The sequence below is a fragment of the Allorhizobium sp. Av2 genome, from assembly GCF_021462805.2.
In the GTDB taxonomy this organism is placed as follows: Bacteria; Pseudomonadota; Alphaproteobacteria; order Rhizobiales; family Rhizobiaceae; genus Allorhizobium; species Allorhizobium vitis_G.
In genome coordinates this window covers 2817699-2902500 of record NZ_CP192696.1, presented here as the reverse complement: position 1 = coordinate 2902500, position 84802 = coordinate 2817699, and the positions used below count along the sequence as shown (strand labels likewise).

General features: G+C 59.3%; 59 protein-coding genes, 1 tRNA gene, 2 rRNA genes and 2 pseudogenes (2 of these 64 only partly in view). 31 read left to right on the top strand and 33 right to left on the bottom strand.

Going from position 1 to position 84802, the window contains the following annotated elements; translation table 11 throughout:
• The 5 genes and pseudogenes from FS819_RS13635 to FS819_RS13615 all read left to right on the top strand — a co-directional run.
• Positions 1-1295, top strand: a 23S ribosomal RNA gene (locus FS819_RS13635); it begins 1504 nt to the left of the window's first position.
• A gap of 340 nt (positions 1296-1635) precedes the next feature.
• Positions 1636-1750, top strand: a 5S ribosomal RNA gene (gene rrf / locus FS819_RS13630).
• A 130-nt stretch (positions 1751-1880) separates the two neighbouring features.
• Positions 1881-1957: transfer RNA gene (locus FS819_RS13625), tRNA-Met, on the top strand.
• A 517-nt stretch (positions 1958-2474) separates the two neighbouring features.
• Positions 2475-3146: pseudogene (locus FS819_RS13620) on the top strand (HAMP domain-containing protein); the annotation flags it as partial.
• Between the two features lie 84 nt (positions 3147-3230).
• Positions 3231-4191, top strand: a pseudogene (locus tag FS819_RS13615) (methyl-accepting chemotaxis protein); the annotation flags it as partial.
• Positions 4192-4550: 359 nt separating this feature from the next.
• Here FS819_RS13615 and FS819_RS13610 read toward each other — a convergent pair.
• Both FS819_RS13610 and FS819_RS13605 read right to left on the bottom strand, forming a co-directional pair.
• A complete protein-coding gene (locus FS819_RS13610) occupies positions 4551-7625 on the bottom strand; it encodes an AAA family ATPase (RefSeq protein ID WP_156551161.1) in 3075 nt (1024 codons plus the stop codon).
• The gene (locus FS819_RS13605; RefSeq protein WP_070166950.1) at positions 7622-8761 is read right to left on the bottom strand and encodes an exonuclease SbcCD subunit D; all 1140 of its coding nucleotides are present in this window, start codon (positions 8759-8761) and stop codon (positions 7622-7624) included. Before FS819_RS13605 ends, FS819_RS13610 begins: the two co-directional genes overlap by 4 nt.
• Positions 8762-9101: 340 nt before the next feature.
• Here FS819_RS13605 and FS819_RS13600 point away from each other — a divergent pair, with 340 nt between their 5' ends.
• Positions 9102-11822 (top strand): ABC transporter transmembrane domain-containing protein, encoded by a 2721-nt coding sequence (locus tag FS819_RS13600; protein WP_156551160.1) that lies wholly within the window; start codon positions 9102-9104, stop codon positions 11820-11822.
• A 39-nt stretch (positions 11823-11861) separates the two neighbouring features.
• A complete protein-coding gene (locus FS819_RS13595) occupies positions 11862-12326 on the top strand; it encodes a cyclic nucleotide-binding domain-containing protein (protein ID WP_060718407.1) in 465 nt (154 codons plus the stop codon).
• Between the two features lie 92 nt (positions 12327-12418).
• Here the strand turns inward: FS819_RS13595 and FS819_RS13590 are convergent, their stop codons facing one another.
• Both FS819_RS13590 and FS819_RS13585 read right to left on the bottom strand, forming a co-directional pair.
• Positions 12419-12901, bottom strand: coding sequence for a class I SAM-dependent methyltransferase (locus tag FS819_RS13590; protein ID WP_156551158.1), 483 nt, complete (start codon positions 12899-12901; stop codon positions 12419-12421).
• A 4-nt stretch (positions 12902-12905) separates the two neighbouring features.
• Complete coding sequence (locus tag FS819_RS13585) at positions 12906-14258, bottom strand: nucleotide sugar dehydrogenase (RefSeq protein WP_197434185.1); 1353 nt, start codon at positions 14256-14258, stop codon at positions 12906-12908.
• A gap of 191 nt (positions 14259-14449) precedes the next feature.
• Between FS819_RS13585 and FS819_RS13580 the strand changes: the two genes are divergently transcribed.
• Entirely contained in the window at positions 14450-15574 is a 1125-nt protein-coding gene (locus FS819_RS13580; RefSeq protein ID WP_156551154.1) for a glycosyltransferase family 4 protein, read from the top strand.
• The gene (locus FS819_RS13575) at positions 15567-16310 is read left to right on the top strand and encodes a polysaccharide deacetylase family protein (protein WP_156551153.1); all 744 of its coding nucleotides are present in this window, start codon (positions 15567-15569) and stop codon (positions 16308-16310) included. Before FS819_RS13580 ends, FS819_RS13575 begins: the two co-directional genes overlap by 8 nt.
• 4 nt (positions 16311-16314) lie before the next feature.
• Here the strand turns inward: FS819_RS13575 and FS819_RS13570 are convergent, their stop codons facing one another.
• Positions 16315-17259, bottom strand: coding sequence for a glycosyltransferase family 32 protein (locus FS819_RS13570; RefSeq protein WP_234624492.1), 945 nt, complete (start codon positions 17257-17259; stop codon positions 16315-16317).
• A 211-nt stretch (positions 17260-17470) separates the two neighbouring features.
• Between FS819_RS13570 and FS819_RS13565 the strand changes: the two genes are divergently transcribed.
• The 7 genes from FS819_RS13565 (at position 17471) to FS819_RS13535 (ending at position 27280) form a co-directional block, all read left to right on the top strand.
• Positions 17471-19357 carry an ABC transporter ATP-binding protein gene (locus tag FS819_RS13565; protein WP_156551151.1) on the top strand — a complete coding sequence of 629 codons (1887 nt, stop codon included), beginning with the start codon at positions 17471-17473 and terminating at the stop codon, positions 19355-19357.
• Between the two features lie 38 nt (positions 19358-19395).
• On the top strand, positions 19396-21276 hold the full coding sequence (locus tag FS819_RS13560) for an ABC transporter substrate-binding protein (protein WP_156551175.1): 1881 nt from the start codon (positions 19396-19398) through the stop codon (positions 21274-21276).
• Complete coding sequence (locus FS819_RS13555; RefSeq protein ID WP_015917251.1) at positions 21273-22271, top strand: ABC transporter permease; 999 nt, start codon at positions 21273-21275, stop codon at positions 22269-22271. The genes FS819_RS13560 and FS819_RS13555 overlap by 4 nt, the downstream gene beginning before the upstream one ends.
• Before the next feature lie 11 nt (positions 22272-22282).
• Positions 22283-23458: an ABC transporter permease gene (locus tag FS819_RS13550; protein ID WP_060718401.1), complete on the top strand. Its 1176-nt coding sequence runs from the start codon at positions 22283-22285 to the stop codon at positions 23456-23458.
• A 105-nt stretch (positions 23459-23563) separates the two neighbouring features.
• On the top strand, positions 23564-24772 hold the full coding sequence (locus FS819_RS13545; protein WP_156551150.1) for a glycosyltransferase family protein: 1209 nt from the start codon (positions 23564-23566) through the stop codon (positions 24770-24772).
• 4 nt (positions 24773-24776) lie between these two features.
• Positions 24777-26006: a glycosyltransferase gene (locus FS819_RS13540; RefSeq protein WP_234624493.1), complete on the top strand. Its 1230-nt coding sequence runs from the start codon at positions 24777-24779 to the stop codon at positions 26004-26006.
• A 110-nt stretch (positions 26007-26116) separates the two neighbouring features.
• Positions 26117-27280: a glycosyltransferase family protein gene (locus FS819_RS13535; RefSeq protein ID WP_156551148.1), complete on the top strand. Its 1164-nt coding sequence runs from the start codon at positions 26117-26119 to the stop codon at positions 27278-27280.
• Between the two features lie 77 nt (positions 27281-27357).
• Here the strand turns inward: FS819_RS13535 and FS819_RS13530 are convergent, their stop codons facing one another.
• From FS819_RS13530 to FS819_RS13505, 6 genes are all read right to left on the bottom strand, one after another.
• Positions 27358-28377: an NAD-dependent epimerase/dehydratase family protein gene (locus FS819_RS13530; protein ID WP_234624494.1), complete on the bottom strand. Its 1020-nt coding sequence runs from the start codon at positions 28375-28377 to the stop codon at positions 27358-27360.
• 260 nt (positions 28378-28637) lie between these two features.
• Positions 28638-31169 carry a methyl-accepting chemotaxis protein gene (locus FS819_RS13525; protein WP_156551146.1) on the bottom strand — a complete coding sequence of 844 codons (2532 nt, stop codon included), beginning with the start codon at positions 31167-31169 and terminating at the stop codon, positions 28638-28640.
• A 311-nt stretch (positions 31170-31480) separates the two neighbouring features.
• Entirely contained in the window at positions 31481-33565 is a 2085-nt protein-coding gene (gene pbpC, locus FS819_RS13520) for a penicillin-binding protein 1C (RefSeq protein ID WP_409050093.1), read from the bottom strand.
• Positions 33565-39126, bottom strand: coding sequence for an alpha-2-macroglobulin family protein (locus tag FS819_RS13515; RefSeq protein WP_409050091.1), 5562 nt, complete (start codon positions 39124-39126; stop codon positions 33565-33567). Before FS819_RS13515 ends, pbpC begins: the two co-directional genes overlap by 1 nt.
• Positions 39127-39348: 222 nt before the next feature.
• Complete coding sequence (locus FS819_RS13510; protein WP_156551144.1) at positions 39349-40629, bottom strand: CynX/NimT family MFS transporter; 1281 nt, start codon at positions 40627-40629, stop codon at positions 39349-39351.
• A complete protein-coding gene (locus tag FS819_RS13505) occupies positions 40626-41321 on the bottom strand; it encodes a FadR/GntR family transcriptional regulator (protein ID WP_156551142.1) in 696 nt (231 codons plus the stop codon). Before FS819_RS13505 ends, FS819_RS13510 begins: the two co-directional genes overlap by 4 nt.
• Positions 41322-41514: 193 nt before the next feature.
• On the opposite strand from FS819_RS13505, the gene FS819_RS13500 reads away from it, so the two are divergent.
• Entirely contained in the window at positions 41515-42372 is an 858-nt protein-coding gene (locus FS819_RS13500; RefSeq protein WP_156536034.1) for a DMT family transporter, read from the top strand.
• A gap of 122 nt (positions 42373-42494) precedes the next feature.
• Here FS819_RS13500 and FS819_RS13495 read toward each other — a convergent pair whose 3' ends face one another.
• From FS819_RS13495 to chvE, 10 genes are all read right to left on the bottom strand, one after another.
• Positions 42495-42857: a YbaN family protein gene (locus FS819_RS13495; protein ID WP_156551141.1), complete on the bottom strand. Its 363-nt coding sequence runs from the start codon at positions 42855-42857 to the stop codon at positions 42495-42497.
• Between the two features lie 170 nt (positions 42858-43027).
• The gene (locus tag FS819_RS13490; protein WP_156551139.1) at positions 43028-43675 is read right to left on the bottom strand and encodes a 2-dehydro-3-deoxy-6-phosphogalactonate aldolase; all 648 of its coding nucleotides are present in this window, start codon (positions 43673-43675) and stop codon (positions 43028-43030) included.
• A gap of 14 nt (positions 43676-43689) precedes the next feature.
• On the bottom strand, positions 43690-44631 hold the full coding sequence (locus tag FS819_RS13485; protein ID WP_156551137.1) for a 2-dehydro-3-deoxygalactonokinase: 942 nt from the start codon (positions 44629-44631) through the stop codon (positions 43690-43692).
• A 15-nt stretch (positions 44632-44646) separates the two neighbouring features.
• Complete coding sequence (locus tag FS819_RS13480) at positions 44647-46161, bottom strand: aldehyde dehydrogenase (NADP(+)) (protein WP_156551135.1); 1515 nt, start codon at positions 46159-46161, stop codon at positions 44647-44649.
• Between the two features lie 184 nt (positions 46162-46345).
• Positions 46346-47293, bottom strand: a complete 948-nt coding sequence (locus FS819_RS13475; RefSeq protein ID WP_156551133.1) for a Gfo/Idh/MocA family protein — start codon at positions 47291-47293, stop codon at positions 46346-46348.
• Positions 47294-47366: 73 nt separating this feature from the next.
• The gene (gene araD, locus FS819_RS13470; RefSeq protein WP_156551131.1) at positions 47367-49112 is read right to left on the bottom strand and encodes an L-arabinonate dehydratase; all 1746 of its coding nucleotides are present in this window, start codon (positions 49110-49112) and stop codon (positions 47367-47369) included.
• A 91-nt stretch (positions 49113-49203) separates the two neighbouring features.
• A complete protein-coding gene (gene araD1 / locus FS819_RS13465; protein WP_070166930.1) occupies positions 49204-50169 on the bottom strand; it encodes an AraD1 family protein in 966 nt (321 codons plus the stop codon).
• A gap of 177 nt (positions 50170-50346) precedes the next feature.
• Positions 50347-51546: a multiple monosaccharide ABC transporter permease gene (mmsB, locus tag FS819_RS13460; protein ID WP_015917232.1), complete on the bottom strand. Its 1200-nt coding sequence runs from the start codon at positions 51544-51546 to the stop codon at positions 50347-50349.
• On the bottom strand, positions 51546-53081 hold the full coding sequence (mmsA, locus tag FS819_RS13455; protein WP_156551129.1) for a multiple monosaccharide ABC transporter ATP-binding protein: 1536 nt from the start codon (positions 53079-53081) through the stop codon (positions 51546-51548). The genes mmsB and mmsA overlap by 1 nt, the downstream gene beginning before the upstream one ends.
• A 125-nt stretch (positions 53082-53206) precedes the next feature.
• Positions 53207-54220 (bottom strand): multiple monosaccharide ABC transporter substrate-binding protein, encoded by a 1014-nt coding sequence (chvE, locus tag FS819_RS13450; RefSeq protein WP_156536035.1) that lies wholly within the window; start codon positions 54218-54220, stop codon positions 53207-53209.
• Between the two features lie 277 nt (positions 54221-54497).
• Here chvE and FS819_RS13445 point away from each other — a divergent pair, with 277 nt between their 5' ends.
• The 3 genes from FS819_RS13445 to FS819_RS13435 all read left to right on the top strand — a co-directional run bounded on the left by FS819_RS13445 (position 54498) and on the right by FS819_RS13435 (position 58755).
• Positions 54498-55430, top strand: coding sequence for a LysR family transcriptional regulator (locus tag FS819_RS13445; protein ID WP_156551127.1), 933 nt, complete (start codon positions 54498-54500; stop codon positions 55428-55430).
• Between the two features lie 303 nt (positions 55431-55733).
• Positions 55734-57305 carry a Re/Si-specific NAD(P)(+) transhydrogenase subunit alpha gene (locus tag FS819_RS13440; RefSeq protein ID WP_156551170.1) on the top strand — a complete coding sequence of 524 codons (1572 nt, stop codon included), beginning with the start codon at positions 55734-55736 and terminating at the stop codon, positions 57303-57305.
• 16 nt (positions 57306-57321) lie between these two features.
• Positions 57322-58755: an NAD(P)(+) transhydrogenase (Re/Si-specific) subunit beta gene (locus tag FS819_RS13435; RefSeq protein ID WP_156551125.1), complete on the top strand. Its 1434-nt coding sequence runs from the start codon at positions 57322-57324 to the stop codon at positions 58753-58755.
• Between the two features lie 57 nt (positions 58756-58812).
• On the opposite strand, the gene FS819_RS13430 is transcribed toward FS819_RS13435, so the two are convergent.
• The 7 genes from FS819_RS13430 to uxaC all read right to left on the bottom strand — a co-directional run bounded on the left by FS819_RS13430 (position 58813) and on the right by uxaC (position 66710).
• The gene (locus tag FS819_RS13430; RefSeq protein WP_156551124.1) at positions 58813-60345 is read right to left on the bottom strand and encodes a UxaA family hydrolase; all 1533 of its coding nucleotides are present in this window, start codon (positions 60343-60345) and stop codon (positions 58813-58815) included.
• Positions 60338-61531, bottom strand: a complete 1194-nt coding sequence (gene uxuA / locus FS819_RS13425; RefSeq protein ID WP_156551122.1) for a mannonate dehydratase — start codon at positions 61529-61531, stop codon at positions 60338-60340. The genes FS819_RS13430 and uxuA overlap by 8 nt, the downstream gene beginning before the upstream one ends.
• The gene (locus FS819_RS13420) at positions 61528-62997 is read right to left on the bottom strand and encodes a mannitol dehydrogenase family protein (protein WP_156551169.1); all 1470 of its coding nucleotides are present in this window, start codon (positions 62995-62997) and stop codon (positions 61528-61530) included. Before FS819_RS13420 ends, uxuA begins: the two co-directional genes overlap by 4 nt.
• Positions 62975-63721, bottom strand: a complete 747-nt coding sequence (gene kduD, locus FS819_RS13415; protein ID WP_234624496.1) for a 2-dehydro-3-deoxy-D-gluconate 5-dehydrogenase KduD — start codon at positions 63719-63721, stop codon at positions 62975-62977. Before kduD ends, FS819_RS13420 begins: the two co-directional genes overlap by 23 nt.
• Positions 63718-64539: a 5-dehydro-4-deoxy-D-glucuronate isomerase gene (gene kduI, locus FS819_RS13410; protein ID WP_156551121.1), complete on the bottom strand. Its 822-nt coding sequence runs from the start codon at positions 64537-64539 to the stop codon at positions 63718-63720. Before kduI ends, kduD begins: the two co-directional genes overlap by 4 nt.
• A gap of 18 nt (positions 64540-64557) precedes the next feature.
• Positions 64558-64881 carry a cupin domain-containing protein gene (locus FS819_RS13405; RefSeq protein ID WP_197434186.1) on the bottom strand — a complete coding sequence of 108 codons (324 nt, stop codon included), beginning with the start codon at positions 64879-64881 and terminating at the stop codon, positions 64558-64560.
• A 422-nt stretch (positions 64882-65303) separates the two neighbouring features.
• Positions 65304-66710 carry a glucuronate isomerase gene (gene uxaC, locus FS819_RS13400; RefSeq protein WP_156551117.1) on the bottom strand — a complete coding sequence of 469 codons (1407 nt, stop codon included), beginning with the start codon at positions 66708-66710 and terminating at the stop codon, positions 65304-65306.
• 282 nt (positions 66711-66992) lie between these two features.
• On the opposite strand from uxaC, the gene FS819_RS13395 reads away from it, so the two are divergent.
• From FS819_RS13395 to FS819_RS13360, 8 genes are all read left to right on the top strand, one after another.
• Positions 66993-67688 carry a GntR family transcriptional regulator gene (locus FS819_RS13395; protein ID WP_156551115.1) on the top strand — a complete coding sequence of 232 codons (696 nt, stop codon included), beginning with the start codon at positions 66993-66995 and terminating at the stop codon, positions 67686-67688.
• 15 nt (positions 67689-67703) lie between these two features.
• The gene (locus tag FS819_RS13390) at positions 67704-68621 is read left to right on the top strand and encodes a sugar kinase (RefSeq protein ID WP_156551114.1); all 918 of its coding nucleotides are present in this window, start codon (positions 67704-67706) and stop codon (positions 68619-68621) included.
• A gap of 217 nt (positions 68622-68838) precedes the next feature.
• Positions 68839-69891: a dipeptidase gene (locus FS819_RS13385; protein ID WP_156551112.1), complete on the top strand. Its 1053-nt coding sequence runs from the start codon at positions 68839-68841 to the stop codon at positions 69889-69891.
• A gap of 48 nt (positions 69892-69939) precedes the next feature.
• Positions 69940-71580, top strand: a complete 1641-nt coding sequence (locus FS819_RS13380; RefSeq protein ID WP_156551110.1) for an ABC transporter substrate-binding protein — start codon at positions 69940-69942, stop codon at positions 71578-71580.
• Positions 71581-71595: 15 nt separating this feature from the next.
• Positions 71596-72663 carry an ABC transporter permease gene (locus FS819_RS13375; RefSeq protein ID WP_156551108.1) on the top strand — a complete coding sequence of 356 codons (1068 nt, stop codon included), beginning with the start codon at positions 71596-71598 and terminating at the stop codon, positions 72661-72663.
• On the top strand, positions 72660-73586 hold the full coding sequence (locus FS819_RS13370) for an ABC transporter permease (protein WP_409050088.1): 927 nt from the start codon (positions 72660-72662) through the stop codon (positions 73584-73586). The genes FS819_RS13375 and FS819_RS13370 overlap by 4 nt, the downstream gene beginning before the upstream one ends.
• Entirely contained in the window at positions 73583-74416 is an 834-nt protein-coding gene (locus FS819_RS13365; protein ID WP_156551107.1) for an ABC transporter ATP-binding protein, read from the top strand. The genes FS819_RS13370 and FS819_RS13365 overlap by 4 nt, the downstream gene beginning before the upstream one ends.
• Positions 74413-75165: an ABC transporter ATP-binding protein gene (locus FS819_RS13360; RefSeq protein ID WP_156551104.1), complete on the top strand. Its 753-nt coding sequence runs from the start codon at positions 74413-74415 to the stop codon at positions 75163-75165. The genes FS819_RS13365 and FS819_RS13360 overlap by 4 nt, the downstream gene beginning before the upstream one ends.
• A 3-nt stretch (positions 75166-75168) precedes the next feature.
• On the opposite strand, the gene FS819_RS13355 is transcribed toward FS819_RS13360, so the two are convergent.
• From FS819_RS13355 to FS819_RS13345, 3 genes are all read right to left on the bottom strand, one after another.
• Complete coding sequence (locus tag FS819_RS13355) at positions 75169-75618, bottom strand: GNAT family N-acetyltransferase (protein WP_156551102.1); 450 nt, start codon at positions 75616-75618, stop codon at positions 75169-75171.
• Entirely contained in the window at positions 75618-76778 is a 1161-nt protein-coding gene (locus FS819_RS13350) for an alpha-D-ribose 1-methylphosphonate 5-triphosphate diphosphatase (RefSeq protein WP_234624497.1), read from the bottom strand. The genes FS819_RS13355 and FS819_RS13350 overlap by 1 nt, the downstream gene beginning before the upstream one ends.
• Before the next feature lie 118 nt (positions 76779-76896).
• A complete protein-coding gene (locus FS819_RS13345; RefSeq protein WP_156551099.1) occupies positions 76897-77898 on the bottom strand; it encodes a P1 family peptidase in 1002 nt (333 codons plus the stop codon).
• 202 nt (positions 77899-78100) lie between these two features.
• On the opposite strand from FS819_RS13345, the gene FS819_RS13340 reads away from it, so the two are divergent.
• The 3 genes from FS819_RS13340 to FS819_RS13330 are packed head-to-tail and all read left to right on the top strand — an operon-like array spanning position 78101 to position 83018.
• Positions 78101-79141, top strand: coding sequence for an HlyD family secretion protein (locus tag FS819_RS13340; RefSeq protein WP_156551097.1), 1041 nt, complete (start codon positions 78101-78103; stop codon positions 79139-79141).
• An 11-nt stretch (positions 79142-79152) separates the two neighbouring features.
• Positions 79153-81891 carry a ribosome-associated ATPase/putative transporter RbbA gene (gene rbbA / locus FS819_RS13335; protein WP_156551095.1) on the top strand — a complete coding sequence of 913 codons (2739 nt, stop codon included), beginning with the start codon at positions 79153-79155 and terminating at the stop codon, positions 81889-81891.
• A 5-nt stretch (positions 81892-81896) separates the two neighbouring features.
• Positions 81897-83018, top strand: coding sequence for an ABC transporter permease (locus FS819_RS13330; protein WP_197434187.1), 1122 nt, complete (start codon positions 81897-81899; stop codon positions 83016-83018).
• A gap of 25 nt (positions 83019-83043) precedes the next feature.
• On the opposite strand, the gene FS819_RS13325 is transcribed toward FS819_RS13330, so the two are convergent.
• Both FS819_RS13325 and FS819_RS13320 read right to left on the bottom strand, forming a co-directional pair.
• Entirely contained in the window at positions 83044-83964 is a 921-nt protein-coding gene (locus FS819_RS13325) for an ABC transporter permease (RefSeq protein ID WP_156551093.1), read from the bottom strand.
• Positions 83957-84802 carry the 3' portion of an ABC transporter permease gene (locus FS819_RS13320; RefSeq protein WP_015917205.1) on the bottom strand. It continues 165 nt past the right edge of the window, so the window shows 846 of its 1011 coding nt (coding positions 166-1011); the start codon falls outside the window, past its right edge; the stop codon is at positions 83957-83959. The genes FS819_RS13325 and FS819_RS13320 overlap by 8 nt, the downstream gene beginning before the upstream one ends.

The following is an 84802-nucleotide window of genomic DNA, read 5'->3' as shown; positions in this document are numbered from 1 at the left end:
GTGGTTCCAGGAAATAGCTCCACCGTATAGACCGTACCCGAAACCGACACAGGTGGTCAGGTAGAGTATACCAAGGCGCTTGAGAGAACTATGTTGAAGGAACTCGGCAAATTGCACGCGTAACTTCGGAAGAAGCGTGACCCCTTTTTACGCAAGTGGAGAGGGGTGGCACAGACCAGGGGGTAGCGACTGTTTATCAAAAACACAGGGCTCTGCGAAGTCGCAAGACGACGTATAGGGTCTGACGCCTGCCCGGTGCTGGAAGGTTAAAAGGAGAGGTGCAAGCTTTGAATTGAAGCCCCAGTAAACGGCGGCCGTAACTATAACGGTCCTAAGGTAGCGAAATTCCTTGTCGGGTAAGTTCCGACCTGCACGAATGGCGTAACGACTTCCCCGCTGTCTCCAACATAGACTCAGTGAAATTGAATTCCCCGTGAAGATGCGGGGTTCCTGCGGTCAGACGGAAAGACCCCGTGCACCTTTACTATAGCTTTACACTGGCATTCGTGTCGGCATGTGTAGGATAGGTGGTAGGCTTTGAAGCTTGGACGCCAGTTCGAGTGGAGCCATCCTTGAAATACCACCCTTATCGTCATGGATGTCTAACCGCGGTCCGTTATCCGGATCCGGGACAGTGTATGGTGGGTAGTTTGACTGGGGCGGTCGCCTCCGAAAGAGTAACGGAGGCGCGCGATGGTGGGCTCAGACCGGTCGGAAATCGGTCGTCGAGTGCAATGGCATAAGCCCGCCTGACTGCGAGACTGACAAGTCGAGCAGAGACGAAAGTCGGTCATAGTGATCCGGTGGTCCCGCGTGGAAGGGCCATCGCTCAACGGATAAAAGGTACGCCGGGGATAACAGGCTGATGACCCCCAAGAGTCCATATCGACGGGGTTGTTTGGCACCTCGATGTCGGCTCATCGCATCCTGGGGCTGGAGCAGGTCCCAAGGGTTTGGCTGTTCGCCAATTAAAGCGGTACGTGAGCTGGGTTCAGAACGTCGTGAGACAGTTCGGTCCCTATCTGCCGTGGGTGTAGGAATATTGACAGGATCTGTCCCTAGTACGAGAGGACCGGGATGGACATATCTCTGGTGGACCTGTTGTCGTGCCAACGGCATAGCAGGGTAGCTATATATGGAATGGATAACCGCTGAAGGCATCTAAGCGGGAAACCAACCTGAAAACGAGTATTCCCTATCAGAGCCGTGGAAGACGACCACGTTGATAGGACGGGTGTGGAAGCAGGGTAACCTGCGAAGCTTACCGTTACTAATAGCTCGATTGGCTTAATCGTTCTCATTGACCATGCTCATCAAAGCCTTCGGCTTTGATGATGCCATCTGTTTTGTCCTGACGCTGTCGGCTCTTTGAGCCTTCGCTGCGGACGGCCCGCACCATCAGGTGCGACGGCCCTTGGCCTTGCGAGCGGAGCTCGTCACGGCCACGGAAACAAAAAAGACGTGTTCACACAATAAGAAAACGGGCAACGCCCACCAGCTTCTCAATTATGCAAAGCATCAATACGGTTCCGTATCAACGCTTTGGCACCCTTCTGAGCGCAAGCGAAGAAGATGGGTTTGCCAAAGAAAAGGGAACAATGTTGATGCGAGAGCATCAACATTGCCCTTAGCTGACCTGGTGGTCATGGCGGGGCGGCCGCACCCGTTCCCATTCCGAACACGGCCGTGAAACGCCCCTGCGCCAATGGTACTTCGTCTTAAGACGCGGGAGAGTAGGTCGCTGCCAGGTCTGCTAATGGCAATGTTGTAAAGACATCAATCAAATCAATCATCTTCTCTCCAAAAATTCGGCCCTGCCGACAACAAAAAGGGTCGCATAAAGCGACCCTTCTTACGTTGAAAAATACACTAAAATATAACGCGGGGTGGAGCAGCCCGGTAGCTCGTCAGGCTCATAACCTGAAGGCCGCAGGTTCAAATCCTGCCCCCGCAACCAAATAAATCACCGCAATACCATCAAAGCCCCTCAACCGCAGGGGCTTTTTTGCGTTGCTTGGTTTCATATTGGCCAATTGCACAAAGCCAAGGGTATCTTGACCTAACAAAGCCCCCACGCAAATTTAATCATCACGCTCACAAACTCTTCAAATTCCAAAACAAGCCAAAACCTCTCCAATCATAAACCGCCAACTCAAACTCACCTAAAATAATAAAATAAATGCCGAATATCGAAACTGTGAATGTACCATTTTGTGATAAATACGAGCACTTCTGCTCTCAAAATCCGTCAAATTAGCTCAATTTCCAACGTCTGAAGGCATCATTCAGACGAAAATATTAGGCATCATTTCATAAGCGATTTCTTCTATTCACGAATCCTTTATTGTTCTTCACAATAATCGGATTGTCGACTTTTGAGGAGCATGACGAATTCGTCCGGGTCATGCCTGGCGAATGACACTCACCTTCGATCCAGATTGATAGACTTATTGTAACGCGTTGGATGGCTCACGATGTCCTTATACACACAGTTCAAAAAATCTTCCCGAGCACAGCTAGCAATTACAGAGATCGAAAATCTGACGCGCAGTATGGCTGATGGCGATACATCGCGTCGCGCGCAGGTGGACATTGCGACCGGCGAAGCAAAGATGCTGCTGGACGCGGTCAACAGATTGCTCGACGCGGCTATGCGTCCAGTCTCCGACCTCCGCGATGCCACGACTCGCATGGCAGTGGACCACGACAAGGGTGATATTGATGCGGTCCTTCCGGTCGATGCCTTCAAGGGCGATCTTTCCGTCATGGCGAAGGGCATCAACGAAATGGTCGCTGGCCATATATCGGTAAAAAAGAAGGCGATGGCCTGCGTTCAGGAGTTCAGCGAAGGAAATTTTGAGGCTGCGCTTGAGCGGTTCCCGGGCAAGAAGGCATTCATCAATGACACGGTGGAAACTTTGCGTGGCAATCTCAAGGGCTTTATCGCCGAGATGAACCGGATGTCAGCCGAGCACGATAAGGGTGATATCGACGTTTTCGTGCCTGTCGAGCGGTTTAAAGGCGACTTTGCGGTGATGGCAAAGGGCGTCAACGACATGGTCAATGGCCATATCGTTGTGAAGAAAAAGGCAATGGCTTGCATCAAAGAATTCGGCGAAGGCAATTTTGACGCGGCGCTCGAGCATTTTCCAGGAAAGAAGGCATTCATCAACGAAACGATAGAAACGCTGAGGAGCAATTTTCGAGACATCGTTACCGAAATCCAGCGTTTAACTATCGCGTCTACCGCAGGGAATTTGAGCGAACGAGGCGTCGCCACTCGGTTTGTGGGAGATTTTTCCAAGATGGTTTCCGGCATAAATGGCATGCTGGATGCCATTCTGTTGCCGATTGGTGAGGGAAATCGAGTGCTTAATCTCGTCAGCATTGGCGATCTGACAGAACATGTCGAAATTGCCTGTGAAGGCGACCATCAGAAAATGAAAGACGCGATCAATTCATTGGTCGATAACCTGACCAGCTTTGCAACCGGCGTCGCCACTGCGGCTGATCAGGTGACCAGCGGCAGCCAGGCGCTCTCGTCCACCTCCGAGCAACTCTCGCAGGGTGCGACAGAGCAAGCCTCTGCGGCTGAAGAGGCGTCGGCGTCCATGGAGCAGATGGCCGCTAATATCAAGCAAACCGCCGATAACGCATCCCAGACAGAGAAGATTGCCCGCCAGTCTGCGAAAGATGCCGAGTTATCCGGTGAGGCGGTTGATAAAGCTGTGAATGCGATGCGAACGATCGCAGAAAAAATTTCCATCGTTCAGGAAATTGCTCGTCAGACAGATCTCCTGGCGCTGAACGCCGCGGTTGAAGCCGCCCGCGCAGGTGAGCATGGAAAAGGCTTTGCTGTTGTTGCATCCGAAGTCCGCAAGCTTGCTGAACGTTCACAGGCCGCAGCAGGAGAGATCAGCGGTCTGTCTAGCGAGACCGTCAAGGCGGCTACCTCTGCTGGCGAAATGCTGCACCGGCTCGTTCCTGATATTCGCAAGACCGCCGAACTGGTCACGGAAATTTCGGCCTCCTGCCGTGAACAGGATTTGGGTGCCTCCCAGATAAACGAGGCCATTCAGCAATTGGACCAGGTCACGCAGCACAATGCCAGCGCATCGGAGGAAATGTCGGCCACCTCTGAAGAGCTTGCATCTCAGGCGGAAGAATTGCAGTCTTCGCTCACTTTCTTCCAGACGGGAGACAATGGCAACACCCAGGCACGCAAATCGCGGGGGACTGTTGCACCAGTTCGCAAGGCAGCCCCACCGGCCCAGCCGGTCCGCAAGCCAATAGCAAACCGATCCGTTGCGGCGCAGCAAGCCCGCGCAAAGGGCTTTGCTCTCGATCTTTCGATGGGTGGCCCTGACGCAGAAGATGATCGCTTTCATCAACTCACTTAATACCAAGGTATCGCAGATGCTCCCGCATCCTCGCCTTGAGCAGCTTGTCAATGTCTCAAATACATTAAGTGTTTGAGACATTTGCAAAAAGAATACGATGAGTCATTTTCAATGACTCATCGTATAAAGCAGATGAGACGTGATCAGCTGTTACATCATTCCTCGAGCTTCCACATGGCTGCCATCGCTATCCTTCCTGACGTAAAAACCATTCGGGATTGCTTCCTGAACAAGTGGAACATGGGATATTAGTCCAACGGTGCGGTTCTGGCTGGCGAGGCTATTCAAGGCCTGCAAGACCAGATCAAGTGTGCCTGAGCCATGTTCAGTATCGAGGCTGCCAAAGCCTTCATCGAGGAAAATGGTATCGAGGCGCACCTTGCCGCTGGCGCTTTCGACCACGTCGGCCAGGCCGAGGGCGAGCGCCAGGGCGGCGATGAAGGTTTCACCACCGGAAAGGGTTGCGGTGGGTCTCGCCTTGCCAGTATGGACATCGAAGGCGAGAATGCCCAGCCCGCGCTTACCCCGTCCGCCGGTTTCAATGTCGCGTTCCAGCCTGTAGCGACCATTGGTCATCGGCCCCAGCCGCAGGTTGGCGGCCTGCAAGACCTGCTCGAACATTGCGCCGATGGCAAAGGTTTCCAGTTTCAGCTTTTGCCGGTTCTGGGCGTCGAACAGGGAAGCCAACTCCCGCAGGGGGCCGGATGTTGCCTCGGCTTCGTCAAGTCGTTTGGCAATACCGGCAAGCTCTTGGCGCAATTTCTGCAAGTGATCGAGCCGGGCCGCCGTTGATGCGCGTAGCGTAACAGCTGTATCAAAAGCGGTTTCCGCCGCCGAAAGCGCATCTTGATGGGCGAGAAGGTCCGGCGGATGTTTACCCGCGAGAGCGGTCTCCAATTCCAAGAGCTTTTCATTGTCGCGCTGCAATTGGCGTTTGTGGTCTTCTATCGCGGCTTTGTCACGCTCAAGTGTCGTGATGGCTGCTTTCAGACGTTGCAAATCCTCCCGCGTCAGGCCAGCGTCGCGTAGGTGGACCTCGAAGCCAAGATTTTCCTTTTCGTGGCGGGCCTGCCGTTCGTCCAGGATATTTTGGGCGGCCTCGCTGTCTTTTTGTGCGCTTAACGCCGCCTCGCGCGTCGCCGTGGCGGCCTCTTCGCTGCGCTTCAGCGCCGTTTCCCGGCTTGTCATCAAGGCCTGCGATTGCTGAATCTGGCGTTCCAGGGCTGCTTTATCTCGCAGATGCATCGCGATGCCGGAGAGCATTTCGGCAAGTCGGGCTTCACCATTGCTGGTCTCGGTATTCAGCGCCGCCAGCCGATCCCGGTGCTGGTCCAGTCGGGCTTGCGCATCTGTGATGGCTTTCCCAAGATTTTCCAGTGCGGTTTCGGCAGCGACGATATCGATGGCCGGGCCAAGCTCGCGAAGGGCGTGCTCCATACCTTCCATGTCCTGGCGCAGGTCCTGGATAGGACGTTCCGGCCGCTCCAGATCCGCCAGCCTGCCTTGGCGCTCATCGACCGTGGCTTGCGCAGAGGCGTGAGCGGTGGCGCTGTGCTGCTCTTCCTGTCTCGCTTTTTCCAGGGCCTGTTTCGCGTCACGAAAGGCCTTGTCCAGCCCGGCCTCGGCGCTGTCTCCCATCGCAGGGGCCGGATGGTCGGTCGCGCCACAAACAGGGCAGGCGAGGCCAGGCGCCAGTTTTGCTGCCAGATGGAGCGCTTGTGCTGAGGCCAGCCGGCGTTCGGCCTGATCGAACAGTGCCGCGGCGCTGATAGCTTGAGCCTGTCGTTCGACATGGATGCTTGCGCTATGGTTTAACCGTTGGCGCGCCTGTTGCAGATCTTTTTCAGCCCGTTCCACGATCTCGGCTTGCTTCACCTGCGCCTGCAACGCCGTAAGGTTTGCGGTCAATGACTGCCTGCGGTCATGAGCAAGGCGCGCCTGTTTCAAGGCCAGTTCCCGGACCTGCTGTTTGTTGGTCAACGCATCGAGACCGGCCTTTGCGGTTTGAAACGCCGCTTGTTCCTCCTGCACACGCCGTTTGGCCGCTTCGACCGATGCGGTGAGGCCGGTGGCTTTTTCCAGCACATCCCGGTCGCGTTCCAGTTGATCGATTGTCCGGCGCAGCGCCTCGATTTCGCTTTTGCTTTGTATTTGTTGAAGGTAGGCAGCTTGCGCTTGTTGCGCCGTTGCCTGCGTCGATGTCTGGATCTGCATTGCCAGAGACAGCGCGGCCTGTGCATCCTTGCAATCGCGCTGTGCCTCGATCACTCGGTTCTCAGCATCGGCCAGTGTCCGGGCGCGTTCGGCGGCTGTGACCTGCGCTTGCAGCGCGGCCATGTCTGCGGCCTGATCCAGGGTTTTCTGCCGTGTCTGGCGGGCGGCGTCCATGGACTTGAACAGGCTGTCGGTGGTTCGTGCCGCTTGCAGCGCAGCGCGGGCGGTGTCTGCCTCTATCCGGCTGTGCTGCTCTGCCTGCTGATGGTCGATGAGCGATGATGCCGCCTCGGCGATCCCGTCCACCAATGCCTGCATGCTGTCGAACCCGTCGGCACCGAGGCGGCGAAGGCAGACGGCGCGCTCCTCGCGCACCAGCCGTTCGGCGCTTTCGGCATCGTTTTTCAGTTTTGCCGCCAGCCGGCGATAGAGCGACACATCGAACAGGGCGCTGAGAATATCCTGTCGTTCCTGGGTTTTGGCGGAAAGAAAGGCCTCGAATCGACCCTGCGGCAGAAGCACGATCTGCTTGAACTGTTCAGGACCGTAGCCGAGCAGATCGGTGATTTTTTCGCGTACCAGACCGATCTTTTTCTCGGCCAGCACCTTGCCCGGCTGGGCGGCGGTAATCTCGCTTTCGCCAAGCCCGGTGGCGTCGAACAGCCAAGCCTCGTGGGCGTCACGGGTTTCGCCGCCGCCGCGTTGTTTTGGCCGCATCTGTTCAGGGCGACGGCGGATCACGTAACGGCGCGCGCCGAGATCGAATACGAACTCCACCTCGGTGGCGAGATCAGGCGAAGCATGGTCGGAGCGTAGCGAGATGGTATCCTGCTCGGCTCTCGCCGCTTCACCGAACAGGGCAAAGGTCATGGCGCTGAAAATCGTCGATTTCCCTGATCCCGTCTGGCCGTAGATACCGAACAGGCCTGCGGCGACCGCTTCGCGAAAATCGATGGATTGGCGTCCGGCATAGGGGCCAAAGGCCTGCATTACCAGGCGGACAGGTCTCATGCGGCATTCTCCTCGGCGTCCAGATCGTCCAGCATGGCTGTGACCAGTGCGCGTTCTGGCTCGGAGATCGGTTCATCGCGCACCTGGGCGATGAAATCGGCGATCACCTCCAGCGGATCAGCCGGTGCAGCCATGCTGACGGCAAATTTCAGCTCCGGTGCCCTCTCGTCACGGGCATAGGTTAGCTGGCAGGCATTGGGGAAGACCGCCCGCAACCGCTTCATCGGATCGATCAGTGGGGTAGGATCGGTGAGCACCGCCTTGATGAAGTCCTGCGACGGCTGGGCCAGAAGCAGTTCAGCCAATAGCCCGCGCAACAGGCGCACGGCCCGTGGAGGTCTGAAATCAATGGTTTCGATTCGTGCCTTACCATCGGCGTCGAGATCGATCAGGGTCATGGATTTCTGTTCGCTGGCCTCGCCGAAGCTGAATGCCAGCGGGGAGCCGGAATAGCGAATGTGAGGGGCCGAGACACTTTGTGGCTTGTGCAGATGACCGAGCGCCACATAATGAGCGCCTTCGAAAATTTCCGGTGACACGGTCTCAATACCGCCGACGCGGGCCAGTGGACGTTCTGTGTCGCCGCTTGTTCCTCCAGCGACGAAGGCATGGGCGATCACCACCCAGCGCGCACCCTCCGGCAGGCTGCGGCGCGCGTCGGCCATCTGGGCGGCCAACACGTCCTGCGGTGTGGCGATGGCCGGGTCGGCAAAACATTCGCGGGCGGCAAATTCATAGGCGAAGGGCAGGGCGGAAAAGGCCACCGGTCCATGGGCGTCATGCAGGACAAGGGGGGCCATTTCTCTTGCAACCGGGCCCTGAATGAGCGCGCGCTGCCTGTCGGTCATGATTGCCATGGCGCCGATCCGGTCGCCGGAATCATGATTGCCGGCAATGATCGCCACGGCGGCGGTGGTTTCCATTGCTACCCGCGACAGAAAGGCGTTGAACTGGCGCACCGCTGTTGCCGGAGGTGCTGCCCGGTCGAAAATGTCGCCGGCAATGATCAGGATATCGGCACGGGTCGTGGTGAGGGCATCGACGATCTGGTCGAGAATGACGGCTTGATCCTCGTCCAGCGATAATCCGTTCAGCTGGCGGCCCAGATGCAGGTCGGCGGTGTGGAGGATTTTCATGGCGTCCGATCCGGTAAGCGATGTCCGTCAGGATTATCTATCGGCATAACGTCGCAGGCTCCAGATGAAACACCGGCCAGGACGGCTTTTCCCGCGCTCTTTGCGTGCAAGGCGAGGATGTGTTCAGCTCTTCAGGCCTTGGTATGGTGGTAAGCCGGATAAGGATTGCCTTTTTGCTATTCACCTGCGATCACTTTGGTGCAGCGGTTTGGTTTTTTTGCTATCCTGCTGGGCAGGATGGCTTTCCGGCAGCCTGGCTTGTCCTTATAAACAATCTTCTTGAATGGACGACGCAAGGGCGTTGTTCGGCACGAACAGTGGTCCGCGTGATAACCAGCTGATGGAAAAAAGCCTACTCCTTTATATATGGCGGCATACGCGCAAGCAGCAGATCTGGGTTCTGACGATTGTTATCCTGTCGATGGTGCCGTATTTTCTGGCCTTCGACCTGCCCAAGCGCATCATCAATGGGCCGATCCAGGGAAGCGGGTTCGAAGCGCCGGATTCGCGACAGCCGCTGTTTGCCTTCGACTGGACCGTGCCTTTGACCGATTGGTCATTGCATTCTCGCGGCATTTCCCTTGACCGCATGTCGAGCCTGATGGCGCTGAGCGGCGTCTTCCTGCTGTTGGTGATCATCAACGGGTTGTTTAAATTCTATATCAATACCTATAAGGGCAGGCTTGGAGAGCGGTTGCTGCGGCGGATCCGCTATGAGCTGGTGGACCGGGTGCTGCGGTTCCCGCCAAGCTATGTCAAGCAGATCCATTCCTCCGAAGTCTCGACCATGGTGCGCGATGAGGTGGAGCCGTTTGGCGGCTTTACGGGGGATGCCTTTGTGCAGCCAACCATGCTGGGCGGCCAGGCACTGGCCGCGCTGTTCTTCATTTTCCTGCAAAGTTTCTGGCTTGGCACGATTGCAGGCGCAATGGTGGCGCTTCAGGTCGGCATTATTCCCAAAATGCGCCGCCGCTTGCTCATCCTTGGCCGTCAGCGGCAGCTTCAGGCCCGGCAATTGGCGGGCAAGGTCGGGGAAATCGTTGATGGCGTTGGCACGATCCACGCCTATGATACGTCGAATTATGAACGCGCCGATATTTCGAAGCGGCTCGGCGATATCTTCAAGATCCGTTACGATCTCTATCGCTGGAAGTTTTTCGTCAAATTTTTCAATAATTTCCTGTCTCAGCTGACGCCGTTTCTGTTCTACTCCATCGGTGGCTATTTCGCGCTGAAGGGCAGCCTGGACGTGGGCCAGCTGGTGGCTGTCATCAATGCCTACAAGGATCTTCCCGGTCCGTTGAAGGAGCTGATCGACTGGGATCAGTCCCGCCAGGACGTGCAGGTGAAATATGAACAGGTTCTGGAGCAATTCGAACCGCCGCAGATGATCGATCCCGTGCTACAGGCGCTGGCGCCTGTGGGGATGGCTGCCCGCTCTGGCCCGCTCGCTTTGCAGAATGTGACCTTGCAGGATAGCGGCGGCGCCAAGGTGGTGGAAAATCTCACCTTGAAAATCGGCCCGGGTGAGACGATTGCCGCAATCGACAATCGCGGTGTGGGGGCGGAAGTGATGGCCGAAGCCATTGGCCGGTTGAACTGGCCGGTGGCGGGCAAGATCGTGCTTGGCGATGCCGACCTGCTGGAATTGCCGGAATCGGTGACGGGTCGGGCAATTTCCTATGTATCTGCCGATGGTTATTTCTTTCATGGCAGCCTCAAGGACAACCTGATTTACGGCCTGAAACATGCGCCGACCAATTCGGTGAACTATACCGGGCGCGAGGCGATGAAACGTCGTTGGGAGATCAAGGAGGCGCAATTGTCTGAAAACTCCGATCTCGATCCCAATGCCGACTGGATCGACCGGCGGGCGACGTCCGTGCTGCACGGTGAAGCCAGCGACCTGAAAAAATCAATTTTGACGGCGCTGGATACCGTGAAACTGACCAGCGACGTGATGGAGCTTGCACTGCATTCCATCGTCGATCCGCTTGATTATCCGGACCTGACGGAAAAAGTGGTGGAGTTGCGTCTGGCGCTGCGTGATGAATTGCAGCGGCAGGGTCTTGCCAATCTCGTGGTTCACTTCGACCCCACTGCCTATAATGCCGAGGCGACACTGGGAGAAAACCTGCTGTTTGGAACGCTGCGTCCGATTGTCAATGGACCTGTCTATGCCCATCAGAGCGATTATTTCTATGATGTGCTGGAGCGCGCCGGTCTGCTCAGCCTGTTTTATGAGATGGGTTTTCTGATTGCGGAAAACCTGGTCGAAATCTTCGGTGGCCTGCCGGCCGATCACCCGTTCTTCCAGCAGCTCGATGTCCTGACCGCTGACGACGTGGTGTTTTACCAACAGATCCTGCAACGCCTTCAAGGCCGGACCAAGCCGGTGCCAAACGAGGAAGAGCAGCGGGCAATGATCCGGCTCAGCTTCAATTATGTCGAGCCGCGCTATCGTATGGGTGTTTTGACGCAAGACGTGATGGACAAGATCGTCGGCGCCCGTGACCTGTTCCACGATAACCTGTCACCTGACCTGCGCCACAGTATCGAGCGCTACGATCCGCATCGCTACATGGCGGCGGCGACGTTGCGCGAGAACGTGATTTTCGGCAAGCTCGTCAACCGCAATCCCGAAGCCCAGCCGAAATTCCGCGAGCTGGCGGCGAAACTGAGCTCGAAGAAAGGCCTGACGGAACGGTTCCTGGCGCTTGGATTGGAATTCGATATTGGCAGCGGTGGCCGCAGGCTGACCATCGTTCAGCGCCACAAGCTCAACCTTGCCCGCGCGCTGGTGCGGCGTTGCGACTATTATATCTTCAATAAAGCCCTGCCGGGCCTCGACGCGCGTGTTCAGGAGGATATTGTTAAGGATGTGCTTGCATTTCTGCGCGAGCAGGACAATGATCCCTCTATCCTTTGGGTTTTGTCGAACACATCATTGTCAAAAAACTTTGATCGTGTTCTGATACTCGACAGCGGTTCATTGGTCGCGGACGGCACGTTCGAGGCTCTGGGCAATGAAAATGATATTTTCAAGGCATTGGTGGCATGAGGGGTCAGGCCACCGAAAACCGGGAAGTTGGTGGCAAGCATGTTACTGCGAGACGAAGTGCAGCTATTGCGGAATATTCCATACTTCAAGCACGTCGATCCGTGCAAACTGAAGCTTCTGGCCTTCGCTTCGCAAAGGGCAACCTATAATACCGGCGACATTTTGTTTCGCCAAGGCGATGGCGGCGATGCTGCGTATGTCATCCTGTCTGGCAAGGTTGATTTGCTTTCAGACATGCCAACAGGCCAAGTCAGGATCGGTGAAGCAGACAGCAAATCCATCATCGGTGAAATGTCGCTTCTCTGCCAGGGTCCAAGACGAATGACTGCACGTGCTGCAACAGACGTTGAAACGCTTCGCATCGCCAAAGATTGTCTCGGCAAGGTCATGGCTGACAGCCCACGCATGAGCATGGAGTTTAGCCGTGCATTAGCAGAGCGTCTTCGTGCGATGACAACCGAACTCGATACTGTTCGCTTGCGGCAACTTTCTCTTGTCGATTAGGATGTAAACCATTCCTCACGACACCCATTAGCACCGGAATTTCGGGCGGATTTGAGGCAAATGCCTTGTATTGCCGATGTCGATGCAAAAAATCAGGGCAGGCGGCGATAGAAGAAATAGCGGTCTTTCTCGATATGGTCGAGGACCGGTAACGGCTCGAGTGCTGTGTGGTTGAGTGGCAGGCCACTGAGCGCATAGCCGCCGGGCCGCAGCATTCCCGCAACCATGTCCGGCAGCCAAGTGAGCGTGACCGCGTCCCGATCGGGATAACCGGTGCCGATATCGGCATGGACGAAGGCCGCGCCGCAACCGATGAAGTCCTTCCCGGTCTGGTCGATTTCTCCCAGGATCAGGTCGCCATCCTCTGGTATGGAACTGCTATGCGCGCCCAATTGCCGGTCGAAGGCGACGATGCGGCGACCGGTGAAATTCTCCCGCAAATGACTGAAGGTCCGGCCATTGCCAAGGCCGATTTCCAGCACTGGGCCTTCGGGCAGGGGGTAATTATCGCGCACATGGTTCAAGAGATCGCGCTGGGCGCTCATGCGGTTGATGAAACTGTCGAGACGGCTCATGGGATCACGCTTTCACAATCGTATGGCCTGCGGCCTGATCGGCAATGCTGCGGCGGGCAAGGGCGTTGCGGGTGTCAACGATCAGCGGACACCAATCGGCCAACTGCTGGTAATCGACAGTGTCATGGTCCGTGGCGATCAACACGGCATCGAAGGCGGTGAGACTTTCCTCGTTCCAGGCAATACTGCGACGGCCTTTCAGATGGCTATATTCGCGGGTTTTCGGAATTTCCGGCAGGAAGGGATCGAAATAGGCGACCTCGGCGCCGCGCTCCAGAATAAGCTCCATCAGCCGCAGCGACGGGCTTTCCCTGATGTCCGGAACGTTTTTCTTGTAGGCCAGCCCCAGGATCAGCACGCGCGACCGACTCAGCGCCTTGCCCGCTTTGCGGTCCAGCGCTTCGGCCAGCCTGGAGACGACATGATGCGGCATGGACGTGTTGATCTCGCCCGCCAGCTCGATGAACCGGGTCGGCTGGTCATACTGGCGCGATTTCCATGTCAGGTAAAACGGATCGATGGGAATGCAATGGCCGCCGAGGCCAGGGCCGGGATAAAACGGCATATAGCCGAACGGCTTGGTCTTGGCGGCGTCGATCACCTCCCAGACATCGATGCCCATGGCGTCGTAGACCAGCTTCAATTCATTGACCAAGGCGATATTGACGGAGCGGAAGATGTTTTCGGTCAGCTTGACGGCTTCCGCTGTCGCCGTGGAGGAGACGGGCACCACGGTTCTGACCACCGCACCATAAAAGGCCGCCATCAAGGCTGAAGCGTCGGGGCCATCGCCAGCGATGATCTTCGGAATGGTCGAGGTTTCAAATTCGCGATTGCCGGGATCTTCCCGTTCCGGGGAAAAACCGAGGAAGAAATGCTCTCCGGCCCGCAGTTCCGAATGTTCGAGGATCGGCTTCACCACTTCCTGCGTGGTGCCGGGATAGGTGGTGGATTCCAGCACGATCAGTTGTCCGGGCCTGAGTGACTTGGCAATCTGGCGGCAGGTGTTTTCCACATAGGACAGGTCTGGATCACGGTTCTTGGTCAGCGGCGTCGGCACGCAGATGGCGATCACGTCATAATCGGCCAGCGCCAGAAAGTCCGAGGTTGCGGAAAAGCGGCCCGCCGCGCATTCTTCGCGCAGAATATGCTCCGGCACGGCCTCAATATAGCTTGTCCCAGCTTCGATGGCGTCGATCTTGGTGGCGTCGATATCAAAGCCCATCACCGTGAATCCGGCCTTGGCAATGCTGATGGCCAGTGGCAGGCCGACATAGCCTAGGCCGATCACCGCTGCCTTGGCGCGGCGGGACTGGATGGCGGACAGCAATTCGGCGGCAACGGGATGATGGGACATGGGGGGATAAAGCTCCGCAGGCGATTTCAATACCGGCTTCAGTTGCGGTCCGCATGATGCGATGTCAAGGGTGCGCGATGATCTTGTCGGGCAATGTTGATTGGCTGTGATGGATGACGATAAATCTGCCGCTGCCTCTTGCAACAGCCTGCGGACTGCGCACATGTCCCTGCATGACGATGAGGCTGCCCATGAAAATCGGCTTTTACGCGCCGCTGAAATCCCCCGACCATCCCGTGCCTTCCGGCGACCGGTTGATGGCACGCCTCCTGCTGCAGGCCTTGCGGCTGGCGGGCCATGATGTCACCGTGGCGTCTGATCTGCGCAGTTTCCACGCGACGCCGGAGACGGTTCTGCCGGATCTGGCCCAGGCGGCGGAGGAAGAGATCGAGCGGTTGACCCGGCTTTATCGACGCCAGGGCAAGCCAGATCTGTGGTTTTGCTATCACCCGTATTACAAGGCGCCGGACCTGATCGGGCCGCAGCTCTGCCACCGGTTCGCGATACCCTATGTCACCGCCGAGGCTTCCTATTCGCAGCGGCGTAATCTGGGCGTCTGGGCTGGTTTTCAGGACAGGTTGCTGGAGACGATCAGGAGTGCCGCTATCAATCTCTGCCTGACGGCGCGGGATATGCAGGGTTTGCAGGCCGTCGCTCCGCAAGCCCGGCTAGCTCGGCTGACGCCTTTTATCGATGCGCAGGCTTTTCTTGTCCACCCGCGGCAGCCAGAGCAACATGTGCTGGCAACCGTGGCGATGATGCGCCCCGGCGACAAGATAAGCAGTTATATCGCGCTGGCCAAGGCCCTTGCACTGCTGCCCGATCTTGCCTGGCGGCTGAAGGTGGTGGGTGATGGACCTTGCGGGGCCGAGGTGCGGGCGCTGTTTTCCGGCTTTCCGTCGGGCCGGGTTGAATTCCTGGGCGAACAACCGCCACAGGCCGTCGCCGAGATCTTATCGACCGCATCAGTCTATGTCTGGCCCGGCCACGGCGAAGCCTATGGCCTTGCCTATCTGGAGGCACAGGCGGCAGGCCTGCCGGTCGTGGCCGAGGCCGTGGCGGGAGTGCCGGAAGTGGTTGCGCCTGGCATCACCGGATTTTTAACGCCGCCCGGCGACGCGCTTGCCTATGCCAAAGCCATCGAAACCCTGCTGACCGATGCGTCCCAACGCCAGACAATGGCGCAAGCGGCCCGCCAGATGGTCGCGCAGGATCGCTCGATTGAGGTAGCCAGCGCTCGGCTTTCCGCCCTGCTGGAACAGTGTCTGGGCGATAGTGCTAAACTGGAATCGGAAGGCGGGAGTCATAATGTCTGAAATTCTCTTGAGACAGCGCCTCGATGATCTCGCCGCCCAGGAAAAGACGGTTAACCTCTGGCTGCGCGATGACGATGCGGTCGAGCCGAGCAATCCATTGGAGACTTTGCTGGCACTTGCTCGCCGCTTCCAGATACCGCTGACGCTGGCGGTCATTCCCGAGCCGACCGGTGCGGCGCTGGCAGCATCGCTTTCGGTAGAAACTCATGCCACCATCGCCGTGCATGGCTGGAACCACCAGAGCCATGCTGGTCCGGGTGAAAAGAAGCAAGAACTGGGCGGGCATCGCCCGGCGGCAATCGTCCTGGACGAGCTGCGTCAGGGATTGGCCAAGCTGCACGGACTTTACGGCGAAAAGCTGTTGCCGATGCTGGTGCCGCCGTGGAACCGGATTGACAAGGCTTTGCTACCAGCACTGTCGGGTCTCGGCTTTACGGCGCTGTCGGTGTTTGGCCGGGAGAAACGCATAAATACTCTAACCCTTCTCAACACCCATGTGGATGTGATGGACTGGCACGGGACGCGCGGTGGGCGTGATGCCGATATCCTGTTTGCGGAACTGGCTGGCTATCTGGCCCCTGAAGCTGAACCTTTACATGCCATCGGCATCCTCACCCATCATCTGGTTCATGACCAAGCGGTCTGGGATTTCCTGACGCGGCTGTTCGCCCTGACTGCTACCCATCCGGCCTGCCGCTGGGACAGTGCGCGGACATTGCTTCAGCGGCAAGCTTAAGTGCCTACCAGGATTTCCAGCCGATCAGCAGGCCGCCATCCGTGGTCAGGGCTGCATCCCGAGCTGCCTCCACCTCGGTAAATGGTGCGCCGCGTTCCAGATTGGCGGCAAGGAGGCTCGCATCTGGAACGGTAAAGCTGGTGCCTCGAAACACCACGGTCATCAGCAGCGGCCCGGTCGACCACCAGGCGGGGGCATCCGGAAGCAGCGCCATGGCCTGCGGCATGGCCTCGATCATCCGCGCAAACACCGGATGGCCGGGCGGGCTGGCGATGAAGGAATTGGTCAGCAGCAGGCTGCCGAGGCCGGTTTGGCGCGGCGTGTCCTCGGCAAGGGCGGCAAGCCCGACCAGAGAAAGACAATTGGCAAAGCTGATATCGTCACGGGCCGGATACCAGTCGCAATCAAGGTAAATCCCGCCGAATTGCTGAAGGATCAGATAGCGCGCCACATCGACAGCGCCGGGATAGTCGCCGCGTGCCAGCATGGCTTTAAAGCTCGGATGCTGGTCAAACCCCTGTGCTTCAAGGTCGGCCTCGCGCCAGAGCCGATAGGCAAAGCCATGGCGGGCGCAGTGGGCGGCCCAGGCCTGGCAGGCAGGTGGCAGGGCCAGTGTGCCGAGCCAGATTTGGTGCAGCACTCTTGGCACTGCCTCGCGGTTCAGCGCTGCCATATTCCGCCGCTCATGGCTGCTGAAACGCGAAAACGGCAAAAGCAGGTCCGGCGGTGGCGCAAGTGTATATTGCAGCCCGGTGACCCGCAGCCGGTCTCCGGCAATCTTGGCAATCTTCAGATAGGCCGAATGCAGCTTGCGCGGCAGGCCAAGCACGGTGTCCGGCCCCAACTCGGCCTGCGCCAGCAAATCATGATCGCCAGCCAGGGCATCAAGCATAGTCTTTGCCGCCTCTAGTTCTTGTTTTTTGGCAAGCTCCAGGCTTTGGGCAATCATGGCGCGACTTTTCAGTCTCGGGGGTAAGTCTTGGCTCACGATGACAGGTCCATTTTATCAGTCTTCTGACCTACCGATAAAAAACTGACATGTGCAAGCCGTAAAGCCATGTCCGGGTCTCGATTGAAGCATGTGTGTCAGCGATAGACATCAATGATTTGCTAAGATACGGTGGCTACAAAGTCATAAGACGGGTTGGGAAAAGTGACGCATGGCAGAATGCGCAGATCTGCTTTATGTGGATAATATCAGTGTGTCTTTCCCCCTGTTGGGCGCAAGCATTCAGGCGGTCAAGTCTTTCAGCATGACGCTGCGGCCCGGCAAGGTTACGGCGCTGGTCGGTGAATCCGGGTCCGGTAAATCCGTGCTCGGGCGCTCGATCATGGGGATCGAATCCAACCTGGCACAGATCAATGGCCGGGTTGTTTTTAATGATCCGCAAAAGGCAGCCCAGGTCGATCTGCTGTCCTTGCCCTATGACGGTCGCCAGATCCGCCAGATTCGCGGCAACCGGATCGGCATGATCTTCCAGGAGCCGATGACCTCGTTTTCGCCGGTCCATACCGTCGGCAATCAGATCGAGGAAGTGCTGCGGGTCCACACCACGCTCTCGCCGCGCGAACGCCAGGAGCGGCTGGAGGAAATGCTGGGGCTGGTCGGGTTCAACGACCCGGCCCGTGTCGCAACCATGTACCCGTTCGAACTGTCCGGCGGCATGCGCCAGCGGGCGATGATTGCCATGGCGCTGATCTGCAATCCGGCGCTGCTGATTGCCGATGAGCCGACCACGGCGCTTGACGTGACCATCCAGGCGCAGATCCTCAAGCTCCTGAAGGAATTGCAGGAAAAGCTTGGCATGGCGATCCTGCTGATCACCCATGATCTCGGTGTCGTCGCCAGTCTTGCCGATGAAGTCGTGGTGATCTACCGCGGCGAGGTGATGGAATCCGGCCCGGTCGAGGCAATTTTCAGTGCGCCTCAACATGCCTATACCAAGGGCCTGATGCAGGCGGTGCCGCATTTTGATATGGACCGCAATGAGCGCCTGAAACCACTTCGCGAAATCCACGTCGATACCGGCCGGTTGATGGACAAATGTCGCGTGCCGTCCGGCGGCGACGGCGTGCTGCTCTCGGTGCGCAATATTTCCAAATCCTTCCAGTCCAAGGGGTCAAACGGATTTTTCTCGCGCCCGACTGCGCCGACTTTGGCCGTCAACGATGTCTCCTTCGATATTTTTCGCGGTGAAACCTTGGGGCTGGTGGGCGAAAGCGGTTGCGGCAAGACCACGCTCAGCAAGATTTTGATGCGCGGCGTCACGGCCGATCAGGGTACGGCGATCTATCAAGGTGCCGATGGTCCGCTGGATATGCTGAAGGCTGAAGGGTCAAAGCTGCAAGACCTGCGCACCCGTATTCAGATGGTGTTTCAGGACCCGGTCTCTTCCCTGTCGCCACGCATGACCGTGCGCGGCATCATCAGCGAACCCTTGGAAATTCATGATCGTGGCAACCGGGCTGCTCGGCTGGATCTGGTCAACCGGCTGATCCATGCGATTGGCCTGCCTGAGACGGCGCTGGGCCGCTATCCGCATAGTTTTTCCGGCGGTCAGCGGCAGCGGATCGGCATTGCCCGGTCGCTGGCACTGGGGCCGGATCTTGTCATCTGCGATGAGCCGGTCTCGGCGCTGGATGTTTCGGTACAGGCGCAGATCCTCAATCTGATGAAGGATTTGAAGGCGGAGCTTGGCCTCACCTATCTGTTCATTTCCCACAATCTGGCCGTGGTGAATTACATGGCCGACCGGGTGGCGGTGATGTATGCGGGCCGTATTGTCGAGATTGCCTCTTGCGAGGTGATCATGCGCGATCCGGTCCATCCCTATACCAAGAAATTGCTGGCGGCGGTGCCGCTGCCCAATCTGGATCATCCGATGGATTTCAACCTGATCGGAGAACCGTCGCTGGCTGCCAAAAAGCGCTGGGCCAGGCATTTTCACGATGAAGGTGATCCGACAACGCTTGCCCATGCCGATCTGGGTGGTGGCCATCTGGTTTTGGCCCGCCGTGAGGTGGATGCTAGGGAGTTGCGCTCGTGATCCGCCACCGCTTTACCCGCCGTCGGGCGCTTGCGCTGATGTCCGCCGCCTTTCTGCCGCGCCCGCTTCTGGCGGCGTCTCATCCAGGTGAACCGGAACTGCTGAAAGCCAAGGTCGAGTCTGGCCAACTGCCGCCAATGGCTGAGCGCTTGCCGAAAGTACCGCGCGTCGTGTCCCTTGACGGACCTGAGCGGGCGCCGGGGCGCTATGGTGGAACGATCCGCATGTTGATCGGCGGCCAGCGCGATATCAGATATATGCCGATCAATTGTTACTGTCGGCTGATCGGCTATGACCTCGCCTTCAATTTCCAGCCGGATCTGCTGGAACGGTTCGAGGTGGTCGAGGAGCGGATCTTTACCTTCCACCTGCGCGACGGCCATCGCTGGTCGGACGGTTCACCGTTTACGGCAGAGGATTTCCGCTATGTCTGGGAAGACATGTTCCATGACAAGAAGCTTCACAAGGGCGGAATTCCGACCGTCTTCCGCGTCAATGACAAGGAACCGGTCTTTGAGGTGCTGGATGCGCTGACCGTTCGTTATACCTGGGAAGACCCCAATCCTGATTTCCTGGCCGAGCTTGCCGCCCCGACCGCAACGCGTCTTATGATGCCCGGTGCCTATCTCAAGCAGTTCCACCATAAATACCAGACCAAGGAAAAGCTGGAGGAACTGGCCAAACGAAACGGCGTGCAGGATTGGGTGGCGCTGCATCAGAAAATGTCGCGCATCGTGCGCCCGGAAAATCCCGACCTGCCGACGCTGGACGCCTGGCTTCCCCGGACCGCGCCACCATCGGGCCAGTTCATCTTCGAGCGTAATCCTTTCTATCACCGGGTGGACGAGAACGGCTTGCAGCTACCCTATATCGACAAGGTGGTGATGGGCGTTGGTTCCGGCGACCTGATTTCGGCCAAGACCGGCACGGGCGAAAGCGATCTGCAATTCACCAATCTGGATTTTGCCGATTATACCTTCCTGAAAAACGCCGAGAAACGCTATCCGATCAAGGTCGATCTGTGGAAGCGCACCCAAGGGGCGCGCATTGCGCTGATGCCCAACCTGAATTGCAAGGATCTGGTCTGGCGTCAGGTGCTGCTGGATGTTCGGGTGCGCCGGGCGCTGTCCTTGGCAATCAACCGCGAAGAGATCAATAAGGCAGTGTTTTTCGGCCTGGCTCAGGCTTCCGCCAATGCCATCCTGCCTGAAAGCCCGCTGTTCAAGCCAGAATACCGCGATGCCTGGGCCGGGTTCGACCCCGATCAGGCCAATGCGCTTCTGGACGAGGCAGGCTTGGTCCGCCCTGACCGGCATGGTCTTCGCCTGTTGCCGGACGGACGTGAGGCGGTGCTGATCGTCGAGAGCACCGGGGAAAGCTCCTTTGATTCCGACGTGCTGGAACTGATTACCGATCACTTCCGCAAGATCGGCTTCCGGCTTTTCGTGCATATCTCGCATCGCGAGCTGTTTCGCCGCCGCATCACCAATGGCGAAACGGTGATGGCCGTCTGGCAGGGATTGGACAATGGCGTGCCGACCGCCGACATGTCGCCGCGTGAACTGGCGCCGACCAGCGACGACCAGCTACAATGGCCGCTCTGGGGCCTGCATACGCTGTCGGGCGGTGGCGATGGCCGGGCGCCGGAAATTGCCGAGGCGCGGGCGTTGCTCGATTTGTTTCGGGCCTGGCGGCAGTCTGATCTGCTGGAGGAGCGCACGGCGATCTGGCATGACATGCTGCGGCTCTATACCGATCAGGTCTTTACCATCGGCATCGTCAATTCCGCCTTGCAGCCGGTGGTGAAATCGCGAAAGCTCAGGAACCTGCCGGAAAAAGGCCTGTTCGGCTTCGTCCCGACCTCCCAACTCGGCGTCTATATGCCGGATACATTCTGGTATGATGAGGATGCGACATGATCCGCTATATTCTCTGGCGCATTGCCGTGATGATCCCGACGCTGATCATGATTTCCATGCTGGTCTTCACCATTATCGAATTGCCGCCCGGCGATTACTTTGAAAGCTATGTCGAGGAAATGCGGGCTATCGGCGAAAAGGCCGATTTGCAGGAAATCGAGGATTTGAAGGCGCGCTATGGTTTCGACCAGCCCGCGCCGATCCGCTATTTCAACTGGGTCACTGGCTTCGTGCAGGGCGATTTCGGCTATTCTTTCGAATATCGCATGCCGGTGGCCGATGTGGTGGGAGACCGGGTCTGGCTGACCATCCTGGTTTCCACCGTCACCATCGCGGTCACCTGGCTGCTGGCCTTTCCGATCGGCATCTATTCCGCCACCCATCAATATAGCTGGGGCGATTACGGGTTGACCCTGCTGGGCCTGATCGGCATCGCCGTGCCGAATTTCATCCTGGCGCTTGTCATGATGTATTTCGCCAATATCTGGTTCGGCATCTCTATCGGCCATCTGATGGACCAGCGCTTTCTGGGCCAGGCGATGAGCTGGGACAAGTTCAAGTCTATCCTCGAACATCTCTGGATTCCGGTGATCATCATCGGTACGGCGGGCACCGCTGGCATGGTGCGCCGTGTCAGGGCCAATTTGCTGGACGAGCTGCACAAGCAATATGTGATGACGGCGCGCGCCAAGGGGCTGCATCCGTTTCGGGTGCTGATCAAATATCCGCTGCGCATGTCATTGAATTTCTTCATTTCCGACATCGGCTCGATCCTACCGACGATCATTTCCGGGGCTGAAATTACCGCCGTCGTGCTGTCTCTGGAAACCACCGGCCCGATGCTGATCCGGGCGCTTCAGGACCAGGACATGTATCTGGCCGGGTCGTTCCTGATGTTCCTGGCTGTACTGACGGTCATCGGCGTGCTGATCTCGGATATCGCGCTGGCGCTGCTTGATCCGCGTATCCGTTTGCAGGGAGGGCGCAGCAAGTGAGCGATCCGCGAATGCCATCCACCGGCCCTGCCTCTGGCGCCTTGGCACATTACGTGTCGCCAGCTCCGTTTGACCCCTATGCGATTGAAGATGAGGCAACATCCCGGCGCTCACCGGTAGACCAGGCCTCGCAATTTCGCCTGACCTGGTGGCGGTTCAAGCGGCACAAACTGGCCTATTATTCCGGCATTCTGCTGTTGACGGCCTATCTGATGATCGTCGTCATCGAATTTTTAGCCCCCTACAACGTCCATAGCCGCAATGTCGACCGGATCTACGCGCCGCCGCAAGCCGTGCATCTGTTCGATGAGAACGGTTTTGTCGGGCCTTTCGTCTATGGCCGGACGATGTCGCTGGATATGGACACATTGAAGCGGGTCTATACCGACGATCCGCAACAGGTGCAGAAGCTGCGGTTTTTCTGCCGGGGCGACAGCTATCGTTTCTGGGGTCTGGTGGACAGCGATCTGCATCTGGTCTGCCCGGCGGAAGGTGGCAATTTCTTCCTGCTCGGCACCGACCGGCTGGGCCGGGACGTGCTGTCACGCATTCTCTACGGCGCCCGGATTTCGCTGACCATCGGTCTTCTGGGCGTGATGACCAGTTTCGTACTCGGCATCGTCATCGGCGGGCTGGCTGGCTATTGGGGCGGCTGGTTCGATATGGTCGTGCAGCGCATTACCGAAGTGCTGCATTCCATTCCCAGCATTCCGCTGTGGCTGGCGCTGGCGGCGATCATGCCGCCGGACTGGAGCCCGCTGCTGGTCTATCTCGGCATTACCTTCATTCTCGGCCTGTTGGACTGGACGGGGCTGGCGCGGGCGGTGCGCTCCAAGCTGCTGGCGCTGCGCGAAGAAGATTACGTATTGGCCGCCCAGATGATGGGATCGGGCAGCGCCCGCATCATCGGCCGCCATCTCATTCCCGGCTTCATGTCACATCTGATTGCCAGCGCGACACTGACCATTCCCGGCATGATTCTGGGCGAAACAACCCTGAGTTTTCTGGGGCTTGGCCTTCGTCCACCAATTACCAGCTGGGGTGTGTTGCTGACAGAGGCGCGCTCGGTCAATGTGATCGCACTTTATCCTTGGCTGCTGTTCCCGGTTGTTCCCGTCATCGTGATCATTCTTGCCTTCAATTTTCTAGGGGATGGTCTTAGGGATGCCGCAGATCCATATAAGTGATCGCTGTAAACAGGAACGGCGACCCTTATCCATTTCCATGGCTGTTGCTCAATCCGTCCGGATTGACGGTTCCATGCAGTGACACTTCTCGGAGAGACTGACCACATGTCGAGACGACTGGGGCAAGCCCGCATCCTCATGTACAGCCATGATACGTTCGGTCTCGGCCATTTGCGCCGCTGCCGCACCATTGCCCATTCGCTGGTGGAGGATTATCGCGGCCTGCAAGTGCTGATCATTTCCGGTGCGACGATTGCCGGTGCCTTCGATTATCGCGCCCGGGTCGATTTCGTCAAAATTCCCAGCGTCATAAAGCTGCGCAATGGCGAATATACCTCGATGGACCGCCATATCGATCTGCATGAAACGCTGAAAATGCGCCAGTCGATCATCCGCCACACGGCGGAAAGTTTCGAGCCGGACATGTTCATCATCGACAAGGAACCGCTTGGCCTGCGCGGCGAGGTGGAGGACACGCTGACCTACCTGAAAACCCGCGGCACCAAACTGGTACTCGGCCTGCGTGACGTGATGGATGCGCCGCATCTTCTGGAAGCGGAATGGAAGCGCAATGACGTGCTGACCAAGATCGCCCGGCTCTATGACGATGTCTGGGTCTATGGGCCGCCGGATTTCTACGATCCGTTGACCGGAATCGATGCGCCGCAAGCCTTGCGCTCGAAAATGCGTTTCGTCGGCTTCCTGCAACGCAATGCCCTGACGGGAACCCGCTCGGATCACTCGCCCCAGGAAGATTATCTGCTGGTGACCACTGGCGGCGGTGGCGACGGCGGCGATCTGGTGCGCGATGTCATTGCCGCCTATCAGGCCGATCCGACGCTGGACCAGCAGGCCCTGGTGGTGCTGGGGCCTTATATGCCCGCCGACTTGCGGCAGAAATTCATGGAGGCGGGATCGCGCCATCCGAAGCTGACGATGATCGAATTCGACAACCGCATGGAAGACCTGATCGCTGGTGCCAAGGCGGTGGTCGCCATGGGCGGCTATAATACCTATTGTGAAATCCTGTCCTTCGATAAGCCCGCCCTGATCGTGCCGCGCACCGAGCCGCGCGAGGAACAGTTGATCCGTGCCACCCGCGCTTGCGAACTGGGTCTGGTCAGCATGGTCCTGCCTGACCAATCCAGCGATAGCATGGCGTTTGCCCAGGCGATCAAGGCCGTATTGAAACGCGATCCGCCCTCGGTCAGTGCGCCGGGCATGCATCTCGAGGGCTTGCCGACCATTTCCCGCATCGTTGCCGATTGTCTGGAGGAGCGCGGTGCCGGACGGTTCTCGGTGGTGCAAGGGTAAGATCGTGTCGCAGCCTCGAAAGATCGTCGTTTTATTGAAAGGTTATCCGCGCCTGTCGGAAACCTTTATCGCCCAGGAATTGCTGGGCCTGGAGCAGGCTGGCTTTGCGCTGGAACTGGTGGCCATGCGCCGCCCGACCGACAAGAAGCGCCACCCCGTGCATGATGAGATCCAGGCGCCGGTCCATTATCTGCCGGAATATCTGCATGAAGAACCGCTCCGGGTGCTGAAAGCCCTATGGGCCGTGCGGCATCTGCCCGGCTTTCGCCCGGTTCTCACGCAGTTTTTCCAGGATTTGCGGCGCGATTTGTCCCGCAACCGGTTTCGCCGTCTGGGTCAGGCCATGGTGCTGGTGGCCGAATGGCCTGGCAAGGCGGATTGGCTACATGCGCATTTCATCCACACGCCCGCCTCGGTCGCCTTTTATGCCAGCCTGCTTGGCAGCAGGGGGTTCAGCGTTTCGGCCCATGCCAAGGATATCTGGACATCGGAAAGCTGGGATCTGGCCGACAAGCTTGCCCATGCCGCCTGGGTGGTGACCTGCACGAAAGTCGGCTTCGACCGGTTGAGCGCTTTGGCCAATGGGCGCGGCAGCGTCCACCTCAGCTATCACGGGCTCGATCTTGATCGGTTTCCGCATTTTGAGGGCATGCGTCCGGCGCGCGACGGTTCCGGTGATCCGCTGCGGTTGCTATCGGTTGGCCGCGCGGTGAAAAAGAAGGGCTATGATGTGCTGCTGCACGCGCTCGCCGCACTTCCCGCCGATCTTACCTGGCACTTTACCCATATCGGGGGTGGTGACGAACTGGCCCGCTTGCAGGCCTTGGCGGATCAGCTTGGCATTGCCAGTCGCATCACCTGGAAAGGGGCGATGGACCAGCGCGATGTGCTGACCCATTACCGTGACAGCGACCTTTTCGCACTTGCCTGCCGGATTACCGCCGATGGCGACCGCGACGGCCTGCCGAATGTGCTGGTGGAGGCCGCAAGTCAGGGGCTGATGCCGGTCAGCACCACGGTCTCGGGGATATCCGAACTGTTCGTCGACGGCGAAAATGGACTGCTGGTGGAACCTGATGATGCGCAGGCGCTGGCTTTGGTACTGGAGAAGGCCATGCGTGATCCGGCCTTGCGCGCCCGGCTCGGGTCCGCCGCCGAGGGCAAGGTGCGGCGGGATTTCGATTACCGCAACAGCATCCGTGACCTGACGGACTTGTTTTCTGGCCGTCAATAAGCACTTGCATAGGGTAGGGTTTCAGGAAATATGCCTTTGACGTCGCGTGATGCATTCCTTGCGTCTCGCCATTCTGTGAAAAGCAGAAATGTCCCCAGGAGCAAACGTACATGACTCTTCGCCCGAAACGGGTTTTCTTTTATGTGCAGCATTTGCTCGGTATCGGCCATCTGGCCCGGGCCAGCCGATTGGCCGAGGCTATGGTAGAGGCCGGATTGTCGGTAACGCTGGTGACGGGCGGGGCGTCGGTCAAGGGCTTTCCGGGACCGGGTATCGAGCATGTGCAATTGCCCGCCGTTCTCTCAGCGACTGGCTTTTCCGGTCTGGTCGATAGCGAAGGCAAGCCGGTCGATGCTAGTTTCGAGACAAGCCGTGCCGCGCTGCTGTTGGCGGCCTTCGAGGCGGTGCGGCCCGATATTGTCATCATCGAGGCTTTTCCGTTCGGTCGCCGGCAGGTGCGCTTTGAGCTTCTGCCGCTGCTGGATGCGATCAAGGCCACGCATCCCAAGCCATTGCTGCTCAGCTCGGTGCGCGATATCCTCCAGGAAAATCGCAAGTCCGGCCGCGACAAGGAAACGGTCGCGCTGGTGGAGGACCATTTCGATGGCGTTCTCGTGCATGGCGATCCGCAATTCGTCGAGCTGCAAGAGACATTTCCGCTGGCAAAGATCATTCATGACAAGCTGCATTATACCGGCCTGGTTGCAGCCCCTGAGCCGGAACCGGCAGAAGAGGTTTTCGACATCGTCATTTCGGCGGGAGGAGGGGCGGTCGGTGCCGCCTTGATCGAAGCGGCGCTGGATGCCCGCGACATTCTCGGCGGTGATCTCGGTGACCAGCTGCGCTGGTGCCTGATTACCGGACCCAACCTGCCTGAGGCCGATTATGAGCGCTTTACCCAGCGCGCACCCGGCACTGTCGCACTCTATCGCTTTCGTCCGGATTTCCCGGCTTTGTTGCCCAAGGCCAAACTCTCCGTTTCGCAAGCGGGATATAACACGGTCTGCGATGTCTTGCGGGCCAGATGTCCGGCGCTGCTCGTGCCATTTGCGGCAGGCGGCGAAACAGAGCAGACGGTGCGGGCGGAAAAACTGGAAGCGCTGGGCCTGGCCGTTGTCATCGGCGAGGACGGATTGAATGGCGAGGCCATGGCAAAGGCCATCACCAAGGCGCTGAAATTGAAGTTTCCTAAAAAACTGTCTGTTTCGCTGAACGGTGCCGCGGAAACGGCGCGGCTGGTCAAGGATTTGGTGGAGCAGCGACAGGCGGGGTGAGGGGCTTTATACCTCACATCTCTGATGGATGTGAGGTATTTGCAGGCTCTTCAAGCTGAGCATGATTGTTCCGACCATCACAGCCCGAGCTGGCGATGATGTTCCAGATACCAGTCCATGGTCGCCTTGACGCCGACATCCAGCGTTGTCGTTGGTTTCTGGCCGGTGAGGGCTACCAGCAGGTCGGGGCTGGCGAAGGTGCGAGGCACGTCGCCCTGCTGCATCGGCAGCATTTTGCGCTTGGTCGGGCGGCCCATGATGGTCTCGATGGTCTCGATGAAATCCATCAGCGCGATCGGCTGGCCCCCGCCGATATTGATGACGCGGAACGGTGCGTTATGGGAGAGCGTATCCAGGTTTTCCGGGGTGCGGACCCGGTTTTCCTCACCAGGGGCAATGGCTGAAAGGGCGATGACACTGTCGATCAGGTCGTCGATATAGGTGAAATCGCGGCTCATCTTGCCTTCGCCATAGATCTCGATGGCTTCATCGGCCAGCATTGCCTTCATGAACTTGAACAGCGCCATGTCCGGGCGACCCCAGGGGCCATAGACGGTGAAGAACCGGAAAGCCGTGGTCGGCACCTTATAGAGATGGGCGTAGCTGTGCGCCATCAGCTCCATGCCCTTCTTGCTGGCGGCATAGAAAGTCATCGGTTCGTCGGCGCGGTCGGTTTCGCGGAAGGGAACCTGCGGATTGGCGCCGTAAATCGATGAGGTGGAGGCCAGCATCAAATGGCCGATCTGCAATTGCCTGGCGATTTCGACAATGTTCCAGGAGCCGATCAGGTTTGAATCCAGATAGGCTTTCGGGTTTTCGAGACTGTAGCGCACGCCTGCCTGGGCAGCGAGATGGATGATAACATCGGGTTTCGCCTGATTCACGGCCCGCTCAAGCGCTTCGCGGTCCTCCAGCATTCCGATCACGCCGGTGAAGCTTGGAAACTGGGCAAGTCCAGCGTTGCGGGCTTCCTTGAGGCGCAGATTGTAATAGGCGGTCATGCCATCATAACCGGTGACGGTATGGCCATCCTGAAGCAGGCGGCGGGCCAGATGAAAACCGATAAAGCCAGCGGTGCCGGTGATGAAGTAGCGCACGGGAGAACTCACTTTCCAGATGGACGAAGCCGCTGTGTTTAAGGTGCAGCTACCCGTTCAAGTCAAGCGAGTTCTACTGCATAATTCCTCAAATCGGAATCGATTAGAGGAATTATGCAGTAGATATAAAGAGCTACAGCGAGGCTTTGTGCGCCAAACAGGGCGCACGGCGCTGTCGTAAAAGCCCGAAACTGGGGTGTAAAATGCGTGAACCGGCAGGTTTCCCCACCGGTTCGATCTGTTGAAAGCTTTTATTTTGTTCAGGCGGCTCTGGTCTGCGCCCGGTCTCTTGGATCGGCCCCGAGCTTGAACTGATCGACCAGACCCATCAGCGTATCGGCTTCGTCAGCCAATTGGCGGGTGGCGGCATTGGTTTCCTCGACCATGGCGGCATTGCGCTGGGTCATCTGGTCCATGCCGTTGACGGCGGAATTGACTTCGCCCAAGGCGGTTGACTGGTCGCGGCTGGCCAGCGCAATCGCTTCGACGCGCTGTGAAACGCTGACGATTTTCGTCGAAATTTCCGAAAGAACCTCACCGGTGCGCTGCACCAGCTTTGCACCGGCGGCGACTTCTGTGCTCGACGTGTTGATCAGTGCCTTGATATCCTTGGCGGCATTGGCCGAGCGTTGCGCCAATTCGCGCACTTCCTGGGCAACGACCGCAAAGCCCTTACCAGCCTCGCCAGCGCGTGCGGCCTCGACCCCTGCATTCAAGGCCAGAAGGTTGGTCTGGAAGGCGATCTCGTCGATGACGTCAATGATCTGGACAATCTGGCCGGAGGCATTTTCGATCCGGCCCATGGCATCAATGGCGCTTGCGACAACCTTGGAGGAGGTATCGGCAGCGGTTTTTGTCTCGGCAACAATGGTGTTGGCGGCCTGGGCCTGTTCGGTCGAGGATTTCACCGTCACGGTGATTTCGTCGACGGCGGCGGCGGTCTGTTCCAGCGATGCGGCCTGTTGTTCGGTGCGTTTGGCCAGGTCGTCGGCGGCAGCGGTCATTTCACCCGCATTGCGCTGGATCATATAGGTATTGGCGCGGATCTGGCGCATCGTGTCCTGAAGGTTTTGCAGCGAGGTGTTGAAATCGACGCGCAATTGTTCGAGGCGGCCGGTAAAAGGCGTATCGATGGTGACGGAGATATCACCGCTGGCCAGCCGCCCCAATCCACCAGCCAGTGCATTGACGGCAAATTCGATCTGCCGGTCGATGGCCTGTTTTTCCGCATCGTTGCGGCGGCGCTCTTCCTCGGCTTCATTACGCTCAGCCTCGCTGCGCTGCTCGATCTCGATCTTGGACAGTGCATTCTGTTTGAACACGCCGAGCGCGCGGGCCATTTCGCCGATTTCATCGACACGGGCTTCCCCGCTGATGCCGGTGTCCAGCTTGCCATCGGCCAGACGGCGCATGGCTGCGGTGATCTGGCCGATCGGACCCTTGAAGGTAAGAACGAGGCCGATACCGGCAAATAGCGAAATCAGCAGGCCGAGGGTCATGGCACCAATGGAAATCGAATTGGCGTCACGGCGTTCCTCTCCGGCGCTGACCTTTTGCATTTCGGCAAAAGATGTCAGCTGCTGCCAGATTCGGTCGAGATCGGTGCTGGCGGTCTGGAAATTGGTCTGACGGTCCTGGCTGATCTTGACCAGTTCGGTGCTGGCCTTTTCCATCAGGGCGATGGCGGGTGTCAGCTTGGCTTCAAGCGGCGCATAGAGCCCAAAGGAGCCGGATGTGCCCTTGAGTGCCGCGAGCGCTGTTTTTAACCCGGCAAATTCCTTGCGCAGGCTGGTGAGATTCTGCTCGGTCGGTGCCAGCATGAAACTGGCGGTTGTGATCTGGAACCTGTAGGCGGCATCGATCAGGCCGCGCCCATCGGTCAAAAGCAGCTGTGCCTTTTCCAGAGGCACGTCCATTTCGCCGAAGCGGGCTGTGGCATCCTTCATCTTCTGCTGCGCGGCAAGGCCGAGATAGGCGGAAAGCTGGGTAAAATTCCGCAGTTTGGTTGCCATGGCTTCCGCCACTTCCGGCGATTTGTCGCCTGCTGTTACCATGTCGCCGAGATCCTTGATGATGGTCTCGATGGTGCGGGCGGCGGATTTGTTCTTTTCCGGCAGGGCGGCGGCCAGCGGTGGCTGGCGGGTTTTCATTTCCGCGAGATTGGCAGCGACGTAGTCGAATTTCTCTTCCGGTGTCGGCAGGCTGCCGAATTTGCGATTGATATCGGTCAGAAAGCCGCTGGTCAGCGCTATCTTGTCGGCGTCGCGCAACATCTGCTTGGCGGCGGTCTCGTCAGCCTGGATCGACAAGGTCACTTTCTTCATGGCCTCGGACAGATCATTCTGTGCGGCGACAATATTGGCCGTGCCCTGGCTCATATCCTTGATCAGGTTGGCTTCCGTTTCATGCAGCGACCAGAGCGTGCCCATGTGGCTGACGACGCCATCGACGGCAGTCGAGGCTTTTTCAAGCTCGCTTCGGCCATCGGCATTGGTATCGAGTTGATCCAGCGTGCGCTTGAGTACCCGCTGCTGTTCTTTCAGTTTCTCGGTAACCGCATTGCGGCTTTGCTCTGTGGTCTTGTCGAGAAAGTCCGTCATCGCGATAGACACATCGCGAAACCCGCTCAAGGATTGCAACACGCTGTTGGAAATCTCCATCCGGCCTTGAAGCAGGCCTGAGGCATAGAGACCGGTAAAGCCGACCGCGCCGATGGTGACGACGAAGGGAAGGATGAAAATCAACACCTTGGTCTGAATGCGGAAACGCGACAACAAGCGATCTATGAACATGGGTCCCAGCTTCTCCAAAGCCATGTCGCCTGGCCGGATACGCGTCTTAGGCGCGTTTGGCTGAGCGATTGAGGCAGCAAATGCAAAGCGATTTCCGGATAAGGACGGCATGTCTTGAGCGGCAAGTCTCTGCCATCGCTGTCCAGAAGCGTGTCAGACCTCTCACAGTCATTGTGCAGGCGCTGGCGGTCAAGCGACATCATCGTCAATCAACGACATTAGGGGGCGTTTGTTAAGATCGACTTAAATTTGGCATTTCCCCCTTTTTATAGAGGGTATATAAGTTTATTGTATATAAGTTTAAGTCAATGTTATTGAAGGAAAATGCCGACGCTGGCACTGCGGCCGCTCGCATCGATCACCGTGAGAGTCGAGTAGCCATTACCGTCAGGTGTCCAACGGGTGGTGCGGGTGCGGGCAAGATCCGGCAGAGCCTGTCCATTGGCCAGCCAGCGGAAGGGCGCGCGGCCCGCCTGAAGTTTTAACACCAACGGCAGTTGCACGCCATCGGCGGTCCGGCCAAGTTCCACATGGGCGCCTTCCGGGGGATAGACAATCATCGGCGGTTTTTCGCGGGCATTGAGGGCGATCAGGCCGCTGGCATCGCGCGAAAAGCGCCTGAGGCCGGGTGTCAGATCGCTCTTGGCGATCCGCAAGGCGCCATCCGGCGGCGGGGGCAGGGGGGCTCGCGGCAATTTGGACCGGGCAAAAGCCTCAAACAACACAGGGGCCGCGGTGCCATAGCCGGTCAGACCGGGAATGGCACTGTTATCCGCCCTGCCGATCCACACCCCGATGACCGTGCGGCCATCATAACCGATCGACCAGCCATCGCGGTAGCCGTAGCTGGTGCCGGTCTTATAAGCGATCCGTCCGGTCAGCGCGCCAAGCGGCGGGGCGACACCAGACAGGATATCGGTGACGTTCCAGGCCGCAGCCGGTTCCAGCAGGCGTCCGGGCTCAGCATGGGCGCTACCGAGCACGGCGCAGTCGCGCAGCCGGATGGCGCTGCCTTGCCGGGCAAGGGCGGCATAAAGCGTGACGAGGTCCTTCAACGTCGTACCGGCGCCGCCCAGCGCGATGGCAAGTCCCGGGGTTTCCGCCTTGGGCAGGTCGATCCTGATGTCTGATCTTTTCAGCCGGGATAGCAATTGCGAGGGGCCGACCGCTTCCAGCAAGCGGACCGCAGGCACGTTGAGCGACAGTTGCAGGGCATCGCGGATGGTGACGTCGCCCTGATAATGCATGTCGAAATTTTTCGGCCTATAGCCCGCGAAATCGGCGGGGCGATCCTCGATCACCGTATCCTGGGCAATCAATCCCTGTTCGAAAGCCAGGCCGTAGATCAGCGGCTTCAGCGTCGAGCCTGGCGACCGTTTGATGCGCGTCATGTCGATCCAGCCGGAGCGGCTGGCATCGAGATAGGCGGCGGAACCGACCCGGGCGAGGATCTCGCCGGTGCGGATGTCGGCAGCCAGAATTGCCACCGATACTTTTGGCGGAAGTCTCTGGGCCGCTTGTCTCGCCACGGTTTCCAGCGTTGCCTGCACGTCTTTTTTGAGTGTGGTCGGATAGGTCAGGCTTTCTGGCCGCTTGCGCCGTTCGGCATCGCCGACATGGGCGGCGAGCATTGGCAATTCCAGCCTTGTCTTCGGGATCGGCACGACGCTTGCCAATTGCCGGTCCTGGGCTGAGACAATACCGGCTTTTTCCATACGCGCCAGCACCCGGTCGCGGGCGGCAAGGGCGTTATCGGCAAAGCGCTCGGGTCGCCGCCGTTCCGGCAATTGCGGCAGGGCGACCAGCAGGGCTGCTTGCGCAGGCGTCAGATGTTTCGGCTCCTTGCCGAAATAGGCAAGTGAGGCGGCCCGAACCCCTTCGAGATTGCCGCCATAGGGGGCATGGGTCAGATAGAGATCGAGAATGGCGGCCTTGTCCAACCGGTGCTCGATCTGGATGGCCCGCAGCGCTTGTTGGGTCTTGGCCAGAAAGGAACGTGATTTTCGAGGCTCGATCAGCCTTGCCACCTGCATGGAGAGCGTTGAGGCACCTGACACGATCCGGCCATGGCGGATGAGCTGAAGGGACGCCCGGCCAAGCGCCAACCCATCGACGCCGGAATGATGATAGAAACGCCGGTCCTCATAGGCGACCAGCATGCGTATCAGCAAAGGATCGACATCGGCGGCTACGGTTTTCAGCCGCCAGCGACCCTCTTGCGTGGTAAAGGCCCGCAGCAATTGCCCATCGGCATCCAGAAGTTCTGCTGAATTGGGGCTGATCGCATCAAGTGGCGGCGGGAAGGCCGCATCCAGCCGGTTCAGCCCATGCCAGACCGCCCCGCCCAAAAGCAGGCCGGTCAGCAGCACCAAACCGAATGTCTTGCCGCGCCGGATCACTGTTCTGCCTTCACCTCCATGCGTCCCGTTGCCGTGCGGGCATAGCGCTGCGGGCGATACATGTCCTCGACGCTGGCGGCGGGTTGGTCGAACACGCCCGGTGTCACGGCGCGCACCACATAGGCGAGAACCATGTCGCCACTGTCCTGACTGGCGCTGTCGAGGGCTGCGACAAAGCGGTCGTCGCGGAATTCCAGATGGGCGGCTTTGGTCTCGCCCAGCCAGTCGAAATTGGCGAGATCAGCACTGCCGACCAAGGCCGGATTGTCGATTTCCAGGCCAGCCGGCAGCAGATCTGTCACCAGCAATTGCGTTGGCAAGCTTTGCGCTCCCATAGCAGCCCCGTTTGCAGCTTGAGCAACCTTCAACACCACGACATAACGCTGGTTTTGCACTGCCTCGCTGATATTCACCTTCTCGCCCGACAGCGTGTAATAGCTGCGCTCAATGGTGAAGCCTTCGCTGGCCGCTGGCAGAGGATATTTCGGCACGGCCACTGTGGTGACTGTTGCCGTCAGCGGATCTGCACCGGTATTTTCCAGTGTGACCGGCTGATGCATCAGGTCATTGCCCTCGATCCTCGCCCTATAGCCGCCGGTTTTCAGGCTGCCATTGACGGTCACGGAAAGGCCATCGTCGCTTTTGTCCAGCGCCCGGGCGGCCATCAGCATCCAGCTTTCCTCCTGGGTGCTGGTATAGGACTTGCGCTTCCAGTCTTCGATCACCGACCTGCTCAGCGCCGGGATGATCGGCGGCACGGGCCGGGCCTCGGCGGCCAGCGCCAGGATGGCGGCACCATCGCGCAATTGCGAACCGTAATCCGACCGAGCCAGGCTGACCGGCGTGATCGAGCCTTGCTGCGATTGCTCGCTTGCGGCCCGGAATATCGCCTCCGCCTTGACCGGATCGCCATAAAGCGACAGGGCCGCAGCCAGATGCGCCTTGGACAGCGGCGTCGGGAAACGGTCCAGCATCGTATCGGCGTAGTAGCGCAGGTCGCTGATCGCGGCGCGGCGATTGCGAGCCAGCACATAGAGCGCATAGGCTATCTCATTGCCCTGCGCTTCGACATCGGTGTCATAGGAGAGCTTGTTGGCCAGATTATCCAGCGCCTGCACCAGGGCGTTGTCGGGTACGTCGAAGCCCTTTTCGCGGGCGCGGGTCAGGAAATCACTGACATAGGCGTCCAGCCACAGATCTTCCGAACCGGGTGCCCAAAGGCCGAAACTGCCTTGCGCCGCCTGATAGGACAGCACCCGGTAGATGGCATCCTGAATGCGCCGGTTGATATCGGCATCAGCGGGCAGACCGGCCACATTGGCGAGGTCGTTGAGATAGAGCAGCGGCAGCGCCCGGCTGGTGGTCTGCTCGGCGCAGCCATAGGGGTAACGGTCAAGGCTTGTCAGCAGGGCGGCAATATCGAAATTGGCACCACGCGACACCGAGAGGCTCAGCGACGCGCCTTGCAACACGCTATCGGCCAGAAGATCGCCGTCCACGATCAGGCTTTTGCCAGCCGCCAGCGGCAATTCGCGCCGCGTTGTCACCGGCAGCGCGGCGGGACGCACCGGCAGATCCAGCGACCGGGTGAGCGACAGTCCAGTGTTCTTTGCCTCCCCGGTATTTGCGCCCGTGGCAGGGGTTCCTGAACCATTGTCGCCACTAGCAGAAGCCGTTCCGACAGAGGTCAGCGCCACGGAAACCGTGCCATCGCCGGGGGTAAGACCCTTCAACCCGACCGATAGGCTGGTCCGCGCCCCTGCCTTTAGCGTGACTGGAATCTGCGCTTTGGCAGGGTCGATTTCCACGGAGGGATTGCCCTTGAGCGACAATAGGTAATCTCCATCCGGCGCATCGGTGGCGGCCAGATCGAGCTGGAGGCGGGCCTGATCGCCGGGGGCGAGGAAGCGCGGCAGCGAGGCGGTGATGACCACGGGGTCGCGAACGATCACATCGGTTTGCGCATGGCCGATACCGGTGCGGTTCCAGGCGATGGCCATCAGGCGCACGGTGCCGTTGAATTGCGGAATGTCAAACTCGACCTGCGCCTTGCCGGTATGGTCGAGATGAACAGGGCCGGAAAACAGCGCCACCAGTTTTTCCTCGGGCGGACTGGCCTGCAAGGCCATCATGCCGCCATCGCCGCCGGTGCGCAGCTTGCCCATGGCGCCAAGCGATCCGTCGATCAATTGACCGTAGAGATCGCGCATTTCAATGCCCAAACGCCGCTGGCCGAAATACCAGCCATCCGGGTCCGGCGTCTCAAAGCGGGTGAGATTGAGAATGCCGACATCCACCGCCGCCACCGTGACATAGGCATCATTACCGCCACCGGTGACGCTGATCGGCACGGTCAGTTTGCGGCGTGGCTCAATCTGCTGCGGCGGGGTGAGCTTGATGGCCAGCTTGCGATTGGCCGGATCGACGCTGAGCCAGGTGACGCCGATGGCGCGCATCGGCATGCGGGTTTCCTGGCTTTCGCCCGGGCGATAAAGGGTCGCGGTGATATAGGTGCCTGCGCCGAAATTATCGGTGACGGGAATATCGATTTCGCCACCGGTGGCCGCGATGCTGGCCGTTTCCGTCGCGACAAGGGTTTCCGAGCCGATGGTCACCAGAACCTCACCGGCATAGCGCGACGAGACTTTCAGCTTTGCCGTTTCACCGATCTTGTAGACCGGCTTGTCGAGGCCGATTTCCAATGCATCCGGGGTTTCGGTCGAGCCCGCCTCGACAAACCAGCCCGCATTGAATTCGATGCTGGAGGCAGCGCCATTGGCTGTTGGCGCATCGACTTCCAACCGGTAACGGCCCCAGCCGACCGGCATCGGCAGATCGGTTTTCTCCGCGCCGATATCGACCGTGCCGCTGGCGGCCAGCTTGGTGGTGGTGATCGGCTCGAAGCGCCAGGCGCTGCCATCGCGATACCATTGATAATTTCGCTCCAATTGCACCAATTTCCACTTTGCAGCTGGAAGCGCCTGTGGCTTGCCATCGGCATCGAGCGCGATGAGCTGGAAATGGCCGGTGCTGTTTTCGGAAAGCTCGCCGGAAAACTCCGGCTTGATGCCGATGGCGGGCTGGCCGGTCTCAACCGGCAGGGTCAGTTGCCGCTCCACTGCCCGGCCGCCGCCTTCCTTCAGGCGCACGGACAATTGCGCCTGCAACAGCTGTGTGGTGGCGGGCAGGTCATCGACCTGAAGATCGACGCTGCCATGGCCCTTGTCATCCAATGGCTGGAGAGCGTCCAGTGTCAGGCTGCTATTGTCTCCGGCCTCTTCATCGGCAAGGCCGAAGACGAAGCCGGGCAGGTCGTCGCGGCTGCGGGTTGGCTTGATGACCATGTCACCTTCCAGCGAAAGGCCAGCAGCCGGTGCGCCGTAGAGATAGTGGCCATCGACACCAACCGCGAGCGGCATACCCGGTTTCAGCACATCTGCTGCCGGTTTCAGGTCGAACTCGATCCGGTCGGGCAGGAAATCATCGACCAGAAAGGTCTTTTCGGCAATGGCCGGTTTTTTCGGATCGACATGGATGCCAAGCGTCCAGGTGCCGCGCATCACGGATGTATCCAGCGCCAGATCCACAACATGGCCGCCAAGACCAGCGCCGGTGCTGACCATGCGGCGATATTCCACGCCGTCGGGCCGTGTGAAAATGAAGGTCAGCGGCAGGCCGTCAATGGCTTCCGCGCCGATGTCGCGGGCAAGGGCGCTCACATGCACCGTGTCGCCTGGGCGGTAGATGCCGCGTTCCGTCCAGGCGAAAATATCGATAGCGCCGGGTGCTGTGCGCCCGGTGACGCCCCGGTCCGACAGGTCGAAACCGGCCTTGGTCATGTCGAGGAACACGAAATCCTTGCCCGGCTGTTCGCCTGTCAGAACGGCAGGCGCTAGCGCCGCACCGGAGCGCATCAGGCCAGCCGAAAAGGTGGCTCGGCCCTGATCATCGGTGGTGGCAGTGCCGAGGATTTCGTTGTTGCGGGCCAGCAATTTCAGCTCGACGCCGGCGATTGGCTTGGCGGAGTTCAGCGAGCGGGCAAACACGTTCAACCCGTCAGTACCGGCAAAGGTGGAAAGGCCGATATCGGAAACCAGGAACCATTGCGTGGCGCGGTCTTCCCATTCGTCACTTTTACCGGCATTGGGGGACGCCGTCAGCACATAGATGCCGGGCTTGCGTTCCGGCAGAGCCTCGTCCACCGGAAAACTGGTGGTGACTTCACGGTTCAGGCTGCTTTCAATGTCGATCAAGCCTTGCCAGACCAATTCGCCATTGTCCTTTTCGATCCGGTCGGCACCGTAACCGCTGAGCTGCGAGAGAAATTGCGAATTGCTCATCAGCGGCGCAATCGCCCGTTCGCCGATCCGGTAAAGCTTCAGATTGGCCTTGTCGGTGTTAACAGAGACCAGGGGAATGCCGCGCCGCGCCGCAGACGGCAGTACGAAATGGTCGCCGGTAAAGCGCACGGTCGGGCTGCGGTCGCGGATATAGACATCGATATCGGTCTTTGCCGTCAGCGGCTCATCGACGGAGGAGGGCAGTCCTTCCCGCAGTCCAATCGTATAGCGCTGACCATAGTCCAGCCCTTCGACGCAAAGCTGGCTGTCCTTGGCTTCCAGCACCTTTGGAGGCTTGCCATTGACGGTGACGAAGGCGGTATAATCGGTGCCGCGATTGATCAACGGATCAGAAAATTGCACGCAGGCGCGAGGGGATGCGGCATCGGCATCAACACTGTTGCCGGTGATGCGAAAACCCTTGGTGGCTTTCAGCGCCAGATAGGCGGCGCGAACCGTCTTATCGGAGGCAAGCTCGAGGCTCGCCTTGTAGGTATTCAGAGCCGCGCGAAAATTCTCGTTTTTCTCCAGGGTCTTGGCCAGCACAGCCAGCGCATCGGCTCGCTCCTTGGTGCTGCGGGTCAGGTCATAGCCGAGAAGGGCTGCGTAAAGCCCCTGATTGGCAGTTGCGCGATCATCCTTGATGGTGTTGGCGGCACGGGCGGCGCTGATCCACAGGCTGGAATCCTCAGGGGAAAGCTGGGCGGCGGCCAGAAAGCCGGCCAGGGCATCGGCACCCTTGCCCGCCGACAGGCTGGCATGGGCGCGACCGATCAATCCGTTAAGGCCCAGTTCTGGTGGTTCCGCCGTCTGTGTCAGGCGCGCTCTGAAAGCGTTGGCTTGTGTGCGCAGACTATCGGAGATGAAGCCGAGCTTTGCGGGCGCGCCGATATCCGGCTCAGTGGCGCTGGTCACGATCTTACCGGCAACAGCACCCGCAAAGGGGCTGATCTGGTTGAAATCCGATTTCAGGAAGCACCAGCGGGCCTTGATATTATAGGTGAAAGCGCGGCAGGATTTGTCATCGACACAGCTTGCCTGGCATTGGTCCAGAGTGACGTTTTGCGCGGTGCGCAGGTCAAAACCGCTGTAGTCGCCATCCTGGGTCAGGGCGATGCTGCGGTTGGTTTCGGCAGCCATTGCTGATTGTATGGAGGCTGGCAGCATGAGACCCAGGAAGGCGAGCACCGTCCCGGCGAATATCCGTTGCAGACCCATGACAATTGCCCCTCTTTTCGTCAATCAACCGGCGCGCCGCGACGAGCCGCCCACGTCTCGTCCATTCCCTTATTCCAAGGCAAGACAATGCTCAAACATTCTCGTCTTGAAACCATTGCGACGGCCCCACGTCCATTCGAGGGTTGAGGGCGTCGCGCATGGAATGCGACCCGCCATTTTCCATGGCATGTCCTTTTACTCTTCCGATTTAACCATTTGGTGTCAATGAGGTTTTTCGTCGATTACCACATCGACCCGCAGATCGCGGCCCGCCCGCCAGCCATTCCAGGCTGCGCCAAGGCCGAGCGCGACAAACAGCAGGGCGGCCCAGGCGAAACTGCCCGTGGCACCACGGATCAGCCCAACGAGCAGCGGGCCAATGGCGGCCAGGCAATAGCCGACGCATTGCGCCATGCCCGATAGATGGGAGGCAATCTGCGGGCTGCCAGAGCGCAGCACGATTGCGGTCATGGCAAGCGCGATCAGGCTGCCTTGGCCGATACCTTGCAGCACGGCCCAGATCCACAGGGTGGAAAGGGGAGCAAACAACAGGCCGATCAGTGCGATGACAGCGAGAATGGCAACAGCGGCGTTGACAAGGCTTTGGTTCTTGCCCCGAACGGCAAGCTGCGGCGCGACAATACAGGCCGCCGCCTGCACCATGACCGAGACCGAAACGACCGCCCCTGCCGTTACCCCGTCCAGCCCGCGTTCCCGCAGGATCGGCACCAGCCAACCGAACACACAATAGGCCAGTGCCGATTGCAATCCGGTGTAAAGCGTCACGTTCCAGGCCAGCCGGTCACGCCACAGGCCCTTCACCTCGGCCCTGAATCCCGGCCTTGCCGCATGGCCGGAAAAGGCCTGCGGCAGAAACAGCAGGAACACCATGGCAGCCGGAAGCCCCCAGGCGGCCAGGCCGATGGCCAGCGAACCGCCACTGGCTGCCTCGATCGGCAGGGTCAGCCCGGCGGCGGCCGCCGCGCCACCACAGAGCGCCATGGTGTAAAAGCCGGTCATCAACGCGGCCCGATCAGGAAAATCGCGTTTCACCAGACCCGGCAGCAGCACATTTCCGACCGCGATGCAGGCACCGGCAAGCGCTGTGCCAAAAAACAGGGTGGGAAGGCTGGAAAAGCCGCGCAGGGCGGTGCCGATGGCCAGCAATGCCATGACGGCCAGCAGCGTCTTTTCCGCGCCGTAGCGGTCGCCAAGTTTGGGTGCCAGGGGTGAGAAGACCCCAAGGCAAACCACCGGCAGGGTGGTCAGCAGGCTAGCACCCAGCACGGAGAGACCCAGTTGGTCACGTATTTCCGGCAGCAGTGTCGAAGCGCTGGAAAACAGCGGGCGCAGGTTGAAGGCAATCAACACCAGACTGACGCCCAACACGATGCGCGACAGAGGCGACCGCCCCGAGGCTTGAGGCGGGGTAGGGGCGTCTTCGACCTGCGCATCGATCAGCAATTCGTCGCCAAGATCAAGCTGGGGATGGGCATTCGTCATGGGCGAAGGCTTTCAGAGGCGGCAATATCATCAAGAAAGGCAAGCATCGGCTGCATGAAGGCACGCACCGCACTGTCTGCTTGATCGGGATCGCCGCTGGCAATGGCATCGACAATAGCGCGGTGGGCGTCAAGGTCCGGTTCCGGCACAAGGCCGCCGGTGGTTGCCTCGATGGTCTGGGTAATCGAGCGGGTGAAAAACTCGTAAAGCTCCAGCATGGCGGCATTTTCCGATGCGGCGATTACCGCCCGGTGAAAGGCCAGATCGCGAGCGATAAAAGCGTTACGGTCGGGATCGGCACCGGAATGGCCGCGCTGGTCCAGCAGGGCGTGCAATTGCCTGATGGTGGCCGGTCTCGCCCTGATAGCGGCCAGCCTTGCCCCTTCCACATCCAGTGCCAGCCGAGCCTCCAGCCGGTCGCGCAGGCTGGTACGATGGGCAAGATCCAGCGGTTCGGGGGTGATGCGGTCTTTTATCACATAGGTGCCGGAGCCCTGGCGGGTTTCCAGTAGGCCCTGCGCCACCAGCACCCGCACGGCTTCGCGGATCGTACCGCGGCTGACATGCAGCGCGTCAGACAGGCTTTGCTCATTCGGCAATTTTTCGCCGATCCGCCATGTCCCACGGCCAAGGGCGGTTCGAATACGCTCGGCGGCCCCATCGGCCAGATTGGTTTTCAGCAACGGTCTCATTTGACAATTGATAAAGTCATCGGATGACTTTATCAATTGTCAAATGTAGTTATTTCAGCGGATCTATATGGGCGGTTCGCTTCGCGCATGATAGGGACGCGCCAATTCGCTCCTTCCCTAATCAAGGCCTACAGTCGTGATCCGTTCTCTCCTCGCCAATTTTCAAACCTCTCGTGCCACCGGTCCGGCCATCATGCTGGCGGGGATGCTGATGTTTGCGCTGAACGATGCCATGGCCAAGGCGCTTGTCGCCCATTACGGGCTGGGTCAGGTCGTGGTGCTGCGCAGCTTGGCGGCTTTGCTCCTGCTTTTGCCGTTTCTGGTGCGCGGTGGGCTTGCGCCGATCCTCAGCGTCGAGCGGCCCTGGATGCAGCTGGCGCGGGTGACGTGCTCGACGGTTGAAATTATCGGCTTCTACTATGCGGTCAGCTATCTGCCGCTGGCGGATGTTATGACCTATTGGCTGGCCGCGCCGATCTACGTTGCGGCCTGTGCACCCTTTCTGCTGGGCGAAAAGCTTGGCTGGCGGCGCATCACCGCCATCGTGGTCGGTTTTATCGGCGTGATCATCACGCTGGAACCGTCGCGGGCGATGTTTTCCGCACCGGCGCTGATTTCCATTATCGGCAGCGCGGCCTTTGCTTTCATGATGCTGTCAGGCCGTTCGCTGCGGGCTACGCCGGATAAGTTGCTGGTGCTGTTCCAGGTAACGGCGGCGCTGGTCGGCGGATTGTTTTTCGCGCCCTTCGACTGGGTCGAGATCGGTTCCGCCACCGATATCGTCATGTTGGGTCTGCTCGGCATCGTCGCCATGGCGGCGCATATGCTGGTCAATCGCGCCCTGAAAATATCCGATGCCGCAGCGGTTGCGCCCTTGCAATATACGCTGCTGCTGTGGGCTGTGCTGTTCGGCTGGCTGTTCTTTGGCGATGTGCCGCGCACCGGCATGGTGATCGGCGCAGCCCTGATTATCGGCTCCGGCCTGTTCATCTTCTTCCGCGAACGGCACTTGAACAAGACCGACTGCGTGCTGCCGGCGGTGCCGGAATAGAGCATTTCCAGGAAAAGTGGAAACCGGTTTTCCCGAAAAGACAAACGAAAACAAGAGAATCTAGTGTCTGTCTGGTTCAATCTGAACTTGACAGACTCTAAGAGCAGAAACGCTCTAAGAGATTATTGTTTCGGCTCTGGCCGGCTGACGACGAAAGCCGCCGAGCAGAGAAGAATAATCCCGGTGCCAACGCGCACGTAAAGCGGTGCCGACGAGAAGAACCACATCACGGCAAAGCTCAGCCCCATCGCCACAACGGCGGCTACCTTGGCGCGCCGCGAGATCGCGCCTTGGCGGCGCCAGTCCAGCAGCGGCTGGCCAAAACGGGGATGGTCAAGCAACCATTGCTCAAAGCGCGGCGAGGAGCGGGCAAACAGGGCGGCGGCAAGGATTATGAACGGCGTGGTCGGCAGCACCGGCACGAAAATACCGACAATGCCGAGCCCGACGAAAAACCAGCCCAAGCCCAGCAATATCAGCCGCATGTCCATTTCCTCGTACCACACTCTATCCGTGATACAGGATTTGGATGGGTATGGAATATTCAGCTCTACTCTGGCTTGGATTTTATATCGAAAAATGTTGGTCTGGGCAGTTCAATCTTCCTGCCTGCCAGCGCATGTTACATGACGGCTGGCAGACAGGACATGAAACTCTATGCCTTATGGGCAGCGACGGCGGCATCATAGGCAGCCACCAGCGTTGCTGCACGTTGCTTGACCACATCAGCCTTATCGCCGGGCTTGTAGAGGCTGGTGCCGATGCCGAAGGCCCGGACACCCGCATTCAGGTAGTCGCCGAAATTGTTTTCGCCAACGCCGCCAACGGCGCCGATTGGGAAATTGGCGGGCAGAATGGCCTTGATGGCATTGATGCCGCTTGGGCCGAGGACGCTGGCGGGGAAGAATTTGATCGCCGAGGCACCGGCCTTGATGGCTGCCAGCGCTTCGGTCGGGGTAAAGGCACCGGGCATCGAGACCATGCCCAGCCTGGCGGCCTGTCCGATCACCGCTGGATCGGTATTGGGCGTTACCAGAAGGTTGCCGCCAACGCTGTGCAATTGCTCGACCGCACCGGCATCGAGAACGGTGCCTGCGCCGATCAGCACGCCGTCCGGCGCACGCTTGCGGGCCTTTTCAATCGAGATGAACGGATCAGGTGAATTCAGCGGCACTTCGATGGCCTCGAAGCCCTGTTCCAGAAGCACATCGACAACACTTTCGATGTCATCAGGGCCGATGCCGCGCAGGATGGCGACCAGTTCGCGCTTCAACTGCGGCCATGGGGTATGGGTGGTGGTCATGATCTGTCCTAACGTCAATTTTGAAGAATGGCCTTGGCGGCGGCAAACAGACCGTCGCGCACCAGGGCGCTGCCGTCAAGAATGCTGGCCTTGCCGTCCGCCAGGGTGATCGCCTTGGCATAGAGCGCTGAGAGCGCTTTTGAACCGACGATATGCACGGTCTTGCCGGAACGGACCCACTCGCGCATGCCGTTGATTTCGGCGCCAATCAGCAGGCCGGACAATCGGCTGGCCGCCTCGTTGGCTCCAGGCGTGGAAAGCAGACCGGCGGCGCGGATCGAAAACAGGCTGGTGGTCAGGGTGAAATTTTCGCTGAGCGCTTCGGTGACCGCATCGGCAAACACCGTCTGATCGGTTTCCGCCGGGGCTTGCTGGATCGACAGGCGCAGGATCGATTGTTTGGCGAGCAGATCAAACAGCTCGCCGGTCATGACCGTGCGAAATCTCTGCACCACGCCGTTTTCCAGATCCACCCATTTGCAATGGGTGCCGGGCATGCAGATCACGCCCGAAGCAATGCCGCCCGCTACGACACCGGCAAGCTGGGTTTCTTCGCCGCGCATCACATCGAAAGGGCCGGTCTCTTTCTGGCAGAGGCCTGGCAGGATATAAACCGGGCGCGATGCTTTCGGGCTGACGGTATGGTGATGAAGACCGGACAGCGATGCAGGTGTTTCGACATAGGGCGCTTCCAGCCAACCGGCCCGCGCCCCTGCCATGCCAGCGATCACCACCGGCAGGTCCAGAGGCGCTGACAGCGCCTCCAGATGTTCTTCCAACACGGCGGCAAACCGGTTGTCTGCCGCGCAGGCCGACATGCCGTCGGCAGATTGACGTTCGCCCAGCACATTGCCCGCGCCATCCACCAGCCAGAGGCGGAAATTGCTGGTGCCCCAATCGGCAAGCCCAACGAAGGGCCTGCCGGTCTCTGCAACCGTTTCGGTTTTGTCAGCCATGCTGTTCGTCCGCGCTTATTGCAGGTCTTCCGGCAGCAGGGCGACCGGAATGTTCTGATAGCTGACCGGACGCAGGAAGCGACGGATCGCCATCGTGCCGACAGAGGTTGCGCCGAAATTGGTGGTGGCCGGATAAGGTCCGCCATGCACCATGGCATCGCAAACCTCGACACCGGTCGGGAAACCGTTGGCCAGCACGCGACCGGATTTGCGCTCCAGGATTGGCAGCAGCTTGCGGGCGATCTGCGCGTCGGCGTCGTCCATTTGCAGCGTCGTGGTCAGCTGGCCGACCAGGCTTTCGGCAATACCGACCATTTCATCTTCGTCCTTGACGGTGACGAACACGCCGAGCGGACCGAAGACTTCTTCGCTCAGCACATGGTTTGCCAGCCAGTTTTCACCTGTTGTGGCAAACAGATAAGGCTTGGCATTGCGCTGGTCGCAGGTGGAGGTCAGCACGGACTGGACGCCTGTGGTTTCCTCGATGCGCTTGGCTCCTTCTCGGTAGGCATTGGCAATGCCATCGGTCAGCATGGTCTGGGCATTGGCAGCAGCCAGCGCGGTCTTGGCGGTTTCCAGGAAGGCGTCGGCTTCTGGGCCTTCCTTGATGATGGCGATGCCGGGATTGGTGCAGAACTGGCCAGCGCCCATGGTGAGCGAACCCGCCCAACCCTTGGCAATCGCCTCGCCACGGGCTGAGACTGCGGCAGGCAGCAGGAACATCGGATTGACCGATCCCAGTTCACCGAAGAACGGAATGGGCTCGTCACGGTGCACGCAGAGATCAAACAGCGCACGGCCACCGCGCAGCGAGCCGGTAAAGCCGACAGCGCGGGTCAACGGATGCAGGCAGATGGCCTCGCCGGTTTCGCGATTGCCGCCCTGGACCAGCGAGAAGGTGCCGGGATGAACGCCGGTGCTCTTGATGGCGGCGTGGATCGCCTGGGCGACGATTTCAGCAGTACCCGGATGGGCTTCATGACCCTTGACGACAACAGGGCAACCGGCGGCCAGTGCCGAGGCGGTATCGCCGCCAGCGGTGGAGAAGGCCAGCGGGAAATTCGACGCACCAAACACGCCGACCGGGCCGATAGGCCGCTGCATCAGGCGAATGTCGGGGCGAGGCAGGGGCTGGCGCTCCGGCAGGGCGGCATCATAACGGCGGTCGAGATAATCGCCCTTGCGGATATGCTCGGCAAACAATCGCAGCTGGCCGGTGGTGCGGCCACGCTCGCCGACGAGGCGGGCTTCCGGCAGGCCGGTTTCCTGGGTGCCGATCTTGGTGATTTCATCGCCACGCGCATCGATTTCCTCGGCGATGGCTTCCAGAAACTTGGCGCGATCTTCGCGGGAGGAATAGCCGTAGCTGGCGAAGGCCTGTTCGGCGGCTTTCATGGCGCGGTCGACCAGAGCGGCAGAGCCCAGGAAGAATGTATGGCTCTCGCCCGAAGCGGGGCTGGAGGTGAAGGTTCCCGTACCTTCAACCCATTCTCCGGCGATCAGGTGTTTTCCGGTGAGGTTCAGCGTCATGGAGCAGTCCTTTCAAAAATCTCGTTCCGCAGGCAGATCGGCGATCAGCCGACCGCGCTGCTATTTGCCCTAGATGCGCCCGCGTTGGTCGTTCGTCGCATCCGTTTGGCTTTTGTATTCGGCTTGTGCATTCGGCTTGCGGGGCAGGACCGACTGACGTCGATCCCGTCCCATAAAGTGCGTCTTACTCGATGAAGGCTTCCACTTCATGACGCTCCGCCGTCAGGAATGCATCGGCAACCAGCCGTAGCGGCTGGAAATCGACGTCGCTTTCGCGGCTGCGCACCAGTTCGGCAAAACGCGTGTAGATCCGGGCATATTCCCGGTCGGGGCCTTCCACGGTCAATGTCTCATTTATATAGAGTTCCGCGCCGCCTTTTGCGAGCCTCAGCGTGCCTTGATCCGTCTCGACGACGATATCCCAGGTCTGCGGGCCTTCCTGGCGCCAGTCGAATTCCGCCTGTATCGGCGCACCGGCTGCGCTGCGCATCGCAAGGCTGGCGGCAATCGGCTGCTGGCGATTGGCGGGGAAGGACAAGGCTGCCTTTTCAACGATGGTCTGGCCGGGAATGATCGCGGTCAAGATCGACAGGGCATTGATGCCCGGATCGAACACGCCGAAACCGCCGGCCTCCCAAATCCAGGCCTGGCCCGGATGCCAGCGGCGGACATCTTCCTTCCAGGTGATCTCGATCCGGGTGATGGTCTTGCCGTCGAGCCATTGGCGGGCCGGTTCCACACCATTGGCAAAGCGGGAATGCCAGGTGGCAAACAGGGTGACGCCTGCGTCACGCGCAAGGTCGGCCAGCGCCTGGGCTTCGCCAATGGTTGCCGCAGGCGGCTTTTCCATCAACACGTCGAGGCCGCTGGCAATTGCCTTCTTGGCCATGGCGAAGCGGACATCGGGTGGGGTGCACAGCGCGATGGCGCGGATATCCTGGCGGGTCTCCAGAAACACATCGAAATTTTCGAAATTCTCGGCGCTGTCGATCTTGCCATTGCGGCTGATGGCGGCGGCGATCACGAAGTCACTGCCGTTTTCGCAGGACGGAATATGCTGGTCGCGGGCAATCTTGCCGACGCCGGCCAGTGCCAGGGCAATCCTGGTTCCGGTGTTTTCAGAAGAGGTCATGACCTGTTCCCTGTCTCGTCATTGAATGGTGTCAAGCGCGCCGGTGGGCGCGCTTGATGGGAGATTGGATGGATCAATGCGCGTCCTTGCCAACGGCAGCGCCGCGGCAGCCCTTGAGGAAGTCGAAGTCGGCGCCGGTATCGGCCCCTTCCACGTGATCGTGGAACAGTCGCGCATAGCCGCTGGCTGGCGGCTCGACATTCGGGCGCCAATCGGCCAGGCGGCGCTGCATTTCCTCGTCGGAAATGTCCAGATGCACCCGGCGTTCCTTGACGTCGATCTCGATGAAATCGCCGTTCTTGACGATGGCCAGCGGTCCGCCACGGGCGGCTTCCGGCGAGGTGTGCAGCAGCACGGTGCCGTAGGCGGTGCCGGACATGCGGGCATCGGAAATGCGCACCATGTCGGTAATACCCTTGCGCAGCACCTTGGGCGGCAGGCCCATATTGCCGACCTCGGCCATGCCCGGATAGCCGCGCGGGCCACAGTTCTTCATCACCATCACGCAGGTTTCGTCAATGTCGAGGTTCTCGTCATTGATCTTGGCCTTGTAGTCGTCGATGTCTTCGAACACCACGGCGCGACCGCGATGTTTCATCAGATGCGCGGAAGCGGCCGATGGCTTCAGCACGCAGCCCTTCGGGGCCAGGTTTCCACGCAGCACGGCGATGCCGCCCTGCTGGGTCAGCGCCTTGTCGAACGGACGGATAACATCCTCGTTCCAGTTGCGGACATCCTTGACTTCGTCCCAGATGGTGACGCCGGAGACGGTCAGTGCATCCTTGTGCAGCTTACCGGCTTCCGCCAACATCTTGATCACCACCGGCAGACCACCGGCATAGAAGAACTCTTCCATCAGATACTCGCCCGATGGCATCAGGTTGACGATGGTCGGGATATCGCGGCCACAGCGGTCCCAGTCATCCAGCGTCAGGTCGATCCCACAGCGACCAGCCATGGCCAGAAGATGCACGACCGCATTGGTCGAGCCGCCGATGGCGCCATTGATGCGGATGGCATTTTCAAAGGCTTCCTTGGTCATGATGTCAGAAGGTTTCAGATCGTCCTTGACCATTTGCACGATCCGGCGGCCTGAAAGCTGCGCCATCACCCGGCGGCGGCTGTCAACGGCGGGAATGGCGGCGTTGCCGGACAAGGCCATGCCGAGCGATTCCACCATCGAGGCCATGGTCGAGGCCGTTCCCATGGTGTTGCAGGTGCCGCTGGAACGCGACATCGAGGCTTCGGCCTCCATGAATTCTTCCTGGGTCATCTCGCCTGCCTTGACGGCTTCCGAGAATTTCCACAGATGCGTGCCGGAGCCGACGCGCTCACCCCGGAAATAACCGTTCAGCATCGGCCCGCCGGTAACGACGATGGAGGGAATGTCGGTGGAGGCGGCGGCCATCACCAGCGACGGCGTGGTCTTGTCGCAGCCGACCAGCAGCACGGCGCCGTCGATCGGCTGGCCGCGCATGGCTTCCTCGACGGCCAGCGCCGCCAAGTTGCGATACATCATCGCGGTCGGACGGAAGGTGTTTTCGGATGCGGAGAACACCGGAACCTCGACCGGAAAACCACCGGCTTCCCAGATGCCGGCCTTCACCTTTTCGGCCAGCTCGCGCAAATGGCCGTTGCAGGGGGTCAGGTCCGACCAGGTGTTGAGAATGCCGATGACCGGACGGCCATCGAACAGGTCATGCGGATACCCCTGGTTCTTCATCCAGCCGCGATGGTAGATTGTATCGCGTGAGTTGCCGCCGTACCATTCCTGCGACCTCAGTTTGCGAGGCCAAGCTTTTGGTGTAAAACCACTCATGGCGTTTCTATCCCGTGTTTCGTTCAGTTTACGCGGTTAGAGCACCGCTGTTTGATTCATTCAGGCAATGTCGATGCCGGATGGACCGGCATCAAAGCGTCTTGACGGCAAAGGGGGTTTCCGCCGCGACCACCAGCGGGTTCTGCAGCGGCAGGCCGAACTGGCTGGCGCTGACTTCGAACACGTCGCCGGGGACGGTCTTGAAGCCATCGGCAAAGGACAGCGTCGCTGTGCCGAACATATGCACATGCAGGTCGCCCGGCTGGCAGAATAACCCGTATTTGAAATGGTGATATTCCAGATTGGCGATGGTGTGGGACATGTTGTCCTCACCCGACAGGAACGGCTTTTCCCAGACGGTCTTGCCATCCCGCAGGATTTTCGATGCGCCGGTAACGTTGGCCGGAAGGTCGCCGACCAGCAGTTCCGGGCCAAAAGAGGCCGGGCGCAGCTTGGAATGGGCGAGATAGAGATAGTTGATCTTTTCGGTCACGTGGTCGGAAAACTCGTTGGCGAGCGAAAAGCCGAGACGAACTGGTGTGCCATCGTTATCGATAACATAAAATCCCGCAATTTCCGGTTCTTCGCCGCCGTCAAGCGCAAAGGAGGGCGATTCCAGGCCGTCGCCGGGAGCGATGGCATTGACGCCGGTGCCTTTGTAGAACCATTCCGGCTGAACGCCCCACTCACCAGCCTTGGGCTTGCCGCCTTCAAGGCCCATACGGAACATTTTCATCGAATCGCTCATGCCTGCCGTGTCGGCATGCATGCTGTCACGGGCCGATGCCGAACCGGTATGGGTCAGGCCGGTGCCGGTCAGGAACATATGGGCGGCATCGGGATGACGCACCGGGCAATCCAGCTTGCCACTGGCGGCAAGGGCGGTGAGATCGACGGTGTCGCCTGCGCCTTGTTTGGCGATGAGATCGGCGATCGACACCTTGGCTGCAATTGCCGCCTTGGCGAGATCGTAGGTGGAGGAAAATCCTGGCACGAGGCGCGCGGTTTCACCCTGCCGGCAGATCACTCCGCCAGCCTTCAACTGTGAAAGATACATTGTTCAGTGTCCTTGGAACATTTCATGGAGCGTTTCATATGGCAACGGAGGCGTTGAAACGGTCTCTGGTTTTACTCTCATGCAATCGGCAGGAACGCCGCTTCACATTATTCCCGGGATTGCTGCACGTCATGGGGTTTGGGCCGGAAACGGTTGAGTGCTTCCGGCCCAAAAGTGTCAGGCTGCTTTATTCTTGTTATAGACGTCGAAGAACACGGCGGCGAGCAGCACCAGGCCCTTGACCATCTGCTGGAAGTCGATGCCGAGACCGATGATCGACATGCCGTTGTTCATCACGCCCATGATGAAGGCGCCGATGACCGCGCCGGTAATCTTGCCGACGCCGCCCGAGGCCGAGGCGCCGCCGATAAAGCAGGCCGCGATGACGTCAAGCTCGAAGCCGCTACCCGCTTTCGGCGTTGCGGAATTGAGGCGCGCCGCAACGATCATGCCGGCGAGGCCCGCGAGAACGCCCATGTTGACGAAAGTCAGGAAGCTCAGCCGCTCGGTATTGATACCCGACAGCTTGGTGGCCTTTTCATTGCCGCCCATGGCGTAGATCCGGCGACCAATGGTGGTGCGGCGGGTGACGAAGGAATAGAGCATGATCAGCACGAGCATGACGACCAGTACGTTCGGCATGCCGCGATAGGTTGACAGCAAGTAGCCGAGCAGCAACACAGCACCCGAAACGATCAGGTTCTGTGCGACGAAGAAGCCGAACGGTTCGACATCGATGCCATGGGCGACATTGACTTGCCGGCGGCGCCAGGCAAGCACGAACAGCGCGACGGCACCGATCACGGTCAGGATAATCGATGTCGAATGGATGTCACCCATGTCGAACAGATCCGGGAGGAAGCCGGTGCTGATCAGCTGGAATTCCTTGGGGAAAGGACCGATGTTACGGCCACCAAGCACGAACAGCGTCAGGCCACGAAACACCAGCATGCCAGCCAGCGTGACGATGAAGGACGGAATGCGGTGATAGGCGACCCAATAGCCTTGTGCCGCACCGATCACACCGCCAATCACCAAACAGATCAAAACCGTTGGCAGGAAGCCAAGGCCCCATTGCACGGTCAGGATGGCGGCAATGGCGCCGATGAAGCCGACGATGGAGCCGACCGACAGATCGATATGTCCGGCGACGATCACCAGCAGCATGCCAAGCGCCATGATGATGATGAAGGAATTCTGCAAAACCAGATTGGTCAGGTTGACCGGCTTGAAGAGAATGCCGCCCGTGTAGAACTGGAAAAACACCATGATGGCGACGAGCGCGATCAACATGCCATATTCGCGGATATTGGCGCGAATATAGGAGGCGACCGACACCACGTTCTGTTCTTCCGTGGAAGGGTTGACGGAACTCATTATTTCTTCTCCCCTGAGCGCATGATAGCGCGCATGATGCTTTCCTGGCTTGCCTCTTCTTTCGAGAGCTCGGCCACCATGCGTCCTTCATTCATGACGTAGATGCGATCGCAGGTGCCAAGCAGTTCGGGCATTTCCGATGAAATCATCAGAACGCCTTTTCCGTCGGCTGCAAGCTGGTTGATGATGCTGTAGATTTCGTATTTCGCGCCAACGTCGATACCACGGGTTGGCTCATCGAGAATGAGCACTTCCGGGTTGGAAAACAGCCATTTCGACAAAACCACCTTCTGCTGGTTGCCGCCCGACAAATTGATGGTTTCCTGGTAGATCCCGTGCGAACGGATGCGCAGCTTCGAACGATAATCAGTGGCAACCTTGATTTCCCTGATATCGTTGATGACGGTGGCCTTGGACACGCCGGGCAGATTGGCAAGCGTGGTATTGTGCAGGATCGTTTCGGCCAGAACCAGGCCGAGATGCTTGCGGTCTTCGGTGACATAGGCGAGGCCAGCGTCGATGGCCTTGCGCACGGTCGAAACATCGACCGGCTTGCCGTCGATCAGAACATCACCGCTGATCTTGTGGCCATAGGCTTTGCCAAACACGCTCATGGCAAATTCTGTGCGTCCAGCGCCCATCAGCCCTGCAATGCCAACGACTTCACCGCGTTTCACCGACACATTGATGTCATGCAGAACCTGACGATCCCGGTGCTGATGGTGGAAGGCGTTCCAGTTTTTAACCTCAAGAACGGTCTCGCCAATCGTCACGTCACGTGGCGGGTAGCGGTCTTCGAGATCGCGGCCGACCATGTTGCGGATGATGACGTCTTCGCTGACTTCTTCCTCATGACAGTTCAATGTCTTGACCGTCATACCGTCGCGCAGCACGGTGATCTGGTCGGCCACCTTGCGCACTTCGTTCAGCTTATGGGTGATGATGATCGAGGTGATGCCCTGTTCGCGGAACTCGATCAGCAGATTGAGAAGAGCATCGCTGTCGGTTTCGTTGAGCGAGGCGGTCGGCTCATCGAGGATCAAAAGCTTGACGCTTTTTGACAAAGCCTTGGCAATTTCCGCCAGCTGCTGCTTGCCGACGCCGATATCCGTCACCAGCGTTGATGGCTGCTCCTTCAAGCCAACCTTGGCGAGGAGCTTCTTGGTGCGGCTGAAGGTTTCTTCCCAGCTGATGACGCCGTTGCTGGCAATTTCATTGCCAAGGAAGATGTTTTCGGCAATCGACAGCTGCGGAACCAAAGCCAGTTCCTGGTGGATGATGATGATGCCGATTTCTTCGCTATTCTTGATGACCTTGAAATTGCGCACTTCGCCGTCATAGACGATGTCGCCATCATAGGTCCCTGCGGGATAAACGCCGGAGAGAACTTTCATCAGGGTCGATTTTCCGGCCCCGTTCTCGCCCACCAACGCATGGATTTCACCACGGCGAACCTTGAGGTTCACATTCTCAAGCGCTTTCACGCCCGGGAACGTCTTGGTGATGTTCCGCATTTCGAGGATGGTATTGTCCATAATATCGTTCCAGAGCCACGGCCGCCCAAATCCACAATAGGCCAAAGCCACAGTAGGAATGCGCAGGCAGGCAACAATAAAAAGGAAGCCGGAACTTTTGCTTGAAAAGTTCCGGCCGCTTTTTGTTACTTCAGCTGATCGGCCTTATAGTAGCCGCCTTCAACCAGGACCTTTTCGTAGTTGGTCTTGGTAACGGCAACTGGCTTCAGCAGGTAAGCCGGAACCACCTTGACGCCGTTGTCGTAGGTCTTGGTGTCGTTGACTTCAGGCGTCTTGCCTTCCATCAGCGCGTTGACCATGGAAACGGTCACCTTGGCGAGATCGCGGGTGTCCTTGAAGATCGTCGAATACTGCTCACCGGCAATGATCGACTTGACCGAAGGCACTTCAGCATCCTGACCGGAGATGAACGGCAGCGGCTGGTCCTTGGAACCGTAGCCAACGCCCTTCAGCGACGAAATGATGCCGATGGAGATGCCGTCATAGGGAGACAGGACGGCATTGACCTTGGCGTCGGTGTAATAGGCCGACAGCAGGTTATCCATACGGGCCTGGGCAACGGCACCATCCCAACGCAGCGTACCGACCTTGTCCATGCCGGTCTGGCCGGACTTCACGACGAGCTTGCCGCTGTCGATGTAAGGCTGGAGAACCGACATTGCGCCATTGTAGAAAAAGAAGGCGTTGTTGTCGTCAGGCGAACCGCCGAACAGCTCGATGTTGAACGGGCCTTTGCCGTCCTTGAGGCCGAGGCCGTCAACGAGCGTGCCAGCCTGCAAGACGCCGACCTGGAAGTTGTCGAAGGTTGCGTAGTAATCGACATTGGCGCTGTCGCGGATCAGACGGTCATAAGCAATGACCTTGATGCCAGCATCATGGGCCTGCTTCAGCACGTCGGACAGTGTCGTGCCGTCGATGGCGGCGACGACCAGAACCTTGGCACCCTTGGTGACCATGTTCTCGATCTGCGAGAGCTGGTTCGGGATATCGTCGTCAGCATACTGAAGGTCGGTGGTGTAGCCGGCTTCCTTGAGCTGCTTGACGATGTTGTTGCCGTCATCGATCCAACGGGCCGAAGACTTGGTCGGCATGGCAATGCCAACAGTGCCCTTGTCGGCTGCAAAAACAGACGACGACATGACAGCTGCGCCCAAAGCGATGGACGCAAAAAGTTTTACGAGTGTCTTCACGAGGAACCTCCCTTGGTTTCCATATCAATCCGCTACATGATCTGGCGCGTAATCCGTTTCCGGTCTGGCACGTCATGCAGAAGCGGCCCCAGCTCCTTCTGTTCGCCGCAAAGAATCCGATAGGCTTTATAAGCACTACACGATCCATGCGGGACTCTTATCTGTCCGGGTATGTCATTCAAATGATTTATTTGACATTCCACATATCAATCCTGATATACGCTTTATGAATAATACACTGGCAAACCGGCTCCAGCCGAAGCATTTCACGCTCATCAAGGCGATTGGCGAGCTTGGACAATTGAGCCTGGCGGCAGGCCAGGTCTCGATGACCCAGCCTGCGGCGTCGCGTATGCTGGCCGAGATCGAGCGGATCGTCGGCGCGGCGGTATTCCTGCGCACGCCCAAGGGTATGGAGGCGACAGAAGTGGGGGCGGCCCTGGTGCGGCGCTCTGAAATCCTGCTTCAGGAAATGCGCGAGGCGATGCGCGAGGTGGACGCAATCAAGCGCGGCGCATCCGGCACGGTCAGTGTCGGTGCGGTAACGGGTGGGGCGCTCGGCTATATCGTGCCTGCCATCAGCACGCTGAAGGCAGAAGCCCGCACTGCCGATATTTATGTGGATGTGGCCCCGAGCGGTACGCTGATCTCCAATCTGGTTTCGGGACAGTTCGATTTTGTGCTGGGGCGGATCCCGGTTGGTGTCGATGCCCGCCAATTCCATATTCGTCATGCCCGCACCGAGGAAGTGGACCTGATCGTCCACCAGAGCCATCCCCTGGCGAATGCGAGTGATCTTGGCATGACCGACCTGCTGCATTTTCCCTGGGTCATGCAGGGGCCGGGCGCCCCGGTGCGCCAGGCCGTTGAAAACGCCTTCATCGATGCAGGAACAACGCTGCCGGTCGATGTTGTCAACACCACCTCGCTGCTGGTGATGATTGCGATGATTGCTGCGTCCAATGCGATCACGCCGCTGTCGCGGGAAGTATCCGACCTGCTCTGTCGGCAGACGACAGGGGCCGGGCTGTGCTGCCTGAAGATCCGGCGACCGATTATCGTTCTGCCGTACCATATGATCAGCATGAAAAACCGTCATATGTCGACGCTGGCCGCCCGTCTTCAGGATCTCGTCCTTCAGGAGTTCACCACGCGCTGAGACCTGTTCTTTTCTGGTATCTTCTGGTCTGTAGCAGGATCGTTTTGGAACAACTGTCACCTTTTCAAGAGGTGGCGGTTGTACACAGGTCGGCCAGACACTGGTGGTTTTGCCGGTTTGTCGGCAAAGCCGTGTTTATCGATAGTCGAACGTACCGAAAGCGTTAACAAAGGCTTGTTTTGCAATCGCGACCTCCCTTAAATGCCGCAGGCATGAGGTCATCATGTCACGGGGACGGGGGGGCGCGGAGGCTATAAGCTGGTGCGGTTCCCTCGTATCGAGGGTCAGGAGGTTTCCATGAGTTTGACAATAGGCTCACCAAAAGAATTATATGCTGGCGAAGCGCGCGTTGCGATGACGCCCGACAGCGCACAACAATTGCAGAAACTTGGCTATGCCTGCCTGATCGAGACGGGTGCTGGCAAGGCGGCGGGTTTTTCCGACGATGCCTACCGCAAAGCGGGCGTCACGGTTGCCGACAGCGCAGAGGCGCTTTACGCGCAGGCGGATGTGATTGCCAAGGTTCGTCCGCCGGAATCCTCTGAAGTGGAAAAGCTCGCGCCAGGCAAAACCCTGATCTCCTTCTTTTATCCCGCGCAGAATGCCGCGCTTCTGGAAGAAGCCAAGACCAAGGGTGCCAATGTTATCGCCATGGACATGGTGCCGCGTATCTCGCGCGCCCAGAAAATGGACGCGCTGTCCTCCATGGCCAATATTGCCGGTTATCGCGCTGTCATTGAGGCGGGCAATAATTTTGGCCGGTTCTTCACCGGTCAGGTCACGGCTGCGGGCAAGGTTCCGCCAGCCAAGGTGCTGATCATCGGTGCCGGTGTCGCCGGTCTTGCTGCCATCGGTACGGCAACCTCGCTCGGTGCCATCGTCTATGCGTTCGACGTTCGCCCTGAAGTGGCCGAGCAGATTGAGAGCATGGGCGCGCAGTTCGTCTATCTCGAATTCGAAGCCAGCCAGGATGGGGCCGCGACCGGTGGTTATGCTGCACCGTCCTCGCCGGAATTCCGCGAAAAACAATTGGCGAAATTCCGCGAGCTGGCCCCCGATATCGATATCGTCATCACCACGGCGCTGATCCCAGGCCGGGATGCACCAAAGCTGTGGCTGGCCGATATGGTGGCCTCCATGAAGCCCGGCTCTGTCATTATCGATCTGGCGGCTGAACGCGGCGGCAATTGCGACCTGACCGTGGCCGACCAGCGCGTGGTGTCCGACAATGGCGTTATTGTCATTGGTTACACGGATTTTCCGAGCCGGATGGCGGCGCAGTCCTCGACGCTTTATTCCACCAATATCCGCCATATGATGACGGATCTGACACCGGCCAAGGATGGCAAACTCGTCCATAACATGGAAGACGACGTTATCAGGGGTGCGACCGTGACCTTTGAAGGCGCGATCACCTATCCGCCACCGCCGCCCAAGGTGCAGGCGATTGCCGCTGCCAAGCCGAAGGAGAAGGTCAAGGAACTGACCCATGATGAAAAGCGGGCCAAGGAAGCTGCCGAGTTCAAGGCGCAGACCGCCAATCAGGTCAAGCTGCTGGCGATTGGCACGGCGGTGATGCTGTTGGTGGGTGCGTTTGCCCCGGTCAGCTTCATGAGCCATTTCATTGTGTTCGTTCTGGCCTGCTTCATTGGTTTCCAGGTCATCTGGGGTGTCAGCCATTCGCTGCACACGCCGCTGATGGCCCTGACCAATGCGATTTCCGGCATCGTCATTCTGGGTGCATTGCTCCAGATCGGCTCCGGCAATTGGCTGGTGGTGACACTGGCTGCACTGTCCGTGCTGATTGCGACGATCAATATCGTCGGCGGCTTCCTTGTGACACGGCGTATGCTCGCCATGTTCCAGAAGTCCTGAGGGGGAAGACGTTATTATGGCTATTGGTATTGTTTCTGCGGCCTATATTGCAGCCGCTGTGTTGTTTATCCTCTCGCTGGGTGGGCTTTCGGGCCAGGAAAGCGCCAAACGGGCCGTGTGGTACGGCATTGTCGGCATGGGCCTTGCGGTCATCGCCACGATTTTCGGCCCCGGCATTGGCCATTGGTTCATCATTGTGGTGATGATCGCTGGTGGCTCTGTGCTTGGCTATTACGTGGCAAACCGCGTGCAGATGACGGAAATGCCGCAGCTTGTGGCGGCACTGCATAGCTTTGTCGGTTTGGCCGCCGTGTTTATCGGCTATAACACCCATCTGGAAGAAGCCCATGTTGCCCGGCTGGACGAGACGGCGCGGGCCGCACTCACCGGCTTTGCCGCTATTCTCGCCCATAAACTGCCGGTGGAACTGTCGATCATGAAGGTCGAGGTGTTTCTCGGCGTCTTTATCGGTGCCGTCACCTTCACAGGCTCGGTCATTGCCTTCGGCAAGCTGGCTGGCAAGATCGATGGCAAGGCCAAGCAGTTGCCCGGCGGGCATATGCTCAACGCCGGTGCCGCCGCCTTGTCCTTCCTGCTGTTGATCGCCTATTTCTACGGCGCTGGTGCCTGGGCGCTGGTGCTGATGACGCTGCTGGCCTTCTTCATCGGCTATCACATGATCATGGGGATTGGCGGTGCCGATATGCCGGTGGTGGTCTCGATGCTCAACAGCTATTCCGGCTGGGCGGCAGCGGCGATCGGCTTTACGCTCGGCAATGACCTGCTGATCGTTACCGGCGCCTTGGTCGGCTCTTCCGGTGCGATCCTGTCTTATATCATGTGCAAAGCGATGAACCGGTCCTTCATCTCGGTCATTCTCGGTGGTTTCGGCACCACCACCGGTCCGGCCATGGAAATCGAGGGCGAACAGATCGCTATTGATGCGGAAGGCGTGGCCAATGCGCTGAACGAGGCCGAAAGCGTGATCATCGTCCCCGGCTACGGCATGGCGGTGGCGCAGGCCCAGCAGGCGGTGTCGGAACTCACCCGCAAGCTGCGTGACGCTGGCAAAAACGTGCGTTTTGCCATCCATCCGGTCGCAGGCCGTTTGCCGGGGCATATGAACGTGCTGTTGGCCGAAGCCAAGGTTCCCTATGATATCGTCATGGAAATGGACGAAATCAACGACGATTTCCCAAGCACCGACGTCGTCATCGTCATCGGCTCCAACGACATCGTCAACCCGGCAGCCGAAGAAGACCCCAACAGCCCGATTGCTGGCATGCCTGTCTTGCAGGTGTGGAAGGCCAAGCAGGTGTTCGTCTCCAAACGCGGCCAAGGCACCGGCTATTCCGGCATCGAGAACCCGCTGTTTTATAAGGAAAATACGCGGATGTTCTATGGTGACGCGAAGAAGTCGGTGAGTGAATTGCTGCCGATGATTAAGTAAGATTTGGCAGGTTTGAGAGATGTAAAGCCGGGTGGAAACGCCCGGCTTTTTGAATCGTCACATCACCGCCCCAACCTGCCAAGGCACAAACTCATTATCCCCCAGCCCCAGAATCTCCGACTTGGTCTTCTGCCCTGAAGCTGAGGCCATCACGAGATCGAGAATCTCCCGACCTTTTTGCTCCACCGAAATCCCGGCGCTGATGATGTCGCCGCAGTTGAGGTCCATGTCGTCGGGCATGTCCTCGTAGAGTTTGCTGTTGGTGGCAAGCTTGATGGTGGGGGTGGGCTTGGAGCCGAAGGCCGAGCCCCGGCCCGTGGTGAACACCAGCATCTGCGCGCCGCCAGCAATTTGGCCGGTGGCAGAGACCGGGTCGTAGCCGGGGGTGTCCATGAAGACGAAGCCGGGGGTTTCGATCCGTTCTGCGTAGTTCAGCACGTCGGTCAGCGGCGTGCTGCCTGCTTTGGCGGAAGCGCCAAGTGATTTTTCCAGAATGGTGGTCAGTCCGCCCAGTTTGTTGCCAGGGCTGGGGTTGTTGTCCATCGAGCCCCGGTTCATTTTCGTATAGTCTTCCCACCAGCGAATGCGGGCGATCAGCTTCTCGCCGATTTCGCTTGATGCGGCGCGGCGCAGCAGCAATTGTTCAGCACCGTAGATCTCAGGGGTTTCCGAGAGAACCACCGTGCCGCCCAGGCCGACCAGCAGGTCGGAGGCGATGCCGAGCGCCGGATTGGCGGTGATGCCGGAAAATCCGTCCGAGCCGCCACATTGCAGCGCCAGTTTCAGTTCTGAGGCCGGGATCGGCTGGCGCTTGATGGCATTGACCACGGGCAGGATGGATTTGATGTGGTCTACCAGATGCGCGATGGTCGCAGCGGTGCCGCCACTGTCCTGGATGGTCAGGCCGAAGAACCGGTTTTCGTCATTACCACCATAGAGCATTTTCATCCGGGCGAGCTGCATGACTTCGCAACCCAGGCCGACAAAAACAGCAGCGCCGACATTGGGATGGGTGGCATAGCCCCAGAGCACCCGTTGCAGAATATCGGCCCCTTCGCCGCCCGCATCCATGCCGCAGCCAGTGCCATGGGCAAAGGCGGCGACCCCGTCGATATCAGGGTAATCGTCGAGAATGCCAGAGCGGTTGATGTCATCGGCAGCGCGCCGGATGACTGTGGCGGAACAGTTAACAGTAGCGCAGATGGCGATGAAATTGCGCGTTCCCGCCTGACCATTCGCCCGGCGATAGCCCATGAATGTCTCAGGTTTCACAACGGGAATGGCGGCCAGCGCCTTCTGGTAATCGGCACCCACCTCATACTGCTGGTCATGAGCGCCGAAGGAACAGTTGTCGGTATGTACATGCTCACCCGCCCGGATCGGGCGGCTGGCATAGCCAATCACCTGTCCGAACTTGATGATATTGCCACCCGCATTCATATCCAGCCGGGCAATCTTGTGGCCACGTGCTACCGGATGATCAAGGGCCAGGCCAAACCCAAGCGGCTGCGCGCCTGCCGGGGCGGGATTGGTCAGGATGGCGACGGTGTCATCCGGGTGCAGCAGCACTGTCCCTGTCCCTTCAGCCATAATGGACATGTCCGTGAGAGAGGGCGCGAATGACCCCGCGCAGTTCCGCCAACCCGCGCAGCCGCCCGACCAGCGGATAGCCGGGATGGGTGCCACGGCTGACATCGTCAAGCAATTCGTGGCCATGATCCGGCCGGAAGGGAATGTCGAAATCGGCGCGACCGTCTGCCTTGCGGCGGCGCTCTTCGGCAATCAGCACCGCAATCAGCGTCACCATGTCGGTATCGCCATCCAGATGCGCGGCCTCCTGAAAGGAACCGTCCTTCTCCTTGGCCACATTGCGCAGATGGGCAAAATGGATGCGCTCGGCAAAGCGTGCGGCAATGGCTGGAACATCGTTTTTCGGATTGGCCCCCAGCGAGCCCGCGCACAGCGTCAAGCCGTTGGCATGAGCCGGTTGCTGTTCCATGATCCAGGCAATGTCGTCTTCGCAGGAGACGATGCGCGGCAGGCCGAGAATATCACGCGGCGGATCGTCGGGATGCGCGCAAAACCGCATACCAAGCTCTTCCGCCGTCGGGATGACCTCGGCGAGGAAGCGGGCATAGTTGGCGCGGATCTCATCGCGGCTGATGCCGTGATAACGCTTCAGCGCCTCGCGCAACCCGCTTATGTCGTAGCGGTCGAACGCGCCGGGCAGGCCGGACATGATGCTGTTTAACAGGTTCTGCCGCAGGCCCTCGCTGGAGGCGTCGAACCAGGCCTTGGCGGCCTCACGCACCTCTGGCGAATAGTCGTTTTCAGCACCGTCGCGCTCCAGCATATGGATCTCGAAAGCGGCCATATGCGGTTCGGAAAACCGCAGGGCGGTACCGCCGCGCGCCACCGGCGCATCCAGCTGGGTGCGGGTCCAGTCGAGCAATGGCATGAAATTATAGCAGATCGTGTGGATACCAGCATCCGCCAGATTCTTCATCGATTGGCGGTAATTGGAAAATAGCCGTTCAAGATCGCCTTCGCCGCGCTTGATATCCTCATGGATCGGCAGGCTTTCCACCACATTCCAGGTCAGGCCCAAGCCGCTATTGGCGATCTCGTCGCGGCGGGCCGCAATGGCATCCCTGCTCCAGACTTCACCATAGGGTATTTCGTGCAGCGCGTTGACGATGCCGGAGGCGCCGGTCTGGGCGACCTCGGTCAGGGTAATGCGGTCAAAGGGGCCGTACCAACGCCAGCTCTCTTTCATGCGGACATGTCCTTTACTGTTTGTCTTGAACCTTTGGCGGCGAGGCTTTGATAGGCCGTGGTCAGCGCGTTGCGGAAGGTCGTGTTTTCGGCAAGCGATTGAGGGAAAATCTCCCGCACCGCCAAAAGGGCCGCCACCTTGTCGGCAGGCTCGGCAGCGCCATCGCTCAGGTTTTTTAACCGCGCGGCCAGCGGGTCGCGGACGTCGATTGCGTCGCCCTTTTCATCCACGCCACCAACATAGCGCATCCAGGCGGCAACGGCCAAAGCCAATCCCTTGATCGGCCGGTTGGCCGCGAGGTTCTCCGTCAGGGTGCCGAGAATCCGCTGCGGCAGTTTTTGCGATCCGTCCATGGCAATCTGCCAGGTGCGGTGGCGGATGGCGGGATTGGCGTAACGGTCAAACAGCGCCTGCGTATAGTCGCCAAGGCTCACGCCCGGTGGAGCTTTCAGGCCGGGGGTGATTTCTGCGTCCCACAGCATTTTGCAAAACCGGGCAAAGACCGGATCGGCCACCGTCTGGGCAATGGTTTCATGACCGGCGAGATAGCCGAGATAGGCAAGCGACGAATGGGTGCCGTTCAGGCAGCGCAGTTTCATATGCTCGAAGGGCGTCACATCCTCGACCAGCTCGACGCCGACCTTGCCGAGATCCGGTCTTGCGCCATCAACGAAATGGTCTTCCACCACCCATTGCCGGAAAGGCTCATGCATGACGGGGGAAAGATCCAGCACGCCGGTGATCTGCGCCAGCCGGTTGATATCCTCGGGCTTGGTGGCAGGCACGATCCGGTCCACCATGGTCGAGGGAAAAGCGCCTTCACTGGCAATCCAGACTTGAAGATCGGATGAGATCAGCCCGGCCAGCTCAAGCACGACGCCGCGCACCACCTTGCCGTTTTCCGGCAGGTTGTCGCAGCACAGCACCGTGAAGGGACGCAGGCCCGCCGCATGACGTTTTTCCAACGCCCGCACCAGAAAGCCGAGGGCGGAGAGGGGAGCTTCCGGATGGGCCAGATCATGCTGGATGTCGGGATGGTTGCGGTTCAGCTTACCGGTGGAGGGTTCGTGGCAATAGCCTTTTTCCGTCACCGTCAGGCTGACGATCCTGACAGCCGGATCGCTCATCGCGTCGATCACGGCTGTCGGGTTTTCCCGTGCCACCAGCACATCGTTGATCACGCCGATCATATGCGGCGTTTCGCCGTTTGACCCAAGCTCAACAGCGGTATAGGCGAAATCCTGGGGGGCGAGCGAATCGCGCTGGTCGGGCCGCATCAGGCTGACGCCAACGATGCCCCAGTCCCCGCCGGATTTCTCCATGGCCTGTTCGATATAGATCGCCCCATGGGCACGGAAAAAGGCACCAAGACCGAGATGGACGATACCTGTCTGCGGTCTGGTGCCATCGGGGCGGTGCAGCCGTTGCGGATTGGCGGACATATCAGCGGGCAAGCCAGCCTCCATCGACATTGAGAATGGCGCCATGGATATATTTGGCAGCCCTTGAGGAAAGAAACACCGCAGCGCCGCCAATGTCTTCGGCCTCGCCCCAGCGACCCGCCGGAATGCGCTCCAGAATGGCCTTGTTGCGGGCCGCGTCATTGCGCAGCGCCTCGGTATTGTTGGTTTCGATATAGCCGGGGGCAATGGCGTTGACATTGATGCCCTTGGCCGCCCATTCATTGGCGAGCAGCTTGGTCAGCCCGGCGACACCGCTTTTCGACGCCGTGTAGGATGGCACCCGGATACCGCCCTGGAAGGACAGCATCGAGGCAATATTGACGATCTTGCCGCCCGCTTCGCGGGCAAACAAGGCCTTGGCAAAGGCCTGGCAGAGGAAGAACATCGCCTTCAGGTTGACATCCATCACCGCGTCCCAATCGGCCTCGGTGAAATCCACCGCATCGGCGCGGCGAATGATACCGGCATTGTTGACGAGAATATCAACCGTGCCGAGATCTTCGAAAATGCCGCTGCCGGCCATCGGGTCTGACAGGTCGAGGGTGAGGCCGGACGCCTTGCCACCGGCATTGGTGATCTGCTCGACAGTTTCCGTCACTGGCGAACGGCCCGCGCAAATCACGCTGGCGCCAGCCCCGGCCAGCGACAGGGCAATGGCCTGGCCGATGCCGGTATTGGCGCCTGTCACCAGTGCCGTCTTGCCCTTGAGGGAAAACAGATCGCTCACTTCAGCGTCTCCATCGACACCACTTCGACATCCTTATAATCGACATTGTCACCGGCCATCGCCCAGATGAAGGTGTAATTGGCGGTGCCTGCGCCCGAATGGATCGACCAGGGCGGCGAGATCGCACCTTCCTCGTTTTTCAGCACCAGATGCCGGGTCTCATCCGGCTCGCCCATCATATGGAAGGCGCGCTGGCCTTCCGGCAGGTCGAAATAGAGATAGGCTTCCATGCGCCGGTCATGGACATGGGCAGGCATGGTGTTCCAGACGGAGCCGGGGGCAAGCTTGGTCATGCCGACCACCAGTTGGCAGGCCTTCATCACATCAGGATGCACGAACTGGTAGATGGTGCGCTCATTGGAGGTTGCCTGCGAGCCGAGCGTCACATTGGCGGCTTCCTCAATCTTGATGAGGCGCGAGGGATAGGTGTGGTGGGCCGGGGCCGACAGAATGTAGAAACGGCCAGCACCTGAAAAACTGATCTTGCCCGCGCCCATGCCGAGATAGAGCATGTCGCCCTTACCCATTTCATAGGTGTCATCCGCCTCGACCGTGCCTGTGCCGCCGATGTTGACGACGACAAGTTCGCGCCGGTCGAGAATGGAGGCGGTGCCGCATTCCTTCACATGGTCCAGCACCAGCGGAGAGCCGCCCGGCACCGCACCGCCGACGATCATCCGGTCGTAATGGGTATAGATCAGCCGGATTTCGCCCTCCGCAAAAATATCGCCGACATGGAAATGCTTGCGCAGGGCCGTGGTGTCGAAGCCTTTGGCGGTCTGCGGGTCGATAGCGTGGCGGGTTTCAACGGTCAGCATGGCTTTACTCCTCAAATATCAAAGAAAATTGTCACGCCGGGGCGTGAATGTGTCGATAAGCACGCAGGGATCGATGGCCCGGCAGCCGTGAAAGGCAAGGGAGGGAATAACGAAACTGTCGCCGGGGCCGACGGTGAACGTCTCGTCGCCGATGGAAAATTCGAACCGGCCGGACTGAACATAGGTGGATTGCACATGCGGGTGATGGTGCCGCAGGCCCTCCGCACCCTTGGCGAAGGTGAATTTCACCACCATCAGGTCTGGGCTGTCGGAGAGAACCTGGCGGGTCACCCCGTGGCCGGCTTCGACCACCGGAAAGGTCCTGACAAAGTCTGTATCCATGGCTGGCTGCTCCTCCATCGAGGCTATCTGGTTCAGTCTGAACCCACAGGACGCGACGCAAAGGTCTTGACACGACGCAAAGGTCTTGCGGCTTTGCCGCCCCCCTCATCCGGCTGCCGCCACCTTCTCCCCGATGGGGAGAAGGTGGCGGCAGCGCCCAGCGCTTTCTCTGGTGCTGCAAAGAGCGAGTAAAGCCCTTTTCCAACATCAGAATAAGGCTGATTGCTATCGCCTTGGCCTCTTCTCCCCAGCGGGGAGAAGTCCCCGGCAGGGGGATGAGGGGGGGCGAAGCCGATAAACCCTTTGGGCGTGTACCGTGGTCTGAACCAGAAAACCTCTCGCTTTCCTTTGTTTTCGTTTGTCTTTTCGGGAAAATCGGTATCCACTTTTCCCTGAAAAACGCTAGGACCCGCTGCTCCTCATCAGAGCCGATAGGCCTTTTTCGCCAATCCATAGGCGAGATCGCTAGCCAGTTCCTGGGCTTCGTCCTCCTCCAGACGGCCCGTCAGCACCAGTTCGGCCAGATAGGCGCAATCCACCCGCCGGGCCACATCATGGCGGGCCGGGATGGAGCAGAAGGCGCGGGTATCGTCGTTGAAGCCGACGGTATTGTAGAAACCGGCGGTCTCTGTGGTGGTCTCGCGGAAGCGGCGCATGCCATCAGGGCTATCGAAGAACCACCAGGCGGGGCCGAGCTTCAGGGCCGGATAGGCACCTGCCAACGGCGCCAGTTCGCGCGAATAGCTAGTTTCGTCCAGCGTGAAGAGAATGACCGTCAGATCCTTTTCCATGCCGACCGCATCCAGCAGGGGTTTAAGCGCCCTGACGTAATCGGTGCGGGTCGGGATATCGAAGCCCTTGTCGCGGCCATGTTTTGCCATGATGCCGGCGGAATGGTTGCGGTAGGAACCGGGATGGATTTGCAGCACCAGCCCGTCTTCCAGGCTCATCCTGGCCATTTCCGTCAGCATGTGGCCACGGAAGGCATCGGCCTCATCGGGGGTGATCCGCCCGGTCAGCGCCTTATCGAATAGCGCCTTGGCCTGATCCTGGGGCAGGTCCTCGGTGCGGGCCGTGGGGTGCCCGTGGTCGGAACTGGTGGCGCCGTAGGTTTTGAAGAAGGCGCGGCGGTTGCGATGCGCCTCCAGATAGCCGCTCCAACTGGTGGCATCGACATTAGCCAATTGCCCGAACCGCTCGATATTGGTGGTAAAACCTTCAAACTGCGGATCGACCACCGGGTCTGGCCGATAGGCGGTGACGACGCGGCCGTTCCAGCCGGAGGCGCGGATCGCCTCATGCCATTTCAACTCGTCCAGCGGGCTTTCCGTGGTGGCGATCACTTCGATATTGAAGCGTTCGAACAGGGCGCGGGGGCGAAATTCCGGCTTTATCAGGCATTCGGCGATATGGTCATAGGTCTGGTCCGCCGTCTGCTCCGACAGCCGGGTCGTGAGGCCGAACACGTCTTCGAAGGCATGCTCCAGCCACATGCGGCTGGGCGTGGCGCGAAACAGGTGGAAGTTTTCGGCAAACAGCCGCCAGATCTTGCGGCCATCGGTTTCCGTCATGCCGCCATCGACACGCGGCACGCCAAGCGCCGTAAGGTCGATACCCTGGGAATAAAGCATGCGAAACACATAATGGTCTGGCACCACAAAAAGCTGGGCCGGATCGGGAAAAGCTTCATTTTCCGCAAACCAGCGCGGGTCGGTATGACCATGCGGACTGACGATGGGCAGGTCGCGGACCGTGTCGTAAAGCGTGCGCGTCAGCGTGCGTGCTGTGGGATCAAGGGGAAAAAGCCTGTCTGGATGAAGCAATGCCATGGTCTCCGCGTGCGCCCCGTAATTCTAGTAGTGCATAATATCGCAAGCCGATTTCGACACGGCGTATTATGGCTTAAAACAACTGCCGCCCCTTGCATTGGCCGTCGTCTTTTGATCGATGGCCTTGGCGATGACAGTGGTGGCGAAACGCAATTGCATTCCGCCGTCAATCTAATATGTTAGTATGCAAATTGTGTCAATCCGGTCCGGGGAGTGATCTCCGGCCTCTGGTGGGGCGAAGACGTAATGGAGTGGCAATGGCGGTGGTAATAGGAGGGTGGGATGATTGATACGGTCAATGTGCGCACGCTGGACGTTCAGCGGCAACCTTCGGTCACCGAGCAGGTCTTCGAGCTGTTATACCGGCAGGTGGTTGAACTGGAGCTGCCGCCGGGCGCAAAATTATCGGAAGTGGATGTTGCCAAGCAGATGGGCGTGTCTCGCCAGCCGGTGCGCGATGCCTTCTATCGCCTGTCCCAGCAGGGCTTCCTGATGATCCGCCCGCAACGGGCAACCGTGGTGACGCATATTTCCGAACGCGGCGTCTTGCAGGCCCGCTTCATCCGCACGGCACTGGAAATGGAAACCGTGCGGGCCGCCGCCGAGCGTTTGAGCGAGGAGCAGATCGCGGCGCTGGACGACCTGGTACAGCGGCAGATCAAAGCCATGGACGCTGGCAACAAGATGCTGTTTCACGAGTTGGACGACGAGTTTCATCGGCAGATCTGTAAGATGTCGGGCCATGAATTCGCCTGGGCCCTGATCCGCGACAGCAAGGCGCATATGGACCGAATCCGCTATCTCAGCCTTGCTTTTGGTGCGCAAAGCGCCATTGACGACCATATCGAGATCATGGCTGCGTTGAAGGCACGTGATGGCGACCGGGCCGCGGCCAACATGCGTGTTCATCTGTCACGCATCCTGTCGATCATCAGCCGTATCCGCGAAAGCCACGGCCAGTATTTCGCGACCGAATGAGGGTGGCAGGATAATATGAGCAATAGACGGATCTTGACCATCGGCGAATGCATGGTGGAAATGGCGCCCCGCGAAGACGGTGCCTATCATCGCAATTTCGCTGGCGATACATTCAACACCGCCTGGTATCTGCGCCGCCTTATGGGCGCTGACGATGTGGTGGATTACTGCTCGGCCATCGGCGTCGATGGCATTTCGCAGGCCATGCTCACCTTCATGCAAGCGGCGGGTATAGGCACAGGGCATTTGCGCCGTCTGGAGGATGCGACGGTCGGGCTTTATATGATCGAGCTTGCCAATGGAGAGCGCAGTTTCAGCTATTGGCGCGGCCAGTCCGCCGCCAAGCGCCTGGCAGACGATCGGCAGTTCCTTTTAGAGGCCGTACGGGGTCGCGATCTCATCCTGTTTTCCGGCATTACCCTCGCCATCCTGTCCCCGGCGGGCCGCCAGCAATTGCTGGAGGTTTTGGCAGAGGCACGCGATGCCGGCAGCCTGATTGCTTTCGATCCTAATATGCGCGCCCGGCTTTGGCCGGACCGTGACAGCATGTGCGATGCGGTTTCGCATGCGGCCAAGGTTGCCGATATCGTCCTGCCGTCCTTTGACGAGGATGGGCCGAATTTCGACGATGCCACACCAGAGGCGACGATTATCCGATACCGGAAAGCAGGTGCGGCAACGGTGGTGGTCAAGAATGGCGCGGGCCGTGTGCATGCCTTTGACGCCACGCAAGGGCCATTGACATTCGATCCCGTGCCGGTTGCCGATCTCGTGGATACGACGGCGGCGGGCGACAGTTTCAATGCCGGTTTCCTGTCGGCCCGCCTTTCGGGTGTGGCGATGGCTGAGGCGGTGGCGCAGGGGGCTGCCGTTTCCGCTCAGGTGATCCGTAAGCGGGGCGCCCTGGTGGAGATTGAAAATATCCGTCGATAGGTGGAGATTATGAAAAGGCGCTTGCGAACACCGATGTCGCAAAAATGCTCGCTTCTTTGTGTTGCGAAGCAACTTATTTTCGCTTGAACCCTTGCAGCTTTTGATTCTACTCTGCTCCTAAAATAGGAGATTGGCGATATTTCTCTTTTTTGTCATAGGCTTGTGTATTTTGACAAAAAGAACTGGCCAGTCGCAATGCGTCAAAAGGTGAGTGTCCATGCAATTGGTTTTCGACGGGCACAATGATGTCCTCCTGCGCTTGTGGAGGGCTCATGCAGCGGGCGTCGATCCTGTGCGGCAATTCATCGATGGTACCCGCGAAGGTCATATCGATGCGCCACGCGCCCGCCGGGGTGGGCTCGGTGGTGGTCTCTGCGCGATTTACATTCCCTCCGACGGCGATTTCGTGCTGACCGAACCGGATCACAGGGGCCATTACAATACCCCTGTTGATAAGCCTCTGGCGCGGGCATCGTCCCTGGATATCGCCTTGCAGATGGCCGCCATTGCTCTGCGGCTCGAGCGGGCTGGCGGCTGGCGGCTGTGCCGCTCGACATCGGATATTCGCGCTGCCATGACTGACGGCACCTTTGCCGCCGTGCTGCATATGGAAGGCTGCGAGGCCATCGATGCCGATCTGGCCGCACTTGAGGTGTTTTACCAGGCGGGCCTGCGCACACTCGGCCCGGTCTGGAGCCGCCCGAATATTTTCGGCCATGGCGTTCCCTTCGCCTTTCCAATGTCGCCGGATACCGGTCCGGGTCTGACCCCGCTTGGCTTTGAACTGGTGAAAGCCTGCGACCGGCTGGGCATTGCCCTCGACCTTGCCCATATCACCGAAAAGGGCTTTTGGGACGTGGCGAAAACCTCCGACAAGCCATTGATCGCCAGCCATTCCAATGCGCACGCGCTGACACCGGTGGCCCGCAACCTGACCGACCGGCAGATGGATGCGATCCGCGAGCGCAAGGGCATCGCTGGCCTCAACTACGCGGTGACCATGCTGCGCTCCGACGCCCGCGATTTTGCCGAGACCCCGCTGTCAGATATGGTGCGCCATATCGATTACATGGTGGAACGCATGGGCATCGATTGCGTCGGCCTTGGCTCCGATTTCGATGGTTGTACCGTGCCCGGTGCAATCGGCGATGCCAGTGGTAACCAGAGGTTGCTTGAAGCGTTGCAATCGGCTGGATACGGTGATGCAGATATTGCTAAGATTGCCCATGAAAACTGGCTGCGTGTGCTGGGGACGGCCTGGGGCGAGTAATCCGGCATCTGTCGGCGATCATTGATTTTAAAAAAAGGGGACGGGACCATGACCATGACATTGACGCGCCGCAGGCTGATGACCACGGCCAGTGCTGTTCTGGCATTGGGAGTTGCAGGCGTGCCGCGCGCTTTTGCTGCGACGCCGAAGGATACGTTGGTCGAGGCCTGGGCGTTTGACGACATCATCACCATGGACCCGGGCGAGGCTTTCGAAATCTCCGCCGCAGAAGTCACCGGCAATACCTATGATACGCTGGTAAAGCTGAATATTGCCGATACCTCGACCGTGGCGCCGGGCATTGCGGAAAGCTGGAGCGCTTCTGAAGACGGCCTGACTTATACGTTCAAGATCAAGTCTGGCATCAAGTTCGCCTCCGGCAACCCGATCACTGCGGAAGACGTGGCCTATTCTTTTGAACGGGCTGTCAAGCTCAACAAGAACCCGGCTTTCATCCTCCAGCAGTTCGGCCTGAGTGGGGACAATGTCGCGGAAAATGCCAAGGCAGTCGATGCCTCGACCTTCCAGTTCAAGGTGGATAAGCCTTATGCGACCAGCTTCGTGCTGAACTGCCTGACCGCGACCGTCGGCGCCATCGTCGACAAGAAACTGGTCCAGAGCCATGCGGTAGCCGTGACGGTTTCCAAGGATTATCCCTATGACACCGATTTCGGCAATGGCTGGTTGAAGACCAATTACGCTGGCTCCGGTCCTTTCAAACTGCGCGAATGGCGTGCCAATGAATTGGTCGTGCTGGAGCGTAATGATAATTATTATGGTGAAAAGGCCAAGCTGAAGCGGGTCATCTACCGCTTCCTGAAGGAAAGCTCCGGCCAACGTCTGGCGCTGGAATCCGGTGACGTCGATGTGGCGCGTAACCTTTCGCCCACGGACTTTACCGCGATTGCCAATGCGAAAAATATCAAGACTGACTCTGCCCAGAAGGGTACCGTCTACTATCTCGGTCTCAACCAGAAAAACCAGTATCTCTCCAAGCCGGAAGTCCGCCAGGCCATCAAATATCTTGTCGATTACGATGCCATTGGCGCAACCCTCATCAAGGGAGTCGGCACTGTGCATGAGTCCTTCCTGCCCAAGGGCATTCTTGGCTCGATTGATGACCAACCCTATAAGCTGAATGTTGCGAAGGCCAAGGAACTGTTGGAAAAGGCAGGTCTTAAGGATGGCTTCAAAGTCACCATGGATGTGCGCTCCATCGAGCCGATGACCAGCATCGCCCAATCCATGCAGCAAACCTTCGCGCAGGCGGGCATCACGCTGGAACTCATTCAGGGTGATGGTAAGCAGACGCTGACTAAGTACCGCGCTCGCAACCATGACATCTATATCGGGGATTGGGGTGCCGATTATTGGGACCCGCATTCCAATGCCGAAACCTTTACCAGCAATCCTGATAATTCCGACACGCCGAAATCCAAGACACTCGCCTGGCGCAACGCCTGGGATGTGCCTGAATTGACCAAGGAAACCAGCGAAGCCCTGCTGGAGCGTGACACGCCGAAGCGCAAGGCGATGTATGAAGACTTGCAGCGCAAGGTTCTGGCAGATGGTCCGTTTGTGATCATCTATCAAAAAACGGAAATTGCTGGCTATAGAGCCAATGTTCAGAATTATAAGCTTGGCCCGACCTTCGACAGCAACCTCAAGAACATGATTTCCAAGGATTGATCAGGAGCAGGGCTCTTGGCTCTCACCACAATACAAGCATCAGCCGGTCGCAGGCGCGACCGGCAGTTTAAGCGTTTGAAGGCAGTTGCGGGATTTTTCGTGACTGTTGCGACGACCTATCTCGGCCTTCTGGCGGTGACGTTCTTCATCGGTCGGGTGATCCCGATCGATCCGGTTCTTGCTGTTCTGGGGGACCGTGCGCCGCAGGCGGTCGTCGAACAGACGCGCCGGGCAATGGGGTTGGATCAACCGCTCTATTACCAGTTCTTCGTCTATATAAAACAAGTGCTCTCGGGCGATTTCGGCACGTCGGTTCTGACAACCAATCCTGTCATGACCGATATCGCCAGGTTTTTTCCGGCAACTGTTGAGCTTGCAACGGTCGGTACGATCATCGGCGCGGTGATTGGCCTTCCCTTAGGCGTTCTGGCCGCAGTCAAGCGCGGCAGCCTTGCGGACCAGATTGTCCGGGTCATCGGTTTGATCGGCTATTCCGTGCCAATCTTCTGGCTCGGCCTGCTGGCGCTGCTGTTTTTCTATGCCAAGCTGCAATGGGTGGCCTATCCCGGGCGGATGGACGTGGTCTATGAATATGACCTGATACCCGTCACCGGTTTCTACCTGCTTGATGCGGCCATGCAGGGCCAATGGGAGATCCTCTGGGATCTGTTTCGCCATATCATCTTGCCAGGCGCGCTGCTCGGCTATTTCTCACTTGCCTATATCAGCCGCATGACCCGCTCCTTCATGCTCAACGAACTGTCGCAGGAATATATCGTGGCGGCTCGCGCCAAGGGCCTGTCCGAAAGCCGGATCATCTGGTTCCACGCCTTGCGTAATGCCGCTGTGCCGCTGCTGACGGTGATTGCCCTGTCCTATGCCGGTCTGCTGGAAGGCTCGGTACTAACAGAGACGATCTTCTCCTGGCCGGGCATCGGTCTTTACATCACCAATTCGCTGCAAAATGCCGATATGAATGCAGTGTTGGGCGGAACCATCATTATCGGTTCGGTTTTTATCGCCATCAACATCCTGTCTGATCTCCTTTACAAGACCCTTGACCCGAGGACGCGCAGCCGATGATGACGCCCTCAGATAATATGTCCCTTCGTGAGTGGCTGCTGTCGGACCGGCCCCAATCGCGCCGGCAGGCTCGGCTTGGCCGTGCCTATGTGATCTGGCGGCAGTTTTCGGCCAATCGGCTGGCGCTGCTGGGGCTTGGAATCATTATCGCGCTCATTCTGGTTGCGGCTTTTGCCGATCTGCTCGCCACTCACAATCCGGTGCAGGGTGATCTTGCCAATGCAAGGTTGATGGCGCCGGGCACCGGCGGTTTCTGGCTCGGCAGCGACGATCAGGGTCGCGACATCTATTCCCGGTTGATCTACGGGTCGCGGCTGACATTGATGGTGGTGGTGCTGGTGGCCATCATCGCTGCACCCATCGGTCTGCTGGTCGGCACGGTGGCCGGTTATGCGGGTGGCTGGGTCGATGCGGTACTGATGCGGCTGACCGATATTTTCCTGGCCTTTCCGAAGCTCGTTCTGGCTCTGGCGCTGGTCGCAGCCCTCGGCCCCGGCATTGAAAACGCCATTCTGGCCATCGCCGTCACCTCCTGGCCGCCCTATGCGCGGATTGCCCGGGCGGAAACGCTGACGGTGCGCAATTCCGATTATATCTCTGCCGTCAAGCTGATGGGCGCCTCTCCCTTTCGCATCGTGCTGCGTCACATCATGCCGCTCTGTCTGTCCTCGCTGATCGTTCGCGTCACGCTGGATATGGCGGGCATTATCCTGACGGCTGCCGGTCTTGGCTTTCTAGGCCTTGGTGCTCAGCCGCCTCTGCCGGAATGGGGGGCGATGATTGCCGATGGCCGTCGCTTCATTCTCGATCAATGGTGGGTTGCCGCCATGCCGGGCTTTGCCATCCTTATCGTCAGCCTTGGCTTCAACCTGCTGGGCGACGGCCTGCGCGATGCGCTGGACCCGAAGGAGGCCGGACAATGAGCGCGCTGCTGACGGTGGACAATCTCAAGGTCAGTTTTCCGACCCGCACGGGTCTGGTGGAAGCCGTGCGCGGCGTGTCCTTCACGCTTGGCAAAGAGCGGTTGGGCATTGTTGGCGAATCCGGCTCCGGCAAATCCCAGACCGGACGGGCGATCATGGGTCTCACCCCCGCCCATGCGCGGATCACCGCCGATAAACTCCATTTCGGCGATACGGATCTGCTGGCGATTTCGGCATCCAAGCGCCGGGCGTTGCGCGGCAAGCGGATGGCGATGATCCTTCAGGACCCCAAGTATTCGCTAAACCCGGTTATGCCGATTGGCAAACAGATCGTCGAGACCTTGTTGACCCATGAGCGGATGACCGGAAAGCAAGCCCGGCACAGGGCGCTGGCCATGCTGGAAGCGGTGCAGATCCGCGATCCCGAACGGGTGTTCAAGCTCTATCCGCATGAGGTTTCCGGCGGCATGGGCCAGCGGGTAATGATCGCCATGATGCTGGTCTGCGGGCCGGAACTGCTGATTGCCGATGAGCCGACCTCGGCGCTGGATGTGACGGTGCAGCTGGAAGTGCTCGATATTCTCGACATGCTGGTGCGTGAGCGCGGCATGGGGCTGATTTTTGTCAGCCATGATTTGCGGCTGGTGTCTTCCTTCTGCGACCGGGTGCTGGTGATGTATGCGGGCCGTGTTGTCGAGGAACTGAATGCGGCCAACCTGTCCGAGGCCAAACACCCCTATACCCAGGGCCTGCTGAATTGCCTGCCGCGCCTGGAAGGCAACCAACATCCGCTGCCGGTCTTGCAGCGTCAGGTGGAGTGGGCGCAATGAGCAAGGCCCTTGTTGTTGAAGAGATGGGCGTGCGCTTTGATGAGTTTCTGGCGCTGGACGGGGTCAGCATTGCCGTTGAACAGGGCGAGAGCTTTGGTCTGGTCGGGGAATCCGGCTCTGGAAAATCGACGCTGCTGCGGGCGATTGCCGGGCTGAATACCTTTGAGAGTGGCAAGCTGACTGTCGATGGCAAGAGCTATGACAGCAGGCAGCGCGACAAAAGCTTTTATCGCACCGTACAAATGGTGTTCCAGGACCCTTACGGCTCGCTGCATCCGCGCCAGACGGTGGACCGGCTCCTACTGGAGCCTTTGGCCGTGCATGGATTTTCGGATGTCGATAGCCGCATTGCCCGCGCTCTGGATGAGGTTGGTCTTGGCTCCGGCTTCCGCTTCCGGTTTTCGCACCAGCTGTCTGGCGGCCAGCGCCAGCGCATAGCCATTGCCCGCGCCTTGATCGTTGAGCCAAAAATCCTGCTGCTGGATGAGCCAACCTCGGCGCTCGACGCCTCGATCCAGGCGGAAATCCTCAATCTCCTCGAACAGGCCCGCAAGGATCGCGGCCTGACCTTTCTGATGGTCAGCCACGATCTGGCTGTTATCAGCCATATGTGCGACCGGCTGGCGGTGATGCGCACCGGGCAGGTGGTGGAAGTCATGGATGTCGAAGCGCTACGCCGACGCGATGTGCAGGTGGATTATACACGGCAATTGATGCTGGCGAGTGAGGGGTTTCGGCGCAAAAGCTGATCGTTAAGATGTTGTCCGGGACCAGACATAGAGCACGTCCGGCTGTTTTTCTTCGTTCTCACCACCGTCCGTCATCAGGTCAGGGGTGAAGCCGTGATACTCATAAAAGCGTCGTGCATGCTGGTTTTGCTGAAATGTCCAGAGCTTCAGATGGGTTGCATCCGCCATAGTATTGATGAGTAAGCGTGATCCCATGCCTTTACCGAGATGGTCCGGGTCAATGTAGAGATGGTCGATCCAACCGTTCTTGACTGCGATAAAGCCGCATATCCTGTGGTTTTCAATCGCAACCCGCACAGAATTTTCAGCAAGAACGACGGTTTCAATGAAATGCCGATCTTCCTCGGCAGTGTGCAATTTCGGCAAAAAACCCAACAGCGATCGAGAGCGGGTAAAGACCGAAGCAATGGCATCTGCATCTTGTTGTTCCGCAAGACGAATGTGATTTTCCATCACCCAACCCGCACCCCGCCACGCCAGATCTGCTTGATGAACGGATGGCCGCCGTGCTGGCCAATCTGCAAGAGGTCGGCGCGTTTGCCCGGCGCGATCTCGCCGCGGTCGTTGAGGCCAGCGGCTTCTGCCGGGGTCTTGGTGACCATGCGGATCGCGGCGGGCAGGTCGTAGGCGAGATCAGGATCGGCGGCGATGGCGAAGGGGGCGTCCAGCAGGGCGCGCGGTACGTAATCAGACGCAAGGATATCGCAGAGGCCTTCGAGCAGCAGATCACGCACTGCCACATTGCCGGATTGTGAGCCGCCGCGCACGATATTCGGTGCGCCGCCGACGATCTGCATGCCCCGCTTGCGGGCTTCGCGGGCGGCCTCCAGCGTGCAGGGAAATTCGCTGATCGATACGCCTTCGTCAGCGGCGAGATCGACATGCTCGATATCGGTATCGTCATGGCTGAGCAGCGGCTTGTTGTGGCGCTTGGCAATATCCACCACCTGCGGGCGGATTCGGTTGCCGATGGCCTGTTTGGTGGTGATCAGATCCGCAACCCGAGCCGTGGTCACGGCAAGCGCTTCGCCGCGCAATTTCGCGACTTTGGCCAGATAGGTGTCGAGATCTCGTGTCTGGCGGATGCCGGGCAGGTGCTCCATGACAGAGACGACGCGCACCCGATCGTGGCCAATATTGGCTTCCATCAGCCCAGGCGTTTGTTCATCGATCACTTCGCAGCGCAGATGCACGAAATGCTCGGCCCGCAACATGCCGGCTGCTTGGGCCTTCTCCAGCGCCTCGATCATCGGCCCCAGGATTTCCGCCCTCTCGCTGCCGTCTTCCGCCGCACCGACGCAGAGGCTGTCGAACACTGTGGTAATGCCGGCGCCGATGATTTGCGCGTCATGGGCAAGGGCCGCCGTCGTATAATTCCAGCGGACGTGGTGGCGGGGAAAGACATGCTTTTCGAAATGATCGGTGTGAATATCGACAAGGCCCGGGATCAGCATATCGCCACCAAGGTCGATGGCGTCGTTGGCATGGGTTATCGGGCCGATGGCGATGATCTGGCCATTTTCAATTTCCACCGTGCCGGTCTGTATGCGGTCTGCAAGGACGATGGCGGCATTGGTCAGGACCAGGCGTTTCAAAGGTGTCTTGCCGCTCATGTCCATCCCGATCTCTCCGCTTTTTCTCTCACATAGCATGGTTCAGACGATTCGAGCCGTGCCGCGACAGGCGCGGTGTAAATCTCTGTGATGACCGTTCTATGTCAGCGATGGGAAATCAGACGCGAAGATCACGCCAGGCCGGTTGCGAACAGGTGTAAGGCAGGGCTTGCGCTTCATAAACGCCACGGGCGATGGCGCGGGCCATGGTGAGGGTGGCGAGATGGCAAAGCTCCATGAAGGTGGCAAGGTCCGGCAGCGGCTTTGCGCCGGTGGCAGCGGCAAACACCGTATCGCCATCGGCAGGCAGATGGGCAGGCAAGAGCGCCCGCGCCAATCCGTCATGGGCCATGATTGACAGGCGGTGGCATTCCGCCTTGGTCAGATCAGCATCGGTGACAATGGCGCCAATGGTGGTGGCGATCGGGTCGCGGCCCTTGAGGCGCAGGGCGCTATCATCAGAGCCAAAGGAGGAGGGCATGCCGAGGCCGCCGAATTCACCCGCCTGCTCGAAAGGAGCGGCCCAGAAATGCCGTGACGAACCAATCGTGGCCGTACCGAGCGCATTGACGGCGACGATGGCCGCCACGGTATGACCGCTGGCGGAGACGGCGCTGGCCGAACCGAGCCCCCCCTTGACGGTGGCAGTGGTGGCACCTGTTCCAGCCCCGATTGTTCCTAACGGGAAACTGCCCGGTTTGCGGGCCACGAAAGCCTCATAGCCCATATCGCGATAAGGGGAGTGGAGGCCCCAATCCTTGTTGCCCCCATTCAGCAGATCCATCAGGATCGCCTGCGGCACGATGGGGACGGTCATATCACCGACCGGAAACCCTTGGCCAATCTGGCGCAGGCCAGCCTGCACGCCGCCTGCCGCATCCAGCCCAAAGGCGGAACCGCCCGACAGGACCAGCGCATTGACCTGGGTGACCAGCGACAGCGCCGGATCGAGCAAACCCGTTTCACGCCCACCGGGCGCACCGCCCAGCACCGATCCGGATGCGGTGGCCGGTTGATCGAAGACGATGACAGTCACCCCGGAGCCGAGCGCGAGATCAGTGGCATGACCGACCGAAAGACCGGCAACATCCGTCAATAGATTAAGAGGGCCGGGCTTCATGCGGGATGCTCCTTCGGACTGTGTTGCGGACGACTTGATTTCAATCAAGGACGCACCGGCAAAGGCCAGTAAGTTTGACGCATAAAGCGTTATACCCTGAAAGCGCTCGTAACAAGTTTATACAGTGAATTTAGTGTCTTACGGTTTGATCGACCGTTGGATTCCCGCGCTGTCGGCCCCTTTTTCGAGATTTGAGCTGTCCATGCAGAAGCCCCAGAAATTCGCCCTTGCCTTCGTTATCGTTCTGCTTGCCGCATCCGGCGGCACCTATGCCTATTTGAAATTCGGACGAGCCGATACGCTGCCATCAGGTATCGTCACGGGCAATGGCCGGATCGAGGCGACCGAGGTTGATATTGCCAGCAAGAGCGCTGGTCGGCTGATATCCGTCGAAGTCGGCGAGGGTGATCTGGTCACCAAAGGTCAGGTGCTGGCACGCATGGATACGGTGGAATTGCAAAGCCAGCTACGCGCCGCAAAGGCCAAGATCGCCGAAGCCGAACAGAGCCGCGATGCTTCGGCCTTCAAACTGTCCCAGGCGCAGAGCCAGTTTGATCTCGCCGACAAGGATCTGGAGCGCAAGCTGGTCCTGCTTGGCAAGGGGTTTGTCTCCGATCAGGCGGTCGATAGCCAGAGGTTGAGCCGCGACAGTTCCAAGGCGGCGGTCTCGGCGGCGGAGAGCACGTTGAACAGCGTGCAGGCGACCATCGACAATGCCAAGGCGGAGGCCGACCGCATTGCCCAGACCATCGCCGATGCAACGCTTGTTGCACCGAAGGACGGACGGGTGCTTTATAGGCTGGCGGAGCCGGGCGAGGTGCTGGCGGCGGGCGGCAAGGTGCTGACGGTGCTCGATCTGTCGGATGTCTATATGACGATCTATCTTCCGTCTGCCGACGCTGCGAAAACCGCAATCGGTGCCGAGGGCCGTATCCTGCTCGATATTCTGCCGGACCGGGCCATTCCCGGAACGGTGTCCTTCGTCTCGCCGCAGGCGCAATATACGCCGAAACAGGTGGAGATCCGCAGCGAGCGCGACCGATTGATGTTCCGCGTCAAGATCAGCGCACCGAAGGAACTGGTGAAGCAATATCTGCCGCTGGTCAAAACCGGGATCACCGGTCTCGGCTATGTGAAGACCGATGCGGCCGCGGTCTGGCCGGACCGTCTGCAATCCGATCTGACGACAGCGCCTCTCGACCCCTCGGCTTCGAATACCCAACCTTCAGCCAATAAGCCGTAAGCGGGGCAGCCATGGAAAACGCTGTCGAACTGGCAGGCTTGTCCCATTTCTACGGCAAGCGCCAGGCCTTGAGCGCCATCGACCTTGCCATCGCGGCCGGATCGCGGGTGGCCCTGGTCGGGCCGGACGGGGTGGGAAAATCCACGCTTCTGGCGCTGCTGGCGGGCGCAAAAAAAATCCAGCAAGGCCGGATCACGGCACTTGGAGCGGATATGGCAAGCGCCGGTGCGCGTACCGACGTGCAGCCGCGCATTGCCTATATGCCACAGGGCCTGGGCCGCAATCTTTATCCCAACCTGACCGTCTGCGAGAACATCGATTTCTTTGGTCGGCTGTTCGGGCAGGACGCGACGGAACGAGCCGGGCGTATCGACCGGTTGCTGAAGGCGACCGGGCTCGATCCGTTCGGTGACCGGTTGATGGGCAAGCTGTCGGGCGGCATGAAGCAGAAGCTCGGCCTGTGCTGTGCCCTGGTGCACGATCCCGATCTCCTGCTGCTCGATGAGCCGACGACCGGTGTCGATCCCTTGTCACGACGGCAGTTCTGGGAACTGGTGGAGAGCATCCAGGCCTCGCGGCCCGGCCTGACCATTATCACCGCCACATCAGATATGGAGGAGGCGAGCCGGTTCCAGCGCGTGGTTCTGCTCCATGAGGGCCGTATCCTCGCGGATGGCACCTGCGAGGCGCTGCTGCAACAAACCGGGCAGAAGACCCTGGAACAGGCCTTCATTGCGCTTTTGCCGGATGCGGCAAAACAAGGCTATGGCGATCCGCCGCCCAGGCCTGCCTTCGTGGATCGGGGCGAGGTTGCCATCGAGGCCAAGGAACTGACCCGGTCATTCGGAGCGTTTACCGCCGTCGATCATGTCAGCTTCCGCATTCCCAAGGGCGAAATTTTCGGCTTCCTTGGTTCGAATGGCTGCGGAAAATCCACCACCATGAAAATGCTGACCGGGCTTTTGCCAGCCAGTAGCGGCGAGGCGCAGCTGTTCGGCCAGCCGGTCGATGCCAAAAAGGGTGCTGGCGATGCCCGCCGCCGTGTTGGTTATATGTCGCAGGGCTTTTCCCTCTATGGCGAATTGACGGTGCAGCAGAATCTCAACCTGCATGCGGCGATTTTCGACCTGACCGGGGAGGCGGCCAAGGCGCGGATCGAGACCTTGGCGCAAGAGTTCGGCCTTCAGCCCTATTTGCAGTTCCTGTCGAGCGATCTGCTGCTCGGGGTGCGCCAGCGCCTGCAACTGGCCGTGGCGCTGATCCACCAGCCGGATATCCTGATCCTCGACGAGCCGACATCCGGCGTCGATCCGTTGGCACGTGACGGATTCTGGAATGATCTGGTGGAACAATCACGGCAAAACGGCGTGACGATTTTCGTGTCCACCCATTTCATGGCGGAAGCCGAGCGCTGCGACCGCATCGCCTTCATGCATGCGGGCAAGGTGATTGCCTGCGGCACCCCGCAAGAGCTGAAAGAGCAGACCGGCAGTGCCAGTCTGGACGATGCCTTTATCGCCTTCATGAAAGCGGGAGGGCGGCAGGAAAACCTGACCGACGCAGCAACCCAGTCACAGGCCGGTGCCGCAACGGTGGCCGACAGCCCTGCCGGGACCATGCAGCGCAAGGGGTTTTCGCCTGCCCGGCTGATGGCCTATGCGCGGCGCGAGGCGATGGAACTGATGCGCGACAAGATCCGGCTCGGTTTCGCCCTGGCGGGCACGGCTCTGCTGATGCTGATTTTCGGCTACGGCCTGACACTGGATGTTGATCACCTCCGGTTTGCCGTGCTCGACCGCGACCAGAGTGCCGAAAGCCGGGCCTATATCGATGCCTATGCGGCCTCCTCCGCCTTCACCTTGCAACCGGCCATCTCCGATGAAGCCGGGATGTTGTCGCGGTTGAAGGCCAATGACATCATGCTGGCGCTTGATATACCCGAGAAATTCGGCGCCGACCTGCGGGCTGGCAAGCGGCCAAACGTGCTGGCCATGCTGGATGGTGCCATGCCGTTCCGGGCTGAGACGGCGCTCGGCTATGTCTCGGGCGCTCACCAGCGGTTCTTGCAGGAGATTGTCCGCCAGTCGGGCGGAACGATCCAGTCGGTGGCTGGCGTGGAAATACGTTACCGCTACAATCAGGCTTTTCTCAGCGTGAATGCCATGGTGCCAGCGGTGATCGCTCTGCTGCTGGTGTTCATTCCCTCGATCCTGACGGCGCTTGGCGTCGTGTCGGAAAAGGAAATGGGATCGATCAGCAATCTCTACGTGACGCCGGTGACCAAGCTGGAATTTCTGCTGGGCAAGCAATTGCCCTATGTGGCCATCGGCTTCATCAACTTCCTGATGATGTTCCTGCTGGCCGTATGGCTGTTCGGTGTGCCGTTGAAAGGCTCTCTCGCCGGTCTATCGGTCGCTGCTTTCGTCTATGTGCTGGCGACGACGTCGATTGGTATTTTAAGCTCTACCTTCACCTCGACCCAGGTGGCGGCCCTGTTTGTCACCGCCATCGGCACGATGATGCCGGGTACGCAGTTTTCCGGCCTGTTGCAGCCGGTGTCGTCGCTGCACGGCATGGGCCACGCCATCGGCCTGGTGTTTCCCACCACTTATTTCATGCGCGCCAGCGTCGGGGCCTTCACCAAGGGGTTGGGCTTTGCCGAGTTGATGGGCTTTGTCTGGCCGCTGGCGCTGTTCTGGATTGGTGCCATCGGGCTTGGCTGGTCGCTGCTGCGTAAGCAGGAAAGGTAAGGGATATGGATCTTCGCACGGTATTTGCCCTGTTTCGCAAGGAGTTGATCGGGCTTTTGCGCGACAAGGTGCTGATGGCCATGGTCATCTATGCCTTCAGCCTGGCGATCTATACCCAGGCGACTGGACTTTCCCACGATCTGCGCAATGCGACGCTGGCCGTGGTGGACCGGGACATGTCGCAATTGTCGTCTTCCATTCTCGACGGGCTGATGCCGCCGCGCTTTCAAAAGCCGGTGGCAATCGCGCCTCAGGATATCGACCGCGCCATGGACCAGGCGCGTTACACTTTTGTGCTGGATATTCCCGAACGATTCGAGGCCGATGTTCTCTCGGGGCGTAGCCCCTCCGTCCAGTTGCTGATCGACGCGACCGCGTTGATGCAGGCGGGGGTGGGTTCGAGCACGATTCAACAGATCGTCAGCCAGCAGGTCGGGCTTTATGCCCAGCGTGTCGGCGTCTCAAGCACTCAGGCGGTGACGGTGGAAACGCGGCTTGCCTTCAATCAATCGCTGAATTCGGATTGGTTTTCCGGCACGATGGCGCTGATCAACAATATTACCATGCTGGCCATCCTGTTGGCAGGCGCCGCTTTGGTGCGCGAACGGGAACACGGGACGCTGGAACATCTGCTGGTCATGCCGGTCAGGCCTGTCGAAATCATGGTCAGCAAGCTTGCGGCCAATGGTCTGGTCATTCTGGTCATGACGCTGTTTGCCATCATCACCGTGTTGGTCAAGGTGCTCGGCATGCACATCACCGGTTCGCTGACGCTGTATATGGCTGGCGTGGCGCTCTACCTGTTCTTCGTCACCTCGTTCGGGCTGTTTTTAGGCACGCTGGCCCGCAGCATGCCGCAACTGGCGCTGCTGTTCATTCTCACCGCTTTGCCGATGAATATCCTGTCAGGCGGTTTTACCCCGCTGGAAAGCCAGCCGCAATGGCTGCAAAACGCCATGCAGGTCTCACCTTCGACCCATTTCGTCGCCTTTTCGCAGGCTATTCTCTATCGCGGCGCGGGCTTTGATGTGGTCTGGCCGCAATTTGCGGCGACCTTCGGCATTGGGCTGGTGTTTTTCCTGTTCAGCCTCAGCCGGTTCAGGACGTTCATCGCCGCGCAGCAGTAAAATGAACGTCCTGACCGGATAAAGATCAGCGCTTCATAGAGCGCGGATCGAGTGCATCACGGATGCCATCGCCGATATAGTTGACGCTGAGCACGGTCAGTGAAATCGCCAGACCCGGCCAGATGGCGCGGGCAGGGGTGATTTGCAGGAAGTTTACACCGTCATAGAGCAAGCGGCCCCAGGTCGGAAAGTCGGAGGGAAAGCCGAGACCAAGGAAGCTCAATGCGGACTCTGTGATGATCGCCGAGGCAATGCCGAGCGTGGCCGAGACCATGACCGAGCTGAGCACATTGGGGACAATATGCTTGAGGATCACCCGGTATTCGCGCATGCCGCTCGCCTTGGCGGCCAGCACGAATTCCTGGTTCTTCACCGTCAGCACATCGCCGCGCACGATGCGGGCGGTGTGCATCCAGCTGGTAATGCCGATGACGAAGACGATCAGGATGAAAATCCCGGCTTCCGGGCCGAAGGCGGCGCGGAGCACATCACGAAACAGCATGGTGATGACGAGCAGCAGCGGCAGGATCGGCAGAGCCAAGAACAGGTCGGTGATGCGCATCAACGGTCCGTCGATCCGCTTGAAATAGCCGGAGAGCACACCGACCAGCGTGCCGACGAACAGCGAAATCAACATGGCCACCATGCCGACCGCCAGCGAGATTTGCCCGCCGGCCAGGACCTGTGCGAACAGATCATGGCCGAGATTATCGGTGCCGAACGGATGAACCCAGGACGGTCCCTGGTTCTTGTCGCGGATATTCAGCTTGTTGGGATCGACGCGGTGAATCAAAGGTCCGACATAGACGGCCATAACGATCAGCACGAAGACCACAAGGCCGATGACCCCGCCGGTATGGCGGCGGAACTGGCCCCAGAGCTGGGCGCTGAAGGATTGCGAGCGGTCGGCTTTGGCCTGGGTGGCGAGGGTGGGCGCATCAGTCATAGCGGATCCTCGGATCGAGAATGCCGTACAACACGTCGGCAATAAGATTGAAGAGTACGATCAGCACGGCGAAGATGAAGGTCAGCGTCTGCACCAGCGGCAGGTCGCCGCTCTGGATGGCGGTGATCAGCAATTGACCAAGACCGTTGACCCGGAAAATCTGCTCGGTGATGATCGCGCCGGAAAAGATCGTCGGCACGCCGAGCGCAATCACTGTTACAACAGGGATCAGGCTGTTGCGCAGCACATGCACCAGCAACACGGTCTTTTCCTTGACGCCCTTGGCGCGCGCGGTGCGCACATAGTCCTGATGCAGATTATCCAGCATGGAAGCGCGCACGAAACGGCTGATCTGCGAGGTATTATAGAGCGTTAGCACCATGACCGGCAGCACCATCTGCTTGACCTGGGCGACGAAGCTTGTCCAATCCACGACTTGCAGATTGGTATCGTAGACCGAGGGAAACCAGTGCAAGGTCGAGGAGAAGATCACGATCAGCAGCACGCCGGTAAAGAAGGTCGGCACGGAATAGCCGACCATGGAAACGAAGGTGCCAATCTGATCGAAGATCGAATATTGCTTGTAAGCGGAGATGACGCCAAGCGGAATGGCCAGCAGCACGCCGAACACATAGGACAGGCCGACAACCCAGAGCGTCTGCGGCATGCGCTGGACGATCAGGTCAACGACAGGGCTGCGGGTGGTCCAGGACAGCACCCGCAGGCGCTGGCCGGAGCCGACGGTCAGGCCGGTGATCTGCTCGAAAATATTCAGCGGCTCATTGATGAAGAACTGCTTCAGCCACAGGAAGAAGCGGACGATCATCGGCTGGTCGAG

What these genes read in the sequence shown, in the direction of transcription:
- FS819_RS13370 (WP_409050088.1), top strand. Translation starts at nt 72,660, where the DNA reads ATGATGACGCCCTCAGATAATATGTCCCTTCGTGAGTGGCTGCTGTCG.
- FS819_RS13360 (WP_156551104.1), top strand. Translation starts at nt 74,413, where the DNA reads ATGAGCAAGGCCCTTGTTGTTGAAGAGATGGGCGTGCGCTTTGATGAG.
- araD (WP_156551131.1), bottom strand. Translation starts at nt 49,112, where the DNA reads ATGAGTGGTTTTACACCAAAAGCTTGGCCTCGCAAACTGAGGTCGCAG.
- FS819_RS13600 (WP_156551160.1), top strand. Translation starts at nt 9,102, where the DNA reads ATGGAAAAAAGCCTACTCCTTTATATATGGCGGCATACGCGCAAGCAG.
- FS819_RS13365 (WP_156551107.1), top strand. Translation starts at nt 73,583, where the DNA reads ATGAGCGCGCTGCTGACGGTGGACAATCTCAAGGTCAGTTTTCCGACC.
- chvE (WP_156536035.1), bottom strand. Translation starts at nt 54,220, where the DNA reads ATGTCGTCGTCTGTTTTTGCAGCCGACAAGGGCACTGTTGGCATTGCC.
- FS819_RS13350 (WP_234624497.1), bottom strand. Translation starts at nt 76,778, where the DNA reads ATGAGCGGCAAGACACCTTTGAAACGCCTGGTCCTGACCAATGCCGCC.
- FS819_RS13525 (WP_156551146.1), bottom strand. Translation starts at nt 31,169, where the DNA reads ATGTTCATAGATCGCTTGTTGTCGCGTTTCCGCATTCAGACCAAGGTG.
- FS819_RS13570 (WP_234624492.1), bottom strand. Translation starts at nt 17,259, where the DNA reads ATGATTGCCCAAAGCCTGGAGCTTGCCAAAAAACAAGAACTAGAGGCG.
- FS819_RS13565 (WP_156551151.1), top strand. Translation starts at nt 17,471, where the DNA reads ATGGCAGAATGCGCAGATCTGCTTTATGTGGATAATATCAGTGTGTCT.
- FS819_RS13585 (WP_197434185.1), bottom strand. Translation starts at nt 14,258, where the DNA reads ATGTCCCATCATCCCGTTGCCGCCGAATTGCTGTCCGCCATCCAGTCC.
- rbbA (WP_156551095.1), top strand. Translation starts at nt 79,153, where the DNA reads ATGGAAAACGCTGTCGAACTGGCAGGCTTGTCCCATTTCTACGGCAAG.
- FS819_RS13325 (WP_156551093.1), bottom strand. Translation starts at nt 83,964, where the DNA reads ATGACTGATGCGCCCACCCTCGCCACCCAGGCCAAAGCCGACCGCTCG.
- FS819_RS13405 (WP_197434186.1), bottom strand. Translation starts at nt 64,881, where the DNA reads ATGGATACAGACTTTGTCAGGACCTTTCCGGTGGTCGAAGCCGGCCAC.
- FS819_RS13490 (WP_156551139.1), bottom strand. Translation starts at nt 43,675, where the DNA reads ATGACCACCACCCATACCCCATGGCCGCAGTTGAAGCGCGAACTGGTC.
- FS819_RS13590 (WP_156551158.1), bottom strand. Translation starts at nt 12,901, where the DNA reads ATGAGCCGTCTCGACAGTTTCATCAACCGCATGAGCGCCCAGCGCGAT.
- FS819_RS13420 (WP_156551169.1), bottom strand. Translation starts at nt 62,997, where the DNA reads ATGGAGGCTGGCTTGCCCGCTGATATGTCCGCCAATCCGCAACGGCTG.
- FS819_RS13575 (WP_156551153.1), top strand. Translation starts at nt 15,567, where the DNA reads ATGTCTGAAATTCTCTTGAGACAGCGCCTCGATGATCTCGCCGCCCAG.
- FS819_RS13550 (WP_060718401.1), top strand. Translation starts at nt 22,283, where the DNA reads ATGCCATCCACCGGCCCTGCCTCTGGCGCCTTGGCACATTACGTGTCG.
- FS819_RS13475 (WP_156551133.1), bottom strand. Translation starts at nt 47,293, where the DNA reads ATGACCTCTTCTGAAAACACCGGAACCAGGATTGCCCTGGCACTGGCC.
- FS819_RS13435 (WP_156551125.1), top strand. Translation starts at nt 57,322, where the DNA reads ATGGCTATTGGTATTGTTTCTGCGGCCTATATTGCAGCCGCTGTGTTG.
- uxuA (WP_156551122.1), bottom strand. Translation starts at nt 61,531, where the DNA reads ATGAAAGAGAGCTGGCGTTGGTACGGCCCCTTTGACCGCATTACCCTG.
- FS819_RS13560 (WP_156551175.1), top strand. Translation starts at nt 19,396, where the DNA reads ATGTCCGCCGCCTTTCTGCCGCGCCCGCTTCTGGCGGCGTCTCATCCA.
- FS819_RS13330 (WP_197434187.1), top strand. Translation starts at nt 81,897, where the DNA reads ATGGATCTTCGCACGGTATTTGCCCTGTTTCGCAAGGAGTTGATCGGG.
- FS819_RS13515 (WP_409050091.1), bottom strand. Translation starts at nt 39,126, where the DNA reads ATGGGTCTGCAACGGATATTCGCCGGGACGGTGCTCGCCTTCCTGGGT.
- FS819_RS13430 (WP_156551124.1), bottom strand. Translation starts at nt 60,345, where the DNA reads ATGGCTGAAGGGACAGGGACAGTGCTGCTGCACCCGGATGACACCGTC.
- FS819_RS13345 (WP_156551099.1), bottom strand. Translation starts at nt 77,898, where the DNA reads ATGAAGCCCGGCCCTCTTAATCTATTGACGGATGTTGCCGGTCTTTCG.
- FS819_RS13480 (WP_156551135.1), bottom strand. Translation starts at nt 46,161, where the DNA reads ATGACGCTGAACCTCACCGGAAAACACCTGATCGCCGGAGAATGGGTT.
- FS819_RS13605 (WP_070166950.1), bottom strand. Translation starts at nt 8,761, where the DNA reads ATGAAAATCCTCCACACCGCCGACCTGCATCTGGGCCGCCAGCTGAAC.
- FS819_RS13545 (WP_156551150.1), top strand. Translation starts at nt 23,564, where the DNA reads ATGTCGAGACGACTGGGGCAAGCCCGCATCCTCATGTACAGCCATGAT.
- mmsB (WP_015917232.1), bottom strand. Translation starts at nt 51,546, where the DNA reads ATGAGTTCCGTCAACCCTTCCACGGAAGAACAGAACGTGGTGTCGGTC.
- FS819_RS13610 (WP_156551161.1), bottom strand. Translation starts at nt 7,625, where the DNA reads ATGAGACCTGTCCGCCTGGTAATGCAGGCCTTTGGCCCCTATGCCGGA.
- FS819_RS13355 (WP_156551102.1), bottom strand. Translation starts at nt 75,618, where the DNA reads ATGGAAAATCACATTCGTCTTGCGGAACAACAAGATGCAGATGCCATT.
- FS819_RS13445 (WP_156551127.1), top strand. Translation starts at nt 54,498, where the DNA reads ATGAATAATACACTGGCAAACCGGCTCCAGCCGAAGCATTTCACGCTC.
- FS819_RS13510 (WP_156551144.1), bottom strand. Translation starts at nt 40,629, where the DNA reads ATGACGAATGCCCATCCCCAGCTTGATCTTGGCGACGAATTGCTGATC.
- FS819_RS13505 (WP_156551142.1), bottom strand. Translation starts at nt 41,321, where the DNA reads ATGAGACCGTTGCTGAAAACCAATCTGGCCGATGGGGCCGCCGAGCGT.
- FS819_RS13555 (WP_015917251.1), top strand. Translation starts at nt 21,273, where the DNA reads ATGATCCGCTATATTCTCTGGCGCATTGCCGTGATGATCCCGACGCTG.
- FS819_RS13535 (WP_156551148.1), top strand. Translation starts at nt 26,117, where the DNA reads ATGACTCTTCGCCCGAAACGGGTTTTCTTTTATGTGCAGCATTTGCTC.
- FS819_RS13595 (WP_060718407.1), top strand. Translation starts at nt 11,862, where the DNA reads ATGTTACTGCGAGACGAAGTGCAGCTATTGCGGAATATTCCATACTTC.
- FS819_RS13385 (WP_156551112.1), top strand. Translation starts at nt 68,839, where the DNA reads ATGCAATTGGTTTTCGACGGGCACAATGATGTCCTCCTGCGCTTGTGG.
- kduI (WP_156551121.1), bottom strand. Translation starts at nt 64,539, where the DNA reads ATGCTGACCGTTGAAACCCGCCACGCTATCGACCCGCAGACCGCCAAA.
- FS819_RS13495 (WP_156551141.1), bottom strand. Translation starts at nt 42,857, where the DNA reads ATGCGGCTGATATTGCTGGGCTTGGGCTGGTTTTTCGTCGGGCTCGGC.
- FS819_RS13485 (WP_156551137.1), bottom strand. Translation starts at nt 44,631, where the DNA reads ATGGCTGACAAAACCGAAACGGTTGCAGAGACCGGCAGGCCCTTCGTT.
- araD1 (WP_070166930.1), bottom strand. Translation starts at nt 50,169, where the DNA reads ATGTATCTTTCACAGTTGAAGGCTGGCGGAGTGATCTGCCGGCAGGGT.
- FS819_RS13580 (WP_156551154.1), top strand. Translation starts at nt 14,450, where the DNA reads ATGAAAATCGGCTTTTACGCGCCGCTGAAATCCCCCGACCATCCCGTG.
- FS819_RS13500 (WP_156536034.1), top strand. Translation starts at nt 41,515, where the DNA reads ATGCTGGCGGGGATGCTGATGTTTGCGCTGAACGATGCCATGGCCAAG.
- FS819_RS13390 (WP_156551114.1), top strand. Translation starts at nt 67,704, where the DNA reads ATGAGCAATAGACGGATCTTGACCATCGGCGAATGCATGGTGGAAATG.
- mmsA (WP_156551129.1), bottom strand. Translation starts at nt 53,081, where the DNA reads ATGGACAATACCATCCTCGAAATGCGGAACATCACCAAGACGTTCCCG.
- uxaC (WP_156551117.1), bottom strand. Translation starts at nt 66,710, where the DNA reads ATGGCATTGCTTCATCCAGACAGGCTTTTTCCCCTTGATCCCACAGCA.
- FS819_RS13340 (WP_156551097.1), top strand. Translation starts at nt 78,101, where the DNA reads ATGCAGAAGCCCCAGAAATTCGCCCTTGCCTTCGTTATCGTTCTGCTT.
- FS819_RS13395 (WP_156551115.1), top strand. Translation starts at nt 66,993, where the DNA reads ATGATTGATACGGTCAATGTGCGCACGCTGGACGTTCAGCGGCAACCT.
- FS819_RS13380 (WP_156551110.1), top strand. Translation starts at nt 69,940, where the DNA reads ATGACCATGACATTGACGCGCCGCAGGCTGATGACCACGGCCAGTGCT.